Source organism: Staphylococcus nepalensis (assembly GCF_002442935.1).
Lineage (GTDB): Bacteria > Bacillota > Bacilli > Staphylococcales > Staphylococcaceae > Staphylococcus > Staphylococcus nepalensis.
In genome coordinates, this window is sequence record NZ_CP017466.1 from 2,479,873 (window position 1) to 2,595,215 (window position 115,343).

The following is a 115,343-nucleotide window of genomic DNA, read 5'->3' on the forward strand; positions in this document are numbered from 1 at the left end:
CTCCTAAGACGAGGTCTAGACTTAATCAGCTCTTACAAACATTAGAATTAGAAGATTTAAGAAACAGACAAATATCTGCTTTAAGCGGAGGTCAGTTACAAAGGGTTTTAGTAGCTAGAGCGCTCATGACAGAAAGTACGCTTTACCTTTTAGATGAACCATTTGTTGGCATTGATTTCCATAGCGAACAAATCATTATGTCTCAATTACGCGCACTTAAAAAAGCGGGCAAGTTACTATTGATTGTTCATCATGATTTATCAAAAGCAGAAGAATATTTTGACCGTGTCATTCTTTTAAATAAAACGATTCGTTTCTTTGGAGAAAGTCACGTTGCTATGCAACCAGAATATCTAAACAGAACATTCTTAAATCCTACAAACCAACAACAAAGTTCAGAATCGGCTTAAATAGAAAGGAAGTAGCATTATATGGAATTTTTCCAACATCTATTTGAATACAAGTTTTTAAGTAATGCATTAATTATTTCAATTATTGTAGGAATCGTTTGTGGAACAGTTGGTTGCCTCATCGTGCTTAGAGGCTTATCTCTTATGGGGGATGCAATGAGCCATGCGGTATTACCCGGCGTTGCCCTGTCCTTTTTATTCGGTGTTCCTATGTTTATTGGTGCATTAGTTACAGGTATGATCGCCAGCATTTTTATAGGCTTTATTACTAAAAGCAGTAAAACCAAACCCGACGCAGCTATTGGCATTAGTTTTACAGCCTTTTTAGCAACTGGGGTCATTTTAATTAGTTTAATAAATAGTACTACTGATTTATATCACATTCTTTTTGGTAATTTATTGGCAGTAACACAGTCTACTTTTTGGTCGACTGTAGTCGTGGGTGTCATTGTTATGATTTTAATTATTATTTTTTATAGACCATTAATGATTTCTACATTTGACCCTATTTTTAGTAGAATGAGTGGTTTGAACACTACTTTTCTACACTACTTCGTTATGTTATTGCTTTCACTTGTTACTGTAGCAAGTATACAAACTGTAGGTATTATATTAGTTGTAGCATTACTTATCACCCCTGCTTCAGCTGCATTTTTAATTGCTAAAAAACTACATACAATGATGATCATTTCCAGTTTAATAAGCATTATAAGTGCGATGGTCGGCATGTACTTTAGTTATATTTATAATATTCCAAGCGGTGCAACGATTGTTTTATGCGCGTTTGTTATCTATATCATTATTTTTGCTTGTAATAAAATGCAAGTGTTCACAAAAAAAGGAGTGGTTTAATGAAAAAGTTATTAACAGTTGCACTTATCTTCCTTTTATTCTTAAGTGCGTGTAGCAACGGTAAAAATGATTCTTCATCTCAATCTCACGACAAAATAAAAGTCGTAACGACAAATTCTATTCTATACGATATGGTTAAAAACGTTGGTGGCGATAATGTTGAAATACACAGTATTGTCCCAATTGGTCAGGACCCACATGAATACGAAGTTAAACCAAAAGATATTAAAGCATTGACAGATGCAGATGTCATCTTTTACAACGGATTAAATTTAGAAACAGGTAACGGTTGGTTCAAAAATGCTTTATCACAGGCCAACAAATCATATGAAGATGGTTCTGTTGTCAAAGTTTCACAGGACGTTAAACCTTTATACTTAAATGGAGCAACAGAAGGCGACGAATCTAAACAAGACCCACATGCCTGGTTAAGCTTAGACAATGGTATTAAATATGTAAAAACAATCAGTGATGCTTTAATTAAAAAAGATGACAAACATAAAGATGATATTGAAAGCCATACAAAGGATTATGTAGCTAAATTGGAATCTTTAAAACAAGATAGTCATGAGAAATTTAACGACATCCCTAAAGAAAATCGTTCAATGATCACAAGTGAAGGTGCTTTTAAATATTTCTCTAAACAGTTTGATATTAAACCTGGATATATTTGGGAAATAAACACTGAGAAACAAGGCACACCTGAACAAATGGAACAAGCTGTTAAATTTGTTAAAGATAACCACCTTAAACATCTACTTGTCGAAACTAGCGTAGACAAGAAAAGCATGCAAAGTTTAAGTGAAGAAACGAATTTAGATATCTACGGAGAAGTTTATACAGATTCCATAGGTAAAGAAGGCACTAAAGGTGATTCTTATTATAATATGATGAAAGAAAATATCGATATCGTACACGGCAGTATGGAATAATAACAAGGCTATTTAACCTACTTTGTAGGTGAATAGTCCCATGTCGTACGTTTCCCTCCTAATGACGTACGACATGGTGGTATTCAAGCCTTAAATCATCTATCTCCCTTAACTCCATCAATGGTTGGCTCCTCCCCCCATTGATGGAGATTTTTAATGAAAAAGGGAATTTTAGCTCAAATCATTTTATATCCTAAAAAATTCATTTCATTTATACAATTCAATTCACCAAAAAAACAGATTCCGATATCGGAATCTGTTTTTCACTGATAGCTTAATCCGTTAAACTATCAACAATAATCATTTCATCATAGTTAATGGCTTCACGTAATTTCAAAGCAGTTACCTCGTTAATTTTTTCATCTTCAACAAGTTCATTCAAGACGCGACGTTGCTCTCTAAGTGCCTCCAACTTAATTTTAGTGATTGACGTTTCACTTTTAGGATTAAAGAAATTCGAAGGTGTTAAGTTTTCAATTCTCATTAAATAACTATCACAAATCATGCCCACTTCTAATTTATTTTCTTCAGTCGTCTCTTTACCTAGACGACTTACCACGCGATAATGCACTGTTCTCATTACATTAGAAATTTCTCGCAAGTTATCAATCACAGATAAAGACGAAGCAGCGTTGGTTTTTACTTTTGTCTTAATTCTACTTTTTAAAATAAATGCTTTTAATTCAACTTTGATACGTTGGATTAAAGAAGACTGTTTATAAACTTGTGTACGTTCAGCATAACGCATGTAGTTATCTAAAACATTCGTTGTAATATCTCCATTAGATACTAAGCTATTAAGTGTATTGTTTTCAACATCAAATGCGATTTTTTGCAATCTTTCTAGTTCTTTAGTATTTTCATCTTCATTTTCAACCGTTTTAAGAAAAGCTAATTTATCATGATAATCTTTAATGACGTTACCGTATAAAAAACTAGATGCTTCAGATGATAATTGATTTAAATGTTCTATCACTTTCTCTAAAATATATATACGCGCTTGCTTAAAGTTCATACCACGTTGTTTTGGTTTTACTGCATTAGGTGTCACCATTGGCAACACAATTTGCGCAATGATTAAACTCATGACCACCATACCTGACGCAATAAATAGCAAATCATCTCTAAACACAAAGGAATGGTGATCCGCCAACATGTAAGGTAATGTTAAAGCAATAGCCAGAGAAATTGTTCCATGCACGCCACATAACGTCATGATAAAAGCATACATGCCTCGTTTGGGTGGTGTCTCTGAAACATTAGCATTATCTTCATAGTTGCTAAGTATTTTTTGGAACGGACTGATTGGTAAATAAAAATAAGGATATAAAACAAAAACCCATAAAAATCTAAATAAGTATATTGCTAAAGCGATTAAAACCGTAACAACAATTAGAAAGATAAAATTATGTGGTTCATTTTCTATAATTCTCCCGACAAGTTCAGGAACTAAAAATCCTAAAATAGAAAATACAAAACCATTCAAAGCATAACTTAATATATTCCATGTATGATTGTAACTCATTTGTAACCTTGTACGTGCCTGTGCGATACGATCACGTTCAAAATCATGTACTAATCCTGCTACCACTGCTGCAATAATACCTGATGAATGGAACATTTCAGCAACGAGATATGTAATAAAAGGGGTTAGAAGCTGTATAAATGTAAACATATTTACATTTTCAATACCTCTTCTAGAAAGTGATACTCTGAATCTAACTAAGGCAACACCAATAATTAAACCTACAATAAATCCGCCTATTGAAGATATTAAAAATTGTTCAATAGCATTTACCATTGAAAATCCACCTGTGATTAAAGCTGCTACAGCAATTTTAAAAGAAATAATACCCGCAGCATCATTTAACAATGATTCACCTTCTAAAATTGTCATAGAACCTTTTGGAAGAATTTTTCCATTTGTAATTGCTTGAACAGCTACTGCATCAGTTGGACACAAAATAGCGGCCAATGCGAATGCAGCAGCTAATGGTAATTCAGGCCATATCCAATGCACAAACAATCCAACTACTATAACCGTTGTGACCACAAGTCCTAAGGCCATCATTAATACTGGTTTGATATACCGGCGTAAATGGACACGAGACACTTTTACACCTTCAACAAATAATAATGGCGCTATTAGTGCAACCATAAATAGCTCTGAGTCAAAATGGAATTCAACAGGTATCGGCGTAATATACAATAACATACCGAGCATAATTTGGATAAAAGCTAGGGGGATTTTAGGTAAGGCGATATGTACAAGGGAACTTGCAATAACTACCGCTAAAAATATCAGTATTGTTTCAAATATTTGCATGGTTTCACCTCTTTTCAACATTAATGACTTTCATAATTGTTGAGGTTGAAACAAAAAATACCATCGTTTTTAATGAACAGATTGTGTCTCAAACTCTTACATATCTAGTTATTATTTTTAATAGATATGCTTTTTAAAATTAACACAATTACAGATATGTATTATTTTATCATTTTTTTAGTAACCCCTGAAACGGATTGCACTTCAAAAATAATATTTTCACCAAATATAATTTAAATAATACTGCACGCTTTATATCAATAAAAAAGGCTCTATACTAAACAGGACTGATTTTTATATCAGTCCTCTTTGACAAAGAGCCATAAAAAAAGAACAGATTAGAAATTAAAGGTTAATTCATTGATTTCTAATCTGCTCATCTATAAATGACGTATTTTCTATAATGCTTTATTTTAACAATGTAAAGAAAGGCTTAAAATTAATATATGTCTTGTTCTTTTTCATTTACTTTACGTCTGCGTTGTTCACGTACTTGAGCACGTTTTTTTAATTGATCAAACGTATCATTTTCTGTAGCGCTTAATAAGATACTTGTTTGTTTAGGAGCATCACTTTTTCGGTACATATAAGCGCCCGTACGATATGCTGCTCTAGATATTAAATGCCCTCCAACAGGAGAGGTTAAATTGATAAATACCAATGCTAAAATCATTCTGACACTTAGGTACCCTTGAGAAGAAATAAAATAAATAATCACGCCAACAAGTGTTAACAATACTGACAGTGTAGAACTTTTCGTAGAGGCATGACTTCTTAAAAATACATCATGGAATTTAATTAGGCCAATCGCACTAATTAAAGCGATAATACTTCCTAAAAACATCATAAAAGCTGCAATTAAATTAACGATTTCGTTTGTTATTTGCATTAAAGACATGCCCTCCTTCTATAAATCTAGAGATAGACACAGTACTCACAAATGAAATAATCGCGATTAATAAGATAGAATCTAGGAATGAAAAAGTACCAAATACAATACTTAACACGCCCACCGTCGACATTAATATCGCACTAGCAGTATCAAATGCAACCACTCTGTCAGCAGTAGTTGGTCCTTTAACTAATCTAAATAAAGTTAAGATTAACGCAATACCAAATAAAATAATTGAACTAGTTATAAAGAAATTTATCAATGATTCGATCATTCTGCCACCTCCAATATGAGACCTTCATATTGTCTAATGCTTTTTAGCAGTTTCTGTTTTTCTTTCTCTGAAATGTCAATTGCATGTATAAAGATTTTCTTTCTTTCTTTTGAAATTCTTATAACCGTTGAACCAGGTGTAATAATAATAAGTATAGTTAAAAATGAAACTTCCCAATCTGTTTCCAATGTCGTTTCATACGTCACTAAGCCTGGATTTAAATCTTTCGTTTTAAATAAAATATAATTGATGGTTGTCATGCTTGATGTGATTAACTGGTATAAGTAAACAGCTAAAAATTTAATAGCCACCCATACTTTTTTCAAATAAAACTGTTGGCCGAAAAAGCGATGCAGTATATAGATAACTACTAAACCAATCAAGTAACCCGAGAAGAAGGTAGAGGCTCTAAATGATTCTTCGTCTTGAAATAACACCCATAAAAACGCAATGACCATATTAAGTAAGACTTGTCTCATTATTTATCCTCCTTCACTAAATGAGGATTCACCATTTTTTCATATAATCCGTCATCCATATTCATGTGGGTAGCATTATCTGTCACTTTAAAAATTAATGGCGCTGCCAGGCCCATCGCTAATATTGTTGCAACAAGCACGCCTATCAAACCTTTACGGTATGTAGGAACTGATTTAAATTCTAATGGCTCTCCTTTTTGAGCATTACCGAGATACATGGTAAAGAAGATTCTAAACAAGCTAAACATGGCAATTAGGCTAGTTAAAATCATCAATGCTAAACCAATGTAGTTACCATTCTCAAGTGCTCCTTCAAAAATAAACACTTTACCTGGGAAACCGCTAAATGGTGGTACGCCTCCAATTGCTAAAATCATCACCACAAAAGCTACGCCAAAAAATGGTTCTTGTTTCGCTAAACCATATAAATTTTTGTATTGTCGGTAACCGGTAATGTACACCAAACTACCAATTATAAAGAATAGTAATGTTTTTACAACAATATCATTCGCCAGATAAAAGATAGCGCCATTAACACCGGCAAATGTATTTGATCCTAAACCTAATATGATAAATCCAATAGAAAGGATAACCTGATATGCTGCTATCTTTTTTATATCTCGATAAGCTAGTACGCCAAACGCACCTATTAACATAGTTACACAAGATAAAAATACAAGCAGTGGATGCGTAATACCATTATGACTATCGAATAATAATGTAAAGAATCGAATTAACGCATAAGCACCTACTTTTGTCATCAGTGCTGCAAATAATGCTGCTAGTTCAGTATTTAATACTGCATAAGCTTTTGGTAACCACATGAACAACACAAGTGCTGCTTTCGCACTGAAAGCAATTAAAAACACCATCGAAATGATGACAACTGAACTTTCACCATGCATTTCACTTAATCTTTGGGCAACTAATGAAAAATTCAAAGTACCCGTTAGCTTATACAGCAAGCCAATTCCTAATAATAGTAACCAAGAACCTAATATATTAAGAACCACGTAAATGATAGCTGCACGTAATTGTTCGACTGATTGTCCCAACGTGACTAACACAAACGAAGCCAGTAACATCACTTCGAACATAACGTATAAATTAAACAAATCAGCTGTTAAAAATGATCCAATCACGCCGACTGTTAAAAACAAAATAAAACTCGGCAAATAGTAACGGATGGCTCGTTTTTCCTTTCTACCAAAGCCATACGCCATGATTAATGTAACGACAAAACTAGAAGTAGTTACCATTAATAGACTTAATGAATCACCCACAAACTGAATGCCATACGGGGCTTTCCATCCACCGAAATCTAAAGCAATTGGTTTATCTCTCATTACATGAATCAATAATAATAAAGATATAAGTGTCGTGACAGCCATTGTTCCAATTGAAAAAATTCTTGAAAGCCTACTCTGTGTACGAATAAATACAAGTACGAGCCCGCAGACTGCTGGGAGAAGTAATGGCAGAATTAATAAATTACTCATCATTATTGTCATCACCTCTTAGCACATCAATTTCATCTTCTTTAGTTACTCGATACGTTCTATATACGAGCACAAGTAAAAACGCAGTCATAGCAAAACCAATCACAATAGCAGTTAATACAATCGCTTGTAGCAATGGATCCACAAAGTTTTTGCTACTTTCACCAATAAGTGGTTCAACCATGTTTTTACCGTACTTACCCATGCTCATAATAATTAAATTTCCTGCATGCGTATAAATTGAGATACCAATAACAATACGTATTAAGTTGACGGATAATATCATATACGTTCCTATAAATATTAAGAAGCCAATAACCATTAATAATATCAAGTTCATGAGCGACCACCACTTATAGAAAGCATAACCGTCACTACAACACCGACTACCGCTAATACAATACCAGCTTCAAATATTGTCACAGTTGTTAAATGTACTTCGCCTAATATCGGCAATTGGACATGTGCATCAGTTTGGTAAAGGAACGGTTTACCAAAGAACATTGGTACGACGGCAGTAGCAAATGACACCAATGAACCAATAATCATTAATATTCTAAAATCAAGCGGTAAAGCGACTAATACTTGTTTAACATCAAAGGCCAAGAACATTAATAAAAATGCAGAACTGAAGACAAGTCCACCAATAAATCCGCCACCCGGATTATTATGCCCAGCTAAAAACAAGTAAAAGCCAAATGTTAACAATATGAAGACTACGATTTTGGTGATTGTACGTAAGACTACATCATTCTCTTTCATCTTGACCCCTCCGTTCTTTAAAGTTAAGTAATGTATAGATTCCTAAACCAGCGATAATTAATACCATTCCTTCAAATAAGGTATCCATAGCACGGAAATCACCGAGAATTGCATTTACAATATTTCTACCACCTGCTAATTCATATGCATCATGATAGAAAGTAGAAATTGTTGGCATCGTTTCAGCTTGTTGAGCAATAAAGACAAGCATCACTACGATAATTGCCATTGCTAATGAAACGATAATCTTGACAGCCTCACGTTTTTTATGCACTTTCGTACGTGGAACGTTTGGTAAACGTGAAAAACTTACGATAAACAATATAGTAGTAATGGTTTCAACTACGAGTTGTGTTAATGCCAAATCAGGTGCTTTCATCAAGATGAAAAATATTGTTACACAATAACCAACGATACCATTTAATATAACCATCGTTAAACGTTGTCGAATAAATGTTAAGGCAATACCTAAAATAAAGACAACGATTAATGTGATAATTTCTAATGGACCAAACTCACTGACATGTATCTGTTTAACATCCGGAAAACCAGCTTGAATAATACCGTAGACCACTACGATGATGAAAATAGCTAATGTTAATGTAATATAGTGATTCAAACGGTTATTCATCAATGTGCGAATACTATATCCAGAATAATTTTCAAATTGTTTATATGAATCTAAGTATAAATCTGTAATAGATTTAACTTTAATTTTTTCTGCTTGCTTTTTCCAATTAATTTTAAACACTGCTATAAATCCTATAACAATTACAATTAAACTTAATATCAGTGGTAAATTAAAACCGTGCCATTGAGAAATATGTGGTGCGATGTCATCTACTTTTTCTCCAATTGTGATACTTCGTAATGCCGGTAAAATAACATAATGACCAAATAAATTTGGTATAAAGAACACGACCGGTAACAAAATCATCATAATTGCAGAAGGTAATGTAAATAAAAATGGCTCATGAGGCGTTTGTACTGGTAAATCTGCTTTTTTAAATTCACCCCAGAACACTTCTTTAATCATGTAAACTGCATAAATAAGCGTAAATATACTGGCAGTCACGCCTATAAATGCAATCATTATCGTTAAAATTAAATTAAATTGTGGTAATTGATGTGAACTTACCAAACCTTCAAAAAACATTTCCTTACTTAAGAACCCATTAAGGAATGGTATACCTGCCATAGATAAGGCAGAAAGTAACATAACTATATGTGTAATCGGTAGTACTTTCCTTAAACCAGATAATTTACGGATATCTCTTGTGCCTGTTTCATGGTCAATAATACCTACGCCCATAAATAATGCGCCTTTAAATAACGCATGGTTCATCAAATGAAACAGACCCGCAAAGAGTATAAGTCCATAAATTTTTGAGAGCTCACCAGTGGTATGTTGTGCAAAACCACCGCCAAGTCCGACCATCGAAACAATCATACCTAATTGACTAATCGTAGAATAAGCCAAGATGGCTTTTAAATCATATTGACGTATGGCATTAATTGCGCCAAAAATCATCGTTATTAACCCTACAAAGGTAACAGAATATATATAGAAATCGCTTAGACCTAAAACAGGTGTAAATCTAAATAGTAAAAAGATACCTGCTTTAACCATTGTGGCAGAATGTAGATAAGCGCTCACCGGTGTTGGTGCTTCCATAGCTTTGGGTAACCAAATATGGAAAGGAAATTGCGCTGATTTAGTAAATGCGCCTAATAGTAACATAATAATAATTGGTATAAATAAATTGCTTTCGGCTATTTTGTCGCTTTGAGCAATAATAGATGAAATAGAATTAGTTCCTGTCACAGTGTAAATCATGATAAACCCTGTCAGTAATGCAAGACCACCAAATACTGTGATTATAAATGATTGAATAGCGCCAAACTGACTTGCTCCTTTATCGTACCAATAAGCAATGAGTAGAAAAGATGATACACTTGTCAGTTCCCAAAACACGTACATCAAAATAGTGTTATTTGAAGTCACAATACCTAACATACTGAACATAAATAGTAATAAATATATATAAAAGCGTGGTAAGTGATCATGTTCTTTTGATAAATATTGTGTTGCATAATAAAACACTGCTAACCCAATAAGTGATATTAACAAACTAAAAAATAAACTTAATCCATCTAGCTTAAAATCTATGTTGATATCTATTAAGGTGAGCCATGGTATTTTTACTGAGACAAATTGTCCCTTCATCACTTGCGGTATTTGCCACAAAAAGTAAACAGAAGAGATAATTGGTGCTATTAAAGCTATTAGACCAGAAATTTTGTGAAATTTACGATTTGTCATCGTAAGCAATACTACTACCATTATTAAAATAATCGCACTAAGTAGATAAATGAAACTCATTCTATCCCCCCTTTAAGTATAATTTATAAATTTAAAGCTATTGTTGTTTTGCTCGATTTCGTAGAGATACCAATAAACTTCATCGTTTCAAACGTGGTCTGGTGCCCCAAATATTTTTGAATAATTGATATAGATATACCAGATTGGTATGCATGATACGCAAATGTTTTTCGCAACGTTGTCAAACCAATGTGTAACATACCTAAATCTTCTGCGGCAGTATGAATAATACGGTAAGCTTGTTGCCTAGATAGACCTTTTAGTGTCCTATTTGACTGAAACAAAAGTTCACCATTTTCTAATTGTTGTTCTGTGATATATGCCATTAATTCATTTCTTAATGTTTCTGGTAATCTAATTTGAATCCTAGGGGCGTGCGTCTCCACCCAATAATATTTTACACCCTTATCTTCAATTCTTACATCTTGCACGTTTAAATTTAATAAAGAAGAAAGTTTCACACCCGTATGTATAGCAAACTTAAATAATAAATAATCACGCTGTGACTTAGACTTTAACGCTTCGTACATCGCTTTTATCTCATTAATATTTCTAATAGGATCTACTTGATTCATACATTCACCTCTGAATTCATTAATGTTCCATATTTAATGATATATCATGATTTTGTCACATGAAAGTATTTTGTCTAATTTTTTTAAATTTTTTTGCCCTTTTTGCAAATGAAAAACGATATATATAGTGAAAGGAGGTTACACAAATGAATCAAATCAGTCAACTAGCAGTCACCATGTCGCGCACATCCTATGATAAAGATGGTAAAGCTACTCAATTCAAGCGTCATTTTGCAAATTTAAATACTGAAGCAACTACTGACCAAATTAAAAGCTTTAAATCTATTATCGAACAAATTACTGGAGAAAAATTTGAAACTGTTGAAATTATCAAAACTGAAACAGTGAACTAAGGAGGTAAACTAAGATGACACAAACTTTAGAACTTGTATTTATTGACGCCGTGAATAAAGATATTAAAATACAAATACCGAAAATTGAACACTTCATCAATGAAAGTGCTGTAAAAGATGGAATGAATAAGTTGATTACACTAGATATATTAAGACCAAAAGCTGGCATTCCAACGAAGGTACATGCGGCACAAATCATCGATAAATCTACAAAACTTATTTTTGAAGTTTAATTAAGGTGTAGTAAGACCAAAAAAGCTATATAAACTAAATATCATGCATAAGTGCTAACTAACATTAAAAGGGATACAAGAAGTATTAATACACTTGCATGGGATGATACTAAGGCCAAGTGGGTTACATGAACTAATGCCCATGCATCATATCACTAACGCGATAAAATTGAGAAGTGATACTTTAGCGTTAGCACTTTAGAAAAGTAACACCTTATCAACTAATACCAACATTAAACTCAAGGCTGAGGCATCATTGAATTTATGGTGTCCCAGCCTTTTATCTATTAATATGCGAAAAATACGTTCCAGTAATCATAGATGTTCCAATTAAGCCGTAATTACAATTTTTGTACGTATCCTTATCACTATCCATTGCATTAACTATTCCTGCAAGGCCGCAACCTAACTGTATCACCGAAAAACACTTTACTTTTCCCCAATTTTTTACACATCGTGTACTGATCAAACACTTCAATAACTTGGGCAAGGTTTTTATACGATCTTCTAGGATTTAAAACTTCTATAAATTGACCTTTATGAACTCCTTCATTACTTCCTGCGCTTATAAAAAACGTTTCTTCATCTAATAAGCGTATAATCGAAAGTTGTTTCAATGTAAATTGCCACCGCTTCTTTAAATATTTAAATTACTATAAAATAATGATTCCTAATTTTTATGAGTATTTTTTATAATTTTGATTGATTCGTTTTACTTTTAAAAATCAATCAATGTAACTATTTTATTATATTTCTTTAATTGTGTACATCATTTTATGTACAGACTTATACACGACCACAAAATAATATAGGCATATCTGCATCTTTCCTATATAATGAAGTTATCTCTATAGAAAGCGTGATTTAATGATTCTTTTATATTTAGTAGGCATCATTGCTGGAATGGTTGTTCCATTCCAAACTTCAATTAATTCAAGGTTGAGTCTTTATACAAAATCCTCATTTTATGCTTCAACCATTTCTTTTGCTACTGGCACAATCTTTTTAATTTTGATTAATTTAATTACAAATCCGCATGTTTTTACTACACAATTTTATAGTGACCAAACTTTGAGTTATGTGTGGTTTATCGGTGGTATACTTGGGGTAGTATTTTTAACTGGGAACTTATTATTACTTCCAAGATTGGGCGCTTCCTTAACAGTAGTTATGACTGTCGCTGGACAAATTATTATGGGCGTTACAATTGATACATTCGGTTGGTTCGGCGCAGATGTAGAACCTTTTACTATATTTAAAGTGTTAGGTATCTTATTTTTAATTTTGGGGATCATTCTTATGAATTATGTACGCAGAAACCCAAAAGATAAAAATATGAATTCTAAAGTTTATATTTGGCTCATAATTGGATTTATATTTGGTTTTTGTCCTCCAATACAAACAGCTATCAACAGTGCTTTAGGCCAACAAGTGCATTCATCTATATTAGCATCATTAATCTCATTTATAATTGGAACAATAACATTATTTATTTTAACAATGATTTTCAACAGAACACTTAAAATGACTACTTACCATTCACAAAAAGGTAAATTAAAACCTATTTATTTCATTGGTGGTATCTTGGGTGTAATCTTTGTTACTACAAATATTATACTAATGCCTCATCTTGGTGCAGCATTAACTACAATCATTGTGATGTTAGGTCAAATGTTGATGGGAATTATCATCGACCATTTTGGTCTATTAGGCACATTTGTAAACAAAATCACCAAAAGAAAAATCATCGGCATCATTGCAATGATGATTGGTATTATACTTTTAAGATTATTTTAATAAATAAAGCACAGCGTTATTTACTTTTAAAAAATGGTGGATAACGCTTTTTTTATATGGCAGAAAAGATACAAACACAGTATAATCATTACATTAAAACATTAGAGGTGATAAATTATTGAAACGTATCTGTATTCTACTACTCGCATTGCTTATCTTATTTAGCACAACTGCATTATTTTTATGGTTATATTTAAAATCAAAAACAACCTTCATCGTAAATAACCAAATTGAAACGATAAAGGTTACCTACAAAAAGCCCCAATACTTCATAGGCAAACAAGAGCCTTCTCAGTTAATCACAATCGATTATAATCCAACTAAGGGCGCCATACATGATTGGTATGTTCAAAACCAATCGAAGGTAGCGCAAAATCAACCACTTTTCGAATACTATAATCCCCAAATCGAACAGCGCATTACTTTAAAACAAAGACAACTCGCTCAATTAACTCAAAACAAAACATACGCATCTACGAACTATGATTTAGCTATAAAAAATCTAGAAACTGAAATTGCGCAACTACAACCTCAATTACGCACAACCATCTTCGCTCCTATCTCTGGTATAATTAACATAAATTACACATATTCTTCTTTAAATAAGTTACCATTGGTTCAAATATACGATGCAACACCTATCATAAGAGCAAAGGTTTCTGAAAACGACCGCCCCTTTTTGCATGTAAAAGATAAATTAAAAATAAAAGCCAAGAACGGGAGGACTTCTAGCGGAGAAATAAAGCAAATTTCTACACTGCCACTCAAGCAAAATCAAGCATCTCAAAATTCCAAATATTTAATTGAAATTACACCAAAACCTGCTTACTTCTTTGGAAGTCATGTTGAAATTGAAATACCTAATACTCAAATTGAAATACCTCGCACAGCAATAGATAACGATCAATTCGTTTACCTGCTAAGAAATAAAAAAATTATTAAAAGGGTTATTAAACTAGAAAAATCGGGTAATAAAAAAACTATGTTGATAACTGAAGGATTAAAGCCCGGCGATGTCATAGCTAGGAATGCTGATACTGTGCGATTTAAAAATTAAATGTGTACAGTATAAATGCCATAATCTTTAAAATGATATTTGTCTTTTATGTTTTTTATCAAATAGTGACAAATTGTAATAGAGAAGCATTAATTATGATTCAATCATTGGTATTTAAATAATTGAATTAATAATTTAAATCATTACTGTGATGTTTAAACGGTTTTTTGTTTACTTTCTATTTTTATTTAGTTATAATAAACTAAATAATGCTGGTTTTAATATATTTTACCCAAATTTATTAGAGCTGTAAATTATGATAAAAACTTTGTATTCAACTTTGAATTAAGACAAATTATTATACAAAAAGATTTTTAATATGTATATTTGATTGGGCATATAAATTAGGGAGGAATTAAGCATGGCTATCACCAAAATTAACGATTGTTTTGAATTATTAGCGATGGTAACATACGCTGATAAATTAAAGAGTATTATCAAAAAAGAATTTTCAATAAGTTTCGAGGAGTTTGCTGTATTAACATATATTAGCGAACACGAAAGTGAAGAATATTACTTAAAAGATATCATCAATCACCTAAACTATAAACAGCCACAAGTTGTTAAAGCAGTTAAAAATTTATCTCAAGAAGATTACTTTGATAAAAAACGTAATGAGCACGATGAAAGGACCGTATTAATATTAGTTGATTCTAAGCAACGCAAAAAGATCAACGAATTATTATCACGTGTCGACAAACGTATCCAAGCAGCAAATGATGAAAAAGAAGTATAAACAGCTTTTTCTTTCACATAATACATCTATAAATAATTCAAAGTCTGGGTCATGACTAAATGATTCAGACTTTTTTATGCGGCGCTTTGCCAAAGCGGTCTGAGACAAATTTTTTCGCTTAGACATTCTTAGGTTACTTAATCTCTTTTTTAATATAAGAAGCATAAAGTCGCGAAATTAATAAGATATAGTTGCCCAAGTTTTCATGATTTCTATACCCGAATGATATTTTTTTATAATAAGCTGCATTTTTTATTGGTAGTTATTTATTCTGATGTGGTAACACTATGAGTTGAGGCTGTGCCCGTGAAAAGTGTGCATAAAAAACTGTCGACAAAATCAGAGACTTTGTCGACAGTCTAAATAGCTCAGCTAGTTCATTACTCTTGATACACGCTCGGTTTTATAAAGTTCAAAAAAGCTTCTAAAAAATGTTTCGGTTCTTCTATATGGGGAGCGTGGCCTGATTGATTAAATTCAACCAAGGTTAATTTTTTAAACACTTGTTTATACTTATTCAACATTTCTTCAGTAACAAAAGGATCGTCTTTACCATTAACGATTAAAGTAGGTATGTCTGTTTCTTCAATTATAGTATCCTTGTTAAATACTGGAAATTGCATTAAAGCTCGTGTAGCAACGGCGCTATCTTCAGCTGATTGCCTATTATAAATAAGCTGTGATTGAAACCACTTTTTAGCCTTTTCTTTGTCTTTGTATATATAAGGCAGTAATAATAATAAAGATTCAGCTTTATCAAAACCTTCTATTTCGTCTTCATGTTCAATCATTAATTTATTTAATTCAAATACACTATCTACTAAATTACAGGCAACTAATGTTAATGACTCTACCATCGATGCATATTCATCAGAAAAATGCTTAGCAATGAGACCGCCCATGTCATGCCCTATTAAGTGTGCCTTTTTAACATTTAATTTATGCATCAATATATATAAGTCTTCTACATGATCTTTCAAACGAAATGCATTGGGCTTGGATGACTTGCCATGTCCCCTAACGTCATAAATGATGACGTCAAAGTCGTTTTTTTATTCGTCTTTCAAGTTACATAGAGAAGCAAGATTGCCATCTAAACCATGAATTAAAATGATAGGAAAGCCTTGACCCTCACGGATATATGCCAATTCAATGTCACAATTAATTCTTACTTTTTCCATTTTGGGCCACCTCCTTTATATGATTTATATACCCTTGTTTAATAATGCTTACGCTCAATTTTAAATATTTAGCCATAGTACCTTCTTTTTCTTCATTCTATAAACTTAATATTAAATTAAACACGTTAAAAAACCTATAGTTCTCGCATGACATACTTATTTTCTAAAAGTGTTTCTTGCGCCTGCCCTGTCTTGGTCAAGATGAAATCACAATATAAACAACAGCAGATAGATTAGAACTATTTCCTAAGCTAATATATATGTTCGAAATAAAACAATTTTAAATAAAAAAATGCATCTCCATTCAAAAAATGAAGATACATTTTTATTTATTAGTATAAATATTGCTATTTTCTAGAAGATATTCTAATCGTGTAATAGATAATCACGATTAATAATAAAACCCAAATTACGATTGAAGCAATTTGTGTAACGATAGGGTTACTAATCATTGCATCTATCGTTTTTTGACAAAATAACAAACCTATGCCAGTAAATTCTAACCTTCTAAAGTAAATACCTGAAATGCTAAAAATGATACCAACAAAAAAGACAAATTGATGTGCGTATATTGTGACAGCTACAATACCTAAATCAAAGCCAAAAGCATGCGCAAAGACTAGTATTAACGCTACTGCAGCAACACTAAGGCCAATAACCCTCTCGAATTTATTACTATAGAGATAATTTTTCCAATCAATTCTCAAATAAATAAAAATTGATATTGGCAAGATAATTAAACAGTAAAAAATGGATAAACCAGTCGCAGCCTGAAATGGCACATATTGTTTGTCATACAAATAGGATAGCAAAATAAAATTGATAATAAAAAATACGATAGGATTTAATTGTAATGTAAATAAATTACGTTGAATCGTTAAAATAATTTCAGCTGGTGACTTTCTTCTGTATTCTATATAATCCAAATCTTGTGCTTCCGATTTTTTCAATTCTTTTTTTAGTTTCCCCTTAATATCATCTATAAGATTTGGGGAAAGACCTTTATGAGTGAAATAATCATTGATATTTTCTACTAATACTTTGTCGTTAACTCTCATGATAGGCTCCTTTTTTATATTAAATAAATACTCTATATATTAATATATGTAAATGACTAACATATATAATTAAACTTTCTCTCATTGTAACAATAAAATAACCGACAAGTATATAGCATTACACTTGTCGGTTTATTATTCATTTTAAATATTACAAGTGAAAGTTATTTACCAATATCAATACGATAAAGCTTGATATTTTTATCACTTGGTGATGAAGAGCTAAATTGGTAAGATACTTCGTTATCTTGAACGTAACCAAAGTTACCTGTCACATTATTATAATGCTCACGCGTAATAGCCGTGTCACTTACATGTTTTTTCACTTCTTTGTATGCAGGACCATTTGTATCATTATAGCTCATAGAAATACGAGTGATTTTACCATCGTTTTTCTTACCATCCGCAGTTACAACAAGTACACCATTATCTTTTTTGAATTCATAATAGTGTTCTGAACCGTCAGGTTTATATGAGTAAATTGGTTTTTTATTATCTTTTAATACAGTTTGAATAGAATTTCCTAATTTTGCACCTTCTAACGATTGATCGCCATGTTGTAATTCAGTAACGTTTTGGATTGAGTTCCCAGATGCCGCTTCAACAGTTCCTGCATTAATACCAGAAAATGTTAATCCTGCAACTAAAACTACTGCACATAACCTTTTCATAAGCACTCTCTCCTTCTATATTTAACTGACTTTTATTGTGCTTGTTTTTATTGTACTATAAATATTACTAAAATAACAGTCATGTTACAAAAAGATTACAAAACAAGTTATCTTGTAATCTTTTTGTGGTACTAAGCTACTGATGGAACTTGCTGTTTTATAAATTCAGCAACATGATTCATAAATTTATCTTTTTCTTCTACAAATGGATATAACCCCGATGCTTCAAAAACTTCAAATCGCGTGTCACCGATATAATCAGCAACTTCTTTCGCTTCGAATACCGTCGTCCGTTCACCATGTTGCCCTACTACAATTAATGTCGGTGCTTTTAGTTCTTTTAAATAATTCATAACATTGTTATCAATAAATGATTCTTTTACTGCTTCAATTTCAGATTTTGTAGACATACTGTTGGTATATTCCACTTGTTTCAAGAATTTTTTAGCTTTCCTTTTAGAATAATATAGTTGTTTATCAAGGAATTTCTGTTGTGCTTCACCATCCCAATTTCTAATCTTATCTGCATATTTTCTATATAAACGCTCTTCAGGCGTGATGTCATTTAATAGTGTAGGATTAACCATTGTTAATGAAGTTACAACGTCAGGATATTGTGCAGTAAATAACGCAGCAATCGAACCACCCAACTCATGTGCTATAATCGAACACTCACTAATATATAAGTAATCTAATAGCTCTTTTATATCTTTAGCATATGTCTGAAAATTAATTTTAGTAGGTTTATCCGAGTAACCATGACCCCTTAAATCAATGAGTACGACTTGATAAGCATGATTAAATTTAGCTTCTAAACCTTGAAATACTGAAAAATTATCAAAAGCAGTGTGAATCATTACGATCGCTTTGCCTTCCCCACTCGTCTTATAGTTTAAAGCTATACCATCACTTGTTGTAAATAAGTTCATATTTTATCTTCCTTTCTTACTAATTGATAATATGGAGAGTAATTCTTCTGTAGTTTTAATTGTAAAATCTACTTCCTCTGGTAATGGCGTAAGATCATTTTCATTATCTTCTTTAAACCAAACACTAATCATGCCCATTGCTCTAGCAGGTGCCACATCATTAAGTGGGTCGTCACCAACATACATTGTCTCTTCAGGTTTGGTGCCGAGTTGAGTTAACATATCTTCGAAAATTTTAGGATGCGGTTTACGGTATCCTACTGTCTCTGAAGTAGATAAATAATTTACATTATCCTCAATCCCTAATGCGTGTAAACGAAACTGTTTAATTTTTGACTTACCATTTGCGATTACACCAGTTAAATATCCATATTGTGTTAATTTTTCTAAAGTATATTGCGTATCATAATAAGGGAATACATACCTATAAAAATGCATTTCAAAATCACTGAATAAATCTTTCCAAGTTAGTCGATCTATATGGAAATCTTTAATTATTGCTTTATACAATTCAGGTTTATCATGGTCTTCGTCATCATCCAATTCTATAAATTTCCGTTTAAAATCTTCTAGTTGGATACGTACAAAATAATCATGAAATCTTTCATATTGCTCTTCAATAAATTTTTCTCTAGATTTATTTCTGTCTAATAATGTACCTTCTAAATCAAAAACGATCGCTTTCACATGCGTTAAATCCATAGCTATAACCTCTTTAATCTTATGTTTACCTTACGCCAAATCATAATTAATAAATATCATTATATAGTATAAATCGTTTCTCGACGATAGTCATTTTTAGTTTATTCAATTGCACGTGGTTGCGTAATCATAATATAAAACAATACTGGGATGCCAAGCATTGCTAATATGATACTGGCCGGGATTTCGAACGGGCTTAACAACACACTACCCAGCCAATCAGACAATACCATAACTGTACCACCAATCAACATATTTAACACCATCTGTTGTCCAATATTAAATTGTTGATTTTGACGACGTACAAGTTGCGGGATGACCATTCCAATAAAACCAATAATACCAACGTACGCTACTATAACAGCAGTAATAATAGATGCAATAAACAACACACCATACGTTAGTAATTGTACATTTAATCCGAGCGATTGCCCTTTTAATTGGCCTAATTGCAATATTTTAATTTTTGAAAGTAGGCTAAACAAAATGATAATACCAATAAAAAGTATGATGCCTATATATATTACTTCATTGTACTCTGCTGAAGAAAAGCCACCAAACATATAATTTACTATATTATTCATTTTCTCTTGATTAAAGATGATTAACACATATAAAAAAGCATTAAATAAGGCGCCTATCATAATGCCAGATAATATTAAAGTTCTTATAGGGTAACCTCTAGACATAGCAGTAGTGAGCGCGATAACAATGATTAATGTAATAATACTGAATAATACTGAAAACACTGGCAACCAAATAAATGATAATCCTAAGACGACAGCCACACCTGACCCGAAAGTGGCACCACTTGCTAACCCTAGAGTGAAACTATCAGCTAATGGGTTATTTAATAATGTTTGGAACATATGGCCTGCTAGTGTTAAACCAATACCAGCTAATAATGCTTGTACTGTTCTAGGGATTCTAACTTGAAATAATATAGACTGTGTCAATGCTTCGTGGATATCACCAATATTCCACAACAAACTTAGTAACATACTAGTGATGAGAATTAAAAAACAAATGATTAATGCTTTACTGTATTTCATGTATTTTCCACGCTTTCACTAAAATCTCTTAACCTTTAATAATTATAACAAAATGCGTACCAATCATAACTAGCATGGTATACATTTTTACATATAAAGTAAATAACCTATGTCAACTAACAATAAAACTAAATATAATATCTATAATCATGTTTTATAGTTTCTTTTGATAAAGTCATTTCGGTTAAAAAACACCCCTAAAATGAAGTATTTAAACATCATTTTCAGGGGTATATATCGTATTTTTAATTATTTTTTAGTTGCCGATTGCTTACATTTTATTTGCCATATATAGCTTCTTTTAAAGCTTCCAAACCATTGTCTATACGCGGGCCGGGCCTTGAAATTTCATCTCCATTGACAGATTTCATCTTGTTGTTTTGTACGGCATTAATTTGGTTAAATCCGCCACGTTTATCGATTATCTGTTGGTATTCAGAAGTTGAAACACCCATCGTCGATATCATTATATCAGGATTTTGTTTAATAATGTCTTCTTTACTAACCTTTTGCCACCCATCTAAATTAGAAAAACTATTTTCTGTCTTTAATTGAGTTAACATATCATCAAAGAACGTATTTTTTCCTGCAGTATATATTTCTGGTGCAGAGGAAATTTCCATAAATACTTTTTGTCCTTTAGCATCTTCTGGTACTGATTTTTTCACTTGATCGATATTATCTTTCGTTTCTTTTACAAGTGCATTAGCTTCTTTTTCTTTATTTGTCACTTTACCAATTTGTTTAAAAGTAGCATACATTTCATCAATAGATTGTGCATCTTTCACATAAATTACTTTTACGCCACTATCTTTTAAGCTTTTCAATACTTTATCGTTAGTGGCCTTTTGAGATTCATGGGCCAATATTAAATCTGGTTTAGCTTTCATCAGTGATTCTTTGTTAAGTTTCATCGCATCAAATTGTTGTTTATCTTTAACTGTCTTGGGATAATCGTCAACAGTTGAAACGCCTATGATATCATCACCTAAACCAAGTTCATACAATATTTCTGTATTGCTAGGCATAAGAGAAATAATGCGTTTATATGATGATTGGTTATCAGATTCTGTATCATTTTTAGGTTGCTCTGACTTAGTGCCACAAGCAGTTAATACAACAACAAAAATGAGTAAAAGATACACTAATTTATTCCATGTTTTCATGACTTTAACTCCTATCCTTTATTTGCTTTTATCTTATCAAAAATTCATCTACTTAACGACATCATTTTTATGAAATTTATATTTTAAAATACTTATCTAAAAATGTATATTTCTTTTCATTTTTACTACTAAAGTAATTTTTTCCGAAGTTATCTAATAAAGCATGAAATTCATTGGCATCCTTATTTGTAAAAAATGTAGGCAGTTGGATATGTTGCTTTAACTTTTCATAACTCTCTGTATGCTTGTAGCCTAACTTAGCATAAATCCTTCTAGTATAGCTATCTGGTATAAATGCCACTTCTTCGAAAACATACACTAACAAGACATCAGCAGTTTCACTCCCAATCCCTTTTATTTTTAATAAAGCGTTACGTAATTGGGATTCGTAATATAATTGTATTTCTTGGAAATCAAACTCAAATCTTTTTAACCAATTGAGCACAGTTAATATAGTCATAGCTTTATTTTTATAGAAACCGCTAGATTTTATTATTGTTTGTAGCTGTTCTAACTCCAAAGTTAATATACATTCTGGGTCAAAGGCTGTCTCTTTCTTTAAATTTTGAAGTGCATACGCCGCATTTCTCCAGTTTGTATTTTGCACTAAAATGGCCCCTAATATCACTTCCATTTTAGATTCGGCAGGCCACCAATTTTGCGCACCCATATTTGAATATAACGTGCGATACAACGACTGCGTGTCTAACATATATAACCCCCCTATCCATTAGTTTTAAAATATTATATGTGCAAAACAATAAAAAAAAGTAAGCAAGGTTTAGTCTTAGAAATGATGATATCCCATCAAACTGTTAGACAAACCTCATACTTACTTTTCGAAATCCGATTATAATTATAAACAGATTTATTTACATTGATTCTGGGGCAGTGACACCAACAAGGTTCAATGCATTGTGTAGTGTAATTCTCACTGCATCAATTAATGCAATCAATGCTTTTGTTTTTTCTACATCATCTGTTAACACTTTTTCATCGTTATAAAATTTATGGAAATGTGCTGCTAAATCCTGAATATAGTTTGTAATTCTATGTGGCGCTCTATGTGTTGCTGCACTTTCTATAGAAGTTTCAAAGTCCGCTAATTTTTTCAATAGTTCTATTGCTTTGTCATTTGTAATAAGTGCATAATCTGCACTAGTTGAAGGTTCAATACCTCTTTCTTTAGCTTGCTTTAAAATAGAACAGATACGCGCATGCGCATACTGTGCATAATATACTGGGTTATCTTGTGATTCTTGTTTTGCTAACTCCATATCAAAATCAAAATGCGTATCTGGACTGCGCATTGTTAAGAAGTAACGCGCTGCATCTACGCCTACTTCATCCATGATTTCACGTAAAGTAATGGCATTGCCTGTACGTTTACTCATTTTTACTTCTTGGCCATCTTGCATTAAGCGCACCATTTGCATAATTTGAATTTCAAGACGTTCGCTATCTACGCCAAATGTTTCCATTGACGCCTTCAAACGTTGTATATAGCCATGATGATCTGCACCAAATAAGTTAATTAAGATATCATTGCCACGTTCAATTTTATCATAATGGTAAGCAATGTCTGGTAAAAAATATGTGTAGTTACCATCTTTTTTAATCAATACACGATCTTTATCATCAGAAAAATCTGTTGTACGTAGCCATGTTGCACCATCTTCTTTATACGTATAACCAAGTTCCGTCATTTTATCTAACACTTTTTGAATTTCACCTGACTCGTAAAGCGTCGTTTCGCTAAACCAGCTGTCATAATGCGTATTGAAATCGGCTAAGTCTTTTCTTAATTTTTCCATTTCATAATCAACGCCTAATTGTCTAAACGTTTTTATACGTTCTTCTTCTTCTAAGTCTTTTAATTCTGGTTGTTTTTCTGCTAAATCTTTACCAATATTGATAATATCTTTACCATAGTAGCCACCTTCCGGCATCTCGAAAGAATCGTCGCCAAGCGCTTCAAAGTAACGTGCTTCAATAGAACGTGCTAAGTTTGTAATTTGGTTACCAGCATCATTTATATAATATTCTCTTGTTACATTGTATCCTGCTGCTTCTAAAATATTAGCTAATGTATCACCAACGGCTGCGTTACGTGCATGGCCTATATGTAAATCACCTGTAGGATTAGCAGATACATATTCTAATAAAATACTTTCCCCATTTTTTATCTCTTTTTGACCGAAATGGTCTCCTTGATTGATTGCTTCAGTAATAATAGCTGTTAAATAAGCATTATCTAAATAAAAATTAATAAAACCTGGCCCCGCAATATCTACCTTTTCAACTTGCGCAGCCGTCGTATTTAAATGGTCTACAATCGCTTGAGCAATTTCACGTGGATTGCGTTTCGCAATTTTTGTTAAAACCATTGCAATATTTGTAGAATAATCACCATTTTTATTATCTTTTGGTATTTCAATTTTTATTTCAGGAATTTCATTCACTTCAGCAAGTTGCGCTTTTTGAATACTTTTTTGAATTTCTTCAACCAACGTTTGCTTGACTTGTTCAACTATGTTCATTTACGGCATCTCCTTGTAAGTAATTTCATATTGATAAGATCCCATCTTCTCTTCATCTTGAATTAAATCATAATGCACTTTCAGTTTACCACCGTTATCATTTACAAAATGTAAAATAGAATGCGTATGAACCGTGAGTGGGATACGGCCACCACTAATTTCATACAAAGTCATTGTATCTTCACCTTCTACAAAGTGAAGATTTAATTTAATGTCGCCATTTCGGTTAATTTTTACGCCTGAGTTTTCAATTTTAACCGTTACATTAACTGTAGCGCCATCTATCTCTTCCTGATAACGTATAAAATCAGCTTTACGTTTTTGCCAAGACCCTTTAGTAGATAATGAGAATTTTTCTTTGTTATCGAATTGTTTAACAACTTGTTTCGTTTGGATTTCAACATTGTTTTCCAATGTACGTTTCACCCTAATCTTTAAAATAATACACATCATTATAGCATACTTGAAATAAGCAATACAGTTGCTAAAATCATTTTAAATATATAATTTTTATTTCTAAAACTTAATCCGTCAAACGGCCTTATGACTTAAACAATTTCATCGTAATAAAAGAGCAGACACACAAAATCAAAATTCCAATCTGACTTCGCATCTCTGCTCTTATTAAAGTGAGCTATCCTCAAAAAGTAAACGATAAAGATACTTTGACATCCGTACTCACCATGTCTAATACATCTGTTCAAAAATCATTTGAATCTTATTTAGACTTTAATGCTTCACGTAGTGCATCATCTGAGTTATTCCACATATCTAAATCATGTGATTTGAGAAACGCTTTTAATATTTGTTTATTGTTATCGCCAATATGGTCAATGTCAATTAAATGTTTCATAGATTTATCCATCATATTAACATGCTCTGGCATACTCTTATACCCTCTACGGATACTTCTATTAACTAATAAATAACATGCTGTAAGGCCTGCATAGTATGGTCCGTTTTCTCCACGTTCAGTAGTTACCCAACATAACCAATATGGTTTAGCTTCCTCGCCTTCAACTTTTTCTTTATCTTTGATCCATTTAACGCCTTTTTCTACGCTTGAACGTGCATGCATACCAGCAATATCGATAAATGCTTCTTCATTTTCAACATCAATAAAAACAGGCGCAACATTATCCAAGCTAATAGACCCAATATTGGTACCTTTATGTCCATCTAACGGGTCATTTTTTATAATATTAAATTTAAATCCTTTATTCTCAGCCATCCGTGTACACCTCCTATATTAAAATCAGCAGATACACCATATCTTAAAAGCTGCCCAGCTATACTGACTATACTAAAATTTTGCCACATTCATCAATGAGTGAAAAGTAATCAATTTATAATCCTATCTCAATACGTTAAAAATATCATCCTAAAATTAATTCAATTCATCTAATATGCTATTAATTGCATTTCTGACCTGATCATCTTCAATATCAGATATAAATTCTTTTGGATAATATAATTTATAATCTTGCCTATTAATCCCCGTTATACTATGAATAACCAACGACTGGCTACTGATTTCTCTTATTTTGCCATTACGTCTTAATAAATGAATTGGTTGTCTATCTGATCCTGGACGATCATAATCATATGGCAAGTCCGAAAATGATTCGCTTACAAAATAATAAGTCGGGTCTATACCAGCTTGTATAAACAAATCAGTTAATTCCGTAATTGTAATAATAGAACCATCGAACGGCATATATTTAAATAAGTCACGATTAATAAATCTACGTGATAAATCACTTAATATTTCATCATCTTCATTAATCCATGCTTTTAAATAATATACAACTACCGCTTCATCTAAATCTACATATTGTTCAATAGTCACAGATTCCTCAAAGAATGGAACAAAATCAGTAGGGTATTTCTTAAACGTGTACCCTTCATTATATAGTTGTTTAGCGCGTTTCAAACAATTATTGAGTAATACTTCTCCACCACGACTAACTGGATGGAAGTAGACTTGCCAATACATTTGATAACGACTCATAATGAAGTTTTCTACTGCATGCATACCACTTTCTTTAATAAGCACTTCATCTTTTGAAGGTCGCATTAATCTCAATATACGTTCCATATCAAATTGACCATACGTAACACCTGTGAAGTACGCATCACGTTGCAGATAATCCATTCTATCAGCATCTATTTGTGACGAAATCATAGAAATAACCAATTTATTTTCGTGCGTCTTGTTGATGACATCAGCTACTTGCTGAGGGAAATCTTCAGAAACACGTCTTAATACACTATTCACTTCCGTTGGTCCAGTAATAATTTTCTGTGTAAAACGTTCATGGTCTGTGTTAAAAATTTTTTCAAAACTATGTGAAAAAGGTCCGTGCCCCAAATCATGTAATAGCGCAGCACATAATGCAAGTGGTCGGTCATTGTTATCCCAAGCTTCGCGACCGTTAAATGAATCATCAATTAATCTACGAACAATTTCATATACACCTAAAGAATGTCCAAATCTACTATGTTCAGCGGTATGAAATGATAAATACAACGTACCCAATTGCTTTATACGTCTTAAACGTTGAAATTCTTTCGTTTTAATTAAATCCCAAATTACTTGATCTCTTACATGTATATATCTATGAATGGGGTCTTTGAATACTTTTTCTTCAGGTAATTTTTGTGTAGCATATGTTGTCAATGTCAATGTCGTCCTCCTGTTCATACCATATTGATGGACAATTATCTTAAAGTTTTACGCATCAGTGCCAAATCCATTTCTTCCCCATACATAACGTGCACATAGGAGCGCACTCTTTCAAATCCTTTTTGCTCATAAAATGACACTGCTTCGTCGTTCTTATTATCTACTTCTAAGAACACTTCGTTGTATTCACCTTTGAAATACGCTAAGCCTTCTTTTAATAAATCAGAGCCATAGCCATGATGCTGCCACGAAGGCCTTACATAATGTGCTGATAAAAATAATTCAGTACCATATATAAAATTGGCAAAACCAATAATACACTGATCTTCTTCGATAACTAAAAATAATTGTTCTTCTAATCTTTTAAGTAAATGTTGTTCATTATATGAAGCAGCTAGCAACTCATTTACCGTTTTAGCTGCATAAATATTTAAGTACGTATTATACCAAGCTTTTGTTGCTACATCTCGGATGCCTACAACATCATCTGGCGTTGCTTTTCTAACTTTATGCATGTTGATTTCCCCCTATTTATGATAGGTAATAATATCTATATTATAACATAATTTTAGTATTCAAAATACTTTATCTATTCAAATGAAAATAGCTTGGACAATATATAACAATTGACCAAACTATCTGTAAAATTATTCATTTCTGCTTAATGTTTCTTGCCATTCTTGAGCACGGTCCAAAGCATACGAATCTTTTTTAATATCTCCAGGTTTCTCTGCAGTGCCAATAATATAACCAGATAACGTACCACCTAAAAATTCTAAACTATATTTCATTTGGGTGATACATGGTTTAGCTTTAACTTTAGGAAAATCACCGCCAACGATAATAAGTCTAAAATCTTTCTCAGACATTTTCGTTTTGAAGTCTCTGTAATCAGGGTCCATCAATGTTTCAGACCAATGATCAATGAAAGCTTTTAACGACGCTGACAAACTATACCAGTATACAGGCGAAGCAAATATAACTGTATCACTGGCTAATACTTTATCTATGATTTTTTTATAATCATCTTCGTATACGGTGATGACGCTTCCATCATGTCTTACATCTCTAACTGGGTTTAAGCGATATTGCGTTAAATCAAACCATTCGTAATCGTGGCCCTTTAAGGCCATTTTAGTCAATTGAGCAGTGTTCCCCTCTGGGCGACTACCCCCGAATAAAACTGTAATCATAACAATCTCCTTTTAATACTTTTCATATATTCTATTAAAACCTTAAAATTAAAATATTTTAATAATTTTACATATTTTTTCATAAATATAATTTCTCTTAGTAAAATTAAATTATAGCATTAAATGATTTGTAAGAAAATTCTAAATTCTGTATATTACAAAATTAATTCAAAAATCTATAAAATATAGATGTGCATAACATAAAGCACATCTACATTTCATTATTTTCTAGGAAATAATTGGTTTATTTTTTCTATTTCTTCTTTAGTTAGTTTAACGTCTAACGTAGTTAAGTTATCTACGACTTGGTGGGGTTGCTTAGCCCCGGGAATCACTACATCCAATGATGGTTGCGTCAAATAGAACGCAAGTACCACGTGTGCTACATCAACTCTATGATTGTCTGCAATATCTCTCAGCTCATCTATTTTCTCTAAATTTTCCTTGAACCTATCACCTTGAAATTCAGGATTTTCAGCACGCAGATCATCAAATTTTGTATTTTCAGTATACTTCCCAGCTAAAAGACCAGATACTAAAGGGAAATAAGGAATAAATGTAATTTGGTTTTCTTTTGTGTAGTCAAATACGGCTTCATTTTCGCGATTCAGCAAATTGTATTCCATTTGTACAACATCTACGTGCCCGTCTTTATTTGCTTCTTTAATTTGTTCTAAACTAAAATTCGAAACACCAATCGCTTTGATTTTCCCTTCATCTTTTAATGATTTCAACGCTGCAACCGCTTGATCTTTAGGTGTCGTTTCATCTGGAAAATGAATATAATACAAATCAATATAATCTACCTTTAGTCGTTTTAAACTTTGCTCTACTTGGTTTCGCAGAAAGTCAGGATCATTCGACATTTTAACATTGCCTTCTTCATCAAAGTAATGTGCACCTTTTGTGGCAATTGCAAATTCATCTCTTGCAAATTCCTTAACTGCTTCTCCAACAAGTTCTTCTGAACGTTCTGGTCCATAAATATAGGCCGTATCTAAAAGTGTAATACCGTTTCTAACAGCTGTACGTACTGTTTCTTTACCCTTTTCTTCGTCTAAATTATTATATAAATTATGTCCGCCTACCGCATTTGTACCTAAAGCAATCGGTGACACCATAACATTTGATTTGCCTAACTGTACTTTTTTTGTCAAATCTGTTCAGCTCCTTTTGTACTATAAATAAAACTTAATTGATTTATCATTCATTTAAAAATAGGCTTGTTCGTGATAACCATCAAACTCAAATATTTAAATGAGGTTTAATCATTTCTAAATTTCATAATATTCATTTACCCTATTTAGCCCACTTTAATAATATTCTTTTGCATAAAATTCAACTCATTTTATAATTCTAAATAAGCAAACGATATATACATCAATATTTCATGTCACGTGCGCCGTACTTTGAGTATAAAAAATCGAAATTCGCTATATGCATATATTTCTAGCACTCAATTTCAAACCAATATAACGTAACGAAAGATGACATAAAATAGATACATACCTTACGCTCATCTAAAATGTAGCAATTTCTATATTAAAATTGTAATGAATTGCTTAAAAAGCGACCAGAAACTCATTTCAAATAGATAACTAGCCTTTTTCACTGTCTATGTATAACCTACACAATGGCAGGAAAGATGCTATATTTCATACAATAAATCCTTTCTCTCACCAAACTTTTAGTGATCGGAAAAACTTTTAGATTACACCGATTACTTGATCTAAAACCATTCCACACTTATCGCTATAAAACCTTTTTATAATTGCATCCCCAGCCATTTACTAGCTTAATCATCATGACAGTCACGATAATATTTATCTCTATCACCTTTCACATCAATATAAAATATTAAAAAAAATAAATCTATATTAAACTTTTAATAAATAAATATAATTTAGCAAATGTACTAATTTAGTAATTTGATTTAATTGACTTTTATCTCTTTTTAAATTAATATTCATTTTTGTTAGCGGTTACATAATTTGATGAAAAGGAGCAAGAAAATGGAAAGTGATGATATCAAGCACTTGGTTGATTCAGGTCAACTGTCTGTAGGAATCGAACTAGGCTCTACGCGTATTAAGACAATTGCTATAGCACCTAATTGTGAAACAATTGCAACAGGTGCTTTCGAATGGGAGAACAAGTACGAAAATGGTTATTGGACTTACTCAATTAATGATGTGTGGGTAGGTATCCAAAAAAGTTATGCTGAAATGTCAGAAGCCATCCAAAATCATTGTCATACTCAAATCAAGTCAATAGCATCTTTAGGAATTAGCGGTATGATGCATGGTTATTTAACATTCGATGAAAATGATGACTTGTTGGTGCCCTTTAGAACTTGGCGAAACAATAATGCTAACAAAGCTGCTCAAATCTTACGCGAAGATTTTAAAGTTAATATCCCTGAGCGCTGGAGTATAGCACAACTTTACCAATCAGCGATAGATGGAGAAGCACATGTCAAAAAAGTAAACTATATGACTACCCTATCTGGATATGTTCATTGGTATTTAACTGGTGAAAAAGTGTTAGGCATTGGAGATGCCTCCGGTATGTTCCCTATCGACAGTGAGCATAAGTGTTTCCGTCAAGATTTGTTAGAACGTTTTAATTCATTATTTCAAAAATCAGGTTACTCACAAGATATTAACGAAATATTACCTAATGTCGTTGTATCTGGTGAAATCGCCGGTTATTTAACTGAGACAGGTGCAAAACTGTTAGATCTAAATGGTGAATTGGAACCAGGGTGTCCCTTGTGTGCACCAGAATCAGATGCTGCTACAGGTATGGTAGCAACGAATAGCGTAGCACCAAAAACAGGAAACGTGTCAGCTGGAACTAGTATTTTTTCAATGATTGTACTAGAAAAGCCAATCGTTCATGTTTATCCTGAAGTCGATATTGTAACGACCCCTAATGGCTACGACGTTGCAATGATACATGCAAATAACTGTACTTCCGATATCAATGCTTGGATAAATTTATTTGAAGAAGTATTTCAACTCATGAACGTAAAATACGATAAAAATGAACTCTTTACCAAATTATTTGAAAGCGCTTTTAACGGAGATGAAACATTAGGTAAATTGTTATCTTATGGTTATGTTTCAGGTGAATTTATAACTGATGTAAAACAAGGTTATCCGATGTTTTTACGTCACGTTGATAGCGAATTTAATATAGCGAACTTTATGAAAACACATATTTTCAGTGCTTTTAGCACTTTAAAGATTGGTATTGATTTATTGAAAGAAAAAGAAAATATTCAAATCGATAGCATGCTGGGCCATGGGGGTATTTTTAAAACAGAAAAAATAGCACAGTCATTTTTAGCTGCAGCGCTGGAAACGCCTGTTAGTGTTATGACAACAGCAAGTGAAGGCGGCGCATGGGGTATCGCTATTTTATCTCGTTATTTACTAGAAACTCAGTATTCAAATTTGGCCAATTACTTAAACGTTAAAGCTTTTGACAATACTGAGCAAATCACATTAAACCCTAAGGAAGAAGATATCGAAAGTTTTAGGCATTATATTCAAAACTTTAAGTCGTTATTACCTCTCCAGCGACAAGTAAATGATTATATTTAAGCAATATCAGCAGTTTAGAAACAATATTTTTATAGAGTAGGAGAGATTATTGTGAACTCACTAAGTACAAATAGCTCTAAACAATTTTTAGGACTGCCTTTAACTTTAATTTGGGGCTATATCGCAGTTGCTGTTTTTATGACTGGCGATGGTATTGAACAAGCCTTTTTATCAAAATATATCGTTAGTATTGGATTTGAAGCACACCAAGCATCCGCTGTACTCACACTATATGGTCTGGTAGTTGCAATTGCATCCTGGCTTTCTGGTATTTTGGCAGAAATATTTAGTCCAAGGAAAGTAATGGCATTCGCATTTATTATTTGGATCATTTTTCATGTTGGTTTTTTAACTTTAGGGTTAGAACAACAAAGTTATCCAATGATGCTCATCATGTATGGTATCAGAGGCTTTGCTTATCCTATGTTTATTTATAGTTTCGTTGTGTGGATTACTTATTCTGCTCCGAAACATCGTTTAGCTTCAGCTATGGGGTGGTTCTGGGCAATGTACTCCGTTGGCATCGGATTTTTAGGAACATATTTGCCAAGTTTTACCATCCCATGGATTGGTTTTATGGGGACATTATGGTCATCAATTATATTCATTTTAATTGGTGGTTTAATGGCAATGTTTTTAGTTAAAGATAGAAAAGGCTCTGAGAAAGAATCAGATAAGTTAACTCCAAAAGAAATATTAATTGAATTTGCTAGAGGTGTAACGATTTTAAGAAATCCTCAAGTAGCCATTGCTTGTGTAGTTAGAATAATTAACCAATTGGCCCTGTTTGGACTCGTTGTCATTATGCCAATCGTGTTTACTGATACCGTCGGGTTTACTACTTCAGAATGGTTGAGAATTTGGGGATTGATGTATATTGTAACTATATTCACCAACCTATTTGGGGTGTTATAGGAGATAAAATTGGTTGGGTACGACAAGTCCGCTGGTTTGGTTGTATAGGCATGGTGCTTTCTACATTGGCCTTTTACTACTTACCTATTTGGACCGGACCTAACATTTGGGTTGCTGGCGCTGTTGCAGTTATATTTGGGTTTGCTGTTGCTGCATTTGTACCCATGTCAGCAATTTTCCCTATACTAGAACCTAACCATAAAGGGGCTGCAGTTTCTATTCATAACTTATCAGCTGGTTTAAGTAACTTCGTAGGGCCTGCAATTGCAACCATAACTGTCCCAATAGGTGGTCCTGTATTAACCATTTGGACTTATGCAATCATTTATTTTATAGGGTTTATTTTAACTTTCTTTATGAAAGTGAACCAACCAAATCATTAAAAAGGAAAGGTGTTTTAACATGGCAAATATTTTAGAACAATTTAAATTAGACGAGAAAGTAGCAATCGTAACAGGAGGCGCTATGGGATTAGGTAAAGCCATGGCTACTGCATTAGCACAAGCTGGTTCTAATATTGTAATTGCCGATATTAACAAAGAAATAGCGGACGAAACAGCCAAAGAAATTAGTGATAACGAAAATGTAGAAGCAATCGCTATAAAAGTTGACGTGACAAACCCAGAAGATGTCAATCAAATGGTCGAAGCAGTAGTTAAACAATTTAAAAAAATAGATATTTTAGTTAACAACGCTGGAATGACAATTAATGCAAAAGCTGAAGAGATGTCATTCGAGGATTGGAATAAAGTCATCAATCTAAACCTAAACGGTATATTTTTAGTTGCACAATCAGTCGGTCGTGTAATGATTAAACAGAGCTACGGTTCCATCATTAACACATCTTCTATGTCAGGACTTATTGCTAACAAACCACAAGAACAATGTTCATATAATGCTTCTAAAGCCGGGGTAATCATGTTAACGAAAAGTTTGGCAATGGAATGGTCAAAATATAATATAAAAGTGAATACAATCGCACCAGGTTATATGAAAACGGAACTTACTAAACCTTTCTTTGACCAAGGTGGAGAAATGATTAAAGACTGGATGGGATTCACACCTATGGGCAGACCAGGCACACCAAATGAACTCGGTGGTATTGTTGTATATCTAGCTTCTGATGCTTCTTCATTTGCCCAAGGTAGTGTGTTTACAATTGATGGTGGCTATACAGCACTTTAAACTTTAATAATAAATAATGTTATATTTTCAAATAAAATAGAATTAAAAAACACTTTCGTACCAATCTCATATTACATGATGAAATTAACGGAAGTGTTTTTAATATTCATTCGTACAAACAATCATCAAAACGCAACACATAGATTAACCCTCTCTTGTATCTTCGATTTTTGGTGTTTATCATTTACTTTTCTTCTTAGCTAATTTTTCTTTTAATTTGCGGTCTTGTTCTTCTTTTCGTCGTTTACGTTCTTCGTTACGTTTTCTTAAGCGTTCTTCTTCTTCTGGATCTCTTGGTTTTTGTAATTGTTTTTCAACTTTTTCCAAAAGTTCCTCTTCAGTTAAGGCTGCGAGTGGCCGATTATTAACAAATGCAAAAGTTTTACGTCGACCAGGCCCACAATAGGATTGACAACCGATTTCTATTTCAGCATCAGAATCTAATTTTGTAAGTTTTTTCTCTAAAGATTTACAATTAACACCCTGGCAATCGTCACAAATCAAAAATTTATTTTGCAAAACCACCCTCACCTTTCTAAAATTTTATTATAAATTCAAAACCGCTTCATTTTATATAAAGTATGTATATAAACCATATAAAAACTAATTTATCCTCATTCATGTCTTACATTTATAACTCTAATTATTTTACTCTATTTATAAAAAAATTCAAGTTCCACATCATAAAATAATGTAAATAACTTTTTTGTCAAATAACTAAAAAACAGCGTAGAAACCTTTTGTTTCTACGCTGCATTTACATTAAAAATCCAGTTACTACATCATTGAAACCAGCTACGTCCACCATAAATCTGGGGCAGGATGTTCAATGTTGATTGATTTTAAATTATTAACAGCTTTGACAAATCCCTCTTCAATAGACATAATTGGATCTTCATGTTCTATACTAATTACATAGTCATACCCATTGATTCTTAATGCACTAACCATTTCTCCCCAAACATTAGGACTATGCCCATAACCAACAGTTCGGAATGTCCAAGCTCGAGTGTTAACGTTACTATAGGGTTGCATATCAGTTAATCCATACATATTTACATTTTCTTGATCAATGTATGTATCTTTTGCATGAAAATGGTGTATTGCATTCTCTTTACCTAATATTTTAATCGCAGCTATTGGGTCAATACCTTGCCACCAAAGATGACTTGGATCAAGATTTGCGCCTATAAAATCATTTGTCACTTTTCTTAATTTTAATAATGTATAAGGCGTATGAACTAAAAATCCTGCATGTAATTCGATCGCAATCTTAACTCCCTGTTCCTTCGCAAATTCGCCAAGTTTTTTCCAGTAAGGTATAAGTTTTTCTTCCCATTGCCACTCCAAAATATTGGAATAAACAGTTGGCCATGGGGTTACTGGCCAATTAGGGAATTTTGCTGTTTCATCTGAACCAGCTACACCTGAAAAAGTATTAACTACTGGAACATTTAATAAAGCTGCTAGTTTAATGGTTTTAATTAACGTTTCATCTGATTTTGCAGCAGTTTCATTATTAGGTGATATAGGGTTATTATGACAACTAAAAGCACTTATACTTAACCCTCTTTTATGAATCGCATCGATATATGCCTTACGTTTTCTTTCATCTTCTAATAAATCATCTAAAGGGCAAAATTGGTTACCAGGGTTACCGCCTGTCCCAATTTCAATCATATCTACACCGGCATCCACAACATAATCCAACATCTCTTCAAATGTTTTATCTTGAAATAATACAGAAAATACTCCGATTTTCATAAAAAATCACTCCTTAAACGTTTGATAATCTTATACTACGGCCTTCAACACTACTTTTATATATCGCATCGATTATTAAACTGGTACGCTGTGCTTCTTCAGGTTTCACTACTAAATCTGCTTCGCCCAAACAACTTTTCACAAAATTTGTCGCTTGTCTTTTTGCCGCTAATGTTTCATCGTGGTCCACTACCGCTTTTTCTGTAAAGCATGTCCCATATTTATGCTGATATAATTCAAAAGGATATAAACTGATACCACCATCAACACCTGAAATACTTAAATGTTTTGAATCATCTTTGATATTGGCTGCCCAAGAACACTCAAATTGCATTGATGCATTATCTTTAAATATAATAAAGCATGAGACATGATCATCAACATCAAATGTTTCATGATTAAATGTTCCCCAGTCATTGATTTGATTGGGCGTTTTACTCAATCTATTGTAAGTTTTAGCTAAAATTTCCACCGGTTCATTATCTTCTAATAGCCATAAAGAAAGATCAAGTAAGTGGCACCCATAATCAATTAAGCTGCCTCCACCTTGCAACAATTTATTAGTAAAGACACCCCAACCAGGGACTTTTCTCCTACGCAATGCTTGTGTACGAATAACTAAAGGATCTCCTACTGCACCATTTAAAATAGCTTTTTTGGCAGTCATAGCAGCGTCTGTAAATCTATAATGGTAACCTATTGCTAATAATTTCCCAGAATGATTTGCAGCTTCCACCATCCTTTCGCATTCTAATTTATTCAAAGCCATCGGTTTTTCACAAAAGACGTGAACACCAGAATTTAATGCTGCTATACTAATTTCAGCGTGAAATTTATTGGGCGTGCATACTGCGATAGCATCAACTAATTCAAACATCTGTTGATAATCTTCCATTACAAATTCAATATTGTTATTTTCTGCAACATTTTTAGCCAAATCATAATTAATATCATGCACTGCCACTATGTCAGTAATTTCATTTAATTCTTGAAATGCTGGTATATGTCTATTTCTAGCAATACCTCCACAGCCCACAATTCCAATTTTTAATTTATTCAAATTGTCACCCCCAAATCATTTTTCTGATATATCCTCCAGTGGTTTAACATTGCCATAATCATGTGTTGGTGCATGGTTACGCTTCGCCCACTGAACACCATTTTTTATAACTCGTTGAATCTCTTTATTGTAATAAGTTGGATAACTTTCATGCCCTGGCCTAAAATAAAATATTTTTCCTTTCCCTCTTTTAAAGGTCACACCGCTTCTAAATACTTCTCCCCCTTCAAACCAACTTATAAAAATTGTTTCATCAGGCGTAGGAATATCAAAATGTTCTCCATACATTTCTTCTTTATCTAATTCAATATAACTATTCAGCCCTTCAGTGATTGGATGTGTAGGGTCTACTACCCATAACCTTTCTTTTTCATCTGCTTCTCTCCATTTAAGATTACACGTTGTTCCCATCAATGATTTGAAAATCTTAGAAAAATGTCCAGAATGTAAAACAATCAACCCCATACCTTCCAATACGTGTGATTTTATTTTTTCACAGATTTCGTCTTGGACTTCATCATGCGCTTTATGCCCCCACCAAATTAAAACATCTGTTTTATTTAAATTTTCGTCCGATAGGCCGTGATGTGCTTCGTCTAATGTTGCAGTTTCAACATGATGTTCTTCTAAAAATGATGCAATCGCCTTATGAATGCCTTCAGGGTAAACTTTTCTCACTTCTTCATTTTCTATTTCATGTCTATATTCATTCCAAATTAGGATATTCATAACATTGCCCCTTTAATTATTGCTTAAATATATTGCTTCTCCTGTTTTAGCTGATTGATAAATTGCTTCCAGAATTTGAGTAACGACAAACGCTTCCCTAGGTTTTACTACCGGGTCTGTATCGTAAAGGATACTGTTTATCCAAGAACGGGCCTCTTCTTCAGCTTCATCTACAGACTCGCTTTCAAAAAAATCCACACCTGGGTTATCATATTCAATTTTCGAGGTAAATAAAGTGCTTAAATCTTCTCCATGAATTCTCAATCCGTCTTTCATATCAGCGCCACCTTCCGTTCCTGATAGTGAACATTTGGCTTCATCCACTTCTAGGCTGTTAAGCGCCCAACTGGATTCTAAAATGATTGTTGCGCCATTTTTCATTTTTATAAATCCAAATGCAGAATCTTCAACTGTAAATGTTTCTGTATCCCAAGACCCCCAAGCATTTGCGGCATTTTCTTTTTTTCCTAATTTATGGAATGTAGAACCCATCACAGATTCTGGTTCATAGTTATCCATCATCCATAATGTTAAATCTAAGGCGTGTGTGCCTATATCAATAAGCGGGCCTCCGCCTTGCTTTTCTTCGTCTAAAAATACACCCCAAGTTGGCACGGCACGTCTTCGAATTGCATGTGCTTTACTAAAATAAACTTCTCCTAAATCCCCTCGTTGACAAATTTTATGCAAATGCTGACTATCAGCTCTAAATCTATTTTGGTAACCTATTGTTAATTTTTTATTATTATCTTCTGCCGCTTTTATCATTTCTGCCGCTTCTTCAGAAGTTTTTGCCATCGGTTTCTCGCACATAACATGTTTGCCTGCGTTTAATGACGCCACAGTTATGTCTTTATGTGTATTATTAGGTGTACAAATATGTACTACGTCAATTTTGGGATCTTTCAACAATTCATGAAAATCTTCATAAACTTTTGAATTTTCCATTCCGTATTTACTAGCTGATGCTTTCGCTTTTTGAATATCTATATCACAGAAAGCTTTTATCGATACTTCCGGTATTTTTTCTAAACTGGGAAAATGTTTACCATTTGCAATGCCTCCACAACCTATTACGCCAATATTTAAATTCATAGAACCAGCTCCATTCTTTTATTTAAAAAACAAAATTATTATTTTTATTAACAAAATATAAAAACAACTATTAAATTTGACTTATTAATAATTTATATATTAACATTAAGCTATATTTTCAATATTCGGAAATTTTTCCAATGGACAGGTGGCATCGAAAATATGGTACTTGATGATTTAATTAATAAACACTTTAGTCATTTGACTGAAAATGACTTACATATTATTAGTATTATTCATAAAAATATAGATAAAATAACAACTATGAAAATCTATGACTTAAGTTTATTGACGCATACCTCCATATCGACAATTCATAGATTAGTCAAGAAACTCGGTTTCGAAGGTTACAGTAATTTTAAATTTTATATAAAAATGCAATCTAACCATGAACCTACTAAATTAGTAAATACAGACCCAATTATTGAAGACGTACAGCGAACCCTAGAACATCTCGAAATGTTTGATTATAATTTGCTCATTAAGTTAATTGAATCAGCCCCAATTATTTATATTTTTGGGACAGGAATGGCTCAACAAAATGTAGCTAGAGAAGCTCAGAGACATATGTTATCTATTTCAAAAAAAGTTATTGTTTTAAATGATGAAAATGAGTTCAAATTAGCTATAAATCAAATGGATGATGAAGATTTACTATTTATTATTTCTTTATCAGGCGAAACGAAAAAACTAAAAGAACCGATTCAGTTGATAAAATCGCGTGAACTTAAATTTGTTTCCTTAACTACGCTTCATGACAATTACATTGCTCAAAATGCAAACTTTAATATCTATGTTAATAGTTCACCTATACAATTTTTTAATCACATTGATTATTATAGTTTCATCCCTTATTACGTCGTATTTGATTTTATAGCTAGGGCCTACCACAATTACATGATTTCCAAATGATATGTTGGCGATGAATTATTTTCCAAATTCAATTTATAATTCATCGCTTTCTTTGTAGTTTTACTCATTTAATAATTGTTCTACAGATTCTCTGACTTGTGGGACAGAAAGCCCTACAATGACTTGCACATTTTTGCCACTTTTAACCAAACCATGTGCGCCCCCGACTGTTTTAAAGAAGTCATCTTCTTTTATTTCATTTGGGTTTGCGACAGTTACTCTTAATCTTGTAGCACAATTAGTAACATCAACGATGTTTTCTCTACCACCTAAACCTTCTATATAAATCGCAGCTTTATCATCGTATTCACTACCTTTTTTATTATTACTATCTTTCTTTTTATTAGATTGGTAATCTTTTTTTGTATATAATTTTGTATCTTTATTATCTTCCTTTTCTCGCCCAGGCATAGGTATATCCAATTTCAATATAATAAACCTAAATAAATAGTAGTAGATAAAAATAAATATGATACCGATTATAAATTGAGCTACATAAGTCCCCCAATGAGAACCAAATAGAGGAATCCAATTGGTAGCTGCTATTTCAATCAACCCGCCACCTAAGTTACCAACTAGCCCAAAAGCGTGCATAATTGTTACCATTGTTGCACCGAGAACAGCGTGTATTAAGAATAAAAACGGTGCTATAAAAATAAATGTAAATTCAAGCGGTTCAGTGATGCCCGCAAAAACGGCTGTTAACGTCGCAGCTAGTAATAAAGCACCAACTTCTTTCTTTTTATCAGCTTTAGCAGTTGAATATATCGCAAGCGCAATACCAATCGAACCAAACATTTTAATGTTACCTTGTAATAAAAATCCTCCCCCTGGGAAAATTTCTTTTAATGACTTATTTGTCTGTGAATATTCATTTAAATGGGAGATCCAAAACGATTTAATACCTCCATCAACAACTGCTGGTCCATATTCAAATGGTGTATATATAAAATGATGTAAACCTGTAGGTATTAAAATTCTCTCTAAAAAGTGGAATAACCACACCCCTACATAACTTGATGAAGCTAAAAATGTTTGCAATGAAGCTATCCACCCTTGAACGATTGGCCATCCCCAACTCGTCAACAACGCCATCGGAATCATACAGAAAAATGAAATCATAATCACGAAAGGAGAGCCTTGAAAAATACCTAATGATTCAGGTAATTTTTTATCATAATATCTATTATGTAACCATATTGCTATACCTGATATAATGAGCGCTCCAATAATATTAGTATCAAGTGTTTTTATACCTACTAACTCCGTTATACCAGTACCCTCTCCTATATTGCCTTTAAAATCAACACCAAAAGCAGGGCCCCAAGTAGTTAAAATACTATTAATAAAATAATTAAACATTAAGTACGTAACTACAGAAGACATAACGGCGTGACCAGCTGATTTTTTAGCCAATGAAATAGGTAAACCTATTACAAAAATAAGTTCTATATTTTGAAAAAGTGTCCAGCCACCATTTTCAATTAAAGTCCATATTTGATACCATAAACTATCAGGATTTGCTATCCCCCCCATAATAGCCTCATTTTTAAATAATGTAGCTATCCCAACAATGATACCGAAAAATGGAAAGAGAAGCACTGGTACAATCATAGCACCTCCAAATCTTCGAATTGCGTTTCCAAAATTTCCTCCGAATTTCATATAATCACCCTTTTTCAAAACGCTTATTGAAAGCGTTTTCTTAAATGAATGATATATCTTAAATCATGTTATTTCAATGCTATAGCAAGATTTAGATACGCTATATCTACAAAAGAAATCATTTCCATTTAAAGGTAAATTTTCCTGGAAATATAGCGCTATTTCTTTCATCATCATAAAAAATCAAAAAAACAGCGCTTAAATCTTATAATTTAAGCACTGTCCCACGGTAAGCTACATTTTTTTCTATTTCTTTAATGATTTGTTCTATTGATTTGATGGTCCATCATCTTTGTATAAGTAATATTTTCACTAAAATGTCAGGCTCTATGGATGACCAGCCATGATTAAGGCAATACTTAACTTTGACAAGTTCATAAGGAAAATTTAAATCTAATCGTTTCATCTATTTTAGGTGATAAGTGAATTCAGATATAGAAATCATTTCATATTGGTTTTTTATCAATTGCTTTATTCAACATTATAAATGTCATCGATATTCATTTTCATATCTCATAATATTTTGGTTTAATATTGTCAGTTTTTTATGTGGCACTACGCGTACAGTACTAGTCAAAGACTACAAAATGAGGCATTGCCATAGAAAACGTGTATAAAAAACTGCCAACAAAGTCGGAGACTTTCTCGACAGCCTGAACAGCACTTGAATCTTACAATTTAAGTACTGTCTCATTATTTACTATTCTATTGTCCGTGATAAATATTAAATTCTAAAGGTTTTACTTCATTTTCTAACCATTCTTTATAAATAGACTGTTTGTCAACGCCGTTATTAACGATTGTGATACCGCAATCACCGCCGCCTGCGCCAGATGTTTTAGCAGCACCACCATATTTTTCAGCTACAGAACACAATACTTTCAAATGTGAAGTTTCTATATCTATCGTCGCTTCTTTATCCATAGACTGAATAATTTCACGGTTGATACGAATCATCTGTTGCACACCTTTAATGTGATTCGTTTTAAATGCATGTATTAATTTTTCCACACAAGCGTGAGAACGTTCTAAAAATTTCCCATAAAAAGTAGGATCTGATTTTAAACGCTTTACTTCACTAACTAAATGATGTGATGAAGCAGGCGATCCTGTCCACCCTATTAACACTTGCATATTTTCTGGTGGTTGCAAGGGTTCGATGTGCAATCCAGGCCAGTTTTTATTCAATACTTCATTGACTGAAGTATCTTCAATTTGTTGAGAAACCCATTCATGATCAAACGTACTATAAGCAAGCCAACCTGTGTATACACTTACGGCAATGTCCCCACATGAACTTAAACTTTGTAGTTTCATATTGGCGATAACTGCGAGTTTATAAATATAAAGGTTCGATAAATGCGTTTCATAAAACTCATTTAAAGCTTTTACAACTGACACAAGCACTGCTGCACTCGATCCTAAACCATATTTATGGCCGTTAGCGTCATCTAAATTACTGTCTATAGTTAAGTTAAAATGTTTTAAATTGATACGGCTGCTGCTAACAAATTGTTCAAAAACTTCTATAGCTGTGATGACATATTTCAACTGTTTAGCTGCATGTAAATCAGATACTACAATCTTATCTTCTTCTCTTTGAAAAGTGACCGGTTCATGATGTAAAGTTTTAGAATGTATCGTGCCCTCTGCCGCATTAGAATCTTCAATTGTAGCTGTTACAAATCGATTTACAGCAATCAAAACAGATTTATATCCAGGTTCTGTAACGGCGTATTCACCTGCAATATAGAGTTTACCTGGAGCTTTTACTCGAATCATGTTATCTCTTCCTTACTCAATAATTTCAACGTTTGTGCGTGTAATGTCACTCGCGATAATTTGATGATCCTCAAACGATTTCTGTAGTGCATCGACCACTGCTTGTTGATTTTTCTTCTCTACTAAAATTTTAACATTAGGCCCTGCATCCATCGTAAAATAGCATGGATAACCAGCTTCACGACATTGGTGCACGATGTCCATTACTAAGTAACTGTCTTCAACCATATATGTAAATGGTGGTTGTGCACCTAAATTTGTAGCATGCATTCTTAAACCATTTGCTTCAATAACCTCACCTAAATATTTAAAATCCTTGTCTTTAATCGCATGCTTAACTGACGCTATATCCTCATCTACGTGGTCTAACCAATATTGGTAAAAACGAGAAGTATCACGTGTATGTGACATACCGGCACGACTGGATACTTTTTTAGTTTTATTATTTATCACTACAAAAATCATTGCTAACTCATCTTCCCAATGGTCTGCATCAATAGGAAAACTGTATGATGTTGCATCATCATAACCTTTTTCCCATTCTACAAAACCACCATAAATACTCCTAGAAGCCGATCCTGAACCCCTTCTAGCAAGTCTAGATAGTTCTTTACCCGTTAATTTAAGATTTAAAGCTTCATTACAAGCTGCTGCTAACGCGGCATAAGCACTTGCTGATGATGCTAATCCTGCAGCTGTTGGTACGAAATTGTCACTTTCAATATATGCATACATAGACGTACCTACTATATTTCTAACAACATCCATAAATCGACGTATTTTAGCCGCTTCCGAATCATCTACTGTCTGCCCATTTAAAACAAGCACATCTCTGATATATTCTTCAGAAAATGTCACTTTAGTTTCTGTATAAAAACGATCTAATGTTACCGACAAACTATTATTCATCGGAATAATATACGCTTCATCAGCTTTGCCCCAATATTTAATCAATGCAATATTTGTATGTGCACGTGCTTTGCCACTACTAACCAACGTTCCTAACCTCCTAAATATTCAATCCATGTATGATGCGCGCCTAAGCTTTGCACGCTTTGAGCAATTTTTTCAGCTACGTCTATAGTCGAAGCAAGGACAATCATACTACCGCCTCTGCCTCCACCAGTTAACTTACCAGCGATAGCACCCTGTGCTTTGCTTATCGTTAACAACTGCTCAATTTTTTCATGACTTACTGTGAGCGTGCGTAAATTCTCTTGGCACAAATCAAACACAGAAGCGAGTTGTTCAAAGTTATGATGCTCTATAGAGTCACGTGCTTCATGGACCAGTTTACCGATATGTTCTACATAGCTAAGGTATGAACTATCTGCTTTGCATAAATGATGTACGTCTTCTACTGCTTGTTTTGTCGATCCTCGTATACCAGTGTCTATGACAACCATATAACCATTTAAATCTAATGGTTTTAACGTTGTGACTACGCCATTTTGAAACCAAACGGGCTTATTAGATACAATCGTTTGTGTATCTATGCCACTTGGTTTACCGTGCGCAATGCGCTCTGCCCAATTCGCTTCTTCAATCAACATTTCATCCGATAAGGGTTTGTTTAAATAATCAAAGCTCGCACGTACAAATGCTACAGCCATTGCAGCACTAGAACCTAATCCCCTTGATGGCGGTAAGTTTGTATCAATTGAAACTTTTATTGGTGTTTGAATATGATATTCATTTATAAATCGTGTTATCACTGATTTTAAGTGTTCAGGTGCATAAGTTAATTCACCATCATAAACTTCACTTTTAATATAAGAAGATTCATTAACATTTAAGGATTCTATTAAAGCTCTTACTCTTCCAGTAGTAAATGGAATCGCAATTGCAGGCTCTCCAAACGTCACCGCGTGTTCTCCTATTAAAATCACCTTACCATTTGCTTCCCCATAACCTTGTTGTGCCATATTTTCAATCACCTTTAGTATTTTCTTTAAATTTAAATAGTATATGCCTTACACTGCGATTGCCTTTTATTAATTACTTTTTATTGATAGCCATATAACATTTCCCAGGAAATGCTCCACTTAATCGCATTTTCGCTATAGTGTTCATATCTTCTCATTTTTAATCAAGAAAAAATTACGTGCATCTTATTTACACAACTTAATCAAATTTCACACAAATCAAACTATATTATCTCATAATTTTCATATATTAACATACGACTCGAGTCATAGTTTTAATTTTTTTACTCAAATTGGGTAAAATAAGTTATAAATAGTTAATACCTGCTACTAATTGTAATCAATACTTATCTAGTATAAAACGCTCTGGCTTATTATTCAAAAACTTCACTTTATCTTCCCCAATTTATTTTCAATTTTTTTACGTATACTTTCACTATATTACTTATTTCATTACTATAATTCAACAAATATAACAATCTCTTTAATTATTTAACGTATTAAAAAAGCCAGAAACGATACATTTAATGTTGTATCATTTCTAGCCTTCATTTTAACTAGTCCATTTTTTGATTAACTTTAGCATTTCGTTCAATCATTTTTTCAAAATATCCTTCATAACGTTCCCACTCATCATTAGTAATATCGTCCATTGTTAAATTGGCACCTAAATCTTTAAGCGCGTATAATAATTGGAACATAACATCTTGAACTGTTAGCTGTTTATCTAATAGTTGCTCTAACGATGCCATACATTGAGGATTAATATTTGGATATTCAAATTTTGTTTGTTCACCTTTTAAAGCTCGCTCATAAAAAGCTTTCATTAAAGCAGCGCGTTCACTGCCATCTCCTTCAACACAAAGGTATACTTGAACAGCAATACCTCCACGCACACGTCTTTGTGAAATCCCCGCAAATTTTTGCCCATTAATACTCAAGTCGAATTTTCCTGGGCAATAAGATTGTTCAATCTCATAAGTCTCAATTTCAACATTTTCATCTTCAAACATTTTGGCTACTAATAAATACATAACTGAAAATGCTTCATCAATCGTAATGTCATGTTTGCCTTTAAAAATAAGAGAAATATTGAGTACGCCTTGGTCCAATACTACGCCAAGACCACCTGAGTTTCTCACAATTGCATTATAACCTCGTTCTTCTGTCAAATAGCGAATGCCATCTTGTAAATACGGTAACCTAGAATCATGTATACCTAAAATAATAGTATGTTGATGTATCCAAGTACGTACAATGCTACTTGACAAATCTTTACCAACACTTTCCGATAACGTATCATCAAAAGCAAATGATTGCATTGGCGCTAAACCAGAAGAATGATCAACATAACGCCAGGTGGTACTGTTAAAATATTTGCTAGCTAAATCCATTATTGTAAAGCTTGTGCAGCAGTGATGATTGATAAATTATACACGTCTTCAGTTGAACAACCACGTGATAAATCATTCACTGGTGAATTAAGACCTTGTAATACAGGGCCTACCGCATCATAACCACCTAGACGTTGTGCAATTTTATAGCCAATGTTGCCAGCCTCTAAACTTGGGAAGATAAATACGTTAGCATCTCCTTGAATTTTTGTATCTGGCGCTTTTTTCTTAGCTACTTCTGGTACAATTGCAGCATCAAATTGGAATTCCCCATCAACAATAACATCTTCAAGTTGATCAGCTTCAACTTTCTCTTGAGCCAATTTTACAGCGTTTGAAACTTTTTCAACATCGTCAGATTTCGCAGAACCTTTCGTTGAAAAACTTAACATTGCTACACGAGGTGACATACCGAAACTTTGGGCAGATTTTGCGCTTTCTACTGCAATTTCAGCTAAATCTTGCGCTTCTAATGTAGGGTTGATTGCACAATCACCAAAGATGTATTGTGCTTCGTCTTTAATCATAAAGAAAATACCTGATGTTTTGGATACGCCTGGTTTTGTTTTAATGATTTGTAGTGCAGGACGTACCGTATCACCAGTTGAATGTGCAGCACCACTAACAAGACCTTCAGCTTTGCCTGTATACACAAGCATTGTGCCGAAATAATTGACATTTTTTAACATTTCTTGAGCTTGTTCTTCAGTCGCTTTACCTTTACGGCGTTCAACAAAAGCTGTAACTAACTCTTGTTTTAATTCGCTTGTTTGGGGGTTAATAATCTCTAGGTTTGAAATATCTAAACCGTTATCTTCAGCTAATGCATTAATATTTGCTTCATTACCCAATAGTACTGGTGTGACATAATCAGTACTTTGTAATTGTGTCGCCGCTGTTAATACACGTTCATCTTCTCCCTCAGGTAAAACGATTTTCACATTTTTTCCTGACAGTTTTTCTTGTAATACATCTAATAAAGACATAGGGGCCTCCTCTAATTTTTAATACTTTTATTTTTCCAATACTATTATACGTCATTTTTTTATATAATTCCATGTCACCAATTTGTAATCATTTACTTATGTTTTACAGTTACCTTTATGATAGAATTTTTAGTGGAGATATAGAAATTTTTCATAAAGGAGCGATTCAATATGCCACAAGCACCAGAAACTTTAGATGGTTGGTATAGTTTACATTTATTATATGCTATCGATTGGGCTAGTTTACGTTTAGTTCCAGAAGAAGAACGACAAACGTTAGTTGAAGAGTTACAAGCCTTTTTAGATAAACATGAAGAAGCACGTACGAATCATGCAGGAGATCATGCGTTTTATAATATTACTGGTCAAAAAGCAGATATTCTTTTATGGGCTTTACGTCCTGAACTAAAAGATCTTAATGCTTTTGAAAATGAATTTAATAAATTGAAAATCACTGACTTTTTAATCCCAACGTATTCATACGTTTCTATTATTGAATTAGGTAATTATTTAGCTGGTAAATCTGATGAAGATCCATACGAAAATCCTCACATTAAACCGAGATTGTTCCCAGAATTACCACAAACTGAGTATATTTGTTTCTATCCTATGGATAAACGTCGTAACGAAACATATAACTGGTATATGCTACCATTAGAAGAACGTCAAGCGCTAATGTATAACCATGGTAAAATTGGTCGCCAATATGCTGGTAAAATCAAACAATTTATCACAGGTTCTATGGGGTTTGATGATTTTGAATGGGGTGTTACGCTATTTGCTGATGACCCACTTCAATTCAAAAAAATTGTTTCTGAAATGAGATTTGATGAAACAACAGCACGTTATGGTGACTTTGGTAGTTTCTACGTAGGTACCATCATAACTAAGCATAGTCTACCGACGCTTTTTGAGGTGTAAGATAGAGATAATTGCAGATTAAGTGAAGCATCGGTCAGAACCCTAACTTTTTCTACATTTGTATATTAATCCATTCATAAAAGATTCAGAGGCATTTTACGTGCCACTGAATCTTTTTTTATACTTTTCTTTCATTTCCCAATTCTCTTCTTCTTGGTTGGCATACTCCGACATGCATAACTCTCTCTAACCCCCTACTTCGTAGGAAGAAAACAACTAAAAGGCACACTTGAAGTTAAACAAGTGTGCCTGTCTGAATGTAGTGTGTTTGGGAGAACTTTAATCACTACTTAATTTAAGGGTTAACTGCTAAATATTGTCGCTACTCAATATTTTTTGTAACAGTCAACTAATACTATTTTAACCTATTTGAAACATTTGAAACATAATTGAATTGCTAAAATTGTGTAAAATTCAATTTTTTAAAATTTAAGCAGTGTTTTTTTACCAACATATCAACTGAATAAAGTGTTACAATAAACCATATTAACTTACTAACTTATAGTGCTATGACATAGAATATACGCATAGTTTAGTTAAATAAAGTATAATTGGTGATTAAATGACAATAAATAATAATCAATACTCGGAAAGTTATGATGAAAGAATGGCAAAAGATGTCATTATCTTAGCCGGAAGAATTTTGCTTGAATCTGGCGCAGAAGGCTCCCGCGTTGAAGATACAATGACACGCATTGCCTTTACTTTAGGTTACACGGAAAGCAATAGTTTCGTTACCAATACGGTTATTAACTTTATGTTACATAACGAATCTTATCCAAGAATATATAGGATTAGAACAAGAGACACCAATCTCCATCGTATATCAAGAACCAATCGTGTTTCGAGACAACTTTCTGATGGTGCCTTATCAGTTGAAGACGCGTTCCAAGAGTTACAAAAAATTTATAATGAACAAAGTATTAAACATGATTTATTTTTCAAATTTATTGCAGCTGCTATTATCTCTATTAGCTTTCTATATTTACAAGGAGGCTACTTAATCGATATATTTACAGCGCTCATTGCAGGAGCCTTTGGTTATCTTGTCGTAGAAATTCTAAGCAGACACTTACATGCCAAATTCATCCCAGAATTTATGGGTGCGCTCGTCATCGGTACAGTGGCAGTGCTTGGAAGTTCTATCATACAAGGTGGCTCTATTTCAGCGATTATTATTTCATCAGTCATGCCGATTGTACCTGGTGTTTTAATCACTAATGCTATTCAAGATTTATTTAGTGGCCATATGTTAATGTTTACAACGAAATCATTAGAAGCATTGGTAACAGCTTTTGGTATTGGCGCTGGTGTAGGTACAGTACTTATTATTTCTTAGGAGCAATGTCTATGTTTTGGATTTTAAATTTAATATTTAGTTATACCGCTTCATTATTCTTCGGTATTATATTTGATGTTCCAAAATATTTATATAATGCTGTTGGAATTGTTGGTGCATGTGGCTGGATGGTCTATACGTTAGTTTATGATGGTTTTCAACTTCATACCATTTATTCAAGTTTCTTCGGAAGCCTAGCATTGGGCTTATTGAGTCATGTGATGGCTCGCTTAAAAAAAGAACCAGTTATTTTATTTATGGTGCCTGGCATTATACCATTGGTTCCCGGAGGATCAGCCTTTGATGCGACCAAAAATCTTATTTTATTAGAATTTAGTAAAGCGATTAATACTATGTTAGAAGTAACGCTTATTGCAGGGGCAATTGCTTTAGGTTTGTTATTCGCCGATCAAATTTCTAAACTGATTGTTTCTGGTACAAAATTCAGTAAAAAACATATATAATTATCAAATTAATAAACATCTGAGCGTCAATTTAAGAGGCACAGATGTTTATTAATTCGATGTATTATATTTCCATTTTAAAAAACTAGCAAAAATAAAGCGCACCATTAATGCAATGGTTGATACTAAGAGACCTGTATGATAACCAATTATCGCTTGTTCCGATTGCATTGAAATACGATTGGTCACTGTAGCTACAACTGTTGCAACGAAGGCTGTACCGAATCCAGACCCTATGTTTTCAATCATATTTATACTCACACCTGCTGTTGGTAACTACTTACTTTTCAAATCATAATAAGTACTTGTCGTTAACGTTAGCGTCGCCTCTCCGACCGCTCATCCTCTTACGAACAATATTAATCCAAGTCAAATTATCGACGTATCACCATTAATAAATATAAACGGAATCGAAACTAATAATGAAAGTAGCGAAGCAACCATTACTACTAATTTTGCCCCGAATTGATCTGTAAAACATCCAATGAGCGGGCGTGTAACTAACATATATATTAACTTAGAATGGCTCCTTATTTATTAAAACAAATACATCATCAATATAGTATAATTCCAAATATTAATCCCAATATGACAACTCCCCATGAAGGGCATTTATAATACATAAGTAAGATGAATAACACACTTGCTAACGCAAAGTCTAATTCTGTATTAATTGTCGATTTCCAAATCGGATTGTAAAAAGCTGCAATTAATATACCGACTACACCAGCGCTAATCCCTTTTAAAAACGCGTTTACATAGACATTGGATTTGATACTATCCCAAAAAGGTAATACGCCATATAACAATAAAAATGCTGGTAAAAAAATAGCAAATGTCGCTAATACCCCCCCTACTATGCCTTCTATTGAAGTGCCAATATAAGTAGCAAATGTAAATAATGGACCCGGAACACCTTGTGCTGCCGCATAACCAGTTATAAATTGTTCAGAAGAAATAAGGTTTTGTGGTACAAACTCACTTTCTAACAATGGTAAAACGACATGTCCGCCCCCAAAAACCAATGCGCCAGAACGAAAGAAACTATCCATCATTTGAACCCATACATTAGTGGTTATAGAACTTAAAATAGGTAAAGTAATAAGTAACGAAAAAAACAATAAAAGTGATATCACACCTATGCTTTTAGGAACCAAAAACAGCTTATCTCTTTTCCCTACATTACTGTCATCTTTACTTTTTAAGAAAAATGCGCCGTATAATCCTGTGAAAATCAACGCAATAACTTGAATGTATACACTATGGATGAGCAACGTAAGCAGTAAGACAAATAATGCTAACGTGATGGTTGTTTTAGTATTCGTTAATTTCTTCCCCATGCCAATAATAGCTTGAGCCACAATAGCGACAGCAACCAATTTCAAACCTTGAATCCATGAAAAAGTAGTTTGACTATTTGTAAAAACAAGCACAAATACCATTAACATAACTGCAGATGGGAGCGTAAACCCTATAAAAGAGATAAAACCGCCAATCATACCCCCTCTAATCGTCCCTATACCTATACCAACTTGACTGCTAGCTGGCCCCGGCAAAAACTGACATAACACGACTAGCTCAGAGTATTCTTGTTCATTTAACCATTGCTTCTTTTTAACATATTCATCATAAAAATATCCTAGATGGGCTGTTGGCCCACCAAAAGATATGAAACCAAGTTTAAAAGCCACAATAAAAATCTTGAAATAGTTAGACATTTTAAGTCTCCTTAAACTTCATTTATCAGCTCATTTAGTTTTTGCTTTGTTTCAGTTAAAAAAGTTTCTCCACTAACAGTAATAGTATAGTACTTTCGCTGTTTACCATTAATAGTTCTATGCTCGCTTTTCAACAAATCTTCTTCTTCCATTGTATGAAAAATTGGGTATAGAGTGCCTGGGCTCATATGATAACCATGCGCTTCTAATTCATTAATCATCCAAGAACCATAGATAGGAGCTTCTTTAGCATGATGCAATATATGAATATAGATAAAACCTAAAAATACTTTTCGTTTAATTTTACGTTCCAATTAATTACCCCTTTCATTAAAATCGGAATTCGATATCTGTTTTCGATTTTATATTATCTCTACTTTTTCGTCAATTTTAAACTCACAATAAAAAAAGCGCCTTTCCATATTCGTATATCTTGCGAATATGGAAAGACGCTACTTTATTTTATATCATTTTAAAAATATTATCTTTAATAAGATATATGTTTCTTTCATAATTTACTTTTTAAGTTTGTCTAACTTTTTGATTCACTTGTTTTATTTTCATTAATAAGATCTACTACTTCATCTTCTGAACGGTTTAAGATAAGTTTACTTAATTTATCATTATCCATTTGTTTTAATTTTGGATAACGAACAATGAAAAAGATTAATCCTATAATTAACCAACTGAACAACGCGATATATGATGGCATTGATAAACCAGCTGGTGAACTTGGAATGAGTAGCAATAATAAGAAAATAAATGACACAAACGTACCTAAGATTGCTAATGTTTTATATACTGGCCCGTAAGTATTGCTTGTTTTATCATAACTAAATAATCGTGCGGCTGATAGACAAGTGATAAAGTATGCAATCGATACACCAGTAGATGACATATCAACAATCCATGTTAAAGCTGTGCGGCCTAACCACGGCGCTATTAATGTAATTGCAACTAAGAAAATAATAGCGACATAAGGTGTTTTATATTTACTGTGTAATTTACTAAATACTGACGGCATAATACCAGAACGTCCCATTGAGAACAATAGACGACTTGAACTCATTAAAAATCCATTTAATCCAGTGAAAATACCCATAATAATAGCAATCGATAAAATTGCTAGACCTATATAGCCAAATGCGCCACTTGTTACAGCGCCTGTTAACCACAGTTGGCCATTCAAACCATTCGCTGAGCTACTTAACCATCCTGTATACAGAATCATGAGTACATATGTGATTGCTGCGGCTAACAAACTATATACGATTAATTTAAATGTTTTGTTTGGAGAAAAATCAAATTCTTCTGCAGTTTGTGGGATATTATCAAATCCTACATAAGCCCATGGCGCTACAGCGACAATCATAATAATAGATGTCATCCACCCTTTTTCTTTATTCGCTAATGGTTGTAAATTTTCTAAAGAGAAGTTACTACCAAAGAAAGAACCGAAAAATAATATTAAGACTGTAATCACCAATGCTACACAGAAATAAAATTGTAGTGATCCTGAGATACTTGTACCTTTAATTGCAATAAACATAAATATAACTAATAATAATGATGCAATTAATATTTCCGTGATATAGACATCCCATCCTGCAATGGTATACAGTTTACCTGTTTCTAAAATATCAGGTAATAAGAATTTAATTAATAAACTAAATGCAGTTGCGTTTAAAGCTACTACACATATATAACCAAAAGTTAAAAACCATGATGAGAAAAAACTAACATATCTACCAAAACCTAAAAAGCTAAATGCGAAAGCGCCCCCTGAAACTGGAAAACGTTCAACGAGTGCTCCATAACTGACCGCAATTAAAATCATTAGTAAGGCGCCAATAACGATACCAATAGCAGCGGGAATAGGGCCAGATTGACCAATCCAATCACCAGGTAAAATAAATGCGCCCCAACCAATACATGAGCCATAAGCAATTGCCCATACAAATTTCTCAGATAAGTTTTGTTTTAAATCTCCTCTATCTACTTTCCTATCATTTTTTCCCATAAATAAAATTCACCTCATGGATTGTATTATACCCCTAAGATGAATTCTATAACAATTATAAATTTATATTTTAAATGTACCTATAACTAACATCAACCAACCTACGATAAATAAAACGCCGCCAATTGGTGTAATTGCGCCAAGTATACGAATTTGCGTTAGCGCTAAAATATAAAGTGAACCACTAAAAAATACAATACCTAAAAATAAAAGCCAACCTGCCCAATTTACATTGATTGATGTTGTACCGCTAATAACGCCGATCAATAATAAACCAAGACCATGATACATTTGATAAGTTGTTGCCTTTTCCCATACAGATAAATATTTGTCTGAAAGTTTCCCTTCCAAACCGTGCGCCCCAAAAGCACCAGTACCAACTGCCATTAAAGCATTTAAAGCACCTAAAATAATGAATATTTTCATCAAAATGGACCCTTCCTTCCTTTACTAAAAATCAAAAATTGAATCACCATTACCAATTTCATCATCGGTGACTAACTTATTGGTATTTAATGAATGCTTATTATGTGTATTTTGAGCTGAGGATTGAGACACCTTTCCTCCCATCGCTTTTATTTCTTCAGGGGAAATATCTTGTTTTTTGCCAGACGCATGTTGCGTTACATTTCGTGCTGATTGAAATGATGAAGACAGCGAATACGTGTTGTCTCTATAGTGTTGCTTACTATTTGAACTAGTCACTAACGACGTTAGTGTGTGTATCGCATAAATATGCTTTTCAAATTCTGCGTCGTTCTTAGCTTCATCTGCTTGAACTAATTCTTGTTCAATAAGTTGAACAATTTTATCTTTTTCCATTTATTTATGACCCGCTTTCACACCAATTTACTGGTTCAATACCATTTTTTTGTAAATATGAATTTGCTAAAGAGTATGGCTTTGAACCAAAGAAACCACGATATGCAGACAACGGACTCGGATGTGGTGATTTAATGATATGATGCTTAGAGGTGTCAATGAGTTTAACTTTTTGTTGAGCTGGCTTTCCCCATAAAATAAACACAACATTTTTCAAATTTTCCGAAACCATTTTAATGACTTCGTCCGTAAAAATTTCCCACCCGATATTTCTATGAGAATGAGCTTGTCCTTGTCGTACAGTTAAAACCGTATTTAATAATAAAACGCCTTCTCTAGCCCAATCTTGTAAATGTGGCGATTTACGAACACATCCTATATCGTCTTCAAGTTCTTTATACATATTTCTCAATGATGGTGGAAATTTAGCGTTGGGCTGTACAGAAAACGCTAAACCGTGTGCTTGGTTAGGCCCGTGATAAGGGTCTTGACCTAAAATAACAATTTTCACTTTTTCAAAAGGCGTAAGATCAAATGCTTGATATATATTTTCTCTATCCGGATATACTGTTTCTGTAGTATATTCATTTTCTAAAAAATGATGCATTTCGCTAAAATCATGTTCCGTAGTTATTTTTTGAAAAACATCAGACCATTCCATATAACACTTCACCTCGATTAATATAGTAACATAAAGCACTACTTTCTCGCTTGCGGGATTAGTAGTGCTTATGCATGAGCTTCTGCTCAGGCCTTCCTTTAAACACATTCTGTAAGCAAGTACAGTAAAATTTATGCATCATTTGTAAGAAACTATACTTAATTACTTCCTATTTTAATATGCAAATAGAATGTATGCAAAATAATGTAATAACTTACCCATAATGTTAATCCCAATACATTACAAACGTCGTTATTTAGAATAGTCGACAAACGTGATATGATATGATTAAAAGAAATTTTAGGAGTGAAAATTCATGGCATTGAAAAAAACATTAACCGTTGCAGGTTCAGACACAAGTGCTGGCGCAGGTATGCAAGCAGACTTAAAAACGTTCCAAGAGTTAGGAACTTACGGTATTGTTGCCTTAACATCTATTGTCACAATGGACAAAGAATCTTGGTCTCATGATGTTACACCGATACTGTTTGACGTATTTGAAAAACAATTAGAAACAGCAATTTCAATTGGTCCAGATGCTGTGAAAACAGGGATGCTAGGAACACAAGAAATAATCAAACGCGCAGGAGAAGCATATGTAGAATCAGGCGCTAATTACTTTGTAGTCGACCCAGTTATGGTATGTAAAGGCGAAAACGAAGTCTTAAATCCGGGGAATACTGATGCTATGATTGAATATTTATTGCCAAAAGCGACAGTGGTGACACCAAATTTATTTGAAGCGGGCCAACTAGCAAATTTAGGTACACTAAAATCAATTGAAGATATGAAGAAAGCTGCTGAAATTATTCATAACCAAGGTGCTAATCATGTAATCATTAAAGGCGGCAAAGCGTTAGATCAAGCCAAATCTTATGATTTATATTATGATGGTGAACATTTTTATCAATTAACTACGGATATGTTCCAACAAAGTTATAATCACGGCGCTGGTTGTACATTTGCTGCTGCCACTACAGCGTATTTAGCAAATGGTAAATCTCCAAAAGAAGCGGTCATTGCTGCTAAAGCATTTGTTGCTTCTGCAATTAAAAACGGATGGAAAATGAATGATTTCGTCGGACCAGTAGATCACGGCGCTTATAACCGTATTGAACATATAGACGTTGAAGTCACTGAAGTATAAGTTCTCACGATAAGTAAAAAAAGCTGAAGCATGGTTATAACTAACGATGCTTCAGCTTTTTTTATTGCTTCTTTCATCATACAGATTCAATCACAAATTTGTGAGAAGTGAGACTTTATATTTTTATTGTTCTCATTTACTGTCTACATCATCTTCATAGCTGAGACATTATGGATATTCCTGTCCCTAGTCAAATCGTAATTATTTATACTCGTTTGTAATGTAGATAAATAATTTTTTTCTCATATTTAATTAATATATTCAAATGTTTCAGTCTCAAAACGAATCAGACTAATGTCTGATTTGAATTTGATACTACAGGCCCATGTTATTTTTTAGTATTTCTATTATTATAATAAGTGTAGAGAGACAAGGAGGTATGACATCATGATTATCTACAAACAGTCTTTTGAAAATGGTAACCCTATATATGAAATTATCACCAAGACTTTTAAAACGATTTCTGTTAAATGCGATGAAAATTTCAGCAAAAATGAATTATATAACTTACTCTCTCTACTTGAAGGTGATATCGATAACTTAGCATTAGGTTATTAATCACATTTCAATACATCGATGATTAAACAGAAATAGAAGCGCAAGCCCAAGACTAAAATTCAGAAGAAACAGAACAATGAACTCCCCTTTAGAAATATGAATCATGTATATGTAACTGTCCCATTATATATATATGAAGTAACACATCCCTTATAAACACTCACCCAGAAGCGGCACATAGTTAGGCAAAGATTGTCCCCTTTGCTTGCTTGGAGAGCAAACTCGAAGCTACCCTAACTATTGTGCCGCTTCACTTATACGTATAAAACTTTAAATTCTTCACATACCATTATTTCAGATTCATCAAAATTCAAACCTAATGACTGATAATAAGGTTCAAAAAATGCAATATGCGCTTTTTTCCAATAATTTAAGGATTTATCTCCCTCCCCTTCGAGATATGCATGACGTTCAGAAACTTCATTAAATGGCACTTGGTATATATGTGTAATTTCTATAATACATTGAGGTTCCCCAGCCTTATTTAGCACAATACTCACTTCTCCTACTTGAGGTAGTTTTTCGTTTTCAACTCTATATGAGCTATATCCACTTGTTGTAGCAGTTTTTTCATCTTTTCTAACTAACGTTGCTAATTTATCTTCATCTACGCCAAACGACCATGCTTCATATGTTTTATTTTGATATTCTGGAAATAATTCAATAAATCCTTCCCAATATTGTTCTATAGTCATGTTTTCTTCCCCTTTTATTATGTATGATTAATAATTTATTTAAAAATAACATAACAAAAAGTAGGACAAAAACCTAATTTTTAATGTAGACTTTTGTCCCTTTTATTCAAAATATAAAAAAAATGATACGAACTATTTTATATCCACCCAAACATTTTTAATAACAAAAAGTGAGACATTTAATTTATTATGCCTCACTTTTTTCTTTCATTTATATCAGTTTATTTATGTTTATCGTTTGCCCACCACAATGCTTCATTAGGGTGATTAGTGTAATAGTCGTGCGCTTCATCACTTTGTACATTGGGATAAGAGCCTTTCAGCGATTTACCAGCTGTACTGACATGTAACAACGAAATGACAATAACGCCCACTACACTCATTGCTGCTAAGTAATAAGCTGGCGAAAGCGGGTCTCCTGTTTTTGCAACTAGTGAAGATGCTATTAACGGTGTGGTGCCACCAAACAGTGAAACTGACACATTAAATGTTACTGCTAACGTTCTATACCTAATATGTGTGTAGAACATAGTTGGTAATGAACCCGGCATCGTTCCTTCATACGTAGATAAGAAAAAGCCTAAAATGAATATACCTAACACAATTAAGATTAATGAACTTGATTGAAACAGTGAAAATGCCACAGTGCTGAAAATAGCTGTACCAATTAATCCAATCAAGAAAACTTTTTTCTCTCCAATTCGATCTGCAACCCTACCAAATGTTAAAGCTAATGGTATCATAAACGCCATAACAAGCGTTATAAGCACAGACACTGTTGTACTATCTAATTTAATAATCTGTTGTAAATAAGATGGCATATACGAAGTTACCATGTAATTCGTACAATTAAAGAATGCAACAGCTACGAAACACACAATAATATCTTTGTAATAATACCGTACAATGGTGAAGAGTCCAATATTATCACGCTTAGGTTGTGTTGCAATTTCATTTTCATATACAGGTGACTCTTCTAATTTTCTTCTTAAATAAAAACCAAATATACCTAAAAACAGTCCTAAAATAAATGGAATTCTCCAACCCCATGTTGTCATTTGTTCATCATTTAAAAAGAAAAATAGCAAGCCGCTTAAAACTGAAGCAGCGATATAACCAGATAGTGTACCGATTTCTAATCCTGAGCCAAGTGTATTTCTTGTTTTATCTGGTGAAGATTCTGCAACGTATACCATGGCACCTGCATACTCTCCGCCCGTAGAAAAACCTTGAAGTACCCTACCTAATAAAAGCAAAATGGGAGCCCAAACACCTATTTGATCATAAGTGGGTAATAAACCAATCAGCAATGTAGAAAATGCCATCATAATAATGGTTGTTGTCAAGACGACTTTCCTGCCAAATTTATCACCAATCATACCAAATATAATACCGCCTACAGGCCTTAATAAAAAAGCAATTGCAAATGTGGCAAATGTGAATATCGTTTTAAGTTGATCATTTTCGACTGAACTAAAAAAGTTTTGTCCTAAGATAACTGCTAAATAGGAATAAAGTCCAAAATCGAACCATTCCATAGCATTACCTATGCCAGTCGCAAAAACAGTTTTTTTAGCGGTCCTGGGATTTACTTTGTTTATATTACGTTCATCGAAATCCTTTTCATAATCCATGACTATGTCACTCCCTTAACATGTTAACTTATTATACTTAGTTAAGTGAGTATGTCAAATTGATTCATAGTTTTTTATTTTCAATTTTTAATTTTTATACAAAAATCGGAAACATCTTTTAAAATAATAAAATTTATTTTATCCTTAAATTTTTTATCATTTTCTATAATTAATAAACAGCACCTAATTCATTCTTCAAAACAATAATCTTAACTTTATCGTTTTGATTTTTTATAACTAATTTGTTTTTATTTTCAAAGTCAAACTTAATAAATTCATATACCTCAACTACTTCAACATAATTCACTTTATAGGATGCCCAGTTGAGTTTGTTGTGCACCAATGCAATCTGAACAATCATTTGGCCGGGCGCAATATACTGATGTATAGGATTTACATCGTTAACAAGAGATAAATATGTCTCTATTTGTTTTGGTAATATCTCTATCATTTTATACCCTCTCCAAAAATGTTTGTTTAATATATATACATTTCACTCTATTTTTATTTATTTTCATTTCAAAAACATATTTGACAAATTGTCTTACCCTTTTCTGCTCAATCAATGATAATTGAACATCGTAAGTCATCTCAGTTTTCAAGGCATGTAAATATTCTATTTCTGTTGATTTCAATAACAGATTACGTGCAATAAATGGTTGGAACAATTCAAATTCAGGCCACAAACTTGCGCAATATAATGGCGATATGAAGGTTTCTAACTTTTGCTCAAATAATTGATTATAAGCAACGACGTCGCCTTTATGAAATACCATTTGTTTGTCTTCATGACCATCTTTCAAATAATGTTGCATTGCCCATACCTCCTCCAATGCCCATTGTAGCTATTGTTCTATATTTATGTTGCATATAAAATAACCTAGCAACAAGTGCAGCGCCACTTGCACCATAAGGGTGCCCAGTTGCAATCGCACCACCATAGATGTTTAACTTTTCATCTGAAATGTGCAATGCCTTTTGGCTCGCTAATACTTGGGAGGCAAATGCTTCATTCAATTCAACTGCATCAATATCTTTTACAGAAAATGCTTGTTTGGCTAACAAATTTTTTACAGCAGGCACGGGTCCTATGCCCAATACATTTGGGTCTACTCCGGTGCTTACATGATCAACAAATGCTAAACCAGTATGTAATCCGTATGATTCAGCCACTGATTTTTCCATTACCAACAATAATACGGCGCCGTCGTTTTTCATACAACAATTACCAGCAGTGATAGTTCCATTTACTAATAATGGCTTTAAACGACTTAAGACGCGTTGATTTAACTGTGGTTTAATACTCTCATCATATTGAAATATGCCCCCCTTTATCTTAAATGGTAGTATTTCTTGGGGAATAAGGTTTTGATTATATGCTTCAATCGTTTTTTGATGACTTTGCCACGCAAAGGTATCTTGTTCAATTCGAGATATATCGTATTGTTCAGCTACATTTTCGGCCGCTTGTATCATAGAAGGATCTTGGGATTCTGGTGCGAATGGTGCTCTTTCGTAAAATTCCGGCAGATGTGTATCATAGAGAGATTGAGGGCGTTTGATTTTCCAAGGTGCTCTACTTGTACTTTCTACACCGCCCGCAATATATACTGTGCCAGCCCCTGCTTGAACCATTCTGCAAGCTTGATTCACTGCTTCTAACCCTGAACCACATTGGCGATCAATTGTCATACCTGTTATTTGGTGCTTGAGTCCTGCTTCCAATAATGCTTTCCGAGCTATATTACCACCGTTTCCTACCACATTTCCTAATATAACATCATCGACATTGTCCATAATGCTGGTATAGTGTGTATTAAAATAGCTAAATAATGGTTTCAATAACCCTTCTGGCTCTATATGTCTCATTTTACCACCATATTTTCCAAATGCAGTACGTTTGGCTGCAACGATAACTGCTTCTTTCATTTACAATTCTCCCTTTAAATAATATTGTTTCATATGACTACGCGCAATTTTACCACTTTGCGTATACAACATGCGTTTAACTTTAAATATTTTAGAAGGAATTTGATATCGAGCTAAACGTTGCATCATTAATGATTTAAAGTACTTATAGGTCACTTCTTCATCCCCTGTATACAGTAATACAGCAATTTCTCCAAATTTTGAATGTGTTTCATTTATGACGATTACTTCATCAAATATATGTAATTGTTGTGCACTGTTTTCAATTTCAGAAGGATAAACATTGCGTCCACCAATAATCATACGGTCATGTTTTCTACCCCGTAAGTATAAATAGCCATTGTTATCATAAAAAGCGAAGTCACCTGTTTCAATCCAAGTATAGTAACATATCCCTTCTTCAACATAACCACTAAAAGCCAATTCACTTTGTATCTTTAATACACCTATGCCTAATTCATCGGGTTGATCAACATTCATTTTTACACTTTGGAATAATTTTCCAACTGATTCTGATGGTGCGCTATTATTAAAGTTATAACTTATAAAACTAGCTTCTGATGTCCCAAAGAATTCTATTAAATCACTATTAGGAAAAAATGTGTTAACCCGTTGACGATGATATAATGTCAGTTTATCTCCCGTACTCAAAATATAATGATTTCCTTTTATACATATTTGAGTTGAAAGACAAGCTTGTATCATCGTCGGAACTAGAAAACAAGCTATATTGTCTAGTCTCCCTTGTATATTTTTCATTATATTTTCAGCGTCAAAATATTGTTGCCCAATAAAAGCTCTTCCTGTATATAAAGCGTAAATACAAGCATATAATGATAACGAGTGTGATAAAGGCCCAGGTGCAATGATGGTACCAATTGCCCTTTCGAATAATTGCTCATTTTCAATAAATGACTTAACCCAAGATTTTTCTCCTCTATAATAGGCTTTTGGTATCCCAGTCGTTCCAGATGTAAAACCAATATGCAATAAGTCTTCATTAAAGTCCAATTTATCATTGTTGACTTTAGTATGTATTAAGTGATGGTCTTCATACATCAAATAAGGGATTCCATATTTTTCTACTAAATTATTAATCTGTTCTTTCGTCCATCGATAATCAAAAACACACGGGACACAATCCCTTTTTAATAATGCTAAATATAAGGAAATTGTGGTTTGGGGGTTTTGAATAACCAATCCAACAAAGCTATGTTTGGGTATAGACCAAAATAATGTGCTTTTTATTTTCATGTCATTTTCTAATTCAGCATAAGTCATATGTTGTGCATTAAATGTCAGTGCTATGTGATGTGGTTGAGTTCTAGCTTGATTTTCCACTTTTTCTAAAATCTCCAACGTTATGACAACTCCCTTTGTTAACTTTTATACAAAATATATTAACATTTAATATATAAGATGCTATAACAAAAACACTTGGGTTTTAAATGACAAGTTTATCCCAAAAATTTAAAAGTTTCTCAAACTTTTTATCATTTATACCTTAAAAGTTTAAAAATAGATAGAAAATGGGTAATAATCCCATTTTTTTCAAATAAAGAGAACAAATGAAATACCAATAAAAACAAGATAATTTGCTAAAGGTACGTTGTGGTCCAATATGAACTATTGCCTTATTTATATGCTTTATTGATAAATGCTCTTTTATTTGAATTAGCTCATACAAAATAGGTAAGTTTCAGTCGTTTTATCTACTGAATTTAGCATACATGTTCATTCTGTATAACAATTTTTTATCATTTTTGTTAAGAAAACTGCCTATTCATATAACAATGTAGTATCTAGGTTTGTTATATGGTTGCTTTTAATTTGTATATCTACACATTTAACCATTAGCGAAAAAAATGGAGAAGAAATCTAATTTTTAATAAGATTTCTTCTCCGTCCTATTGTATAAATCACATACGATTATCGTAATCAATGTAAGAAATGTTAACTATTATTCTAAATTAGCATGATTTCGTTGCATTGTTTCTTCATCGACTTTAAGTTCTTTCATTAAATCAAGTACGATACTGTCTAGAAAAACTTGTGCAGCTTGTTCGAAAAGGCTTCCTAAGAGTTGTGATGATCCCTCTGCGTCATACTTTGTTCCAGCAGGCAATTCTATCACTGTATTAGCAAGTGCTCCAATAGCTGAACTTGGGTTTGTGGATAATAACACAACTTCTGCATCTACCGACTTAGCTTTTTCCACTAATAATCTCAAATGTTCCGTTGAACCTGAGCCTGAAATAACGATAAACAAATCATTTTCAGTAATCGAAGGTGTTGTCGATTCACCAATAACGTAGGCGTATTTTCCAAGCTGGTTCAAGCGCATCGCAAAGCTATTCGCTACAAACCCTGAACGTCCTTTGCCTGCTACAAATACATGATTTGCTTTAATCACTTGTGATAAAAACGCCTGTGCTTCACTATCTCTCACGTGTGAAAGTGTATGATCTAATTCATCTAAGATTAAACGATAATTTGTAATTTCAGTCATACTATCTGCCTTCAATCGCATCTTTACATTGTTTTGCAGCTGCTACTGGATCGTCTGCATTTGCGATACCGCCGCCAACGACAACTAAATCTGGCTCTTCTGCCACTACTTCCTTAATTGTATCAGGTTTAATACCACCAATTACTGCTACTTTAGAGTTTGTAATTACTGACTTCACCTGGCGTAAACTTTCCAATGGAGACTTGCCTTCAGCTTGTAAGTCATAACCAGTATGCACTGCGATATAATCTGCGCCTAATTCATCAAGTTCTTTAGCACGTTTTTGTAAATCTTGCACTGCAATCATATCCACTAATAATTCTTTATCATTTTTATGTGCTTCTTCTACTGCAGCTTTGATTGATGCATCTTCTGCAACTCCTAAAATAGTAACGACGTCAGCACCAAATTTAACCGCTTGGCTCACTTCATAATCTGCTGCATCCATAATTTTAAGGTCAGCTAACACTTTAACACCATCAATATTATCATTTAAATGTTGTACCGCTGGCAAACCTTCATTAATAACGATTGGCGTACCAATTTCTACGATATCTACATAATCTTTAACTTTATTTGCAAGCTCTGTAGCTTGCTCTTTATTTAATAAATCAATTGCTAGTTGTAATTCCAATATGATCATCCCTTCTTGAATTAATTATAGCCATGATATACATGAGCTAATTTACTTTATTTAAAAATTTACACATATACATGTTTACCCATTCAGAGATGATTTAAACTGAAAGTTTAAAAGCGTGGTGCCGCTTCATCGTCTACATAAATTTCTACATCTGGATGTGCGTGTAAAATTGTAGCAGGTACTTGTTTATCCACTTCATTTTTCGCTAATTGTTCTATTGCTGCCCTTTTTTTCTCGCCAAAAGCCAATAAAATAATTCTTTTTGCTTTCAAAATAGAAGCTAGACCCATTGACACAGCTTGTTTTGGCACTTCATCTTCATTATCAAAATAACGACTATTCGCGTTAATTGTACTTTCAGTCAAATTAACGACTTGAGTCGTACTATTCATATCTGTACCTGGCTCGTTAAAGCCGATATGACCATTTTCCCCAATACCTAAAATTTGAATATCTACTGGTCCTTGTTGGTTGATTAAATCTTCATATCTTTTAGTTTCCGCTGCTAAGTCATCTGCGTCACCGTTCGGGACATGAATCAAAGATTGCGTAAAATATGGATAACGCTCAAATAAAATATCATTCATATAACGGTGATAACTTTGTTCATGTGATGCCGACAATCCGACATATTCATCTAAATTAAATGTTTCGATACCTGAAACATCTAATTGGTTCTTTTTGAGCAAATCTACTAAAAATGCATACACATCAACCATAGTTCCACCTGTAGCTAAGCCTAATTTACTGTGTGATTGTTGGCTCATTTGTTTAAATAATTCACATGCAACATAAAATGAAGCATAGTCACGGGATCCTAAATTTGTAATTTTCATTTACCGTTGCCCTCCTTATGTCATTGATTTTTGTTTGCAACAAATAAAACATTATTATACTTCTTATTATACGTTTTTTCTATATTTTTTACAGAAAATGAATCCCCAATAATTTCCCATTATAAATTTCAAGCTCAAAATACCAAATGAGCAGACTGATACATTTTTCAAGGCTTTTTTAGTAAAATAGAAAGATAATCAAAATATTACGTACAAATCTAAGATAAAATTCATTTTCAGGTAGAAAATGTGTTTAAGTCAGTTTACACTAAAGGTTAGACTGATTATTTTCAATGACACTTGTTTAAAACAATTGATATCATAAAAGTTTTGGGGTTTGGAATCAAGGAGGCAAAAGTTTGGAACAAATAATTGATGAAAAAGTACAAATATTACTATCTTCATATGAAGATAAACCTGTGTATTTACATGTCGAAACGACTAACGGCGCATACGCTGCTCACTTTGACCAACGTGTATTTAACGCAGGCACTTTTTTAAGAAACATTCAAGTAACTTTTGAACATGCACAGCTTAAAGGCGGCAATAAAGACCCGTATCGCGTAGGATTAAAATTGAAAGATGGCGGTTGGGTCTATGTGCAAGGTTTAACACATTATGAAATAAATGAGCATGGTGAGTTTCTATTAGCTGGCTTTAATTATGAAGGACAATTGGCGGCAGCATTAGAAATAAGTACTCAACCATTTAACGCATAAGGAGGATGAATCATGACAGAGGAGAGCCATGTATTAGTTATTTTTCCACATCCAGATGATGAATCATTCTCATCTGCAGGCACATTAGCACGTTATATAGATAACGGCGTACCAGTCACATACGCTTGTTTAACACTAGGTCAAATGGGACGAAATTTAGGTAATCCACCATTTGCCACACGTGAATCTTTACCAGATATTCGTGAAAAAGAATTAGAGAATGCAATGGAAGCAATTGGTATAACTGATTTACGTAAAATGGGTTTGCGTGACAAAACGGTAGAATTTGAACCACATGATGAAATGGACGAGATGATAAAATCATTAATCGATGAATTAAACCCATCAGTGATCATTTCATTCTATCCTCAATTCGCAGTGCATCCTGACCATGAAGCTACTGCAGAAGCAGTTGTTAGAACTGTTGGACGCATGAAAGCAGCGGAAAGACCCCGTCTACAACTTGTTGCATTTAGTAATGACGCACCCGAAAAATTAGGTGAACCAGACATTCTAAATGAGATCAGTGATTATAAAGAAGTTAAACTTCGTGCATTTGAAGCGCACGCATCTCAAACAGGGCCATTTTTGAAACAACTTGCTACACCTGATGTATCTGGAGAAGCGCAAAGCTTTTTAGAAGTTGAACCTTATTGGACTTATAACTTTGAATCTTAAGTGGAGGCAATATCATGACAGAATTTGATTTATCAACTCGAGAAGGTCGATGGAAACATTTTGGCTCTGTTGACCCAATCGAAGGGACAAAACCAACCGTTAAAGAAGAAATGAAAGATTTACAAAGCACAAACAAAAATTTCTTGTTTGAAATTGAAGAAGTAGGTATTAAAAATCTTGTATATCCGGTATTAGTAGATCGTTTTCAAACAGCTGGAAATTTCAGTTTTTCAACAAGTCTTAATCAAGATGAAAAAGGTATTAACATGAGTCGTATCTTAGAAAGTGTTGAAAAGCATTATGACAATGGTATTGAATTAGATTTCGATTCTTTATATCGTCTTTTACGAAGTTTGCAAGAACGCATGGAACAAAACGCTGCCGGACTTGATGTATCAGCTAAATGGTTCTTTGATCGTCATAGCCCAATTACAAATATTAAAGCTGTAGGTCATGCAGATGTAACTTATGGTATGGCTATAGATAAAGAAAACGTTACACGTAAAGAAATTACACTTCAAGTCGCAGTGACAACACTTTGCCCTTGCTCAAAAGAAATCAGCGAATACTCAGCACATAACCAACGTGGTATTGTAACTGTTAAAGCTTATTTAAGTAAAGACGCTAATTTAACAGATGATTATAAAGAAAAAATCTTAGATGCCATAGAAGCCAATGCAAGCTCCATACTTTACCCTATATTAAAACGTCCAGATGAAAAAAGTGTTACAGAACACGCTTATGAAAACCCTAGATTTGTCGAAGACTTAATCCGTCTGATTGCTGCAGATTTAGTCGATTTTGATTGGATTGAAGGTTTTGACATTGAATGTAGAAATGAAGAATCAATTCATCAACATGATGCTTTTGCAAAATTAAAATACAGAAGATAACGCTATGAAATAAAATGGATGATAAGTGGAAAATATTTTTAGAGTCGACTATATCGACTCATATTATTATGCATCAATAACGATATATGAAAAGTGACGCTTTAGAAGACATCATTTTTATAGACTATCAGAGACCCAGCTGGGTCTCTTTTTTTATTTAATGCATTGCAATATTAAATATAAGGTTTAAAATTTTATAGCAAATATCCCAAAATGACACCTTATTATAAAATATTAATAACCATAACTCTATTTACAATGAGTAACAATATGAACTATATATGTCTTACTAAAAATAAACGTCCCACCCATATAAACATACTTAAATAAGACTACTTTGAACAACAATTATACGCGGCGTAGGATATTTTTAGACAATATGTATCTTCAAATTGGGAATTTTTGGAATACCAACATAGGGTTTCTATTTTTATTGTAGTGTACGCCAACAGTTAAATTTAAAATTTCAACTGTTGAGACTTGACTCCTTTTGAACAGAAAAACATTTTAATTTTGTATACGGATATGGGTGTCCCATTTCTTAACCCTTATTTAATCTACTTTCAAAATATTTTGTCAATGTAAATATTGCACTATATAAATTAATTTTTCTCCCAATCATTAATCAAATGTATAATAGTAAAATTTTAATGGTTCATTTAAAAATATTACTACTAAATACGGCCATATATAACTAATTATAAAATATTGTGTATTAACTGTTAAATTTTATTAATGTTCTATATACAATTTTCATATTAAAATAATGACTGTAGTAGTTTGAAATTAATTTTTATTTGATGTAAGTGGTGAAAAAGACAAAATGGATTACAATTTAAATATATATTATACTACGCATGCCCCGCTTAACCAATTAAGCAAACGACACTGCTTCAATATTTTTTTAATATTAGAAGGCACTTTAATCATTTTAAAAAACAATACTTTTCATCATTTTAAAGTGGGCGATATATTTCATATCCACGACTACGAATGCGTTAAACATATCTCTTTTAATGGCACTTTAATTTGCTTATCTATCAATAATTTTTATTATTATCAGTGCAGCTCTCACCAAAACGATAAAAATAATACATATATCCCAGAGAAATACGATTTACACATCCAATTTTCCGATATGATTAAGGCGATTCAACATAAATCCAACCACCGTTTTAATCAATCCATCAATCGATTAATCAAAAGTATTTATGTTTTAGATTATGGCGCTTCTCAATACACTGAAATTCAAAATAATTATAAACATCGTTTAATTAAAGACGTGGTTCATTATGTAAACACACATTTAACCACGAAAGTCTCTTGCCAACAAATCGCTAATCAATTTTTTGTAAATAATAGTTTTTTATCAAGAGAATTTTCAGCATTGATGGGTTGCCAACTATCTAACTATATAACGTCTTCTAAAATCCACGCTTCCATTTGTGATTTACTTGAAGGCGATCAATTAAATACAATACAACAGCGTTATGGTTTTCGTACTCAAGATGATTATTGCTATCTTTTTAAACGTTTTATAGGTTATCAACCTTCTGAGATTCATAAGTATAGAAACCCATGGCGTGATATCCAACACATAACATTCGATTTCAATCATCGTTATCAAACTAAGGTGTAAATGTCATTTTAAAAAGGGTGTGATAATATGAACACAATTATTTATGAAGAAAAAAGAGGTCTCATAAATAAAGTAGTAAAACAGAATTTGAACCTTACTATATCTGAGATTATTATTTTAGATAAATTACGCTACCTTAATAAACGCAAAATGAACGCATTAGATTTAAAGAAACAATTACAAGTTCAAAACTCACCTATCTCTATGCAAATCAACCATTTCATAGAACTCAATCTTTTAAAAAAATCAAGAGACCAATACGATGAAAGATGTATCTACTTACACGACATCGACTTAGAAAAAATCAAACACATTATTGAACAATACCATTTAATTGTTGATTCAATGCTTCATTCGTCATCTTAATTAACATACCAAAAAGGAGAGCATATAAAATGACTTTGATTTTATATGCTCTCCTTTAAAAACTTGATTATTTTCCATAAAAAAATAGATATGCTATTATCCGTTTTAATATCACTGCAACCTAATGCGTAATGGATATGCTATACGTGCTATTTCAAGTGTTCATATGGACTATTATTCGCAAAAGCAATGATTTGTTCCACAAATAATCTCGCGCGTAATTGAAATTCTTCATTATCTAAATAATATGTAGCATCATCCAATTTATTATAATCTGTATCATGCGTCGCAATTTGTGTTGGCACTGCAATTCCAAGTAACGAACGTACAATCAGACGTAAATGGGATAGTGGTTCAGCACTTACAATGCCACCACTGTTCCCTATTAAGCCAACTGGTTTCATTTTAAAGTCATCCATCGTTAAATGGTCTAGTGCGTTTTTTAAAATACCAGAATACGACCCATGATAATTTGGTGTACCTAAAACAAAGAAATCTGCTTCTCTAGCTTTAGTTTGTAGCATTTTCAAGTTATTTTTATATACTTCACTTGGCTTAGATACGCCAGAAACATCAAGTTGATGAATGGGTTGCTCTGCCAGATCAAATATTTCCGCTTCAAAAGATTGGTCTTTAAAATGACCTTTCAAATAATGAGCCAGTGCATTAGTATGAGAGCCCATTTTAGCACTACCAACAATGATTAATCCTTTCATTCCCTCTTTCACCTCATGCTATATTTTGTTGTTTTCTTTAAGTAACGTCATAATTGCTTTTCCTACACCACTGTGTTCATTAGAATCTGTTTGGTATTTCGCAATCGCTTTGACTTCTGGCGCTGCATTATCCATAGCGACTGAATAGCCGACACGCTCTAACATAGATACATCATTCATGTTATCACCAATCGCCATAACATTTTCCATATCAATATTCAGGCGTTCTGCAATCGTGTTTAATGCGATGCCTTTTTGAGCATCTGAATGTGTAATTTCAATATTCCCCCTAGAAGAAGAAGAAACTGCTAAACTTCCAGATTGCGCTAAAATTTCACTAACTCGATCAATTTTTTCTAAATCACTATCAAATGCTAATATTTTCATGACGATTTCACCTGGAGTATCCTCAATTTTGTCGTAATTATCAACAACTTTTAAAGTCCCGTTATCTATACGTTTTTGAATACCATTTTTTATTTTTTCAACATCAGCCTCTTGACCCGCGCGTTGAGCGATATCAATATAAATTTCTAAGTCACGTAATGGGTTTTCTGTGTAAATACCCAAATTAGTATATACTTGGTAAAAAATATTTTCTTTATTTAGTTCATCAGTAATTCGATTAATGAGTTCTCTATTTAAATTTGAAGTACTCATAATATTAAATGATTCATCTCGTACTTCTGCACCATTCAAACATATATAGGGCACTTTTAAATCAGTTTGATTGATTGGTGCATTGGCTTCATAAAATGCACGCCCAGTAGCGATAACTACCGTAATACCGTGTGATTGTGCATATTTGATAGCTCGAATATTTTCATCTGATATTTCGTGCGCAGCGTTCAATAATGTACCATCCATGTCTGTTGCAATTAAATTTATCATTTATTTACCCCGTTTCTTCTATATCTCAAAATTACACATTTATCATTTGCCACAATTTTGTAACACATTTCATATTCTACCAAATGTTTCATTATTTGTATTATCCTCTGTTCGTATGATTTTTTTCTTTTGTCTAATATCTTTAAAAAATGCTTTTAACAATTCACTACATTCTTCTTCTAATATGCCGGTTTTAACGTTTGCTCGATGGTTAAATCTAGATTCCTGTAAGAGGTCCATAAGACTCCCTGCACAGCCACCTTTTGGGTCCTTTGCTCCGTATATGACTTCAGGAATACGACTCATCACTATAGAACCTGAACACATTACACAAGGTTCCAAAGTAATATAAAGTTTACACCCTTCTAATCTCCAACTTTTAAGATATTGAGATGCCTTTTGAATAGCGATATGTTCAGCATGTGCTGTAGGGTTTTGAGTACTTTCTCGCAAATTGTGTGCTCGTGAAATCACTTCTCCATCTCTCACAATAATTGCTCCAATCGGTACTTCTCCGATATTGGCAGCCTTTTTAGCCTCTTCAATCGCTATTTTCATATAAAATTGGTCAGTTAACATGTGTCTATCACCTCACATATGGTACAATATTTATTGTCTATTTTAACATTGGAGCGGTAAAAACATGAAAAAACAATTTATTGCTGTAGAAGGCCCGATTGGCGTCGGTAAATCTTCGTTAGCACATAAACTTAGCCAAACTTTTAATTATTATGAAGAAAAAGAAATTGTAAACGAAAACCCCTTTTTATCTGATTTCTATGAAGATATCTCCAAGTGGAGCTTCCAAACAGAAATGTTCTTTTTATGCAATCGTTATAAACAATTTCAAGATCTTGCATCAATTTCTACTGGCATCGTCAGTGACTATCATATTTATAAAAATAAAATATTTGCAAATAACACTTTAACTCCTACTGAATTTAGCAAGTTTTCAAGAATTTATGATATTTTAACTGAAGACTTAGAAATGCCTAATATCATCATCTTTTTAGATGCTGATTTAGAAGTTTTAAAAAAACGTATTGCATTACGTAATCGTAGTTTCGAACACCAGATCGAAGATGACTATTTGCTTAATCTAAAACGAGATTACAATGCCTATTATAGTTCATTAGAAGCAGACGGCGAGCGCGTTATTCACATAGATACAACTGATTTAGACTTTATGAAACAAGAAAATGATTATAACTATATATTAAACTTAGTGAAACCATTGATCGGAGGAAATGAGCATGAATAAATACGGTATACCTCAAGATGCTGTAATTACAATCGCTGGTACAGTCGGCGTTGGTAAATCTACATTAACCAAGGCATTAGCTAAAAGGTTAAATTTCAGAACATCTTTTGAAAATGTAGACCAAAATCCCTATCTAGATAAATTTTATAATGACTTTGAACGTTGGAGCTTTCATTTACAAATTTACTTTTTAGCGGAACGTTTTAAAGAACAAAAACGTATGTTTGAATACGGTGGCGGCTTTATCCAAGATCGCTCTATCTATGAAGACGTGGACATCTTTGCTAAAATGCATGAAGAACAAGGCACTATGAGCCCAGAGGACTTCAATACGTATTCAGAATTATTTAATGCAATGGTCATGACTCCTTACTTCCCTAAACCAGATGTGCTTATCTACTTAGAATGTGACTATGACGAAGTCATTGATCGTATTAAACAACGTGGCCGTCAAATGGAAATTGAAACGGATCCTGAATATTGGCAGAAATTATTTCAACGTTATGAAGATTGGATTAGTGAATTCAATGCTTGTCCAGTCGTTAGAGTAAATATCAATGAGTATGATTTACATTCAAATCCCGAATCGTTAAACCCAGTGATTGATAAGATCCGTCATATCATTGATACTTATCGTAGTGTTGACCAACGCTAGTTTGGTTAATTAAACACATCCGACAGCTATTCACAATTCGGATTCAAATATGTTATAAACCATAGCTAACGTAATACAGATGTATATTGATTTTATGGTTCCTAACGTTCTTTGCCAATACTTGGTGAGAGAAGCAGAAACCATATTTTTATAAAATAATTTTGTTGTTCTACTTTGGCAAAAATGACTAGAAAAAATATAAACGCTGCTAAGATTGCGAGCTACAATTCATATGTAGTGTGCTATTAGAGCCCAGTAGACTACATAAACTTAGACTCATGCATAAGTGCTACTAAGCTTCGTAAATGAAGAAGTAGCACTTTATTATATTTTCATTTCAGTCATCTGCTGCTGATATCATAAGCAATGTCAAAACATTGCTTATTTTTGAACCTCTTTTTATTTAAACAGCGTAAATATGCTATAACTGATGCAAAAGCATAGACTTGCATTTACTCTATATGATTTCTATAAATAATTTTTTCTATTTCATCTTCATCAACGTATTTACTAAAATAATATTCATCTGTTTGACTGAGTCCAAATGCACTTGCTTTATCTTCGTCTTCTGTGCCTATATACAATTGGCCATCCACGTCTTGGTACAAGTCAAATATGGCACCACTATATCTCGCTTCTTGATAGAGTTCATACAATTCATCAATATCATCTCTTGCTACATGTTTGTAATATAAAGTGTGCGTCGTGTGACGATTGGTTTGCGCTTCAAAACCAAATGCCGTCGCTTGTTCATCTTCAGTTACTAATAACACTTCATTACTTACGATTTCTACAACTTTATAAATTTTTCCGCGATAATCTGCATATTTCCCATCAATCATTCAATCACCCCCATACGTTTCAAATAAAAAAATCATAATATACGTTACGTATATTATGACATATTTTATATACCTATCCTATTATTTTAATACATCTACAATATCATTTACATTGTCAAAAATGTAATCTGCTTTAGCAAATTCTTCTTCTAACCCAACGCCTGTTAAAACCGCAATTTTTAAGCCTAATTGTGCATTTACACCTGTTTGAATATCGTTAGCAGTATCCCCGACAATAGCAACATCTTTAGGATCTACTTCATATCTATAAAATAGCGAATTGAGTACTTCTGGGTTTGGTTTTTCTACTGCATCTGCTTCTGTAGAAATTACAATATCAAAAAAACGCTCAAATTGTGTATATTCTAAAAATTGTTCTACGCCCTTTTTAGAATCGCTTGTAACAATTCCCATTTTATAGCCTCTTTGTTGAAGTGTTTCTAAAGTTTCGTTAATTCCTTCTACTAATACATTTTCTGGGACTCTATTATCAACAAGTGTTTGGCTCCTTTGTTGTGCCCACTGCGTCACATCTTGATTTGCAATTTTACAAAATGCTTTAACCATCTCGTCTAATGCGCCCGACGCCATAATTGTCCCAGGTTGGATTTCACCGTCTACTACACCTAAATATGCATAACTTTCATCAATATTATTAATATCTTCTTTATATTTTTCCATAAAATCTTCTACTAATTGTAGTCCTATTTTCATCCAACTACGATCAAAATAGATAATTGTGCCATCTTTATCAAATAATATCCATTTCATGTTCTGAACAGCTCCTATGTATTAACAGTATGTATAATCTAATCTGCTTGTTTATTTTAATATAAAAATAGATTAAGGAACAAATTATGTACCTGATGCTAAGATTATTTACTGTGGTTTAAAATATTAACATCTCGGTAATGAGATATAGTAATAATAGCTAAAGAGGTGAAACCAATCATGTCAGATAAAAAAATTGAAGTCGAAACGATTTTTCGTGACCAGGATGGCGCCATTCCAAACAACGCTCAATATCCCTTATTATTATACAAAAATGTAATCAATGATGTGGACAGCCCTCTAGATATTTTAAAATTTAATAACTGGTTAAATACTTGGCGTGGGGGCATATTTCCAAAACATCACTATCATAGCAATACGCATGAAGTGTTAGTGGTTGTTTCAGGTAAAGCGACAGTTCAATTAGGTGGTGAAAATGGTCCTAAAACCGGTATTCAATATGGTGATGTTGTCATACTTCCAGCGGGATTCGGGCATAAACTTATTGATAGTCAAGACGCATTTGCTGTGATAGGTGCGTATCCAAACGGTGCTGATTATGACTTTTGTACTGGGCAACCGGATGAATGGCCTCAGAATTTAGAAAATATTAAAAGTGTAGGCTTACCTCAAACAGACCCAATATATGGCAATGATGGACCGCTATTTGGTTATTGGAAGTAATATTCTTTATAATTTCTGAATTTGTGTCGCATTGTTACATGTTATACAAAGATAATCTAACATGACTATGAGCTCAAACGTACCATTCATAAAAGCTATCTATTTAAATTAGCACCATATAAAATAATCAAATACCCATTCATTTTCCAATGAGATATCTGCTGCCTATATAAAATTCGAGGTTGAGACATTATTTTTATGCCCCAGCCTCGAATTTTGCATAACAATCGATTAGTTTTATATAAATTAATATCTAGGTACAACTACTCTCCAACCCTGTGGGTCTGCAAGTTTACCGCTTTGGATACCAGTATAATTGTCATATAAATCTTGTGTAATTTCACCTGTTTCGTTATTGTTAATAACGATTTCAGTGTCACCATATTTCAATTGACCTACTGGAGAAATAACTGCTGCAGTACCTGTACCAAATACTTCTGTCAGTTCACCTTTATGATGCGCTTCAATAAGTTCATCAATAGAAACGCGACGTTCTTCTACTTCATATCCTAAATTTTGTGCTAATTCAATTACTGTTTTACGCGTAATACCTGGCAAAATACTACCGTTTAATGCTGGTGTGACAAGTTTACCATTTTCTACAAAGAAGATATTCATGCTTCCTACTTCTTCTACATATTTTTGTTCCACACCATCTAACCACAATACTTGATCATATCCTTGCGCTGAGGCATTTGTTTGTGCTAATAAACTAGCAGCATAATTGCCTGCTACTTTAGCATGGCCTACGCCACCGCGTACTGCACGTACATATTCATCTTCCACATAAATTTTTGTTGGGCTTAATGATGCGCCACCATAGTATGAACCTGATGGAGATAAAATAATTAATAATTTATATGAATATGAAGGGCGGACGCCCAAGATACCTTCAGTAGCGAAAACATATGGACGTATGTATAATGACTGGCCTTCACCTTCTGGCACCCAATCACGTTCTATATCAACTAATTGTTTTAACCCTTCTAACAGTACCTCTTCATCAATTTTCGGCATATCCAAACGCGCCAATGAATTATTAATACGTTTAAAGTTCTCAGATGGACGGAATAGGTCTACTTCGCCATCATGTTTGTAAGCTTTCAAACCTTCAAATACTGCTTGGCCATAGTGTAATGCTTGAGCTGCTGGAGAAAGTTCAATTGGTCCGTAAGGCACAATCTTCAAATCATGCCATCCTTGATCAATATCGTAGTCGAAACTTAACATATAATCTGTGAAGTATTGTCCAAATCCTAATTGACTTGGATCTGGTTTTTCTTTAAGTGTTTCACGTTGCACAAAATTTATTTTTTCTGACATGACTATATCCTCCCAATGTTCTATTATTAAGTAATATAATAAAGTATATCAATCAGAATAGTTTCGTTCAATAATTTTCAAAAAATTTAAAAAATATTAATATGAAGTATGTTCACTATTTAAGCTTAATTTATAAGCTAAATGGAACATCAATATGACAAAATAAGCAAAACAAAAAACCGCTTTTTTCTAAATTAATTTCGTTGTCCAACCCACATCCCACAGGTGAAGCATCTTTCATATCTTGATATAAATACTTTAACAAATGGATTCAACTATTACTGATAACATAAAAAAACCTTCTAAAGTGCCAACTTTTTAACGTCTACTTTAGAAGGAGCATATCATTTGGCCTAGTCACTCATCCTATTGAGTGCTCACAGGCTTACCTTACTTTATCTTTTTTTGCAATTTCATTTAACATAACTTCAGTCATTTTATTTAAATCATATTTCGGGTTAAAGCCCCATTCTGCTCTTGCACAACTTATATCGATATTATTTGGCCAACTATCGGCAATATTCTGTCTTATAGGGTCTACTTCATAATCTAATTGAAACTCTGGATAATGCTCTCGAATTGCTTCTTTTACCATTTCAGGTTCGATACTCATCGCGCTTAAGTTATAAGCATTACGGTTAATCAATTTCACCCCATCTGCTTCCATTAATTGGATAATCGCATCAATTGCATCTTCCATATACATCATATCCATAAACGTGTCTTTAGCAATATAACTTGAATAGTGTCCTTCTCTAACTGCTTTAAAATAAATATCAACTGCATAATCTGTTGTGCCCCCACCTGGCTCTTTAATATGTGAAATTAAACCGGGGAATCTAACACTTCTTGTATCCACTCCAAATTTATCAAAGTAGTATTGGCATAATAACTCACCAGCAACTTTATTCACACCATACATAGACGTTGGTCGTTGGATTGTAACTTGTGGTGTGTTCACTTTTGGGGTCGAAGGGCCAAATGCACCGATAGAGCTAGGGGTAAAGAATTGTAAATGATATTCTCTAGCTACCTCTAAAGCATTCAATAAACCTCCCATATTTAAGTCCCATGCAAATTGAGGGTTTTTTTCAGCTGTTGCAGATAGTAACGCAGCCATATGCATAAATGTATCTGGCTTAAACGATTCTACAATTTGAGTCATATGATTTTTATCTGTAACATCTAAAATTTCAAAAGGACCCTGAGCAATAGCAGAATCAACGTCTGGCTCTCTAATGTCTGTAGCGAGCACATTATCATTCCCATATAATGTTCTACATTTGATAACGAGTTCTGTACCGATTTGACCTAAAGCACCTGTAATCATTATTTTTTTCATAATTAAAAACTCCCTTGTCTATTACAGAAACTGCAATGTATTTTCATAGTGGACAAATATCTAATATTTACATGTATTATATAATAAAAGCGCTTTTTTGTATACTATGTGTGTACAATATATGTAATTTTTCCTTTTATTTCTACGAATTGCTTTGCTTTTATTATTTTAACTATTTAATCTCCACTAAGAATAAGCAGCTATTGATATAACGCTTTATTGACATCCGTTTACTATTTTGGTATAAAGCAATCAAATATAGTATCTGGAGATGATGATATGTTGCATAACCATGCTGTATTATTAATACAAAGTAATGACTGTTTTTAGTTAAGATGCTTTGTTAAAAGTTTCTTTTCACAGAGCGTCTTTTTTGGTTTTAAAAATGAATGTGAAAGGAATTTTAAAATTGGAAAGACAAATCTATCCATATCAATTTAATGATATAAAAGTGCATATCGCGCATTTGTTTAGTGCCTATAAATCTGTTAATGACTTAAATACGATAGCATCCATAAAACAAATGACTAAAGAACAGATTTATAATACGTTTTATGAAACAGACGAGACAATTATTTATGCAGTTGAAAAATTAATGTATATGCAAATTTCAAAGGAGCAAGTAGAAAAAGTTTTAGAAACCTTACAAACTTATGTTATACCGTTTGAGCAACCATCAAATAAGCAAATAGAAAAAGTATTCCGCAAAATAAAAAAACTAAAAGCACCATTCATAAGTAACGAAGTACTTTTAGAAAGTACCTATATAGGTTGGAATGACCTAGCTTCCAACAGAAAATTCATAATCTACTATGATGCACAAGGTAGGTTTAACGGTTTTTATGGTGATATATCTCATCAAACTGTAAAGGGGTTTTGTGCTATTTGTAATAAAGAATCTAACGTGGCACTATTCATGCGTAAAACACGCACTTCAAGTGATGGACAATACACTAAAAAAGGGGACTATATTTGTTACGACAGTACAAAGTGTAACCAGCAGTTGTCGGATATAACGCAATTTTATCGTTTTATAAATAAAATACATGCTTAAACTATAATATTCAAACTAAGCTTACAAGCATCCGACCTAACATTTAATATTTAATCGTTTAAAGCAATGCGTTTTTAAAAATTCTATTTAACCTAAGTGGGAATAAACAGATGGAATCAAACTATCTATGTATGATTTCTAGTTCGTTCCCACTTTTTGTTTCAAAATCTAAGATTCATATTTGTGTTTTAATTTTTTAAGTAATTAATAAAAGTACGAATAGTCTGTTCATCAGCGCGATCGACATTTGTCAGCGCTGTAAAATATATATAATAATCAAAAGGAGAGCCAATGGGCAACATCTCAATTAAACCATTGAGGATAAAGGGATCATCCTCTAACATTAAGCTAGATACAATACTAACACCTAATCCTTCGGAAACAGTTTTAATAAGTACACTAGGATTATTTGTTCTAAAAACAATTTTTAAAGGCCCGTTTTCATTTTCATAAGTTTTAAAATTATCGTGGTAAAAATTCCGATCATATAGTACAAAAGGAAATTGTTTTATTGCTTCCATATCCACCGTATGTTTTAAAGCAAGTTTAGACTTTTTAGGCACGATTAACTTAAAATCTGTAGATAAGTTCAATGAATGTGACACGATATTCTGAGCAAATGTTTCATTTTCCGTTCTACCTATTAATCCAATATCTATTTCATTATTTTCAATCATTTTAATAATGTCTTGTCTATCACTTTCAAATACTTCTACCTCAATATGGGCGTAATCCTTCTTAAAATTTGATAAAGCTTTAGGTACTATTTTATTAAATAAAGTTGGTATAGTAGCTATTTTTATTGAACCTTTAATGTTACTATGTAACGCGTCTACTTCAGACAATAAATTTGTTTGTGCTTCTAAAATTTCTATAATCAAAGGTATTAACCGCTTACCTACTGTAGTCGGCAAAGTCCCCTTACGAGAACGATTAAAAATTTTATAACCTAATTCTGACTCTAGGTTTGCTATGGACTGGCTCATTGCAGATTGGCTAATATGCATAGCTTCAGATGCATGAATGATAGATTCTAATTCGTAAATCTTCTGGACATATGATAACTGCTCAAAATTCATTAAATCACCCTTTTGTATTAGTAAAACTTATATAAACTTCAAAAATTCTAATTATACATTAGCATCTGTTATTCATTATAATTAATGGTGGTCGAAAAATTCATATTAAAGGACGGTATTAAATATGTACGATAAACTCTGGTCAAAAGATTTTATCTTCATTACTATCACAAACTTTTTGATGTATTTAATACATTATACATTAATTGTCACTGTTACTATATTTACTATTGATAAATATCATGCTTCCGAAAGCATGGGCGGTCTAGCTGCCGGTATTTTTATTATAGGTATGTTGTTCGGACGTTTAGCTTCTGGTCGGGTGATTGATAGTCTGCAACCGAAAAAAGTATTACTATTTGGTGTTACGTTTTCAATTATTACTGTTGGGTTATACTTTGCGATTAATAGTTTACTTATCTTAATGATAGTTAGACTATTGCATGGCATTGCTTTCGGGTTATCTTCCACTGCTACAGGAACAATTTCATCAAGTATTATACCAGACAAACGTAAAGGCGAGGGTATTGGTTACTATGCACTAAGTGTAACAACTGCGTCTGCAATCGGTCCGTTCACTGGTATCCTTTTAAATCAACGGTTTGGTTTTGAGTCTATCTTTGTCGTAAGCTTAATTGTGATTATAATTGCTTTTGTCTTTTCATTATTGATTAAAGGGTTACCTAAACCAGAACCTTTAGAAGATGATGACGATTCAAGTACTAAAGGTATCAATGCTTATATCCAAAAAGAAGCATTACCTATTTCCTTTGTCGTTATATTCGTTGGTATTGCTTATTCCAGTGTCCTATCATTCTTAACTGTTTATACGGAACAAATAAACCTTGCCACAGCATCTAGTTTCTTCTTTATCATCTATGCAGTTAGTACCTTTGTCACACGCCCATTTACCGGTAAAATCTATGATAATTATGGTGAAAATAAAGTAATGTATCCTGTATTAATTAGCTTTATGCTAGGGCTTATATTATTAAGCGCAACACATACAAGTTTACTGTTACTCATCTCAGCTATATTTATTGGTATCGGTTACGGTACAATCATACCTAGCGCTCAAGCAATCGCTATACAGCAGTCACCTGTTGAGAAAATTGGACTTGCCACTTCTACTTTCTATATGTTTGCTGATTTCGGTGCAGGTATAGGGCCCTTTATTTTAGGTATTATGATTCCAATCATGGGTTATCGTAACTTATATGTAACAATGGCTATACTCATTATTATTTCCATTGTGTTTTACTTTATATTACATGGTAAAAAAGCTGCTAAAAATCCTAATTATTAATGCTAAACAAATTTAGCATATACTATAAACTCACAGAGTAGGGACGAGAATACGAAAACGAACCAATTTTTTATTGTTTCGCATTCTCGTCTTATTTTTATTTTGATATATCCGTATTTAATTCTATTCAAATCACGGCTAGACTAGCTTCAATTTCAGTTTTTTTCGCATCAAAATCATAATTGTATTGGTCTAATGCTTCCCCTGTTTCAGTAATATTTTTAATACTTTCCAACTGAAATTGCCAACCTGCAAAATCTAATGCCGTATGAGGAAATTCAAAGGGTAGATATTCATAAAAAATGAGCGCCACATATGAGGGGTGTTCGTATAATTCAAATCTCACTTTACCAATATCCCATGTAAACCCAATCACTTTATTTTCTTCAAAATGTGTAATGCGCATTTCTATATTTTCACTCTCAGCTATATGAAAATACATTTTTCCTCCGACGGCCCTTTCTTGAAATGATAATTGTGGAAACCATTGCTGTATACCCTCTGTAGTACTTAAATATTTGAAAATATGATGGGCTCCGTTACTAATGTTTACAGTTATCGTTTGATAAACACCTTGTTGATCTTTTGCGTATTGGATAGTCATAATATTACCTCCTTAACATCATATAGGGAATATAACATATAAGTATGATGACTCATTTCATATTCCCTGTCATTTTATTACAGTAACTTATACATTGCCTTTGGATTGTAATTGAGCCGATTTACTTTGTTAGCTCTATTTAAAATAATAGATTATTGTATGGATTGCATTTGATTAACCTTATTACATTAAATTAAAAGAATTGATAGAATTAATCGTATCTATATCGAATCTTTCATATTTGAGTAACATGGGATTATCTTTCTATTGTATCTATAACATTTCAATATCTATTAACCTTTTAGTATAATTAACCAATTTCCATGAAATTTTATTTATTAATAGTTTATAATAAACCTTCGCTTTTCATATACTTTACAATGATTTACAAGCTATAAATTATTACTATTTTTAAAATGTTCTATATACATTCTTTTACTGAATTTTCTAACTTTTACAAAAATTCAGTTGCTAAGTATTGATTTTATATCTTATTATAGATAACATTTATATATAAGTAACTTAAAATTTGAAGTAATAGATAGAGGAGATTAACCATGACAGAAAATAATGACTTAGCAACTTCAACTCAAGAAATTATGAAAGAAGCTTTACATAAATTAGGTTTTGACGATGGTATGTACGAACTTGTTAAAGAGCCTCTAAGATTTTTAGAGATCCGTATCCCCGTTCGGATGGATGATGGTACTGTTAAAACATTTAAAGGGTACCGAGCACAACATAATCAAGCTGTCGGTCCTACTAAAGGCGGCGTTCGCTTTCATCCTGATGTTAATGTAGAAGAAGTTAAAGCTTTATCGATGTGGATGACGATGAAATGCGGTATTACAAATTTACCATTTGGTGGTGGTAAAGGCGGCGTCATCTGTGACCCAAGAGAAATGAGTAATTTAGAACTTGAACGTTTATCACGAGGCTATGTCAAAGCAATCTCTCAATTTGTTGGACCAGCTAGTGATATCCCAGCTCCAGACGTGTATACTAACCCCCAAGTTATGTCTTGGATGATGGATGAATATAGTAAGATTAACCGTTCAAATGCGTTCGCATTTATTACTGGTAAACCACTATCTTTAGGTGGATCTCAAGGGCGTAATCGTGCTACAGCACTTGGCGCGGTTATCACAATTGAAGAAGCTGCCAAACGTAGAAATATGAGTATTGCAGGTTCTCGCGTTGCAATTCAAGGTTTTGGGAATGCTGGTAGTTTTATAGCTAAAATTTTACACGATAAAGGTGCCAAAATTGTTGCAATTTCCGAAAGTCGTGGTGCTTTATATGACCCCAATGGCCTAGACATAGAAAGTCTAATTGAGTTGAAAGCGCAACATGGTCGCGTAACACCATTATTTGATGAAGTCATTCCAAACGAAAAATTATTTGAAATCGATTGTGATATTTTGATCCCTGCTGCATTATCCAATCAAATTAATAAAGAAAATGCACATTTAATTAAAGCAAATATCGTTGCTGAAGCTGCAAACGGTCCAACAACTCCAGAAGCAACTAAAATATTAACGGATCGAGACGTCTTGATTATACCAGATGTCCTTGCAAGTGCGGGTGGCGTCACAGTTTCTTACTTCGAGTGGGTTCAGAATAATCAAGGCTATTATTGGTCAGAAGAAGATATCATTGTTAAACTTCAAGAAAAAATGGTGGAAGCCTTTAATAAAATTTATGACTTAGCAGAAAATAGGAAAATGGATATGCGCTTAGCTGCTTATGTAGTCGGTCTTAAACGTACTGCTGAAGCGACACGTTTCCGTGGTTGGGCATAATATTAAGCTTTTTATTATATTATTTTAAAACAAGCTGGTTCGGTGTTCGAATCAGCTTGTTTTTATATAAGCGCTTCATTTTCAAATTCACACTTCAAATAAAAAAATTATCTTAGTATTGAAATATTAGCATTTTCAAAAGTATTGAAAATTGAATTTTCTGAATTTATTTGAAATAAAAAACTATCCAATATATACTATTTACAACAAAGGGGTGTAAATACATTATGAAAAATAATATTTATGGTAATATACCATGTTTTTTAAATAGCAAAAATCTGACTTTAACAGATGATTTAAATACAGATGTCATTGTTTATGGTGCACCTTTTGAAGGTGAAAGTACCTGGGGTGACTATACTGGCGTCGAATTAGGCCCTAAACAAATTAGAGCGTGTTCGGCACGTTATAGTCAATATTTACCCGAATTAAACCATATAGATATAAGTGAACATTTAACTATCGGTGACGCCGGAGACGTGCCATTTGTCGCCCACAATAATAAAGAAAGTTACGAAAACATTGCTGATTTCACGAAAAGGTTATGGGAAAGCGAGAAATTTTTAGTCGGATTTGGTGGTGAACATGGCGTCACCTATCCTATTCTTAAATCTTTGGCAAAAACAGGCAAAAAAATAGGTATTATACATTTAGATGCACATTATGATAATATGCCTGATTATGAAGGTGAAAACTACGCACGAAACACGCCATTTATGAGATTGTATGAAACGGATGGTGTGCGTAATGAAAGTATTATTCACACTGGTATACATGGCCCTAGGAATAAACCAGAAACAGGACGCTACGCTCAAGAAGCTGGCGCAGTCACACTTACAATTAATGATATACGTGCAGCCAAAGACTTAAAAGCATATGCCAAAGCTATTTATGATCAAGCAAGTAAAGACGTAGATGTTGTTTACTTAACTATTTGTAGTGATGTATTAGACTTTGCATTTAATCCAGGTGGCCCTGTAGATGGCAATGGTCTAACTTCTTATGAATTATTAACGATGATTTATGAATTTGGCGCATTAGGTTTATGTGGCATGGATTATGTGGAAGTTTATCCGATGCAAGATGCAAATCAAAATTCTGCGCATTTTGTCTCAACAGCCGTGTTATATGTACTAGCTGGTCATGTAGCATATTTAAACAAAACGAAATAGCTGAGGGGTGATGAGATTGGTCAACAGTATAAAAAAGGTTATTAAATCACTTGGTCCAGGAATGATTATCACCGCTTCGTTTATTGGCCCTGGCACGGTTACCACTATGACACAAGGTGGCGCGGGATTTGGATATAGCTTATTATGGGCTGTCGCTTTTTCAATTATAGCAACTATCGTCTTACAAGAAATGATCATCCGTTTGTCACTAGTGACAAGAGAAGGATTAGGAGAAGCGATCCAAGAATTATTTGCTCATAAAGTTGGAAAGCTGATTATTGTTTGGTTTACATTAATCGCAGTAACCATTGGTTGTGCTGCTTACATAAGCGGCGATTTAATTGGCACATCACTTGGTGCTGCCTATCTATTAAATTTACCAGAGCATGTCGTAGCACCTGTCATAGGTATTATTATCTTACTTATTGGCTTATTTGGTAATTATAAATTTCTAGAAAAAGTCATGATTTTTCTGATGGTTATTATGGGGATCATCTTTATAACAACCATGGTTGTTATTAAACCTGATGTCATAGGTATCTTAAAAGGTATTTTTGTACCAACTATTCCTGATGGTTCTATTATTACTGTCATCGCATTAATTGGAACCACTGTAGTACCTTATAATTTCTTTATTCATTCAACGGCAGTACATGAACGTTTTAATGGTATCAGAGAACTTAAGTTTGCACGTTGGGATACAATCATTTCAATTACAGTAGGCGGTATTATTTCAGCTGCTATCTTGATTGCTGCTGCCACTTTAATACAAGGCGATGACGTCAAAAGTGTTATTCAACTTTCTGGCCCACTCAAACCTGTGTTAGGAGACGCAGCACCATTTGCAATTAGCATTGGACTGTTCGCAGCAGGACTTTCATCAGCAATTGCCTCGCCTACTGGTGCAGCTGCTACAATTAGTAGTTTATTAGGTTGGAAAGGTGGAATGGAAAGCAAAAAATATAAAGCTGTTTTCACGGTGATTATACTCGTTGGTATAACTACCTCTGCACTTGGATTTGAGCCATTGGAAGTATTATTAATAGCACAAGCACTAAATGGTATTATATTACCTATTGTAGCTATACTTATCTTTATTATTATCAACAAGCAAAATTTCATGGGACGATTTGCGAATACGATTTGGCTCAATATCATCGGACTCATTGTAGTATTAATCGTCACTTTTCTAGGATTTTATAGTTTAATTGATGCAATCACGAGTTTTATTTCTTAAAAATAAAGAGACGTATAGTGTTCAGTTAAAATAACTGAACACTACGTCCTCTATTGATATCCATTACATTAAGCGTTTCTTACTAAATTTATTATATACCCATCTAATTAATAATGCTGCACTAATAAATAACCCAATATAACCAAATGTTTTAAATACAAAGTTCACGAGATCCACAAATCCAATGAAACTTAAGATAAAGGCTACAAATTAATGAAATCGTTAATAGCGTCACATAGCCCTTACTACTTGGCTGTGTAAACCTACTTAAAAATGGATACAGCATACCAATACAACTATTAAAGATAACACCTATCATCACTGCAGACATAAATATACCAATATAGGGGTGAATATCGTTTGCTAATAATAACGTTGGAATATCTACGCTATTAGCATTTTGAATATTTGTCATCAAACCGCAAGTCATGATTAATAGCAAGATACTAAATGAAAGGCCGCCATAAAATGCGCCTCTACGTGCTGTTTTATGACTGATTGAATCGCTCCCCACTATCGTTAAAAAGCTGAAGCTGTTTCCAATTATCAACCCGCCATATACAATAGCATCCCACCACCATAACGAACTAGACGTTTTAGGTGGTTTAATATATTGTTCTACGTCTGAAAACGGGATAGTTGGGTTAATGATATTATAGCCAGCGATAATCAATACCGCGATAACTAAAAAAGGTGTAACAATGCTGAGTATGGTCATAATCTTATTAAATTTAAGTTGTAACACAACGAACAATAAAATAACTATACCTAAAGAGCCGGTCCATACCGGGAGACCAAAGCCTTGATATAAAGCAGATCCTCCGCCTGCAACCATAACTACGGTTAATCCAAATAAAAAGAAAATCGTTAAATAATCAATGATTTTCCCCACATATTTACCAAAAATACTATTTAATGAAATTTCATATGTATTCGCATCTAATCGATAACCAATCTTTGAAATTTGTCTAGTTGCAAACGTCACGATAATCCCTGTGAAAATCACAGCAATGTACGCATAGTTACCATGATTAACGAAAAATTGTAATAGTTCTTGGCCTGTAGTAAACCCAGCGCCTACTATAAAACTAAGATAAGCTAGCGCAGTCTTAACTGCAGCTTTATTATCTTTACTCATTTATCATACATCCCCTTTAAATTTGATTAATTTATACTACTTATTAATTTTTCAATGTAAGCTTAACCATTATTAAAAATAATTAATCACTACCTACGAGGACAAACGTTAAAAGATAGTGCCATATCAAAATTTAAAATAAATAAGGGCAAGACAGAAACCCTTTTTTTACAAAGGTTTCATTGTCCCGCCCCGGCAAGCATGATGAGGGTTAAAAAAATGAAGTCAGTACGTTTCCAATCCAATTATATACTGTTAACATCATATAAAAGGCTATGCGTTTTATTTATTTCAGCCTCTTAAACAATAATTACGTGTTTTTAAATAGCGCCTGTCTCTTCTAGATTTTTTTCTTTTGTTTCTGGCGCCATACTCAATGATAGTATAAAACCAATAAATAATAGTGCTGAAGAAATATACATGGTTAGACTTAGCCCATAATTTGCTAAAATCATAGGGAAGAAAAATGTACTTAAAGTAGAAGCTAATCGGCTTACTGTAGTAGTAACCCCCCGCCGGTGCTTCGTACATGCGTTGGGAATAATTCATATGGATCAATCCATTGATGGCTCCCCACTGCTGTATTGAAAATGCCATATATAATAAATAGTACAAGTATAATTAAAAATGAAGTATTTCCTTCCGATACTATACCTAATGATAACAAAGCTAGCGCAGTAATCAAGAAGGGTTATATTAAAGTTGGTCTTCGGCCATATTTCTCCACTAAGTAAAGTGCAGGGAAAACGCCTATCAAATAAAACATATTGATAACTGCAGATCCTAAGTATTTTAGCGATCCTTCATGAAATCCAAATTGTGATAATATTTCCGGTATATAAGTTCCAATAGCAAATCTAGTCATAACTTGTAATGACCAAAATATAGAAACAAAAACTAAGCTACTTATCTCTGATAACGTCTAGAAAATAAGTAGCTTAAAATATTGCATTTTTATTCAATTATCATTTTAAAAGTTCAGAGTACTGCAGGTTAATGATACGCGCTTTACTTCAGTTCATTTAAAAGGTCTCAACGTCTGTAAATTGTGATAAGTAAAGTTGCTTATAGGGACCTTCATGTTGCATGAGTGCCTCATGGCTGCCTTCTTCTAATATCTGACCGTCTTTAATAAAGATAATACGGTCAACATCTTTAATCGTTGATAAACGATGAGCAATAATTAAAGATGTTCTATGTTCAGAAAGTTTTTTAAATGCTTTTTGTATCTTGTTTTCTGTTTCAATATCAAGCGCACTCGTCGCTTCATCTAAAATAATAATAGAGGGGTCTTTTAAAAACATTCTCGCAATCGATATACGTTGCTTTTGTCCGCCTGATAATTTTGTACCTCTTTCTCCTACGAGCGTATCAAGCCCAAATGGCAATTCATTGATAAAGTTTTCCAGTTGGGCGTGTCGGATTGCTTCCCATATTTGTGCTTCATCAGCCTCTAAATGTCCGTATACAATATTGTCTCTTAATGTGCCAGAAAATAAGAATACATCTTGCTGAACCACACCTATTTCTGAACGCAGAGATGCGAATCGAATAGATTGAATGCTTTGACCGTCAAATAAAATATCTCCTTCATCTACTTCGTAAAATCGAGGTAATAATGAACTAATCGTTGTCTTACCGCTGCCACTTGGTCCTACTAACGCAATTTTTTCACCTTGATAAATTGTTAAATTCATTTTATTTAGAATAGGTGTTTCTCCATAGCCAAATGATACATCCTTATATTGAATTGTTTTAGGTTTAGAAGGCATCTTGATAGCCTGCGGGTCGTCTTGTATTTCTGGGTCTATCGCCAAGATTTCTCTGAAATTATTGAACCCTGCAATGGCTTTTGGAAATAGCTCAATAATCATATTAATTTGTTCTAAAGGTTTAAATAAAACATTCGTAATCATAATAAATGCAACGATGCCCCCATAGCTCAAGTCACCATGCAATACGAAGTAACTGCCAACGATTAATACAATAACCAGTGTTAATTTTTGAGCAATGTGGCTAATCGTAACGTTCCATGACATATAATTATAAGCTTTTAATTTTGTGGCTCTAAAGTCATCATTAATACGATTAAATTTTTGTTGTTCGTGGCGCTCATTAGTGAATGCTTGAACTAATCTAATACCACCAACATTATCCGCTATTAATTCATTAAAACGGGATACATTCGCAAATAGTCCTTTAAATGCACGAGACATTTTTTGATTGAAATATATCGCTAATATAAAAACAATTGGTACTACACAGAATGTAATCAATGCTAATTTCACATCAATTGTCAACATAATGATAAATGCACCAATCAATGTCATAATAGATAAAAAGATATCCTCGGGGCCATGATGCGCCGCTTCTCCAATATCCATTAAATCATTGGTTAAGCGACCAATTAATTTTCCAGATTTTTGGTTATCAAAATACTTAAAGTTTAGTTTTTGAATATGACTATATAAATCGTTACGCATATCACGTTCTATATTTGTACCTAACTTATGTCCCCAATAGGTTACAACAAACTTAAGTACTGATGCAATAGCAAAAACACCTAATAAAACCAACCCAAAAATCACAATGAGATTCCAATGATTTGTAGGTAACAAACGGTCTATATAAATACTTGTAATAAGTGGAAAAATTAATTCCAATAAACCTACTACAATAGCAGAACCAAAATCTATAAAAAACAACCCTTTATACGGCTTATAGTAATTCAAAAAAGCTTTCACAACATCCCACCTACTTTTAAATTTATAAATATTCATATGAAATATATTATGGATTAAATGATAATTATTATCAATGAAATTTATTAAAATTTTATAAATGTGTAAAATCAAATATTCATACATTTAAAAAAACATTATATACGTTATACCAACCAAAAATAAAATAAGAGTGGCACAGACACCAAATATTCTAATTTGGTGACCAATACCACTCATATAAAAACATACCTTTATTATAAATAAACGACAATACTTTTACTTAAGAATGCACAATCATAGATTAACACGACTTTTATACACCAGAATAGGATGAAAATCCGCCGTCTACAGGTACTACAATACCAGTTACAAAACCACTCATATCATGATCCATTAACCAGTATAATGTGCCTAAGATGTCTTCAGGAACACCAAATCGATCCATTGGTGTTTGTGAAAGAATTTTTTGAGCACGTTCTGAATATGAACCATCTTCATTTCTGAGCAATGCTTTATTTTGATTTGTTTCGAAAAATCCTGGCGCAATCGCATTGACGCGTATTTGTCCCGCGAAATATGTGCTTAACCACTGTGTGAAGTTACTTACAGAAGCTTTTGCACCACTATACGCTGGAATTTTCGTCAACGGTGTAAATGCATTCATAGAAGAAATATTGATAATCGTGCCTTTTTCTGATGCCACTACATCTTTACCAAATACTTGTGATGGTAAAAATGTACCTGTATAGTTCAATTTAAAGACTTTGTCTATACCATCTTCTGTAAGGTCAAAGAATGTTTTATCACCTGCTTGATCATACATTTCATCATTTGTGGTCGCATCAGGATGATTTCCGCCTGCACCATTAATCAAAATAGTAATCGCACCAAATTGATCATTGTATGTTTGTTTTGCTTTCTCTAAAGCTTCTTTGTCTAACACGTCTGCTACTAAAGCGACCGTTTGTTGTCTATTTTGATCAATTTCGTCTTGTAATTGTACAATCTTATCTTCAGAGCGGCCTAATATACCTACATTCGCACCTTTTTCTACAAGTGCTTTTACAAATGTAGCGCCGATGACTCCCGTTGCCCCTGTAATAACAACATTCACATCTTTAAATTGTGTTGCCATTATTTTCTCACTCCTTCAATTAATCCATTTATATATGTGGCACCTAGTGCTCTATCGAATAATCCATAACCAGCCTTACCTGTTTCTCCCCAAATCATGCGTCCGTGATCTGGTCTGATTGTGCCTTTAAAATCAATATCTCTTAATGCTTCTGCTATCGCTTTCATATCTATAGAACCATTTTTGGATAAATGACCTGTTTCAACGAAAGAATATTCATCTAAACGTTTAACATTACGCATGTGTACAAAATGAATATGGTCGCCAAATGTTCGAATCATACTCGGTAAATCATTTTCTGCTAATGAACCTAATGACCCAGTACAGAAACAAATGCCGTTATGCGTATCATTATTAATTGATAATAGGCGTTCATAACTTTCCTTATTCTTTATGATACGTGGGATACCGAATATAGCCCAAGGCGGATCGTCTGGATGAATCGCCAGATCAACGTCATGTTCTATCGCAGTTGGCAACACAGCATCTAAGAAATATTTCAAGTTATCCCATAACTGTTCATCTGATGTTTCACGATATGCTGAAATAAGATGATTCATCTCTTTACGTGAGTAACTTTCATCCCAACCTGGTAAATTTAAATTAGTTGTTAATGGGTCAATATCTTTAATTTGATCGTGGTTATAAATTAATGTATTTGAACCATCTGGCAACTCATAATCTAATTGTGAACGCGTCCAATCGAACACGGGCATAAAGTTGTAAGTCACTGTTTTAATACCATTTTCAGCAAGATTAATGAGCGAAGTCTTATAATTTTCAATTAATTCATCGCGCTTTTCTGTACCTAATTTGATTTCTTCACTTACAGGTAAACTTTCTACAACTTCAAATTTCAAACCTGCATCTTCAATCGATTGTTTTAATGCTGCAATTCTCTCTTTAGTCCAAACCTCTCCAACAGGAATGTCATAAATAGCTGAAACAATGTGTTTCATATCTGGAATTTGTCTAATATTATTTAATGTTACTGGGTCATCTTCTCCATACCAACGAAATGATAATTCCATCATTATACCTCCTCAACGCCTTCAATTTTAAATAAGTTTACTGCATTGTTATAACAAATATCTTTCAATATTTTAGTTATTGTGTCATCTGACAGTTGAATTTCACCTTTTTCAATCTTATCTCCTAAGAAATTGCATAAAATTCTTCTGAAATACTCATGTCGTGTATATGAGATCATGCTGCGTGAATCAGTGAGCATACCAACAAATTTAGATAATAAACCAACGTTAGCGTAATCTACTAAATGTTGTTCCATACCTTCTTTAGTGTCGTTAAACCACCATGCTGCACCAAGTTGAACCTTATGAATGCTATTTGTAAAGTTACCTGCTGTTGCTTGAACCATTAAATGGTCATTTCCATTATTAGGATAAATAATCGTATCCGATAAAGCTTGGTTTTGTTCAAGATGATCAAGTAATGCATTTAATTTTTTGGCGCTTAGTTGTTCACCTACACTGTCAAAACCGCTATCTGGCCCCGTAATACCAAACATATTCGAATTATTATTTCTTGTTGGTCCAAGGTGGAATTGTACAACCCAACCTAACTCTTCATATACTTTACTAATTTCAGTTAAAATATAACCTGCTAATTCATATTGCTCTGTTTCAGATACTTGCTCGCCACGTTTTAATGCATCATATACCGCATTAGCATCTTTAGCAGATGCTGTAACTAATGGCGTCTTTTCAAAACTTTGATCAGAACTACGTGCACCTTGTCTATCAAAATAATGAACACGTGCTTTTAATGCGTCAATATAAGTACTTAAATCTTTAATATCACAATCTGTTGTTTCATCTAGTTGATTAATTTTTGTATTAATAGAATCTTGATTTAAGAAAACATAACTATCTGGTCTAAAAGTAGGTATAACTTTAAACGTCACCTTGTCGTCTTCATTTAGCAACTTATGATATTTCAAATCATCGCATGGATCATCTGTGGTACAAACGACTTTAACGTTACTTTGTTTAATTAAACTTTGCGGCGTGTGTGAAGGTTTTGCCAGTTTTTTATTAAGTGATTTGTACAATTTTTTGACGTTCACTTTATCCAAATCTGTGTCTTCGTCGAAATAACGTTTTAGCTCAAGTGCACACCAATGATACATTGGGTTCACAATAGCGTAAGGTAACATATGCATAAATGCTTTGAATTTATCAAAATCATCAACAGTACCTGTAATGAATGCCTCTTCAATGCCATAAGCTCTCATTAAACGCCATTTATAATGGTCGCCACCTAACCATAATTGTGTGATATTGTCGTAATTTTTATTTTCATAAATTTCTTTCGGATCTAGATGACAGTGAAAATCATAAATAGGTAAATCTTTAACTTTTTGGTATAACTTAACTGCTGTTTTATTATTTAATAAAAAATTGTCATTAATTAAAGTCATAACTTTGCCCCTTTTCTATAATCCTAATAATTTTGGAAGGAATAATGATAATTGTGGAATAAATGTGATAATAAGCATTAAAATAATTAGTGCTCCAAAATAAGGAACTAAATATTTAAATACTGATTCTACACGAACGCCACCTACGCTTGCCCCCACAAACAGTGCACTACCCACAGGTGGTGTGATATTACCAATACATAAATTGAAAGCAATAATAATACCAAAATGTATTGGGTCAAGTCCTAACACTTCTGAAATCGGTAAGAAGATTGGTGTAAATATAAGTACAGCTGGCGTGATGTCCATAAATGTACCAATCACTAATAAAATAACGTTGATTAATAATAGAAGTGCAATCGGATTGTCTGTCATTGAAATAATACCGTTAGATATTGCTTCTGGTAGTCCTGTATAACTCATAACAAGTGAAAACAATGCAGAAGCGGTTATTAAAAATAAAATCATACCGCTAATTTCTGCTGTTTCTTTGATAACATTTGAAAGTTGCTTTATTTTCAAACTCTTATAAATAAGCGACAACACTACAGAATATAAAACTGCTACTGCAGCGCCTTCCGTAGCTGTAAAGATACCAGATACAATACCTCCTATAACAACTACGATTAAAAATAAACTTGGCAACGCATCAAGTGTTAGGAATAATTTATCTTTCCAACTTATTTTTTCTGACACTTTATAGCCTTGTTTTTTTGCCATAAAATAAGCGACAATCATACAAGCAATACCCCATAAAATACCAGGGATATAACCTGCGATAAATAGTGCAGCAATAGATGTACCACCGCTGACTAATGAATATACAATCAATAGCGAACTCGGTGGAATCATTAAACCTGATGGTGCAGATGCAATATTTGCTGCTGCGGAATATTCTTTTTTATAGCCTTGCGTTTTTTCCATCGGGCCCATGATACGTCCCATCGCTGCGGCTGCAGCAACACTTGAACCAGAAATAGAACCAAACAGCATATTCCCCACAATATTGGTATGCGCTAATGAACCCGGTAATCGCCCTACTAAAACTTTAGCAAAATTCACTAATCTAAATGCGATGCCTCCGTTATTCATAATGATGCCTGCTAATACAAATAGGGGTATGGCTAACATTGTAAAATCATCAATCCCTGTCACCATCCGCTGTGCGGCAGTCACAATTGTGACATCAAATGGCAGTATTAATAATAAAGTGATAATTGAACTTAAAATAATCGAAAGTGCAATAGGCAGCCCCATAATCAGAAAGACGAAGAACGTGATGAACAAAACTAACCCTGCAGTTGTCGTCATAAACCATCACCGCCTTCAACCTCATTACCTTCTTGAACTAATTCCTCTTTGTTCAATAAATTGTAAAATGCATAGAAAATGATAAATATACCCGACACTGGTAACGCACCATACATCAATGCCATCGATAAACCTGTAGATGGCGCGATCTGAGACCAAGTTAATTTCACAACTTCAAATCCGCCCCAGATCATAAGTATAATCGCGACGATAATTAAGATAACGTCTGACATTTTCTCTAAAATAACTTGTGCTTTCTCAGGTAATTTCTCTCTCATAAACACGATAGCAATATGTTGTTTAATTCCAAATACATAACTTGCACTCAATAAGCCAAACCAAATTAACAAGAATCTAACAATCTCTTCACTCGTTGTACTGGGTGTGTTAAATATAAATCGCGTTGCCACTTGATAAATGGATAAAATCACCATTACAAAAAGCGAGATACCTGCCAACGTCAACAGCAATCTATCAATGATTTGCTTTGCTTTCTTCATAGCGTTGTTCCTCCTTCTCGATTAATTTATAATCCTCTTTTGTGTCTGGATTATTTTTAAATTCATCTTGAAGTGGTTTAGAAGTCGCTTTAAATGATGTTTTATCTACATCATGAAATTGCACTCCCATTTTTTCTTTAGCTGTTTTCTTGGCGTTTTTTACTTCCTTATCCCAAATCACTTCATGCTTTTTAGTAGAATAATCAGCAGCCTCTTCTAACCATTTTTGTTGTTGTTTTGTCAAACTGTCGTAGGTTTCTTTATTCATGATTAAAATATCCGGTACGGTTGCATGTTCTGTATAATAATAATTTTTAGCAACTTCACCATGGTTATTAGTCGTTAAGGCTGTTTCATTATTCTCTGCTGCATCAATCACGCCTGACTGCATGGCTGTATAAACTTCGCCAAAATCCATTGGCGTAGGCGTGCCACCTAATGACTTGATTAAATCAACACTTGTTTTCCCTGGTTGAACTCGTACCTTCAACCCTTTCAAGTCTGTGTTGTCTTTAATTTTTTTATCTTTGGTATAAATATTACGCATACCTGCATCATAATAAGTGATACCTAAAAAACCTTGATCATCTGTGGATTTAAAAAACGCATCTTGTACGTTCTTCTGCTTCATCACATGGCGATAATTATCTTCAGATTCAAATAAATATGGCATATTAAATAGTGAGTATGTCGGTGAAAAGCTTTCGAGTGCGCCTGCTGATACTTTTGTCATTTGTATAGCATTGGTTTGGGTCATTTCAATCGCTTCACGTTCGCTGCCGAGTTGGCCGTTGGGGTAAATATTCACTTTAATTTGACCATGTGACTTTTTTTCTAATCTCTCTTTAAATATCTTTAATGATTTATGCACAGGATGCTCAGTTGGTTGATTATGTGCTAACATAATTTCTTTTTGCTTATCTTTAGCTTTAACATCCCCATTTGTTAATATCATGGATGCCATCCCAATCATAAAGAATGCGCTTACAAGTAGAAATAAAATTTTTTTCATAAAGATAATGCCCCTTGTATTGCAATTTTTATCGTTTTAACGCTCCAAAATGTGTTGATAAATTAAACACATCACTTTCTTGTACGTTGAGTGCATCTTCATTTGTCGTATGCTGTAGGACTGAACATTTCGTTGCAAAGTCAACCGTTTCTCCTAGTTGCCACCCTTTATTCAATCCATGTAAAACACCCGCCATAAATGCGTCTCCTGCGCCAATACGGTTTAATACAGTATATGCATATGCTTGACTTTCGATATAATCGTCCTTTGTAAGAATAATACCTTGTAAGGTACTTTGTTCAATATTTCTATTACTTGAAGCCATCAACGCAATATCATATTGCGTTTGAATCGTCTTTGCACAAGTTTTCATATCGTCATCTAAAGCATTGGTTTCAAGCAAATGTGTAGCATCCTTTTTCCCAAAAAATAGTACATCAACTAAAGGTAAAATTGACTTAATAACTGGAACTGCTTCTTCTTTATCCCACAAATTGCTTCTAAAATTAATATCAAATACGATTTTAACGCCCTTTTCTTTCAAATGTGCTAATACATCAACAATCTGACGACGTATCGCTTTATTTACAGCTAATGTAATACCTGTAAATACAAAATAGTCACCATTTTGAGCGTTAATATCATTCATGATACTGGCACCATGTTCAGCGAATGTTGAATGTTCCCTATCGTAAATGACTTTACCACTGCGAAAACCAAAACTTTCTTCCATATAATAAGTGCCTACCCGGCCGTTATTATATTTGATAAATGATGTTCCCACACGTGTTTGAAACATTTTTTGCAAAGCTAAGTGACCAAGTGCATGATTAGGTAATACTGTTAATATTTCAGTAGGATGACCAAATTGTGCTAACGTTACAAGTGCGTTTAATTCTGCGCCACCCACGTTTACTTTAAACGTGCCTGCGTCTTTCAACTGTTCGTAATCAGGTGGCGTATAACGTAACAACACTTCACCAAACCCATAAACTGTCATTGTTATACCTCGCTTTTTATTTCTGAAATATAGCTTTCTAGAGCTTCTTTACCTTCTTGTTGATAAATTTTTGTGATTTCACTACCTATGCCCACTGCAAAACTTCCAGCATCTAACCATTCTTTGTGATTCGCTTTTCCTACGCCACCCGTCGGTACAATTTCAATTTGTGGTAACGGCCCTTTAAAATCTTTAATAGACTTAGGCGTAAATTGAGTAGCAGGGAATAATTTAAGCACTTTGCATCCATATCTTAATGATTCGACCATTTCTTTGACTGTCATACATCCAGGAATATATGGTACATCATACAAATTGGCAATTTTAGCTGTTTCTTTATCAAAACTAGGGCTTACAATAAATTTTGCCCCGTTTAAAATAGCAGTCCGCGCAGAAACACTATCTAATACTGTACCAGCGCCTATCAATGCGTCTTCTCTTTTTGATAATTTAGCTATTATGTCCATAGCATTAGGCGTCGTTAATGTTACTTCGATAATATGAAGCCCCTTATCTATAATTGTATGCGCAATATCCAAAAACGATGCTGCATCATCCGTGCGCATCACGGCAATATGCTGACCTTGTTGAATTTCTTTCATTGTGTTAATTGAATCCATCTCTTCAACCCCTCATAATTATATGATTTACAATACTATTTCAAAATAACAACGTTGTTATTATCATACAAAAAAATATTGTAATGCTTATCTCTATGGTATAATTAATTCGAATTTAAATCAATCAATTTCAAGGAGAAATTTTATGGCTGTAACTTTAAAAGACGTTGCTGAAGCCTGTGGAGTCAGTTATTCCACAGTTAGTAAAGCACTTAAAAATTCTCATCTCGTTAAACCCAAAACAAAAAGCATGATTCAGCAAAAAGCACTCGAAATGAATTATATCCCTAATCATTCAGCAAGAGCACTCGTATCTAAGAAAAGTGGCACAATTGGATTAATATGGCCTTCTGTTGATCGTGTAGCAGTTACTCATCTGATTTCAGAAATAAACCATGCGATTAAAGATTTAGGTTATGTCATGTTTGTTTCAATAGATGACGTTGCTGCAGCCTCAAAGAAATTTGTGGAATTCGGTTGTGATGGTATCGTCATTTTTGATGAGGGAGATGCTACAAATTTATCTCCAGAAATTTATAATAATGTGCCTGTGGTAGCTTATGGTGTTAATCGCGATATTCCTTATCCAATGATTAATGTAAATCATTCAGAAGCGATGATTATGGCAATTAAAGCACTCGTAAATCAAGGCGTAAATTCCATTGACTATATTGGTGATATACATACAAGCGATACACGTCAAATTGCTAAAAAAGAAACTATTACACAGTACTGTAAAAAACACCACATCGATTATCGTATCATTGATTCTACAAGCTTGAACGCTATCGAAACTGAATCTTCCGTTAAACATTTTTTACAGTATAACGATCTTGCTCAAGGTGTAATTTGTGGTAGTTATGACATCACAGTCGGAACCATTAATGCACTTGGTCCAAACGACCACCCTATTTTGTATTCTTATGATAATATTCCACAAATTAAAAAATTAGATTATCCTGTCAATGCTATTGGGGTCCCAACGACAGAAATTGCACAGAGTATTGTAGATACTTTAGATAAAATAATCAAAAACGAAGAGACTCAATCAACTTACCATCTTCATCCCAAAATTCAAAAAAACATATAGACATAAATATGCCCAAACCTTAGTATTGCGGTTTGGGCATGTTTATGTGTTTGATTGATGTTTGACAAGAGGGCTACTTTTTATCATTAACCTACTTGATATAGAAGATAAGCTTAATGTATAAATATAGATACTCAATATATTATAATAAGAATAGGGAGTTCTTATTTAAGTGAATGAATGGGGAGAATTATGTTATTCTAGATAAATTTATTATGAGTTCTGAATTATGAAACGCAATTATGCTCGCTACTTTGGCGTTAGGGATTATCATTAACATATTAACTTTTTCTCTTCTATCAATTAATAATAACCAGTACGCATAACCCTCTATACATCTATTATATTACGCATATCGTCATGATTAAAATACATAGTTGGAATATATCGTATTCTACCACGGAATACATTTTAACTATAATGCGTTCAAGTTTTATTAACGCATTTTATTTTGTTTCTTTTAAAAAATTGATCCATTCATGCGTTACATAATTCATATAACTATCTTTTTTCCAAATAATACCTAAATTCCATGACACATCAGCGCCCTTAATGTCTAAGCCTACAACATCATCATTCAAAATATTTACAATACTTTCTGGTAATATACTGACACCGATACCATCACGAATCATATTTTCAATAAATGTAATTTGTGACATTTTCGCTACTGTTTTAGGATGAAATCCAACTTTTCTGCAGCTTTCAATAATTTGATCCTTTAAATAGTAGTCATCATGAAACATAATAAAACGTTCATTTTTTAAATCACCTAAGTAGACCGATGATTGTTTTGCAATTTCAGACTGCTTATCTACTACTAATAATAATTTTTCATTGTATAAAGGGACAGCGTGATAAACATCATCATCTACGGGTAACGTTGTGATACCTACGTCAATCTCATCATTATTTAAATATAATTCAACTGCTTTACCGCCCCCTTCAATGACTTCATAAGTCACATTGGGGTATTTATTATGAAATTGATTCAAGCTTTCTGTAAAAAGCCTTACATTCATAATCGCTGATATCCCAACTCTAATATGACCTCTTTCTAAATTTGTTACATCTCCCATTTCTAAAGATAAATCATCTAAGACGGCTAATGCTTCTACACATTTATCATAAAATATTTGGCCGATATCCGTTAAAATAATGTGTTTTTTTCTTCTATCAAACAAGGTAATGTTGAATTCATTTTCAATACTTTTAATATTTTTACTGATTGTAGATTGCGCAATATATAAATGTTCAGATGCTTGGGTCATCCCACCATTTTTCACAACTTCTACAAAATATTTCATTTGCTTAATTTCCATTTTTAACCCCTCTGAATCGCTCTATAATCGTTTGCATACGTAATTATTTCAAAGCTTCCATTGCTGTTTTTGTTGCCATTTGAATCACTTTATCATTAGGTTTTGCATCTTTGCCATCTTTTTTCGTATAAATAGCAAGCACAATCGGCTCTTTTTGGTTTTTAGGATATATAAAAGCCAAATCATTGCGCGTACCATAAGTTAAACCTTGACCACTTTTGTCACCTACTACGGCTTGTTTAGATACACCAGCCTTAATTAAAGTATCGCCCGTTTCATTATGAATCATCACATTTTTTAATAAATTACGATTAGCTTTACTCATATCTTCATTCGTTAAAATGTGTTTTAATGTCATTGCCGCAGCTTTAGGCGTTGTAGTATCTGCAGTACTTGTTGGATCATATAAATTTAATTCGGGTTCTAATCTTTGCGGATTTGATATATTATCTTCGAGTTGTTTTAATTCTTCATGAAAACCCTTGATGCCACCAATTTCATTAATAATTTTATTATTAGCTGTATTATCACTTTGTAGCATAGATGCTTGGATTAATGCTTTTAAAGTCATCTGACTACCTACATATTTTTCAGTTACAGGTGAGTTTGCTACAATATCATCTTTCTTTATATCTATTTTTTTATTTAGTGTTGAGGTAGCAGTGTTTTGTAATAATATCCCGCTGGCGATTGCTTTATATGTAGATGCAAATGCAAATCGTTCATCTGAGCGATGTTGTATGTGTTTGCCATTAGCTGTATTTACACCATAGACCCCTACGATTGTATCATTGTCTTGTTCAATTTGCTCAAATGTCTTTGCTGAAGCAGTATTCCCCGTTAAAATGAGCAACATGAACCCAACCAATATACTTAAACATAATTTCCTCATTTTTTATTCTCCCCTTTTCCTATATATGATTGCTATGTCTTTACTTAAGTTTAACTATAATCATAAATATTATAAAATACAATTATCTTATAAAAGGAACTCATAAAACGTACAAATGGAGATAGATTAGTAATCTACCACGTCTATTTAATTTTTCTATTAAAGTCATTATAAGCGCCTTTTAATAAAATCTGCCTAAAATTCAAAGCACTTCATGCACATGTGTTTTTCAATCCATCGTCCTTATCATATTTAAAGCTGGGACATGTATACATGCCCCAGCCCCATATTGCTAACTGTATTGAGTCGTCTGAGTTCGATTGACTCATAAAACGTCTTGTTGATAACAATAATTAGACACTATTATCAAAACACGTCACGTTTTATACATACCAGTTACAGTTATTGACCAATTGTCATTTCCATTAAGTTATCGTTTTGATCAAAGAAAGCAGTATAAGAGCCATTATTAGTATCATAAGTTACAAATGTGCCATCGTCGTTACCTAATTTACCTTCTTCAGTTATTTCGTTAGATGTATGTGCTTTTTTAAAAGTATCTTTAGAAACTGAGTCAGGTTTAGTGAAGAAAGTGATTTGTACTACTTCATTTGCGCTATTAAATTCTACTGTCGTATCATAAACTTTCTTGTTATGATCAAACTCTTCTTTGGCTCCTGTATCAACTTTATAACCATTGATTGAGACGTTATCATATTTCAAAGCACGTACAAAGTTATAATCTTGAGTGAATGAAGGATCATATGTGGTATAACCTTCATAATTGTACCATGGTGTTTCGGCTTTTAAATTAACGTCACTTTCACTGCTGGCACCACTTGCGCCACCTTCACCGTGACCCCATTTTTGAACCTGTTCTGCTGCTTGCACGTTCGGACTACTCGTGGCAACATATGCTGCTGAAGAACCTAAGACAAGTGTGGATACAACGACTGTTGACGAAAGTATCTTTACTACTTTATACATAATCAATTCCTCCTTATTCGTAGTCTCTCAAATGCAAAGTGTAATTATTCACCTTAATCATACACCTATCATTTATATTTGCAAGCAAAAAATACCCTCTTTTTCTTATATACTTAAACAATCCTTTAGAAAGCGCTTTATTGTAATGGGGATTGTTTTGTTTTAGAATTAAATTTATGATTAAAAATATTTCAATTAGTGGAATTCATTGTAGGCATTTGTGGTTTAATTATGGTGTTGATATTAAATATGTTACTAGGCCTATTTTAACTACAGCATTTCAATCAATTCCTATATAGTTAAGGCGAAATTTTACTGAAATGCTACTTAATCTGGTAAAGTTACATAAATAAGTATTTTAGAAAGGATGATTTATAATGCGTTATATTTTACAAGTTGATTTTCCTATTGATGGCCCTTTTGGAGAAGAGATGGCAACCCAATTCTCTGATTTAGCCAAGTCTATTAACGAAGAACCAGGATTTTTATGGAAAATATGGACTGAAAATGAGGCAACCAAAGAAGCTGGCGGCATATATGCATTTGATAGTTACGAAAATGCAGAAAACTACTTAAACATGCATAGTGAACGTCTTAAATCTATGGGTGTGCCAAACGTAAATGCAAAAATTCTAGCTACCAATGATGTGCTCACTCAAATAACGCATGGCCGCTTAGATTAAATCAATGAATCTATATAATCAAATAAGCCTTTCATATCAATCAATATTTTGATATGGAAGGCTTATTATATTTATATCTTGACTATCCAATTTTGATAATTAAAATATTTTCCAACGGTATTTCTAATATAGTTGCGCCATTTCTTTTAAGAAATCTTGATACGTAATTTTATTTTGAGATAGACGCGCAACAAGCATATATATCTTCTCATTTTGAGTAAATTCATTTTTGTACAAATATGATTCTTTTTCTGCCTCATTTGCTAAAGGGTGTTGGATGTTTCCCCTTTTTGAAAAAGCTTCGTAATAACGCAAACCAAACAAGCGTTGAGAATAACCATCAATATGAATGCCATCTGGATTTGCTGTTAACCCTTCCGCTGTGACATAAAAACATTGTGCATTTTTATTGGCTACACTTTTAATGATTTCGTTAATTTCTTGATATTCTGTTGCACTCGCACCAAACCCATCTTGTCCTAAAAATTCTCCTAATAAGCCCATCACAAAAGTAAGTTGCGGTTTATGAAGCGCTTCTCTAAAATACGTAATTAAATGCATTAATTTCGATTCATATGTTTGAAATTGCTTATTTTGGCTATCACTTTCCCCTTGATGCCATAACACACCCATCAGGTCAGATGTTTCCATTGCGAAGCGGGCTTCACTTAACGCATGACGTGTCAATGCGCCATTATCTGCCCAATCATCAATAGAAGTACCTCCATCTGCACATGGGATTAAACCAATAGTTTCATTGGGATGATTATCTAACCACATCTTTGCAAAAGATGCAGCCGGCCCTATACCAGCAACAGAACGGTCGCTATGTATTGGTTCTTCCATCATCTGCCATCTACCATTTCTTAATACAAAAATACGCTCATCTATAATAGGCTTCACACTATTTAAAAAACCACGACCTGCCATATTTGATTGTCCAATAAGTAAAATTGATTTCATAACTCATTTCCTTTCAAATTCCAACTTTTTATTATTTTAACATTTAATAACAAATACTGTTATTCTATACACATGCATTAAAAATTTAAAACTATTACCGCATTGCTTATTCTATAGTTAAACTTACTCTCTTTAGTTTTTTATTTTCTTTATTTATTTTCAAAATTTATACGGTACGATACTTTATATAAATAAATTATAAAAATGGAAATATATAAACTTTACTTTTTACTCTAATTATCATATCATGGAATGGATTTTTGAGAGGAGTTTGTTATTTTGGAGAGGAAGATAGAGCTCACATATGCTAGGGCGATTTTTTGTATTACTATAGTTATCGTTCATTGTTTAACTGGTTTAGTCAATGATCCTCATATTACATCATTTGAAAAAATAAGTTTTAGTTTTGTGCAAGTTATTTTACTATTCGCAACACCATGCTTTATTATTTTGTCGGAAATTTTGTTAGGTATGCGATATTCAAATAGCATCCCTAAAAACTTTTTACTAAAACGAATGAAGTTTATTTTAATTCCATATGTTTTATTCGGTTTATTCGTTACGTTTAAATTATTTTTAGGTGACGGCTCAAATAAATCATTTTTAGACATTTTTATAAGCATTGTTATAAAAGGTAATTTTTTTGGGTGGTTTGTAATTGTTATTTTCCAGTTTTATATATTACATCGCTTATTCTATAAATTATTAAGCAAAGCCAATCCAGCCTTTGTACTTATTACAACTTTTATAATTAGTTTTGCACATTCTTATTTAATGTATTATAGTACGTCGTATCTTGAGTTTTGGGGTTTTTACCCTTTGTTTAACAGAACTATTATTTTATATTGGTTATTTTATTTTGTAGTTGGGTTCTATTTCGGAAAATATTACGACACCGTAATTCAATTTTTAAAACGTCATTTAATTTGGCTTATTTTAATCTGGATTTTAGCTATTTTATATATGGCATTTAATTTCTTTTATTTAGGTGTATATTTAAATGAATCCAATCGGTTTGACTTAGTCTTATTTTCTGCAGTTAGTTTTGTGTTTATCGTATATTTTTCAAAACTATTGGCTAAATTTAATTTAGTGTTTATCTTTTTGATTAGTGAAATTTCCTTTTTCATTTACTTATCACATCAAATTATTGTAGATGCTATTTCTAGGTCACTGGCATCATTTGTCACATTGCCAATACCATTTTTAATAATTAATACTATTTTCACACTTGGTTTTTGTATTGGTTTAGCTGTTATTTTATCATTTATACCTTATGTGAGAATGATTGTAGGGAGAAACACATTACATCCTATGGTTATTAATAATTATAAACATCATAGTTAGTCATATTAAAAATGCTGAGACATTCAAAATGTCTCAGCATCTTCTATAATATTAATCATAGATGATTAGAATGAAAATAGCCTTAATATCAATCATTTAAAATGTTGTTTTTTTAAAGAGCCATTTTTCATTGATGAAGGAGTATATCATTCTTATACAAGAATAAGCATCTTAGTTCTTGTAATCATGTCGCATTTGTAGTTCTTATACATGAACCTTAGCTTATGTAGTCCACTTAAACTCCGTCATTTTCACATAAATTTCTAATTCTTGTACGCTTTTTACTTAGCCATCTTGCCTTCTTGTTTACGTAACAAAATCACTAAAAAAAATGTGATCCTTGTCTTGGTTTCTTATTTCAATTTAATCATCTAATAAATGATAAAATTGTTCAACCGCTTCTTTATTATATAATTCTGGATCAAACTTAGCATAATCAGGCGTTTCACCACTGATAAACTGTTGTATGCTTGCTTGTAGTGATTCAGAATCATTGAAACTAAGCATGCCGTATTTACCATAATCAAGTACATATTGATTAGCTGGTATATCTGAAGCAAGGATATCAATGCCTACTGTCAGGGCCTCTAATAGGACCATTGATTGGCCTTCATAATAAGATGGTAAGACAAATAATTCACAATCTTTCATAATATTAAATGGATTTCTTTTTTGCCCCATTAAAAATACGTGTTCTGACAAATTCAATGACTCTATTAACTTGTTAAGCTGATGTTTAAGCGGGCCATCGCCTAAAATATACAGTCTAGCATTCGGATTGGCTTCTACGATACCACTAAATGCTTTAATTAAATTATCAAATCCTTTTTCAGGTGATAATCTGCCCATCGTCATTACTTTATAATCATTTTTATGGAAAGGCACACTAGTAATTTGCTTATCTTGTTCCCTAACGATGACACGTTCTCCGTTTTTCATAAAGATATCATTGTCTTCATTAATCGAATTATAAATTCTATCTAAATTAATCGTATTCATTGAAGCATTAAATTTATTAATTGTTTTTCTAGTTGCTATTTTTTTAATATTTTCTTGTTTCGTAACTTCAGAAACACTTACAAGCTTATCATAATAAGGATATAAGGACATAACGCCTTTTAAATTAGTGTAATGCGGTCTCACGCCATTTACTTTACGTTCCATGTCCATTTTCATATCACTATGCAAGTATATTAACTTTCGTTTAGCGTTACTTGCTAATAATAATTCTGACCAGAACATGGCATAGCCACTAAAGTCAATGACTACATCAAACTCTGAATTACCAAATACTTTCCTAAACTCACGCTCATACAATTCATTAGGGTAGATTTTTTCTTCAATTTTAGATTTAATACCTCGATTACGTACTAAAAGGTTACGATAATATTCCATAGTAGTAGCTAGTAACGGACCTTTTCTTAAAATAACCCTAACATTTTCATTTAAACTCTTAAGGTTATCCACGACGTCCTTATTTCTATTGAAACCTAAGTAAATTGTAATATCATACCTATCATAATCCACGTTTTCTAATAAATTCATCATGGATGTCGTTATACCATTTGGTTTCATGCCACCAGGGTAAATTAATAATCGTTCTTTTCGATTTTGTTGTTTTTCTTTGTGCTGTTGGGTTGTATTAAATACTTTGTTAACTACACGCTCTGTAACATGACCATCATCATAATTAGCAAACTTTTGTTGATAAGCACGATAATTATCATTATATTGAGTCAATATATTTTGTTGGTGGTTCACTGTATCTACCAATGTTTCTATTGAATGTACGCTAGGCCCTGGCAAACTATCAACCGGTAGATAGAAGCCTCTGTTTTCCTCATAGTCTTCATAATCTGGCGTATAGAAAATAATCGGTTTATTAGTAACTAAATAATCAAAAAAGATGCTCGAATAATCTGTTACCAATAAATCAACAATACTTAATAGCTCATTTGTATCAAAGGTATCATTTACTAGATATTTTTTTAACTTCTTATTGCCTTCTGCTTTCCTATAAATGAATGGATGCACTTTTAACAGTACTTGATAGTCTGTTTTTTTATTTAATACTTCTATCATTTCTTCCATTTCTTCAATATTATCTTCTGGCGTGCTTACAGTATGACCGCGCCACGTAGGTGAGCATAATAATATAGGTGCATTCGTCATTTTAAGGCCTTGCTTTTTCAATTTTTGAATGACTGTTTCAGATTGTGCTTTTAGCGTTGCATCAATTCTAGGGTATCCTATTTCTAAAATTGCATCGTCATTTAACTCTTCTAATTTAAACGCTTTTTTAAAAATATCAGTAGTATGTTGATTAGGTGAAATAATGTAATCAGAACTCAAGAAATTCCTAATAGTATTTTGAGATTCTAATAAATTATCTTTGATATCCAATCCCATTGACTTTAACGGTGTGCCGTGCCAAGTATTCACATAAACTTGATTTGGTTTTTTCGTGAAATATGTAGGGAATGTTGCATTATTAATGAGATATTTACACTTAGCTAAATAATGTAAATAATCATCACTTTCTTTAACAATAAACTTTACGTTTTTATATTTATTAAACTTTTTTGAATATGCCTTTTGCATTTTTTGAGATGCAACGACCCAAATATGTATATATTTTTGATAGGCTTGGTGTTCCATTAAATATTTAAAAATAGCGTACGGACTATCTGTCATACTTTGTCCGTCTCTAACTTGATATAAAATATGATTTTCATCTACTTCGATTGTTTTATATAAATTGGCATAATGCATAATATTTTTGGTGTATTTGCTTCTTAATTGTAATTTTAATGGTTCTAAAACAAATTTTAATTTTCTTTTTCCTTGATTTAATACAAACTTTTTAGCTTTCCCTGCCATTATTCCACCTCATCATTTATTTATCTGTTTTTGAGTAATTAATATATTCTGTTAAGCCTGATACAATATCATATTTAGGTTTAAAGCCCAGCGCTTCTAAACCTTTAATTTCAGCACATGAATGCTTGATATCGCCACTTCTTGGCTCAGCAAATTGATAGCTAATAGACTTATTATAAATCAATTTGAATTTTTCAAAAATTTGTAGCAATGATATTTGTGTACCGGTAGCTAGATTATATATTTTACCATTTGACGCTTCATTATCAATAACGATTGCCACTGCTTGTACTAAATCCTTTATGTAGACAAAGTCTCTAGTTTGCTCACCATCTCCAAAAAATGTAAAGGGTTCATCGTTTTTAAATTTTTTATCCATAATTGATAGAACGCCAGAATATGGAGAGCTTGGATCTTGTCTAGGACCATAAACATTAAAGAATCTTAATGCAGTTGTTGGTAAATCATATAATTTATTATAAAGTTTTGCATATTGTTCCCCAGCATACTTTTCTATAGCATATGGTGATTCAGGATCAATAAATGTTTCAATCTGTTTTGGTAATTCATCTGTATTACCGTATACAGCCGCAGATGAAGCGAAAATAAATTTTTTTAACTTAGCATTATATTGACGATTTGCTTCTAAAAGATTTAATGTACTATCTATATTAATAGATTGCGAGTTTATAGGATTATTTATTGTTTCTACAACACTAACTACTGCTGCTAAATGAATGACAATATCAAATTGTTTCTGCTTTATAAGTTCTGTCACGAAAGATTTGTGCATCACATCTTCTTCAATAAAGTGTGCGTCATCTATAAAATCAACATTTGAACGATGGCCTGTACTTAAATTATCTAATATAAAGACTTCGTTATCATTAATAAAATACGCCGCTAAGTGAGAACCGATAAACCCAGCACCGCCAGTAATTAGAATTTTCATTTGTTCACTCTCCTACTTTCTCGTTTTATTATACATTGCACTGTTTTGATTAATCGAAAAAATTATAACACATATTCTTTAAAAAAGTTATTAATTAAATAAAATAATTACAAGCATGTGATAAACAATATATGACAATATATTGTTTATTTCGTATTTTCTTATTTAAGTTCAAGTTTAACAAGTTTGCATTACAAATCAAAAGAAAAAAAGGTAAAATTGTAATAATAATTGAACAAAAACACGATTAACTCATGTATTTGTGTCGGTGCTTACGAATTAAACTAAGTAATATCAATATACAAATCATCATAAACAGGGTAAACGCACCGCTTATAATAAAAGTTTTATAATTCGTTAATGGGGTCACAACCACGCTCGGGGGTTTCATATCGCTTGTTAAATAGTGTCTATCTGGGTCAAGTACAGTTATTTTATTATTCAAGATTTCAAAGCGCACTGGCTTATCTTTTTCTACTACATCTTTTAATGGTTGTTCGACTTTATACCATCTTCCATTTATATAATGCATCCCTTTTGAAAGCACTTCTTTATATTGATATCGTTCATATACTCTATCCAATAAAGCATTACCTATCACATGACGCTTATACTCAGAATCATCCACGTCCCAATGTCCAACGCCCAACAACACCTGCACAATTCGAAAACCACCTTTTTGGACAGTAGCAGTATAATTATATGCAGCATGTCCACTTGAACCAGTCTTTAACCCGTCTGTGCCTGGATATTCATGTACATCCCCTTTTAATGAATGGAGATATGTGTGAAACTGTTCTTCTAATTTAGTGTTCGGTTTACTAACATAAGTCGCATGTTTCGTATATTTTGTTATGTTAGGGTAGGTATTCATCATATAATATGCTAATTTTGCAAAATCTCTAGAAGTTGAAATATTATCTTCATTTAAAGCAAATCCTGTAGGCAAATATTGTTTACCAACTATTGCATTTTCAGCGCCAAATGGGTTTGTAAAATAAGTATTTCTCATACCTAAATCCTTAGCACGTTGATTCATGCCTTTTACAAACTGACGCATGTCAGGCTCTACTTGTTGCATTAGCATGCGCGTAGCTACATTAGAACTAGGCACAACCGTAAGATAAATAAGTTCTTCAACACTGTAAACTGCACCTTTTTGCATTTTATTATTACTTAACAAAGGGTGTTGACTAAAGACTTCCTCATCTACGGTGACAGTGATCTTTTTATCTAAAGGTAATGTACCTTCTTTAATTTTATCTAATACAAATGTCAAAGTCATTAGCTTAGACATACTTGCTAAAGGCCATTTCCGATCAATGTTTTCTTCCCATAAAATTCTACCAGTATGGCTATCTGCGACAATACTTCCTTTAGGTTGATAAAATGAACTCATTTTGATGCCGTAAGACTTTGTGACATCAATAGAGGTTTCTGCATGCATTTGCGAGGGAAATATAAAAATATTAATTAAACATAATAGAATAAAAAAACGTTTCATTGTAATATATCCTTATAAGTATAAAATAATACATATATTATACTATAGAGATCTACAATAAAACGCTCATTTATTTTACTATAAACTTTCAAAATTTTACTGCTTATTATATACAATCATTATAGACACAGTTTCTTTTTCTGACGCTTTTGATAAAAATAATTAGCAACAACAATATCAACGATAGCTACACCAACAGATTTAAAAATCGTTATTTCATCTTCGGATTCACGTCCAGGTAAATTTGATTTAACAATATGACCTAATTCACCGTATAAATCTTCCTGACTAAACAGACCTTCTTTCAGCGGAGTAATTAAATCGCCTGTTTCTTCTAATGCTGCTTGTGATGCTTCTACGACAATTTTATCTGCATTTGCTATTGCTTGTGAAGGTAACTCTTGCATATCAGGCTTAAATGAACCTACCGCATTAACGTGGACACCCGCTTTTAATGGCTGACTAAAAACTGGCCTCACCGCATTTGTAGCAGTGACAATAATATCTGCATTGGTTATAGCGTCATTTACAGCTTCCATTATTTCAATATTTATAGAAGGATATTTATGTTGAACGGCTTCAGCAAATGTTACTGCTTTACGATATGTTCTATTATACAGTTGGATATATTTAATATCTCTAACAGCACATACGGCTTCAATCAGTCCCTGCGCTTGATCGCCAGTCCCAATCACACATAACGTTTCTGCATTTTGACGTGCCAGATATTTTGTGGCTACCCCCGATATGGCACCTGTACGTATCTTAGTTAAGTACGAACCTTCTAATACAGCTAATGTTTCTCCAGTTTCGTAATCTGATAATATTACAGACCCTACTATCGTGTTTTTACCAATTGTCGTATTATTTGGCGCGACTGTTACTGTTTTAAGGCCAACAATTTTTAACTCATCCGATAAAGCAGGCATGACAAGGTAACGGTTATCTCCATTGAAAGGTAAAGCGTAGCGCAATGGCGTATCAGTTTTACCTTCAGAATAAGCAATTAAAGATTCCGCCACCGCTTCAACAACTTCTTCCATATTTAATAATTGTGCTTGTTCATTTGCATCAATAAATTCCATAAGTCACCCCTATTCTTCAACACTTTCACTTTCTGATTCTAGAATACCACTCTTTTTATTCAATTTACTTTCGAACATAATGAGCCCAATCATCAATACAATCAGTAAAGGGATAATCAACCATGCGAATTGATTGTTTACATACACCGAAACAAAGTATATCGCTAATAACGACCCTAAAGCCAATATATTTTTCGCAAATAATAGCCAATAATCTATTTTCACACTAAACCATGATTTATGAGTTCTTTCTTCATGTTTAATTTGATATATCGTAAACTTTAAATGGGTAATCAAACTATAAATCATTACTAAAATAGCTGCCATTAATATCAGCCTATGATAAAAACTGTTTTGCAATAAATCTGAAGCAGCTGCCAATAAGATGGCAATACCAAAGCTCTTCACTTCTGAATGTTGCTTCATACTTATATCCTCACCTTTGTCGTTAGTTCTGTATGCTTATGTTTACAATAACATACATTTTTCCAAAATGACGCTTATGTTTAAACACCCCATTATGGATTTAAACGAATTCCAGTGATCACTTAACAGCACTTTTAATGATTTCCACATTCGTTGGTTTTAAAGTTGATCATTCAAACAGTTTTCAAAATAAGCATCAGTATTTGTTTGTATTTGTTCGAGTGTTGCACCTTCTTGGATCTCTATTAATTTCATAACATTATCTTCAAATTTAAAAACAGCTAAATCTGTAATCAATGTATTAACAACGCCCGCACCAGTTAATGGCAATTCGCATTTTGATTTAATCTTTGACTGTCCGTGTTTATTCATATGATCCATAATTACAACTACCTTTTGCGCGCCAACGACCAAATCCATCGCACCGCCCATGCCTTTAACTAGTTTGCCAGGTATCATATAATTTGCTAAATCGCCTGTTTCTGATACCTCCATACCGCCAAGAATAGCTAAATCGATATGCCCGCCACGAATCATGGCAAATGACTCTGCATTATCAAAATAAGACGCACCTTCAGCAGCAGTTACTGTTTCTTTACCAGCATTGATTAAATCAGGATCCACTTCATTTTCCGTCGGATAAGGTCCAATACCTAGTAATCCATTTTCAGATTGGAAAAAGACGTTTTCCACATGATCATTGATTTCATTAGCTACAAGCGTGGGCATCCCGATACCTAAATTAATCACCATATCGCTTTTGATTTCTCGTGCAGCACGTTGAATAATCTTCTTGCGTTGTGCTTGTTTATCCATGGTTAGCCTCCTTCACTGTACGTTTTTCTATACGTTTTTCATAATCCTTTCCTAAATATATAAAGTCTACATATACGCCTGACATATGCACGTCATCTGGATCAATGTCTCCTAGTTCAACAATTTCTTCAACTTCAACGACTGTGGTTTGAGCTGCCATGGCACATAAAGGATTAAAATTACGTGCAGTCTTTTCAAACACTAAATTGCCAAAGGTATCCGCCTTTTGCGCTTTTACAATCCCAAAATCACCTTTAATAGCACGTTCCATGACATATGTTTCTCCGTCAAATTCACGCGTTTCTTTACCTTCAGCAATTAATGTACCTACACCTGTTTTTGTATAAAAAGCAGGTATGCCTGCACCGCCTGCACGTAGTTTTTCAGCTAAAGTACCTTGTGGTGTTAACGCTACATCTAATTCACCATTAATCAGCTGTTGTTCAAATATTTTATTTTCACCTACGTATGAACTAATCATTTTATCGATTTGTTTTTTCTCTAATAGGCGACCCAATCCAAAATCTTCGACACCACAGTTATTGCTTACTACAGTTAGTTTTTTAGTACCTTTTGAACGAATTGCTTCAATAGCATGTTCCGGTATACCACATAAACCAAATCCTCCAGCAAGTACTGTCATGCCATCTTTTAAGTGGTCAAATGCACTATGTATATCTTGAATTACCTTTGACATTGTAAAACCTCGTTTCTATATTTAAAATTAATACCTAGTATTAAAAACAATTATACTTGAAATTATTTCTGAAGTCTTTTAATTGATGTTGGCGTTTTCATTTTAGATAAACAAAAAAGTTGCCAGTAATAATAACTGACAACTTTTAGGCTATTTTGGACTATGCAATTTCGATTTGGAAACGACGAATTACTGTACCATCTTCTAAGATAGAGGGTTCAATTTCTTCTCCACCATTGTGTAAGATAACAGATGCAGAAACTTCATTATCTTTATCACAAGTAATTAAAGCTTCTTGTACGCCAATGCGTGATAAATAATCTAATGACTTTTTCAAAATTTTGTTACCAAAGCCTTTGCCTCGATAACTATTACGAATACCGTAGCCAACATGGCCACCAATAACTTTCAATTTTTCATTCAAATTATGACGAATATTGGCAGCACCAATGATTTTATCATCGTCAATTAAAAACAATGTTGTGTTATCTACCGACTCATCATTAGATTTGTTATCTGCTAATTCGTGAACAATTTCTTCAAAATTACTATACTTGGTGATATTCGTAATCTCAGGCACTACCATTTCATCGTGATCAATCCATTCTTTCATATAATCACAATATAATGATTCGTCACTCATTGTTAACTCTCTAAATTCAACCATGTTGACACTCCTTCCCTTTAGTCGCTATTCAATCGGTTCGTCATGGGTATTAAGATAAAATACGTAATGATCTGTCCACGCACCATGCTCAAAAATAAATCCTTTACGCAGACATTCAAATTCAAAGCCAACTTTTTCAATGAGCTGTATTGAAGGCTGATTATCCAAATTAATATGGGCTTCAATTCTGTGAAACTTTAATGTTTCTTTCGTCTGTTTAATAAGTTCAGTTAAAGCTTCATAAGCGTAACCTTGACGCCAATATTGGTTATGAATAAAATAACCTATTTCTGCCCATTGAAATTGGTCTCGGCTTAAATTTTTAATATTAAGCATGCCTAAGTGATGCCCAGCTTTATCAAAGACAGCAAAAATATATAAATCATCTGCTTCAATCGCTTGTTGATGCTTTTGTATCATTGCTGCAAACCAAGGTTCTGTCGCATCTGACATATCTATTTGTCC

The 115,343-nt window shown here is 33.0% G+C and carries 118 protein-coding genes and 2 pseudogenes (2 of these 120 only partly in view); 33 read left to right on the forward strand and 87 right to left on the reverse strand.

What is annotated here, in order from left to right; translation table 11 throughout:
* The 3 genes in view from BJG89_RS11890 to mntC are tightly spaced (at most 21 nt apart) and all read left to right on the forward strand, a layout consistent with a single transcriptional unit that may run on beyond the window.
* A protein-coding gene (locus tag BJG89_RS11890; protein ID WP_096810800.1) for a metal ABC transporter ATP-binding protein crosses the window boundary here: on the forward strand, positions 1-410 show its 3' portion. It extends 322 nt beyond the left edge of the window; only the last 410 of its 732 coding nucleotides appear in the window; its start codon lies beyond the left edge, outside the window; the stop codon is at positions 408-410.
* Between the two features lie 21 nt (positions 411-431).
* Positions 432-1,262: a metal ABC transporter permease gene (locus BJG89_RS11895; protein WP_096810801.1), complete on the forward strand. Its 831-nt coding sequence runs from the start codon at positions 432-434 to the stop codon at positions 1,260-1,262.
* A complete protein-coding gene (gene mntC / locus BJG89_RS11900) occupies positions 1,262-2,194 on the forward strand; it encodes a manganese ABC transporter substrate-binding lipoprotein MntC (protein WP_096810802.1) in 933 nt (310 codons plus the stop codon). The genes BJG89_RS11895 and mntC overlap by 1 nt, the downstream gene beginning before the upstream one ends.
* A 274-nt stretch (positions 2,195-2,468) precedes the next feature.
* On the opposite strand, the gene BJG89_RS11905 is transcribed toward mntC, so the two are convergent.
* The 9 genes from BJG89_RS11905 to BJG89_RS11945 all read right to left on the reverse strand — a co-directional run bounded on the left by BJG89_RS11905 (position 2,469) and on the right by BJG89_RS11945 (position 11,384).
* Positions 2,469-4,520, reverse strand: coding sequence for a cation:proton antiporter (locus BJG89_RS11905; RefSeq protein ID WP_096810803.1), 2,052 nt, complete (start codon positions 4,518-4,520; stop codon positions 2,469-2,471).
* Between the two features lie 439 nt (positions 4,521-4,959).
* On the reverse strand, positions 4,960-5,409 hold the full coding sequence (locus tag BJG89_RS11910) for a Na+/H+ antiporter subunit G (protein WP_096810804.1): 450 nt from the start codon (positions 5,407-5,409) through the stop codon (positions 4,960-4,962).
* Positions 5,384-5,686, reverse strand: a complete 303-nt coding sequence (gene mnhF2, locus BJG89_RS11915; RefSeq protein WP_019468408.1) for a Na+/H+ antiporter Mnh2 subunit F — start codon at positions 5,684-5,686, stop codon at positions 5,384-5,386. Before mnhF2 ends, BJG89_RS11910 begins: the two co-directional genes overlap by 26 nt.
* On the reverse strand, positions 5,683-6,165 hold the full coding sequence (mnhE2, locus tag BJG89_RS11920; protein ID WP_096810805.1) for a Na+/H+ antiporter Mnh2 subunit E: 483 nt from the start codon (positions 6,163-6,165) through the stop codon (positions 5,683-5,685). Before mnhE2 ends, mnhF2 begins: the two co-directional genes overlap by 4 nt.
* Positions 6,165-7,667: a Na+/H+ antiporter Mnh2 subunit D gene (gene mnhD2, locus BJG89_RS11925; RefSeq protein ID WP_096810806.1), complete on the reverse strand. Its 1,503-nt coding sequence runs from the start codon at positions 7,665-7,667 to the stop codon at positions 6,165-6,167. Before mnhD2 ends, mnhE2 begins: the two co-directional genes overlap by 1 nt.
* Positions 7,657-8,004 (reverse strand): Na+/H+ antiporter Mnh2 subunit C, encoded by a 348-nt coding sequence (gene mnhC2 / locus BJG89_RS11930; RefSeq protein ID WP_096810807.1) that lies wholly within the window; start codon positions 8,002-8,004, stop codon positions 7,657-7,659. The genes mnhD2 and mnhC2 overlap by 11 nt, the downstream gene beginning before the upstream one ends.
* Positions 8,001-8,426 (reverse strand): Na+/H+ antiporter Mnh2 subunit B, encoded by a 426-nt coding sequence (gene mnhB2, locus BJG89_RS11935; RefSeq protein ID WP_096810808.1) that lies wholly within the window; start codon positions 8,424-8,426, stop codon positions 8,001-8,003. Before mnhB2 ends, mnhC2 begins: the two co-directional genes overlap by 4 nt.
* Positions 8,413-10,809, reverse strand: coding sequence for a DUF4040 family protein (locus BJG89_RS11940; protein ID WP_096810809.1), 2,397 nt, complete (start codon positions 10,807-10,809; stop codon positions 8,413-8,415). Before BJG89_RS11940 ends, mnhB2 begins: the two co-directional genes overlap by 14 nt.
* Positions 10,810-10,832: 23 nt before the next feature.
* Positions 10,833-11,384 (reverse strand): tyrosine-type recombinase/integrase, encoded by a 552-nt coding sequence (locus BJG89_RS11945; RefSeq protein WP_096810810.1) that lies wholly within the window; start codon positions 11,382-11,384, stop codon positions 10,833-10,835.
* A gap of 146 nt (positions 11,385-11,530) precedes the next feature.
* Between BJG89_RS11945 and sroA the strand changes: the two genes are divergently transcribed.
* Entirely contained in the window at positions 11,531-11,737 is a 207-nt protein-coding gene (gene sroA / locus BJG89_RS11950) for a sigS mRNA-stabilizing protein SroA (protein ID WP_096810811.1), read from the forward strand.
* 14 nt (positions 11,738-11,751) lie between these two features.
* Entirely contained in the window at positions 11,752-11,970 is a 219-nt protein-coding gene (locus BJG89_RS11955; RefSeq protein ID WP_096810812.1) for a DUF2922 domain-containing protein, read from the forward strand.
* Positions 11,971-12,350: 380 nt separating this feature from the next.
* Here BJG89_RS11955 and BJG89_RS14840 read toward each other — a convergent pair whose 3' ends face one another.
* Positions 12,351-12,587 carry a hypothetical protein gene (locus tag BJG89_RS14840; protein ID WP_096810813.1) on the reverse strand — a complete coding sequence of 79 codons (237 nt, stop codon included), beginning with the start codon at positions 12,585-12,587 and terminating at the stop codon, positions 12,351-12,353.
* Positions 12,588-12,837: 250 nt separating this feature from the next.
* Here BJG89_RS14840 and BJG89_RS11965 point away from each other — a divergent pair, with 250 nt between their 5' ends.
* The 3 genes from BJG89_RS11965 (at position 12,838) to sarA (ending at position 15,560) form a co-directional block, all read left to right on the forward strand.
* Positions 12,838-13,767 (forward strand): DMT family transporter, encoded by a 930-nt coding sequence (locus BJG89_RS11965; protein ID WP_096810814.1) that lies wholly within the window; start codon positions 12,838-12,840, stop codon positions 13,765-13,767.
* 118 nt (positions 13,768-13,885) lie between these two features.
* Entirely contained in the window at positions 13,886-14,824 is a 939-nt protein-coding gene (locus tag BJG89_RS11970) for an efflux RND transporter periplasmic adaptor subunit (RefSeq protein ID WP_096810815.1), read from the forward strand.
* 361 nt (positions 14,825-15,185) lie between these two features.
* A complete protein-coding gene (sarA, locus tag BJG89_RS11975; RefSeq protein WP_096810816.1) occupies positions 15,186-15,560 on the forward strand; it encodes a global transcriptional regulator SarA in 375 nt (124 codons plus the stop codon).
* Positions 15,561-15,940: 380 nt separating this feature from the next.
* Here sarA and BJG89_RS11980 read toward each other — a convergent pair.
* The 16 genes and pseudogenes from BJG89_RS11980 to BJG89_RS12050 form a co-directional block, all read right to left on the reverse strand.
* Positions 15,941-16,600, reverse strand: a pseudogene (locus tag BJG89_RS11980) (alpha/beta fold hydrolase); the annotation flags it as partial.
* 12 nt (positions 16,601-16,612) lie between these two features.
* Positions 16,613-16,741 carry a hypothetical protein gene (locus BJG89_RS14955; protein ID WP_257790617.1) on the reverse strand — a complete coding sequence of 43 codons (129 nt, stop codon included), beginning with the start codon at positions 16,739-16,741 and terminating at the stop codon, positions 16,613-16,615.
* Positions 16,742-17,088: 347 nt separating this feature from the next.
* Positions 17,089-17,799 (reverse strand): hypothetical protein, encoded by a 711-nt coding sequence (locus BJG89_RS11985; protein WP_096810817.1) that lies wholly within the window; start codon positions 17,797-17,799, stop codon positions 17,089-17,091.
* A 164-nt stretch (positions 17,800-17,963) separates the two neighbouring features.
* Positions 17,964-18,470: an SA0570 family protein gene (locus BJG89_RS11990; RefSeq protein WP_096810818.1), complete on the reverse strand. Its 507-nt coding sequence runs from the start codon at positions 18,468-18,470 to the stop codon at positions 17,964-17,966.
* A gap of 131 nt (positions 18,471-18,601) precedes the next feature.
* Positions 18,602-19,399, reverse strand: a complete 798-nt coding sequence (locus BJG89_RS11995; protein WP_096810819.1) for an alpha/beta fold hydrolase — start codon at positions 19,397-19,399, stop codon at positions 18,602-18,604.
* Positions 19,400-19,402: 3 nt separating this feature from the next.
* Complete coding sequence (locus BJG89_RS12000) at positions 19,403-20,101, reverse strand: HAD family hydrolase (RefSeq protein WP_096810820.1); 699 nt, start codon at positions 20,099-20,101, stop codon at positions 19,403-19,405.
* A gap of 101 nt (positions 20,102-20,202) precedes the next feature.
* Complete coding sequence (locus BJG89_RS12005) at positions 20,203-21,153, reverse strand: FecCD family ABC transporter permease (protein WP_096810821.1); 951 nt, start codon at positions 21,151-21,153, stop codon at positions 20,203-20,205.
* A 278-nt stretch (positions 21,154-21,431) separates the two neighbouring features.
* The gene (locus tag BJG89_RS12010; protein ID WP_096810822.1) at positions 21,432-22,319 is read right to left on the reverse strand and encodes an ABC transporter substrate-binding protein; all 888 of its coding nucleotides are present in this window, start codon (positions 22,317-22,319) and stop codon (positions 21,432-21,434) included.
* A gap of 76 nt (positions 22,320-22,395) precedes the next feature.
* Entirely contained in the window at positions 22,396-23,031 is a 636-nt protein-coding gene (locus tag BJG89_RS12015) for an endonuclease III domain-containing protein (RefSeq protein ID WP_096810823.1), read from the reverse strand.
* A 160-nt stretch (positions 23,032-23,191) separates the two neighbouring features.
* Positions 23,192-24,859: an arginine--tRNA ligase gene (gene argS / locus BJG89_RS12020; protein ID WP_096810824.1), complete on the reverse strand. Its 1,668-nt coding sequence runs from the start codon at positions 24,857-24,859 to the stop codon at positions 23,192-23,194.
* Positions 24,860-25,273 (reverse strand): YwiB family protein, encoded by a 414-nt coding sequence (locus BJG89_RS12025; protein WP_096810825.1) that lies wholly within the window; start codon positions 25,271-25,273, stop codon positions 24,860-24,862.
* Positions 25,274-25,577: 304 nt separating this feature from the next.
* Positions 25,578-26,090 carry a YwhD family protein gene (locus BJG89_RS12030; protein ID WP_096810826.1) on the reverse strand — a complete coding sequence of 171 codons (513 nt, stop codon included), beginning with the start codon at positions 26,088-26,090 and terminating at the stop codon, positions 25,578-25,580.
* Positions 26,091-26,246: 156 nt separating this feature from the next.
* Positions 26,247-27,563 (reverse strand): HD domain-containing protein, encoded by a 1,317-nt coding sequence (locus BJG89_RS12035; protein WP_186330057.1) that lies wholly within the window; start codon positions 27,561-27,563, stop codon positions 26,247-26,249.
* Positions 27,564-27,580: 17 nt separating this feature from the next.
* A complete protein-coding gene (locus BJG89_RS12040) occupies positions 27,581-28,060 on the reverse strand; it encodes a GNAT family N-acetyltransferase (RefSeq protein WP_096810828.1) in 480 nt (159 codons plus the stop codon).
* Positions 28,061-28,192: 132 nt separating this feature from the next.
* On the reverse strand, positions 28,193-28,738 hold the full coding sequence (locus BJG89_RS12045) for a flavodoxin family protein (protein ID WP_096810829.1): 546 nt from the start codon (positions 28,736-28,738) through the stop codon (positions 28,193-28,195).
* 221 nt (positions 28,739-28,959) lie between these two features.
* Positions 28,960-29,895, reverse strand: coding sequence for an aldo/keto reductase (locus BJG89_RS12050; protein ID WP_096810830.1), 936 nt, complete (start codon positions 29,893-29,895; stop codon positions 28,960-28,962).
* Positions 29,896-30,750: 855 nt separating this feature from the next.
* Here BJG89_RS12050 and BJG89_RS12055 point away from each other — a divergent pair.
* The 3 genes and pseudogenes from BJG89_RS12055 (at position 30,751) to BJG89_RS12065 (ending at position 34,446) form a co-directional block, all read left to right on the forward strand.
* A complete protein-coding gene (locus BJG89_RS12055; RefSeq protein WP_096810831.1) occupies positions 30,751-32,346 on the forward strand; it encodes a xylulokinase in 1,596 nt (531 codons plus the stop codon).
* Positions 32,347-32,397: 51 nt separating this feature from the next.
* A pseudogene (locus BJG89_RS12060) lies at positions 32,398-33,644 on the forward strand (MFS transporter).
* 19 nt (positions 33,645-33,663) lie between these two features.
* Complete coding sequence (locus BJG89_RS12065) at positions 33,664-34,446, forward strand: glucose 1-dehydrogenase (RefSeq protein WP_096810832.1); 783 nt, start codon at positions 33,664-33,666, stop codon at positions 34,444-34,446.
* A 180-nt stretch (positions 34,447-34,626) separates the two neighbouring features.
* On the opposite strand, the gene BJG89_RS12070 is transcribed toward BJG89_RS12065, so the two are convergent.
* The 5 genes from BJG89_RS12070 to BJG89_RS12090 form a co-directional block, all read right to left on the reverse strand.
* Positions 34,627-34,965: a YuzB family protein gene (locus BJG89_RS12070; RefSeq protein ID WP_096810833.1), complete on the reverse strand. Its 339-nt coding sequence runs from the start codon at positions 34,963-34,965 to the stop codon at positions 34,627-34,629.
* Between the two features lie 276 nt (positions 34,966-35,241).
* Positions 35,242-36,210: a sugar phosphate isomerase/epimerase family protein gene (locus BJG89_RS12075; RefSeq protein ID WP_096810834.1), complete on the reverse strand. Its 969-nt coding sequence runs from the start codon at positions 36,208-36,210 to the stop codon at positions 35,242-35,244.
* Between the two features lie 13 nt (positions 36,211-36,223).
* A complete protein-coding gene (locus BJG89_RS12080) occupies positions 36,224-37,270 on the reverse strand; it encodes a Gfo/Idh/MocA family protein (protein WP_096810835.1) in 1,047 nt (348 codons plus the stop codon).
* A 15-nt stretch (positions 37,271-37,285) separates the two neighbouring features.
* Positions 37,286-37,999 carry a ThuA domain-containing protein gene (locus tag BJG89_RS12085; RefSeq protein WP_096810836.1) on the reverse strand — a complete coding sequence of 238 codons (714 nt, stop codon included), beginning with the start codon at positions 37,997-37,999 and terminating at the stop codon, positions 37,286-37,288.
* Positions 38,000-38,011: 12 nt separating this feature from the next.
* Positions 38,012-39,094, reverse strand: coding sequence for a Gfo/Idh/MocA family protein (locus BJG89_RS12090; protein WP_096810837.1), 1,083 nt, complete (start codon positions 39,092-39,094; stop codon positions 38,012-38,014).
* 162 nt (positions 39,095-39,256) lie between these two features.
* On the opposite strand from BJG89_RS12090, the gene BJG89_RS12095 reads away from it, so the two are divergent.
* The gene (locus tag BJG89_RS12095) at positions 39,257-40,006 is read left to right on the forward strand and encodes a MurR/RpiR family transcriptional regulator (RefSeq protein WP_096810838.1); all 750 of its coding nucleotides are present in this window, start codon (positions 39,257-39,259) and stop codon (positions 40,004-40,006) included.
* 60 nt (positions 40,007-40,066) lie between these two features.
* On the opposite strand, the gene BJG89_RS12100 is transcribed toward BJG89_RS12095, so the two are convergent.
* The 6 genes from BJG89_RS12100 to pta all read right to left on the reverse strand — a co-directional run bounded on the left by BJG89_RS12100 (position 40,067) and on the right by pta (position 47,758).
* On the reverse strand, positions 40,067-41,671 hold the full coding sequence (locus tag BJG89_RS12100; RefSeq protein ID WP_096810839.1) for an alpha-glucoside-specific PTS transporter subunit IIBC: 1,605 nt from the start codon (positions 41,669-41,671) through the stop codon (positions 40,067-40,069).
* 705 nt (positions 41,672-42,376) lie between these two features.
* The gene (locus BJG89_RS12105; RefSeq protein WP_096810840.1) at positions 42,377-43,453 is read right to left on the reverse strand and encodes a phosphomevalonate kinase; all 1,077 of its coding nucleotides are present in this window, start codon (positions 43,451-43,453) and stop codon (positions 42,377-42,379) included.
* A 12-nt stretch (positions 43,454-43,465) separates the two neighbouring features.
* The gene (gene mvaD, locus BJG89_RS12110; RefSeq protein WP_096810841.1) at positions 43,466-44,449 is read right to left on the reverse strand and encodes a diphosphomevalonate decarboxylase; all 984 of its coding nucleotides are present in this window, start codon (positions 44,447-44,449) and stop codon (positions 43,466-43,468) included.
* Positions 44,450-44,454: 5 nt separating this feature from the next.
* Positions 44,455-45,378 carry a mevalonate kinase gene (gene mvk / locus BJG89_RS12115; protein ID WP_096810842.1) on the reverse strand — a complete coding sequence of 308 codons (924 nt, stop codon included), beginning with the start codon at positions 45,376-45,378 and terminating at the stop codon, positions 44,455-44,457.
* 557 nt (positions 45,379-45,935) lie between these two features.
* Complete coding sequence (locus tag BJG89_RS12120; RefSeq protein ID WP_096810843.1) at positions 45,936-46,772, reverse strand: lipoate--protein ligase family protein; 837 nt, start codon at positions 46,770-46,772, stop codon at positions 45,936-45,938.
* Entirely contained in the window at positions 46,772-47,758 is a 987-nt protein-coding gene (gene pta / locus BJG89_RS12125) for a phosphate acetyltransferase (protein WP_096810844.1), read from the reverse strand. The genes BJG89_RS12120 and pta overlap by 1 nt, the downstream gene beginning before the upstream one ends.
* 171 nt (positions 47,759-47,929) lie before the next feature.
* Between pta and hemQ the strand changes: the two genes are divergently transcribed.
* The 3 genes from hemQ to BJG89_RS12140 all read left to right on the forward strand — a co-directional run bounded on the left by hemQ (position 47,930) and on the right by BJG89_RS12140 (position 50,482).
* On the forward strand, positions 47,930-48,679 hold the full coding sequence (gene hemQ, locus BJG89_RS12130) for a hydrogen peroxide-dependent heme synthase (RefSeq protein ID WP_096810845.1): 750 nt from the start codon (positions 47,930-47,932) through the stop codon (positions 48,677-48,679).
* A gap of 562 nt (positions 48,680-49,241) precedes the next feature.
* Positions 49,242-50,018: a threonine/serine exporter family protein gene (locus tag BJG89_RS12135; RefSeq protein ID WP_096810846.1), complete on the forward strand. Its 777-nt coding sequence runs from the start codon at positions 49,242-49,244 to the stop codon at positions 50,016-50,018.
* 11 nt (positions 50,019-50,029) lie between these two features.
* Positions 50,030-50,482: a threonine/serine exporter family protein gene (locus tag BJG89_RS12140; RefSeq protein WP_096810847.1), complete on the forward strand. Its 453-nt coding sequence runs from the start codon at positions 50,030-50,032 to the stop codon at positions 50,480-50,482.
* A 51-nt stretch (positions 50,483-50,533) separates the two neighbouring features.
* Here BJG89_RS12140 and BJG89_RS12145 read toward each other — a convergent pair whose 3' ends face one another.
* The 7 genes from BJG89_RS12145 to BJG89_RS12175 form a co-directional block, all read right to left on the reverse strand.
* A complete protein-coding gene (locus BJG89_RS12145; protein ID WP_096810848.1) occupies positions 50,534-50,731 on the reverse strand; it encodes a hypothetical protein in 198 nt (65 codons plus the stop codon).
* A 305-nt stretch (positions 50,732-51,036) separates the two neighbouring features.
* On the reverse strand, positions 51,037-52,200 hold the full coding sequence (gene chrA / locus BJG89_RS12150; protein WP_096810849.1) for a chromate efflux transporter: 1,164 nt from the start codon (positions 52,198-52,200) through the stop codon (positions 51,037-51,039).
* Positions 52,201-52,211: 11 nt separating this feature from the next.
* On the reverse strand, positions 52,212-52,514 hold the full coding sequence (locus tag BJG89_RS12155; RefSeq protein ID WP_096810850.1) for a PadR family transcriptional regulator: 303 nt from the start codon (positions 52,512-52,514) through the stop codon (positions 52,212-52,214).
* A 218-nt stretch (positions 52,515-52,732) separates the two neighbouring features.
* Positions 52,733-54,220, reverse strand: a complete 1,488-nt coding sequence (locus tag BJG89_RS12160) for an APC family permease (RefSeq protein ID WP_096810851.1) — start codon at positions 54,218-54,220, stop codon at positions 52,733-52,735.
* A 63-nt stretch (positions 54,221-54,283) separates the two neighbouring features.
* Entirely contained in the window at positions 54,284-54,646 is a 363-nt protein-coding gene (locus BJG89_RS12165; protein WP_096810852.1) for a DUF423 domain-containing protein, read from the reverse strand.
* A gap of 24 nt (positions 54,647-54,670) precedes the next feature.
* Entirely contained in the window at positions 54,671-55,042 is a 372-nt protein-coding gene (locus BJG89_RS12170) for a DUF5327 family protein (RefSeq protein ID WP_096810853.1), read from the reverse strand.
* Positions 55,043-55,046: 4 nt separating this feature from the next.
* Positions 55,047-55,703: a uracil-DNA glycosylase gene (locus BJG89_RS12175; RefSeq protein WP_096810854.1), complete on the reverse strand. Its 657-nt coding sequence runs from the start codon at positions 55,701-55,703 to the stop codon at positions 55,047-55,049.
* Positions 55,704-56,019: 316 nt separating this feature from the next.
* Here BJG89_RS12175 and thiD point away from each other — a divergent pair, with 316 nt between their 5' ends.
* On the forward strand, positions 56,020-56,850 hold the full coding sequence (thiD, locus tag BJG89_RS12180; protein ID WP_096810855.1) for a bifunctional hydroxymethylpyrimidine kinase/phosphomethylpyrimidine kinase: 831 nt from the start codon (positions 56,020-56,022) through the stop codon (positions 56,848-56,850).
* A gap of 387 nt (positions 56,851-57,237) precedes the next feature.
* Positions 57,238-57,408, forward strand: a complete 171-nt coding sequence (gene vraX / locus BJG89_RS14630; RefSeq protein ID WP_096810856.1) for a C1q-binding complement inhibitor VraX — start codon at positions 57,238-57,240, stop codon at positions 57,406-57,408.
* 254 nt (positions 57,409-57,662) lie between these two features.
* On the opposite strand, the gene BJG89_RS12190 is transcribed toward vraX, so the two are convergent.
* The 9 genes from BJG89_RS12190 to nagB form a co-directional block, all read right to left on the reverse strand.
* The gene (locus BJG89_RS12190) at positions 57,663-58,103 is read right to left on the reverse strand and encodes an ASCH domain-containing protein (RefSeq protein ID WP_096810857.1); all 441 of its coding nucleotides are present in this window, start codon (positions 58,101-58,103) and stop codon (positions 57,663-57,665) included.
* Between the two features lie 221 nt (positions 58,104-58,324).
* Complete coding sequence (locus BJG89_RS12195; RefSeq protein WP_096810858.1) at positions 58,325-59,737, reverse strand: MFS transporter; 1,413 nt, start codon at positions 59,735-59,737, stop codon at positions 58,325-58,327.
* Positions 59,738-59,906: 169 nt separating this feature from the next.
* Positions 59,907-60,188, reverse strand: a complete 282-nt coding sequence (locus tag BJG89_RS12200) for a hypothetical protein (RefSeq protein WP_096810859.1) — start codon at positions 60,186-60,188, stop codon at positions 59,907-59,909.
* Between the two features lies 1 nt (position 60,189).
* The gene (locus BJG89_RS12205) at positions 60,190-60,552 is read right to left on the reverse strand and encodes a hypothetical protein (RefSeq protein WP_096810860.1); all 363 of its coding nucleotides are present in this window, start codon (positions 60,550-60,552) and stop codon (positions 60,190-60,192) included.
* On the reverse strand, positions 60,524-61,666 hold the full coding sequence (locus BJG89_RS12210; RefSeq protein ID WP_096810861.1) for a thiolase family protein: 1,143 nt from the start codon (positions 61,664-61,666) through the stop codon (positions 60,524-60,526). Before BJG89_RS12210 ends, BJG89_RS12205 begins: the two co-directional genes overlap by 29 nt.
* Positions 61,667-63,025, reverse strand: coding sequence for an AMP-binding protein (locus BJG89_RS12215; protein WP_096810862.1), 1,359 nt, complete (start codon positions 63,023-63,025; stop codon positions 61,667-61,669). It abuts the gene before it with no gap.
* Positions 63,026-63,626: 601 nt separating this feature from the next.
* On the reverse strand, positions 63,627-64,175 hold the full coding sequence (gene hxlB, locus BJG89_RS12220; RefSeq protein ID WP_096810863.1) for a 6-phospho-3-hexuloisomerase: 549 nt from the start codon (positions 64,173-64,175) through the stop codon (positions 63,627-63,629).
* A 1-nt stretch (position 64,176) separates the two neighbouring features.
* Positions 64,177-64,809 (reverse strand): 3-hexulose-6-phosphate synthase, encoded by a 633-nt coding sequence (gene hxlA / locus BJG89_RS12225; RefSeq protein ID WP_096810864.1) that lies wholly within the window; start codon positions 64,807-64,809, stop codon positions 64,177-64,179.
* Positions 64,810-64,925: 116 nt separating this feature from the next.
* Positions 64,926-65,654 (reverse strand): glucosamine-6-phosphate deaminase, encoded by a 729-nt coding sequence (gene nagB / locus BJG89_RS12230; protein WP_096810865.1) that lies wholly within the window; start codon positions 65,652-65,654, stop codon positions 64,926-64,928.
* A 359-nt stretch (positions 65,655-66,013) separates the two neighbouring features.
* On the opposite strand from nagB, the gene BJG89_RS12235 reads away from it, so the two are divergent.
* The 5 genes from BJG89_RS12235 (at position 66,014) to BJG89_RS12255 (ending at position 69,949) form a co-directional block, all read left to right on the forward strand.
* Positions 66,014-66,373 carry a YojF family protein gene (locus BJG89_RS12235; RefSeq protein ID WP_096810866.1) on the forward strand — a complete coding sequence of 120 codons (360 nt, stop codon included), beginning with the start codon at positions 66,014-66,016 and terminating at the stop codon, positions 66,371-66,373.
* A gap of 12 nt (positions 66,374-66,385) precedes the next feature.
* The gene (gene bshB2 / locus BJG89_RS12240; RefSeq protein ID WP_096810867.1) at positions 66,386-67,051 is read left to right on the forward strand and encodes a bacillithiol biosynthesis deacetylase BshB2; all 666 of its coding nucleotides are present in this window, start codon (positions 66,386-66,388) and stop codon (positions 67,049-67,051) included.
* Between the two features lie 14 nt (positions 67,052-67,065).
* Positions 67,066-67,944, forward strand: coding sequence for a GTP cyclohydrolase FolE2 (gene folE2 / locus BJG89_RS12245; protein WP_096810868.1), 879 nt, complete (start codon positions 67,066-67,068; stop codon positions 67,942-67,944).
* An 823-nt stretch (positions 67,945-68,767) separates the two neighbouring features.
* Entirely contained in the window at positions 68,768-69,583 is an 816-nt protein-coding gene (locus BJG89_RS12250) for a helix-turn-helix transcriptional regulator (RefSeq protein ID WP_096810869.1), read from the forward strand.
* Between the two features lie 27 nt (positions 69,584-69,610).
* A complete protein-coding gene (locus tag BJG89_RS12255; protein WP_096810870.1) occupies positions 69,611-69,949 on the forward strand; it encodes a transcriptional regulator, SarA/Rot family in 339 nt (112 codons plus the stop codon).
* A gap of 149 nt (positions 69,950-70,098) precedes the next feature.
* Here BJG89_RS12255 and BJG89_RS12260 read toward each other — a convergent pair whose 3' ends face one another.
* The 3 genes from BJG89_RS12260 to tadA form a co-directional block, all read right to left on the reverse strand.
* Positions 70,099-70,665: an NADPH-dependent FMN reductase gene (locus BJG89_RS12260; protein ID WP_096810871.1), complete on the reverse strand. Its 567-nt coding sequence runs from the start codon at positions 70,663-70,665 to the stop codon at positions 70,099-70,101.
* An 18-nt stretch (positions 70,666-70,683) separates the two neighbouring features.
* Positions 70,684-71,556 carry a Cof-type HAD-IIB family hydrolase gene (locus BJG89_RS12265; RefSeq protein ID WP_096810872.1) on the reverse strand — a complete coding sequence of 291 codons (873 nt, stop codon included), beginning with the start codon at positions 71,554-71,556 and terminating at the stop codon, positions 70,684-70,686.
* 69 nt (positions 71,557-71,625) lie between these two features.
* Complete coding sequence (gene tadA / locus BJG89_RS12270) at positions 71,626-72,135, reverse strand: tRNA adenosine(34) deaminase TadA (protein ID WP_096810873.1); 510 nt, start codon at positions 72,133-72,135, stop codon at positions 71,626-71,628.
* Positions 72,136-72,199: 64 nt separating this feature from the next.
* Between tadA and BJG89_RS12275 the strand changes: the two genes are divergently transcribed.
* Positions 72,200-72,817, forward strand: a complete 618-nt coding sequence (locus tag BJG89_RS12275; protein WP_096810874.1) for a deoxynucleoside kinase — start codon at positions 72,200-72,202, stop codon at positions 72,815-72,817.
* Positions 72,810-73,472: a deoxynucleoside kinase gene (locus BJG89_RS12280; protein WP_096810875.1), complete on the forward strand. Its 663-nt coding sequence runs from the start codon at positions 72,810-72,812 to the stop codon at positions 73,470-73,472. The genes BJG89_RS12275 and BJG89_RS12280 overlap by 8 nt, the downstream gene beginning before the upstream one ends.
* A 452-nt stretch (positions 73,473-73,924) precedes the next feature.
* Here the strand turns inward: BJG89_RS12280 and BJG89_RS12285 are convergent, their stop codons facing one another.
* Both BJG89_RS12285 and BJG89_RS12290 read right to left on the reverse strand, forming a co-directional pair.
* A complete protein-coding gene (locus tag BJG89_RS12285) occupies positions 73,925-74,314 on the reverse strand; it encodes a hypothetical protein (RefSeq protein WP_096810876.1) in 390 nt (129 codons plus the stop codon).
* Between the two features lie 81 nt (positions 74,315-74,395).
* The gene (locus BJG89_RS12290) at positions 74,396-75,085 is read right to left on the reverse strand and encodes an HAD family hydrolase (protein ID WP_096810877.1); all 690 of its coding nucleotides are present in this window, start codon (positions 75,083-75,085) and stop codon (positions 74,396-74,398) included.
* Positions 75,086-75,265: 180 nt separating this feature from the next.
* On the opposite strand from BJG89_RS12290, the gene BJG89_RS12295 reads away from it, so the two are divergent.
* The gene (locus BJG89_RS12295; RefSeq protein WP_096810878.1) at positions 75,266-75,769 is read left to right on the forward strand and encodes a cupin domain-containing protein; all 504 of its coding nucleotides are present in this window, start codon (positions 75,266-75,268) and stop codon (positions 75,767-75,769) included.
* A 246-nt stretch (positions 75,770-76,015) separates the two neighbouring features.
* Here BJG89_RS12295 and BJG89_RS12300 read toward each other — a convergent pair whose 3' ends face one another.
* Together BJG89_RS12300 and BJG89_RS12305 are read right to left on the reverse strand one after the other, a co-directional pair.
* On the reverse strand, positions 76,016-77,092 hold the full coding sequence (locus BJG89_RS12300; RefSeq protein WP_096810879.1) for a branched-chain amino acid aminotransferase: 1,077 nt from the start codon (positions 77,090-77,092) through the stop codon (positions 76,016-76,018).
* Between the two features lie 385 nt (positions 77,093-77,477).
* Entirely contained in the window at positions 77,478-78,434 is a 957-nt protein-coding gene (locus BJG89_RS12305; protein WP_096810880.1) for an NAD-dependent epimerase/dehydratase family protein, read from the reverse strand.
* A gap of 409 nt (positions 78,435-78,843) precedes the next feature.
* Between BJG89_RS12305 and BJG89_RS12310 the strand changes: the two genes are divergently transcribed.
* On the forward strand, positions 78,844-79,488 hold the full coding sequence (locus tag BJG89_RS12310) for a FusB/FusC family EF-G-binding protein (protein ID WP_096811240.1): 645 nt from the start codon (positions 78,844-78,846) through the stop codon (positions 79,486-79,488).
* 188 nt (positions 79,489-79,676) lie between these two features.
* Here the strand turns inward: BJG89_RS12310 and BJG89_RS12315 are convergent, their stop codons facing one another.
* Entirely contained in the window at positions 79,677-80,567 is an 891-nt protein-coding gene (locus BJG89_RS12315; RefSeq protein WP_096810881.1) for a LysR family transcriptional regulator, read from the reverse strand.
* A 124-nt stretch (positions 80,568-80,691) separates the two neighbouring features.
* Between BJG89_RS12315 and BJG89_RS12320 the strand changes: the two genes are divergently transcribed.
* On the forward strand, positions 80,692-81,873 hold the full coding sequence (locus tag BJG89_RS12320) for an MFS transporter (RefSeq protein WP_096810882.1): 1,182 nt from the start codon (positions 80,692-80,694) through the stop codon (positions 81,871-81,873).
* 127 nt (positions 81,874-82,000) lie between these two features.
* Here BJG89_RS12320 and BJG89_RS12325 read toward each other — a convergent pair whose 3' ends face one another.
* Positions 82,001-82,477 carry an SRPBCC domain-containing protein gene (locus BJG89_RS12325; protein ID WP_096810883.1) on the reverse strand — a complete coding sequence of 159 codons (477 nt, stop codon included), beginning with the start codon at positions 82,475-82,477 and terminating at the stop codon, positions 82,001-82,003.
* 557 nt (positions 82,478-83,034) lie between these two features.
* Here BJG89_RS12325 and BJG89_RS12330 point away from each other — a divergent pair.
* The 3 genes from BJG89_RS12330 to BJG89_RS12340 all read left to right on the forward strand — a co-directional run bounded on the left by BJG89_RS12330 (position 83,035) and on the right by BJG89_RS12340 (position 86,688).
* Positions 83,035-84,279, forward strand: coding sequence for a Glu/Leu/Phe/Val family dehydrogenase (locus BJG89_RS12330; RefSeq protein ID WP_096810884.1), 1,245 nt, complete (start codon positions 83,035-83,037; stop codon positions 84,277-84,279).
* A gap of 227 nt (positions 84,280-84,506) precedes the next feature.
* Positions 84,507-85,451 (forward strand): agmatinase family protein, encoded by a 945-nt coding sequence (locus BJG89_RS12335; protein ID WP_096810885.1) that lies wholly within the window; start codon positions 84,507-84,509, stop codon positions 85,449-85,451.
* Positions 85,452-85,461: 10 nt separating this feature from the next.
* Positions 85,462-86,688, forward strand: coding sequence for an Nramp family divalent metal transporter (locus BJG89_RS12340; protein ID WP_096810886.1), 1,227 nt, complete (start codon positions 85,462-85,464; stop codon positions 86,686-86,688).
* A 151-nt stretch (positions 86,689-86,839) separates the two neighbouring features.
* Here BJG89_RS12340 and BJG89_RS12345 read toward each other — a convergent pair whose 3' ends face one another.
* From BJG89_RS12345 to eda, 12 genes are all read right to left on the reverse strand, one after another.
* Entirely contained in the window at positions 86,840-87,826 is a 987-nt protein-coding gene (locus tag BJG89_RS12345; RefSeq protein ID WP_232514184.1) for a YkvI family membrane protein, read from the reverse strand.
* 320 nt (positions 87,827-88,146) lie between these two features.
* Complete coding sequence (locus BJG89_RS15000) at positions 88,147-88,281, reverse strand: hypothetical protein (RefSeq protein WP_287236245.1); 135 nt, start codon at positions 88,279-88,281, stop codon at positions 88,147-88,149.
* Between the two features lie 236 nt (positions 88,282-88,517).
* The gene (locus BJG89_RS15070; RefSeq protein ID WP_108909545.1) at positions 88,518-88,691 is read right to left on the reverse strand and encodes a hypothetical protein; all 174 of its coding nucleotides are present in this window, start codon (positions 88,689-88,691) and stop codon (positions 88,518-88,520) included.
* A 157-nt stretch (positions 88,692-88,848) separates the two neighbouring features.
* Positions 88,849-90,606 (reverse strand): ABC transporter ATP-binding protein, encoded by a 1,758-nt coding sequence (locus tag BJG89_RS12350; RefSeq protein ID WP_096811241.1) that lies wholly within the window; start codon positions 90,604-90,606, stop codon positions 88,849-88,851.
* 256 nt (positions 90,607-90,862) lie between these two features.
* Positions 90,863-91,684: an SDR family oxidoreductase gene (locus BJG89_RS12355; RefSeq protein ID WP_096810887.1), complete on the reverse strand. Its 822-nt coding sequence runs from the start codon at positions 91,682-91,684 to the stop codon at positions 90,863-90,865.
* Entirely contained in the window at positions 91,684-92,715 is a 1,032-nt protein-coding gene (locus BJG89_RS12360; protein ID WP_096810888.1) for a mannonate dehydratase, read from the reverse strand. Before BJG89_RS12360 ends, BJG89_RS12355 begins: the two co-directional genes overlap by 1 nt.
* 2 nt (positions 92,716-92,717) lie before the next feature.
* Positions 92,718-94,124, reverse strand: coding sequence for a glucuronate isomerase (uxaC, locus tag BJG89_RS12365; protein WP_096810889.1), 1,407 nt, complete (start codon positions 94,122-94,124; stop codon positions 92,718-92,720).
* A 15-nt stretch (positions 94,125-94,139) separates the two neighbouring features.
* Positions 94,140-95,435 (reverse strand): TRAP transporter large permease, encoded by a 1,296-nt coding sequence (locus BJG89_RS12370; RefSeq protein WP_096810890.1) that lies wholly within the window; start codon positions 95,433-95,435, stop codon positions 94,140-94,142.
* A complete protein-coding gene (locus tag BJG89_RS12375; RefSeq protein ID WP_096810891.1) occupies positions 95,432-95,935 on the reverse strand; it encodes a TRAP transporter small permease in 504 nt (167 codons plus the stop codon). Before BJG89_RS12375 ends, BJG89_RS12370 begins: the two co-directional genes overlap by 4 nt.
* Positions 95,910-96,947, reverse strand: coding sequence for a TRAP transporter substrate-binding protein (locus BJG89_RS12380; protein WP_096810892.1), 1,038 nt, complete (start codon positions 96,945-96,947; stop codon positions 95,910-95,912). Before BJG89_RS12380 ends, BJG89_RS12375 begins: the two co-directional genes overlap by 26 nt.
* A 28-nt stretch (positions 96,948-96,975) precedes the next feature.
* A complete protein-coding gene (locus BJG89_RS12385; RefSeq protein WP_096810893.1) occupies positions 96,976-97,947 on the reverse strand; it encodes a sugar kinase in 972 nt (323 codons plus the stop codon).
* Positions 97,948-97,949: 2 nt separating this feature from the next.
* On the reverse strand, positions 97,950-98,567 hold the full coding sequence (eda, locus tag BJG89_RS12390) for a bifunctional 4-hydroxy-2-oxoglutarate aldolase/2-dehydro-3-deoxy-phosphogluconate aldolase (protein ID WP_096810894.1): 618 nt from the start codon (positions 98,565-98,567) through the stop codon (positions 97,950-97,952).
* A 145-nt stretch (positions 98,568-98,712) separates the two neighbouring features.
* On the opposite strand from eda, the gene BJG89_RS12395 reads away from it, so the two are divergent.
* Positions 98,713-99,657 (forward strand): LacI family DNA-binding transcriptional regulator, encoded by a 945-nt coding sequence (locus BJG89_RS12395; RefSeq protein ID WP_096810895.1) that lies wholly within the window; start codon positions 98,713-98,715, stop codon positions 99,655-99,657.
* A gap of 446 nt (positions 99,658-100,103) precedes the next feature.
* Here BJG89_RS12395 and cidR read toward each other — a convergent pair whose 3' ends face one another.
* The 3 genes from cidR to isaB all read right to left on the reverse strand — a co-directional run bounded on the left by cidR (position 100,104) and on the right by isaB (position 102,858).
* Entirely contained in the window at positions 100,104-100,979 is an 876-nt protein-coding gene (gene cidR, locus BJG89_RS12400) for a cidABC operon transcriptional activator CidR (RefSeq protein ID WP_096810896.1), read from the reverse strand.
* Between the two features lie 43 nt (positions 100,980-101,022).
* Positions 101,023-101,871: a class A beta-lactamase gene (gene bla, locus BJG89_RS12405; RefSeq protein ID WP_096810897.1), complete on the reverse strand. Its 849-nt coding sequence runs from the start codon at positions 101,869-101,871 to the stop codon at positions 101,023-101,025.
* 402 nt (positions 101,872-102,273) lie between these two features.
* The gene (isaB, locus tag BJG89_RS12410; protein WP_096810898.1) at positions 102,274-102,858 is read right to left on the reverse strand and encodes an immunodominant staphylococcal antigen IsaB family protein; all 585 of its coding nucleotides are present in this window, start codon (positions 102,856-102,858) and stop codon (positions 102,274-102,276) included.
* A gap of 377 nt (positions 102,859-103,235) precedes the next feature.
* Here isaB and BJG89_RS12415 point away from each other — a divergent pair, with 377 nt between their 5' ends.
* The gene (locus BJG89_RS12415) at positions 103,236-103,541 is read left to right on the forward strand and encodes a monooxygenase (RefSeq protein WP_096810899.1); all 306 of its coding nucleotides are present in this window, start codon (positions 103,236-103,238) and stop codon (positions 103,539-103,541) included.
* A gap of 123 nt (positions 103,542-103,664) precedes the next feature.
* Here the strand turns inward: BJG89_RS12415 and BJG89_RS12420 are convergent, their stop codons facing one another.
* On the reverse strand, positions 103,665-104,504 hold the full coding sequence (locus tag BJG89_RS12420; protein WP_096810900.1) for a sialate O-acetylesterase: 840 nt from the start codon (positions 104,502-104,504) through the stop codon (positions 103,665-103,667).
* Positions 104,505-104,783: 279 nt separating this feature from the next.
* Here BJG89_RS12420 and BJG89_RS12425 point away from each other — a divergent pair, with 279 nt between their 5' ends.
* Positions 104,784-105,851, forward strand: coding sequence for an acyltransferase family protein (locus BJG89_RS12425; RefSeq protein ID WP_096810901.1), 1,068 nt, complete (start codon positions 104,784-104,786; stop codon positions 105,849-105,851).
* Between the two features lie 363 nt (positions 105,852-106,214).
* Here the strand turns inward: BJG89_RS12425 and BJG89_RS12430 are convergent, their stop codons facing one another.
* The 9 genes from BJG89_RS12430 to BJG89_RS12470 form a co-directional block, all read right to left on the reverse strand.
* Complete coding sequence (locus BJG89_RS12430) at positions 106,215-108,731, reverse strand: glycosyltransferase (RefSeq protein WP_096810902.1); 2,517 nt, start codon at positions 108,729-108,731, stop codon at positions 106,215-106,217.
* A gap of 16 nt (positions 108,732-108,747) precedes the next feature.
* Positions 108,748-109,683: an NAD-dependent epimerase/dehydratase family protein gene (locus BJG89_RS12435; RefSeq protein ID WP_096810903.1), complete on the reverse strand. Its 936-nt coding sequence runs from the start codon at positions 109,681-109,683 to the stop codon at positions 108,748-108,750.
* 247 nt (positions 109,684-109,930) lie between these two features.
* Positions 109,931-111,187 (reverse strand): DUF1958 domain-containing protein, encoded by a 1,257-nt coding sequence (locus BJG89_RS12440; RefSeq protein WP_096810904.1) that lies wholly within the window; start codon positions 111,185-111,187, stop codon positions 109,931-109,933.
* Between the two features lie 119 nt (positions 111,188-111,306).
* Positions 111,307-112,272, reverse strand: a complete 966-nt coding sequence (locus BJG89_RS12445) for an ornithine cyclodeaminase family protein (RefSeq protein ID WP_096810905.1) — start codon at positions 112,270-112,272, stop codon at positions 111,307-111,309.
* Between the two features lie 9 nt (positions 112,273-112,281).
* Complete coding sequence (locus BJG89_RS12450) at positions 112,282-112,698, reverse strand: hypothetical protein (protein ID WP_096810906.1); 417 nt, start codon at positions 112,696-112,698, stop codon at positions 112,282-112,284.
* Positions 112,699-112,857: 159 nt separating this feature from the next.
* A complete protein-coding gene (locus BJG89_RS12455; RefSeq protein ID WP_096810907.1) occupies positions 112,858-113,514 on the reverse strand; it encodes a 3-oxoacid CoA-transferase subunit B in 657 nt (218 codons plus the stop codon).
* A complete protein-coding gene (locus BJG89_RS12460) occupies positions 113,507-114,211 on the reverse strand; it encodes a CoA transferase subunit A (protein ID WP_096810908.1) in 705 nt (234 codons plus the stop codon). The genes BJG89_RS12455 and BJG89_RS12460 overlap by 8 nt, the downstream gene beginning before the upstream one ends.
* Before the next feature lie 160 nt (positions 114,212-114,371).
* Positions 114,372-114,878 (reverse strand): GNAT family N-acetyltransferase, encoded by a 507-nt coding sequence (locus BJG89_RS12465; RefSeq protein ID WP_096810909.1) that lies wholly within the window; start codon positions 114,876-114,878, stop codon positions 114,372-114,374.
* Positions 114,879-114,902: 24 nt separating this feature from the next.
* On the reverse strand, positions 114,903-115,343 hold the 3' portion of the coding sequence (locus tag BJG89_RS12470; RefSeq protein ID WP_096810910.1) for a GNAT family N-acetyltransferase. 129 nt of this gene lie beyond the right edge of the window; the window shows 441 of its 570 coding nt (coding positions 130-570); its start codon lies off the right edge, out of view; its stop codon occupies positions 114,903-114,905.

What these genes read in the sequence shown, in the direction of transcription:
- BJG89_RS12395 (WP_096810895.1), top strand. Translation starts at nt 98,713, where the DNA reads ATGGCTGTAACTTTAAAAGACGTTGCTGAAGCCTGTGGAGTCAGTTAT.
- BJG89_RS12455 (WP_096810907.1), bottom strand. Translation starts at nt 113,514, where the DNA reads ATGGATAAACAAGCACAACGCAAGAAGATTATTCAACGTGCTGCACGA.
- BJG89_RS12350 (WP_096811241.1), bottom strand. Translation starts at nt 90,606, where the DNA reads ATGAATATTTATAAATTTAAAAGTAGGTGGGATGTTGTGAAAGCTTTT.
- thiD (WP_096810855.1), top strand. Translation starts at nt 56,020, where the DNA reads ATGGCATTGAAAAAAACATTAACCGTTGCAGGTTCAGACACAAGTGCT.
- BJG89_RS12430 (WP_096810902.1), bottom strand. Translation starts at nt 108,731, where the DNA reads ATGGCAGGGAAAGCTAAAAAGTTTGTATTAAATCAAGGAAAAAGAAAA.
- mnhE2 (WP_096810805.1), bottom strand. Translation starts at nt 6,165, where the DNA reads ATGAGACAAGTCTTACTTAATATGGTCATTGCGTTTTTATGGGTGTTA.
- BJG89_RS15000 (WP_287236245.1), bottom strand. Translation starts at nt 88,281, where the DNA reads ATGATTTTAGCAAATTATGGGCTAAGTCTAACCATGTATATTTCTTCA.
- BJG89_RS12120 (WP_096810843.1), bottom strand. Translation starts at nt 46,772, where the DNA reads ATGGATTTAGCTAGCAAATATTTTAACAGTACCACCTGGCGTTATGTT.
- BJG89_RS11945 (WP_096810810.1), bottom strand. Translation starts at nt 11,384, where the DNA reads ATGAATCAAGTAGATCCTATTAGAAATATTAATGAGATAAAAGCGATG.
- mntC (WP_096810802.1), top strand. Translation starts at nt 1,262, where the DNA reads ATGAAAAAGTTATTAACAGTTGCACTTATCTTCCTTTTATTCTTAAGT.
- BJG89_RS12160 (WP_096810851.1), bottom strand. Translation starts at nt 54,220, where the DNA reads ATGGGAAAAAATGATAGGAAAGTAGATAGAGGAGATTTAAAACAAAAC.
- BJG89_RS11995 (WP_096810819.1), bottom strand. Translation starts at nt 19,399, where the DNA reads ATGAACTTATTTACAACAAGTGATGGTATAGCTTTAAACTATAAGACG.
- BJG89_RS12105 (WP_096810840.1), bottom strand. Translation starts at nt 43,453, where the DNA reads ATGATTCGAGTAAAAGCTCCAGGTAAACTCTATATTGCAGGTGAATAC.
- BJG89_RS12005 (WP_096810821.1), bottom strand. Translation starts at nt 21,153, where the DNA reads ATGAAATACAGTAAAGCATTAATCATTTGTTTTTTAATTCTCATCACT.
- BJG89_RS12290 (WP_096810877.1), bottom strand. Translation starts at nt 75,085, where the DNA reads ATGAAATGGATATTATTTGATAAAGATGGCACAATTATCTATTTTGAT.
- BJG89_RS14955 (WP_257790617.1), bottom strand. Translation starts at nt 16,741, where the DNA reads ATGGAAAAAGTAAGAATTAATTGTGACATTGAATTGGCATATATCCGT.
- BJG89_RS12435 (WP_096810903.1), bottom strand. Translation starts at nt 109,683, where the DNA reads ATGAAAATTCTAATTACTGGCGGTGCTGGGTTTATCGGTTCTCACTTA.
- BJG89_RS12280 (WP_096810875.1), top strand. Translation starts at nt 72,810, where the DNA reads ATGAATAAATACGGTATACCTCAAGATGCTGTAATTACAATCGCTGGT.
- BJG89_RS12055 (WP_096810831.1), top strand. Translation starts at nt 30,751, where the DNA reads ATGGAAAGTGATGATATCAAGCACTTGGTTGATTCAGGTCAACTGTCT.
- BJG89_RS11905 (WP_096810803.1), bottom strand. Translation starts at nt 4,520, where the DNA reads ATGCAAATATTTGAAACAATACTGATATTTTTAGCGGTAGTTATTGCA.
- BJG89_RS12175 (WP_096810854.1), bottom strand. Translation starts at nt 55,703, where the DNA reads ATGGAATGGTCTGATGTTTTTCAAAAAATAACTACGGAACATGATTTT.
- BJG89_RS12255 (WP_096810870.1), top strand. Translation starts at nt 69,611, where the DNA reads ATGAACACAATTATTTATGAAGAAAAAAGAGGTCTCATAAATAAAGTA.
- BJG89_RS11965 (WP_096810814.1), top strand. Translation starts at nt 12,838, where the DNA reads ATGATTCTTTTATATTTAGTAGGCATCATTGCTGGAATGGTTGTTCCA.
- BJG89_RS12085 (WP_096810836.1), bottom strand. Translation starts at nt 37,999, where the DNA reads ATGAATATCCTAATTTGGAATGAATATAGACATGAAATAGAAAATGAA.
- mnhF2 (WP_019468408.1), bottom strand. Translation starts at nt 5,686, where the DNA reads ATGATCGAATCATTGATAAATTTCTTTATAACTAGTTCAATTATTTTA.
- BJG89_RS12000 (WP_096810820.1), bottom strand. Translation starts at nt 20,101, where the DNA reads ATGGATTTAACGCATGTGAAAGCGATCGTTTTTGATTTAGAAGGTACA.
- eda (WP_096810894.1), bottom strand. Translation starts at nt 98,567, where the DNA reads ATGGATTCAATTAACACAATGAAAGAAATTCAACAAGGTCAGCATATT.
- BJG89_RS12265 (WP_096810872.1), bottom strand. Translation starts at nt 71,556, where the DNA reads ATGATAAATTTAATTGCAACAGACATGGATGGTACATTATTGAACGCT.
- BJG89_RS12450 (WP_096810906.1), bottom strand. Translation starts at nt 112,698, where the DNA reads ATGAAGCAACATTCAGAAGTGAAGAGCTTTGGTATTGCCATCTTATTG.
- BJG89_RS11985 (WP_096810817.1), bottom strand. Translation starts at nt 17,799, where the DNA reads ATGAGAGTTAACGACAAAGTATTAGTAGAAAATATCAATGATTATTTC.
- BJG89_RS12195 (WP_096810858.1), bottom strand. Translation starts at nt 59,737, where the DNA reads ATGGATTATGAAAAGGATTTCGATGAACGTAATATAAACAAAGTAAAT.
- BJG89_RS12040 (WP_096810828.1), bottom strand. Translation starts at nt 28,060, where the DNA reads ATGCATAAAGTTAGAAAAGCAACGCCAGATGATGTTGTAGGCATCCGA.
- BJG89_RS12360 (WP_096810888.1), bottom strand. Translation starts at nt 92,715, where the DNA reads ATGGAATTATCATTTCGTTGGTATGGAGAAGATGACCCAGTAACATTA.
- bshB2 (WP_096810867.1), top strand. Translation starts at nt 66,386, where the DNA reads ATGACAGAGGAGAGCCATGTATTAGTTATTTTTCCACATCCAGATGAT.
- bla (WP_096810897.1), bottom strand. Translation starts at nt 101,871, where the DNA reads ATGAGGAAATTATGTTTAAGTATATTGGTTGGGTTCATGTTGCTCATT.
- BJG89_RS12010 (WP_096810822.1), bottom strand. Translation starts at nt 22,319, where the DNA reads ATGAAAACATGGAATAAATTAGTGTATCTTTTACTCATTTTTGTTGTT.
- BJG89_RS12370 (WP_096810890.1), bottom strand. Translation starts at nt 95,435, where the DNA reads ATGACGACAACTGCAGGGTTAGTTTTGTTCATCACGTTCTTCGTCTTT.
- BJG89_RS12415 (WP_096810899.1), top strand. Translation starts at nt 103,236, where the DNA reads ATGCGTTATATTTTACAAGTTGATTTTCCTATTGATGGCCCTTTTGGA.
- BJG89_RS12330 (WP_096810884.1), top strand. Translation starts at nt 83,035, where the DNA reads ATGACAGAAAATAATGACTTAGCAACTTCAACTCAAGAAATTATGAAA.
- BJG89_RS12075 (WP_096810834.1), bottom strand. Translation starts at nt 36,210, where the DNA reads ATGAAAATCGGAGTATTTTCTGTATTATTTCAAGATAAAACATTTGAA.
- BJG89_RS12170 (WP_096810853.1), bottom strand. Translation starts at nt 55,042, where the DNA reads ATGGAAAAAGATAAAATTGTTCAACTTATTGAACAAGAATTAGTTCAA.
- cidR (WP_096810896.1), bottom strand. Translation starts at nt 100,979, where the DNA reads ATGGAAATTAAGCAAATGAAATATTTTGTAGAAGTTGTGAAAAATGGT.
- mnhC2 (WP_096810807.1), bottom strand. Translation starts at nt 8,004, where the DNA reads ATGAACTTGATATTATTAATGGTTATTGGCTTCTTAATATTTATAGGA.
- mnhB2 (WP_096810808.1), bottom strand. Translation starts at nt 8,426, where the DNA reads ATGAAAGAGAATGATGTAGTCTTACGTACAATCACCAAAATCGTAGTC.
- BJG89_RS12065 (WP_096810832.1), top strand. Translation starts at nt 33,664, where the DNA reads ATGGCAAATATTTTAGAACAATTTAAATTAGACGAGAAAGTAGCAATC.
- BJG89_RS12090 (WP_096810837.1), bottom strand. Translation starts at nt 39,094, where the DNA reads ATGAATTTAAATATTGGCGTAATAGGTTGTGGAGGCATTGCAAATGGT.
- BJG89_RS12375 (WP_096810891.1), bottom strand. Translation starts at nt 95,935, where the DNA reads ATGAAGAAAGCAAAGCAAATCATTGATAGATTGCTGTTGACGTTGGCA.
- BJG89_RS12200 (WP_096810859.1), bottom strand. Translation starts at nt 60,188, where the DNA reads ATGATAGAGATATTACCAAAACAAATAGAGACATATTTATCTCTTGTT.
- BJG89_RS12045 (WP_096810829.1), bottom strand. Translation starts at nt 28,738, where the DNA reads ATGATTACAGTTTTATTCGGGGGTAGTCGCCCAGAGGGGAACACTGCT.
- BJG89_RS11895 (WP_096810801.1), top strand. Translation starts at nt 432, where the DNA reads ATGGAATTTTTCCAACATCTATTTGAATACAAGTTTTTAAGTAATGCA.
- BJG89_RS12135 (WP_096810846.1), top strand. Translation starts at nt 49,242, where the DNA reads ATGACAATAAATAATAATCAATACTCGGAAAGTTATGATGAAAGAATG.
- BJG89_RS12140 (WP_096810847.1), top strand. Translation starts at nt 50,030, where the DNA reads ATGTTTTGGATTTTAAATTTAATATTTAGTTATACCGCTTCATTATTC.
- uxaC (WP_096810889.1), bottom strand. Translation starts at nt 94,124, where the DNA reads ATGACTTTAATTAATGACAATTTTTTATTAAATAATAAAACAGCAGTT.
- BJG89_RS12325 (WP_096810883.1), bottom strand. Translation starts at nt 82,477, where the DNA reads ATGACTATCCAATACGCAAAAGATCAACAAGGTGTTTATCAAACGATA.
- isaB (WP_096810898.1), bottom strand. Translation starts at nt 102,858, where the DNA reads ATGTATAAAGTAGTAAAGATACTTTCGTCAACAGTCGTTGTATCCACA.
- BJG89_RS12465 (WP_096810909.1), bottom strand. Translation starts at nt 114,878, where the DNA reads ATGGTTGAATTTAGAGAGTTAACAATGAGTGACGAATCATTATATTGT.
- BJG89_RS15070 (WP_108909545.1), bottom strand. Translation starts at nt 88,691, where the DNA reads ATGACTAGATTTGCTATTGGAACTTATATACCGGAAATATTATCACAA.
- BJG89_RS12285 (WP_096810876.1), bottom strand. Translation starts at nt 74,314, where the DNA reads ATGATTGATGGGAAATATGCAGATTATCGCGGAAAAATTTATAAAGTT.
- BJG89_RS12345 (WP_232514184.1), bottom strand. Translation starts at nt 87,826, where the DNA reads ATGAGTAAAGATAATAAAGCTGCAGTTAAGACTGCGCTAGCTTATCTT.
- BJG89_RS12210 (WP_096810861.1), bottom strand. Translation starts at nt 61,666, where the DNA reads ATGAAAGAAGCAGTTATCGTTGCAGCCAAACGTACTGCATTTGGAAAA.
- hemQ (WP_096810845.1), top strand. Translation starts at nt 47,930, where the DNA reads ATGCCACAAGCACCAGAAACTTTAGATGGTTGGTATAGTTTACATTTA.
- BJG89_RS12100 (WP_096810839.1), bottom strand. Translation starts at nt 41,671, where the DNA reads ATGAAATTCGGAGGAAATTTTGGAAACGCAATTCGAAGATTTGGAGGT.
- BJG89_RS12260 (WP_096810871.1), bottom strand. Translation starts at nt 70,665, where the DNA reads ATGAAAGGATTAATCATTGTTGGTAGTGCTAAAATGGGCTCTCATACT.
- BJG89_RS12015 (WP_096810823.1), bottom strand. Translation starts at nt 23,031, where the DNA reads ATGTTAGACACGCAGTCGTTGTATCGCACGTTATATTCAAATATGGGT.
- mvk (WP_096810842.1), bottom strand. Translation starts at nt 45,378, where the DNA reads ATGGCACAACAAGGTTATGGGGAAGCAAATGGTAAGGTGATTTTAATA.
- BJG89_RS12315 (WP_096810881.1), bottom strand. Translation starts at nt 80,567, where the DNA reads ATGAATTTTGAGCAGTTATCATATGTCCAGAAGATTTACGAATTAGAA.
- BJG89_RS12030 (WP_096810826.1), bottom strand. Translation starts at nt 26,090, where the DNA reads ATGGCTGAGAATAAAGGATTTAAATTTAATATTATAAAAAATGACCCG.
- tadA (WP_096810873.1), bottom strand. Translation starts at nt 72,135, where the DNA reads ATGTTAACTGACCAATTTTATATGAAAATAGCGATTGAAGAGGCTAAA.
- BJG89_RS12190 (WP_096810857.1), bottom strand. Translation starts at nt 58,103, where the DNA reads ATGACTATAGAACAATATTGGGAAGGATTTATTGAATTATTTCCAGAA.
- nagB (WP_096810865.1), bottom strand. Translation starts at nt 65,654, where the DNA reads ATGAAAATTACAAATTTAGGATCCCGTGACTATGCTTCATTTTATGTT.
- chrA (WP_096810849.1), bottom strand. Translation starts at nt 52,200, where the DNA reads ATGTCTAACTATTTCAAGATTTTTATTGTGGCTTTTAAACTTGGTTTC.
- vraX (WP_096810856.1), top strand. Translation starts at nt 57,238, where the DNA reads ATGATTATCTACAAACAGTCTTTTGAAAATGGTAACCCTATATATGAA.
- BJG89_RS12420 (WP_096810900.1), bottom strand. Translation starts at nt 104,504, where the DNA reads ATGAAATCAATTTTACTTATTGGACAATCAAATATGGCAGGTCGTGGT.
- BJG89_RS12165 (WP_096810852.1), bottom strand. Translation starts at nt 54,646, where the DNA reads ATGAAAATATTCATTATTTTAGGTGCTTTAAATGCTTTAATGGCAGTT.
- pta (WP_096810844.1), bottom strand. Translation starts at nt 47,758, where the DNA reads ATGTCTTTATTAGATGTATTACAAGAAAAACTGTCAGGAAAAAATGTG.
- sarA (WP_096810816.1), top strand. Translation starts at nt 15,186, where the DNA reads ATGGCTATCACCAAAATTAACGATTGTTTTGAATTATTAGCGATGGTA.
- BJG89_RS12320 (WP_096810882.1), top strand. Translation starts at nt 80,692, where the DNA reads ATGTACGATAAACTCTGGTCAAAAGATTTTATCTTCATTACTATCACA.
- BJG89_RS12035 (WP_186330057.1), bottom strand. Translation starts at nt 27,563, where the DNA reads ATGAACAGGAGGACGACATTGACATTGACAACATATGCTACACAAAAA.
- BJG89_RS12380 (WP_096810892.1), bottom strand. Translation starts at nt 96,947, where the DNA reads ATGAAAAAAATTTTATTTCTACTTGTAAGCGCATTCTTTATGATTGGG.
- BJG89_RS12295 (WP_096810878.1), top strand. Translation starts at nt 75,266, where the DNA reads ATGTCAGATAAAAAAATTGAAGTCGAAACGATTTTTCGTGACCAGGAT.
- BJG89_RS11940 (WP_096810809.1), bottom strand. Translation starts at nt 10,809, where the DNA reads ATGAGTTTCATTTATCTACTTAGTGCGATTATTTTAATAATGGTAGTA.
- BJG89_RS12305 (WP_096810880.1), bottom strand. Translation starts at nt 78,434, where the DNA reads ATGAAAAAAATAATGATTACAGGTGCTTTAGGTCAAATCGGTACAGAA.
- BJG89_RS12250 (WP_096810869.1), top strand. Translation starts at nt 68,768, where the DNA reads ATGGATTACAATTTAAATATATATTATACTACGCATGCCCCGCTTAAC.
- BJG89_RS12385 (WP_096810893.1), bottom strand. Translation starts at nt 97,947, where the DNA reads ATGACAGTTTATGGGTTTGGTGAAGTGTTGTTACGTTATACGCCACCT.
- BJG89_RS12275 (WP_096810874.1), top strand. Translation starts at nt 72,200, where the DNA reads ATGAAAAAACAATTTATTGCTGTAGAAGGCCCGATTGGCGTCGGTAAA.
- BJG89_RS12445 (WP_096810905.1), bottom strand. Translation starts at nt 112,272, where the DNA reads ATGGAATTTATTGATGCAAATGAACAAGCACAATTATTAAATATGGAA.
- mnhD2 (WP_096810806.1), bottom strand. Translation starts at nt 7,667, where the DNA reads ATGATGAGTAATTTATTAATTCTGCCATTACTTCTCCCAGCAGTCTGC.
- BJG89_RS11990 (WP_096810818.1), bottom strand. Translation starts at nt 18,470, where the DNA reads ATGAAAAGGTTATGTGCAGTAGTTTTAGTTGCAGGATTAACATTTTCT.
- BJG89_RS12355 (WP_096810887.1), bottom strand. Translation starts at nt 91,684, where the DNA reads ATGGCAACACAATTTAAAGATGTGAATGTTGTTATTACAGGGGCAACG.
- BJG89_RS12460 (WP_096810908.1), bottom strand. Translation starts at nt 114,211, where the DNA reads ATGTCAAAGGTAATTCAAGATATACATAGTGCATTTGACCACTTAAAA.
- sroA (WP_096810811.1), top strand. Translation starts at nt 11,531, where the DNA reads ATGAATCAAATCAGTCAACTAGCAGTCACCATGTCGCGCACATCCTAT.
- BJG89_RS12205 (WP_096810860.1), bottom strand. Translation starts at nt 60,552, where the DNA reads ATGCAACATTATTTGAAAGATGGTCATGAAGACAAACAAATGGTATTT.
- hxlB (WP_096810863.1), bottom strand. Translation starts at nt 64,175, where the DNA reads ATGACTGAAATTACAAATTATCGTTTAATCTTAGATGAATTAGATCAT.
- BJG89_RS12095 (WP_096810838.1), top strand. Translation starts at nt 39,257, where the DNA reads ATGGTACTTGATGATTTAATTAATAAACACTTTAGTCATTTGACTGAA.
- BJG89_RS11955 (WP_096810812.1), top strand. Translation starts at nt 11,752, where the DNA reads ATGACACAAACTTTAGAACTTGTATTTATTGACGCCGTGAATAAAGAT.
- BJG89_RS12440 (WP_096810904.1), bottom strand. Translation starts at nt 111,187, where the DNA reads ATGAAACGTTTTTTTATTCTATTATGTTTAATTAATATTTTTATATTT.
- BJG89_RS12335 (WP_096810885.1), top strand. Translation starts at nt 84,507, where the DNA reads ATGAAAAATAATATTTATGGTAATATACCATGTTTTTTAAATAGCAAA.
- BJG89_RS12300 (WP_096810879.1), bottom strand. Translation starts at nt 77,092, where the DNA reads ATGTCAGAAAAAATAAATTTTGTGCAACGTGAAACACTTAAAGAAAAA.
- BJG89_RS12340 (WP_096810886.1), top strand. Translation starts at nt 85,462, where the DNA reads ATGAGATTGGTCAACAGTATAAAAAAGGTTATTAAATCACTTGGTCCA.
- argS (WP_096810824.1), bottom strand. Translation starts at nt 24,859, where the DNA reads ATGAACATAGTTGAACAAGTCAAGCAAACGTTGGTTGAAGAAATTCAA.
- folE2 (WP_096810868.1), top strand. Translation starts at nt 67,066, where the DNA reads ATGACAGAATTTGATTTATCAACTCGAGAAGGTCGATGGAAACATTTT.
- BJG89_RS12145 (WP_096810848.1), bottom strand. Translation starts at nt 50,731, where the DNA reads ATGATTGAAAACATAGGGTCTGGATTCGGTACAGCCTTCGTTGCAACA.
- BJG89_RS11910 (WP_096810804.1), bottom strand. Translation starts at nt 5,409, where the DNA reads ATGCAAATAACAAACGAAATCGTTAATTTAATTGCAGCTTTTATGATG.